The following is a 112,202-nucleotide window of genomic DNA, read 5'->3' as shown; positions in this document are numbered from 1 at the left end:
GGTCGATGCCGCGGGCGACGCAGGCCGCCCGGAACTGCCGGAAGAACGCATAGGAGGACTGGCCGATCAGCGCATTGAAGACGAAATCCGGACCGGTCTCGAAGATCGCGTCGATGATCGCCGAGAAATCGGTGTCGCCGACGGCGAGATAGCGCTCCGACAGGACCTTGCCGCCGCGCTGGGTCAGGTCCTCGCGCAGGACGCGGTTGCTCTCCCAGCCCCAGATGTAGTTCGACCCGACGCAGAAGGCGCGCCGGCCGTAATTCGAGACCAGATGGTCGACCATCGGTGCCATGTGGTGGTTCGGCGCCGTGCCGGTGTAGACGACGTTGGCCGAGCTTTCGAAGCCTTCGTAGTGGGTCGGGTACCAGAGGATCGCATCGCGCTTCTCGAACAGCGGGATCACGTCCTTGCGGCTCGACGAGGTGTAGCAGCCGACGACGTGGCGGATGCCCCGATCGAGCATCGCTTCGGCCTGCGGCGCATAGGCGACGAGCTGGCTCTGCGGATCGGCGATCACCGGATCGAGGACGACGCCGGAAGCCGCATCTTCGTTCACCGCCCGGCAGGCCATCAGGGCGCCGTGCAGCATTGTCCGACCGACCGTCCCGTAGGAGCCGGTCGTGGAGAACAGGATGCCGATGGGGTAGCGCGTCTTCGTCAACTGCGATCCTCAACGCAAAAAGCCCCGTCAGCACGAGGTGCTGTCAGGGCGACACTGCCGGGATATTTTGGAAACGTCATCGTGCGGCGCATTTTTGAGCAACGCTGCTCTGCGCATATCATTTAGGCTGCCGGGTTTCCACGAGCTTGTCAAGCGGCGGAATCCGGCCTGTTCGAACTTTTGCCGGACGGCTTGTCAGCCGTCGCGAATCCTGCCCCGATAGGCGCATGCGGGAGGCGCATCCCGCCCCCAAGCATCAACACCGGGCACTTTGACAGGAAGGGTATGACATGGACCTGAAGTTGCAGGGCAGGAAGGCCGTCGTGACCGGCGGCACCAAGGGCATCGGCCGCGCGATCGTGCGCATGCTGGCGGCCGAAGGCGCGTCGGTCGCGTTCTGCGCCCGCAGCGAGGACGCGGTTTCGGCCGAGGTCGCCGCGCTCACGGCAGACGGCGCGACGGCCTATGGCGAGGCGGTCGACGTGAGCGACAAGGCGGCGCTCGCGGGCTTCGTCGACAAGGCGGCAGAGGCCCTCGGCGGCATCGACATCGTCGTGGCGAATGTCAGCGCCCTTGCAGTCGGCGGCGACGAGGCGAGCTGGCGGGCCGGCTTCGAGACCGACATGATGGGAACCGTCCGCCTCGTCGACGCCGCGATGCCCTATCTGGAGAAGAGCGACGCCGGGTCGATCGTGACCATCTCCAGCGTCTCCGGCCGGGAGATCGATTTCGCCGCGGGCCCCTATGGCGCGTTCAAGGCGGCGATCATCCACTACACGCAGGGGTTGGCGTTCCGGCTGGCCGGACAGAACATCCGCGCCAACTCCGTCTCGCCGGGCAACACCTATTTCGACGGCGGCGTCTGGAACCAGATCGAGACGGGCAACCCCGGCCTCTTCGCCGATTCCCTCGCCCTCAATCCGACCGGCCGCATGGCGACGCCGGAGGAGATCGCCAATGGCGTGGTGTTCCTCGCCAGCCCGGCGGCGAGCTTCATCACCGGGACCAACCTCGTCATCGACGGCGCGCTGACCCGCGGGGTGCAGTTCTGAGGCGGCACCGAGCAGCCTCGTTGTCGCTGCTGACCCGTCCGGACGGTGGCCGAGGCGGGGGGCGATCGGCGGGGCGGCGACGGCAGCCGTCCCGGAAGCTGGAGACGGCGCGACTTGCGGCTGGATGGACGGGGCGTTACCCGCCCTATGGCCGCATCGGCCCGCAGCCGAATGGGCTCGGCTGCGGGCCGATGCGCGACCGCCTGACGGTGTGCGACGGAGAATGAGCGATGCTGCGCCTGTCCGCCAATCTCGGCTTCCTGTGGACCGAACTGCCGCTTGCGGACGCGATCCGCCGGGCAAAGGCGGCCGGCTTCGACGCCGTCGAGTGCCACTGGCCCTACGAGAGCGACCCGCTTGCCGTGCGGGCGGCGCTGGAGGAGACCGGCCTGCCGATGCTCGGCATCAACACGCGTCGCGGCCGGACGGGCATCGACAACGGCCTTGCCGCCGTCCCCGGCCGCGAGGCCGAGGCGAGGGCGGCGATCGACGAGGCCTTCGCCTATGGCGCGCGGATCGGGGCGGGCCGGGTGCATGTGATGGCGGGCAACGCCTTCGGCATCGACGGCGCCCGGGAGACCTTCGAGGCCAATCTCGCTTATGCCTGCGACATCGCGGCGCTGAACGCCATGGGCGTCCTCATCGAGCCGCTCAACCACCGCGACGCGCCCGGCTACTTCCTGGTCGACCTGGCGCTCGCCGCGGACATCGCCGGGCGCCTCGCCCGGCCGGAACTGTCGCTGATGTTCGACTGCTACCACCTGCAGATCACCGGCGGCGACCTTCTCGAACGCTTCCGGGCCCATCGCAGGATCGTCGGCCACGTCCAGATCGCGGCGGTGCCCTCGCGCGCCGAGCCCGATGGCGGCGAGGTCGCCTATGAGCGGCTGCTGCCGATGCTCGAGGCGGCGGGCTACGAGGGATACGTCGGCGCGGAATACCGGCCGGCCACGACGACCGAGGCGGGTCTCGGCTGGATGGCGCGGTTCGGCAGATGACGCGGGCTGGCGAGACCGTCGGCCGGGTGTCTCGGTCGAGGGCTGGCGACGACGCTCACCCGAGAGAGCGGCCCTGCGTCAGCACTCCGGCAGGTTGACCGCGATGCCGCCGGTCGAGGTTTCCTTGTACTTCACGTTCATGTCGCGCCCGGTCTCGAGCATCACCTTGATGCAGTTGTCGAGCGGCATGAAATGCTCCCCGTCGCCGCGCAGCGCCAGGGCCGCCGCCGAGACGGCCTTGATCGCGCCGAGGGCGTTGCGCTCGATGCACGGCACCTGCACCAGGCCGCCGGCCGGATCGCAGGTCATGCCGAGATGGTGCTCGAGGGCGATCTCGGCGGCGTTCTCGATCTGCGCATTGGTGCCGCCGAGGGCCGCGCAGAGCCCGGCAGCGGCCATCGCCGCGGCGCTGCCGACCTCGCCCTGGCAGCCGACCTCGGCGCCGGAGATCGAGGCGTTCGCCTTGATGATCCCGCCGATCGCCGCCGCCGTCAGCAGGAAGTCGCGCCGCAGCCGGTCGGAGCGGCCGCCGCAATGGTCCTGCCAGTAGCGCATGACGGCGGGCACCGTGCCGGCCGCGCCGTTGGTCGGAGCGGTGACGACCTTGCCGCCGGCTGCATTCTCCTCGTTCACCGCCATGGCGTAGAGGCTCAGCCACTCGTTGCCGATATGCGGCATCTGCTGGTTGGTGAAGCGCTCCGCCTCGAGCTTCTCGTGAAGGTCGCGCGCCCTGCGGCGCACCTTCAGCCCGCCGGGAAGGATGCCGGAACCGAGGAGCCCGCGGTCGATGCAGGCGTTCATCGCGTCGCAGATCTCGTCGATCCGGCTGTCGAGATCCTCGCCGTCAGCCCGCCGCGCCTCCTCGTTCGCCCGCTTCATCGCGGCGATGGTGAGGCCGCTCACCCGGCCCATGTCCAGCATGTCCTTCGACGAGGTGAAGGGGTACGGCACCCGGGCGGGTTCCTCCGCAAATCTCGCCCGGCCCGACCCGCCCTCGTTCTGGGCGACGCGCTCGGCCTCGCTCATCACGAAGCCGCCGCCGACAGAGTAATAGGTGGTGGTCAGGGTCGGATTGCCGCGCCTGTCGAAGGCGCGGAAGATCATGCCGTTGGGATGCAGCGGCAGGGCCGGCCCGTAGTCGAAGACCAGGTCCTTCTCGGGATCGAAGGCGAGCGGCGGAAGCCCCGGCAGGTCCAGCCGCCGCGTCTCCCGGAGCGTTGCCAGCATCGCCTCGGCCGTGTCGATGTCGACGGTCTCGGGCAGCTGATCCAGGAGGCCGAGCAGCACCGCCCGGTCGGTGGCGTGTCCCTTGCCGGTGAAGGCGAGCGAGCCGTGCAGCGAGACCCGGATCGAGGCGGGGTCGCCGCCGCCGGGGATCCGGTCGGCGCCGCTGCGAAGGTCGCCGAGAAAGCGCGCGGCGGCGACCATGGGACCCATCGTGTGCGACGAGGACGGTCCGATGCCGCGCTTGAAGATTTCGAAGACCGAGATGAACATGACCTAGCCCTGCCTGCAGATCGAGCGGTCGCAGACGCTGCCGCCCCGGCCCGGACCGGGCCTGCGAGCGTTCCTCCGCGAGCGTCGTACGAGTGCCCTTTCGAGGGAGCATACCACCGTGCCGCCGATCCCGTCGGCGGAATCGGGCGTGCCGCGCCCCCTCCATAGATGGGCCATCGCCGGCCGATGACGACCGGCCTGCGGGCGGCGCGGGCCGGACGGCCGCTTGCGCGCGAGGCCGGCAGGTCCCGGCTCTTCTCAGGCGAGGGCGGTCCGGCGCTGCTTCAGGATGGTGGCGACCGTCATGCCGACCAGCATGGCCGGTAGGAAGACCAGCGTGCCGGGGGCGGCGAGCGGCAGGGCGGTCCAGGCCGGCCCGGGGCAGAAGCCGCCGATGCCCCAGCCGATGCCGAAGGTCGCGGCGCCGAGGACGAGATCGCCGTCGATGTCGTGGCGGCCGGGGATCTGGAAGTCGGAGAGAAGATACGGCCGTTCGCGCCGCCAGACCAGCCGGTAGCCGATGAAGGTGGTGATCGCCGCGCCGCCCATGACGAAGCCGAGGCTCGGATCGAAGGTGCCGAAGACGTCGAGGAAGTTGAGAACCTTGGCCGGATCGGACATGCCGGCGATGAGGAGGCCGACGCCGAACAGGAGGCCGGAGAGGAAGCCGAGGAGGATGCGCATGGGAAAGGTCCTCAGATGATGTGACGCAGGACGAGGACGGTGACGAAGGCCGTCGCCATGAAGGTGAGGACGGCGACGAGCGAGCGCGGCGACAGCCGGGCGAGGCCGCACACCCCATGGCCGGAGGTGCAGCCCGAGCCCATCACGGTGCCGAAGCCGACGAGGAGACCGGCGATGGCCATGGCGAGAAGATCCGTCGGCACCGTCTGCCGGACCGGCGTTCCGGTGATCGCCAGGACGAGGAGCGGCGCGGCGATCAGCCCGGCGACAAAGGCGAGGCGCCAGTCCCAGTCGTCGCGGCGCATGGGCAGCGCCCCGGTGGTGATGCCGGAAATCCCGGCGATGCGGCCGAACAGCGCCATGACGAGGACGGCGGAGAGGCCGATGAGGACGCCGCCGAGGGTGGAGGCGAGGGGCGTGAAGGGGGTGACGGTCTCGAGGGGCATGGCAGATTCCCGAAGGTGATGCGGAGCGCCTGTCAGACGAAGGCGGCCGCGCTCTTGTAGAGCATATAGACGGCGACGACGAAGATCAGGCCGGCGAAGGCGACGTTGAGGGCGCCCTTTTTGCCGGACAGCCAGCGGGCGACGAGCGTGCCGAGCAGCCCGCCGACGATGCCGCCGGCGACGAAGACGACGGCGAGCGGCCAGTCGACGAGGCCGGAAAAGGCGTAGTTCAGCGCCGTCGTCAGGCCGAAGGCGGCGACGGCGACCAGCGACGAGCCGATGGCGTTGAGCATCGGCATGCCCGTCGAGGCGACGAGGCCCGGCACGATCAGGAACCCCCCGCCGATGCCGAAGAAGCCGGAGAAGATCCCCGTCAGCCCGCCGAAGCCGAGCACCTTCGGGGCGTTCTCGCGGTTGCATTCGGCGCCGGCATTGCCGAGCTGGCCGCGGTTGCGGAACATCAGGACGCCGACGACGAGCATCAGCAGCGCGAAGAGGAACAGGAGCTTCTGCCCGTCGATCGCCTTGCCGAGGGTCGAGCCGAGAAAGGCGCCGAGAATGCCGGCGACGCTGTAGAGGCCGGCGCAGCGCCATTTGACGTTGCCGAGCCGGGCATGGCCGACGAGATTGGTGCCGGCATTGGCGGCGACGGCGAGGGCGCTGGTGCCGATCGCCATGTGGGCGTTGGGCACGCCGACGAGATAGACCATCAGCGGCACGGCGAGGATCGAGCCGCCGCCGCCGAACAGGCCGAGCGTCAGCCCGACCAGCGAGCCGGAAAAGGCGCCGAGGAGATATTGCAGCGGCTCGAGGGTCATCGTCGGGTCCACCCGGGGAACGTCCGGGTCGTTGATGTTGGAAGGGAAGGCTCGCGTTGCCGGCAGGCCTCAGCTGGAAGCCGGCGATGCCGGGTGCCGGGTCGCCGGCCCGGCAGGCCGTCCCCGTCAGGCGGCCGGCGTCTTTTCGCGCTCGGGCCTCGCCATCGGCTCGCGGCCCTTCAGCATCGCCTGCCAGTAGACCGGCGGCAGGATCTTCTCCTTCAGCAGCCAGGCCGTCCTCGACGGTTTCAGGTCGTCGATGAACCACTTCGGAAAGCTCGGCACGCGCTTCCCGCCATAGGCGAACTCGGCCAGCACCACCTTGCCGCGCTCGACGGTGAGCGGGCAGGAGCCGTAGCCGTCGTAGATCGCCGGGCGCGGCTCGTCGATCAGGCCGAGATCGCGCAGGACGTTCTCGGCGACGACCGGTGCCTGCTTGCGGGCGGCGGCGGCCGTCTTGGCGTTGGGGGCGCTGATTGCGTCGCCGAGGCCGTAGACGTCGTGGTGGCGCACATGCCGGAGCGTCCACTGGTCGACCTCGAGCCAGCCGGCCTCGTTGGCGAGCGGCGAGACGCGCACGAAGTCCGGGGCCATCTGCGGCGGCACGACATGGATCATGTCGAAGCGGCGCTCGACGAGTTGCCGGTTGCCCTCGGGATCGGCGATCTCGAACCAGGCCGTCTTGGCCGGCCCGTCGATCCTCTTGAGATCGTGGCCGAAGGAGAGGTCGATGCCGTAGCGTTTCACATAGTCCATCAGCGCCGGGACGTAGTCCTTGACGCCGAACAGCACGCCACCGGCATTCAGGAACTCGGCCCTGGTGTTCTTCAGCGTGCCGCGCTGCTCCCACTCGTAGCAGGAAAGATACATCGCCTTCTGGGGCGCGCCGGCGCATTTGATCGGCATCGGCGGCTGGGTGAACAGCGCCGTTCCGCCGGACATCGACGTGACGAGTTCCCAGGTGTAGGGCGCAAGATCGTAGCGGTAGTTCGAGGTGACGCCGTTGCGCCCCAGCGTCTGTTCCAGCCCCTCGACGCCGTGCCAGTTCAGCTTGAGGCCGGGCGCGACGATCAGCTTCTTGTATTTGACGACCCGGCAGCCCTCGAGGATCACCGCATTGGCGTCGGGCTCGAAGGCCGCGACAGCCGCCCGGATCCACTTGACCCCCTCGGGGATCAGCGAGGCCATGTCCCGGCGCGTCTCCTCGGGCCGGAAGACACCGCCGCCGACCAGCGTCCAGCCGGGCTGGTAGTAGTGGATGTCGGCGGGATCGATGATGACGATGTCGAGATCGGCGATCCGGGCGCGCAGGCTGGCGGCGGCCGCGATGCCGCCGGCGCCGGCCCCGACGATGACGATGTCGTGGCTGATCTCGGCCGTGTCGGTCGGCACCTGGCCGCCATTGGCGATGCGGCGGGTGACGCCGGCCATGTCGTAGCCGGCGGCCCTGGCTTTGGCGAGAATGTCGGGGAGCGGGCGGCGGCCCGCCTCGCTCAGCGCCCAGAGCGTCGTCGAGCGGGTGCCCGAGCGGCAGAAGGCGAGGACCGGCTTCGGCAGTTCCTCCATCGCGGCGGCGAACCTTGCGGCGTCCTCGTCCGACACCTTGCCGGTCGCGACGGGGATGTAGCGGGCCTCCATTCCGGCGTCCCTGGCCGCCCGCTCGATCTCCGCGAAGGTCGGCTGGTCGGCGCCTTCGCCGTCCGGCCGGTTGTCGATGATCGACCGGAAGCCGGCGGCCTTCAGTCCTGCCATCTCGTCCGGGCGGACCTGATCGCGGACGGCGAGCTGGTCCGTCAGTCTCTTCGGATCCATTCTGGTATCCTCCCTTTTTTCTCGAGTTTCTGCCCGGCCGGTCCGGTCGGTGGCGGAGGCCCTGATCGCTGCTGATCGGCCGCACGACCGCCGCCCGCTCTCAAGAACCGGGCGATCGGTGGGTGACGCGTCGACGTCGAAACGCCTGTGCCCCCGCTTGCCGCTTCGTCAGCGCGGGGCGGTCTCGGGCGGGGTGCTTGCGTTCGGCCCGCTCCTTCGCGTCGCCGGCTCGTCGTTGTCGGCGGAAAGGAGGCCGACCCTGGCGAAGACGGCGGCGCCGAGAAACGGGCCGAGCGAGACGGGGCGCGGCGGCATCGCGGCCTTCACCGAAGCCGGAACACCCGCCGGACAGAACAGCGCGTGCAGCGTCTCGACCAGCCTTTCGGCCTTCGGATCGGCGAGGCGGTAGACGACGTTCTTCGCCTTCCGCCGCGGCTCGATGATCCCGGCATTGCGCAATTCGCCGAGCTGCTGGGACAGCGAAGGCTGGCGCAGGCCGAGCTCCTCCTCCATCTCGGCCACCGACATCTCGCCCTCCACCAGCCGGCAGACGATGAGGAGCCGGCTCGGATGGCCAAGGCGCTTCAGCAGCGTCACCGCATCCTCGATCGCCTCGGGCCGCGAGAGCGCCTCGAATGCCGTTTTCGGGCTCGGATCGCTCATCGGGCGTCGTCCCAGGCGGCGCCGGCGAGCCGGTCGAGCGGGATCTTCAGATAGCGTGTGCCGTTGGCCTCCGGCTCCGGCAGCCGCCCGCCCCGGGTGTTCACCTGCAGCGCCGCGAGGATCAGCTTGGGCATCGACAGCGTCTTGTCCCGGCCCTCGCGCAGTTCGACGAACTCCGCCTCGGTCGTGGCCCGCGTCAGATGAATGTTCTTCGCCTTCTGCTCGCCGATGGTCGATTCCCAGGCCGGCTCGCGGCCCCCCGGCTGGTAGTCGTGGCCGGTGAAGACGCGGACCGTGTCGGGCAGGGTGAGGATTTCCTGGATCGAATGCCACAGCGCCCTGGCGCTGCCGCCGGGAAAGTCGGCGCGGGCCGTGCCGCCGTCAGGCTGGAACAGCGTGTCGTGAACGAAGGCCGCGTCGCCGACGACATAGGTGATCGAGGCGAGGGTATGGCCCGGCGAGAACAGCACCCTGGCGTCGATCTCGCCGACCCTGAAGGTCTCGCCCGCGGCAAAGAGCTTGTCCCATTGCGAGCCGTCGGCGGGAAAGTCCGGCCAGTTGTAGATGTCCTTCCAGAGCGTCTGGACCTCGGTCACCTTTTCGCCGATCGCCGTCGGCGCGCCGGTCTTCGTCTTCAGATAATGCGCCGCCGAGAGGTGGTCGGCATGGGGATGGGTGTCGAGGATCCACTCGACGGTGAGACCCTGCGCCTCGACATAGGACAGGATCTCGTCGGCCGACAGCGTCGCCGTGGCGCCGGACTTGGGGTCGAAGTCGAGGACCGGATCGATGATCGCGGCACGCTTCGTCGCCGGGCAGTGGGCGACATATTGGACGGAAAAGGTGCGCGGATCGTAGAAACCCTTGACGATGGGGGTGGTCATTTCGAAACCTCCAGTTTCCGGGTACGGTAGAGCCAGTCGGAGACGCCGAGGCCGTCCTCGCGCGCCATGTCGGCGAAATCGATGATCTCGTCGCCCGGCTGCCAGCCTTCCGGCGTCGCGACGTCGTGACCGTCGGAGAGCTGTAGGGCCCGCACGGTGCGCAGGATCTCCGCGACCGAGCGCCCGGTCGACATCGGGTAGAAGCAGGACATCCGGACGATCCCCTGCGGATCGATGACGAAGAGGCCGCGCACCGTGGCGCTGGTGCCGGCGGCCGCGTCCAGCATGCCGAAGGCCCGAGCGATGGCCATCGACGGATCCTCGCAGACCGGGAAGGGGATCTTCAACGCAAACCGCTCCTCGATCGCCCGGACCCAGGCGAGGTGGGAGAACAGGCTGTCGACCGACAGCCCCAGAAGATCGCAGCCGATCGCGTCGAAATCCCTGGCCGCCCGGGCGAAGGCGACGAATTCCGAGGTGCAGACCGGGGTGAAGTCGGCCGGATGCGAGAAGAGCACCAGCCAGCGGCCGCGATAGTCCGACAGCGCCAGTTCGCCGCGCGTCGTGCGGCAGGAAAAGTCCGGCGCTGCGTCGCCGATCCGGGGCTGGAACGGCGCAAGGGGGTTGGGATGGCTCATGGGGTCTCCGTCTGCTTGAGTTGCAAAATATGCATATTACTGGCTCTTGTCAATATATGAAAATACCTATTATATGAGCGGAAGCCGACGAGGACGCGACAGGTGGCGGAGGTTTCGAGGAGCCTCAGCAGGTATGGTATACGTTTATGTATAATCACTGCTCTGAACCGCCCAGATCGGCGGTGGCGGCGCGTGGGTTCTGTCCCGGACGCAGCCGTCCTGCCGCATCGCCTCTCGCCCGTGCAGCCAGCCCTATCGCCAAAGCGGCATGCCGCTCAGGCGGAGCCATCGAGACCAGCGCAAGGAAACCGACATGTCCCTCAGGATCGGCGATACCGCCCCGGACTTCGAGATCGAGACGACGCAAGGCCCCATCCGCTTTCATCGGTGGGCTGGCGGCGCCTGGGTGTTCTTCTTCTCCCACCCGGCGGACTTCACCCCGGTCTGCACCACCGAGATGGGCCGAACGGCCCAGCTCGCGCCGGAGTTCAAGAAGCGCAACGTCAAGCCGCTCGGGCTGTCCACCGACAGCGTCAGCGAGCATCTCGCCTGGATCTCGGACGTCGAGGCCACCCAGAACACGACGCTCACATTTCCGATCGTCGCCGACAAGGACAGACAGGTCGCCGCTCTCTACGACATGATCCATCCGGGCGAGGACGATACGGCGACCATCCGCAGCGTCTTTCTCATCGATCCCGCCATGAAGATCCGCCTGACCATGGCCTATCCGATGACCGTCGGCCGGAACTTTTCGGAGATCCTGCGGGCGATCGATGCCCTGCAGCTCACCGACCGCATGACCGTCGCCTGTCCGGCGGACTGGCAGCCGGGCGACCGGGTGATCATCCGCAATTCGCTGTCGGACGAGCAGGCCAGGGACGAGTTCCCGCAGGGCTTCGAGACGCTGCGGCCGTATCTCAGGCTCACCGACGTCGGGTCCGGCGCCTGATCCACTGACGGCGGGACATTCGTCCCGCCGATCTTCATCGGCGGCGATCCGCCAAGATCCACCAAGGAGACGGACAATGGCAGTCAATATGGGCAAGCTCGACCGCGGCTTTCGGCTGGTGGTCGCCGCCGCACTGTTCTTCCTCGCCGCCGGCACGACCGTCGGCGACGGCACCTGGCTCGAATGGGCCTTTTACGGCTTCGGCGCCGTCGCGCTTCTGACCGCCCTCGTCGGCAACTGCCCGCTCTATTCGCTGCTCGGCATCAGGACCTGCCGCGTCGGCTGACATCGCCTTCAACGCAACAAGAGGAGGAACATGCCATGACCATTCCCGTCCATCTCGACGTGAAGCCGCAGGTGAAGGGATTCTTCGATCCGGCGACGAACACGATCAGCTATGTCGTCAAGGATCCGGCCTCGAAGGCCTGCGCCATCGTCGACAGCGTCATGGACATCGACTATGCGGCCGGCCGCATCAGCCACGCCCATGCCGACGCGATCATCGCTTACGTCAAGGCGCATGACCTGACGGTCGAGTGGCTGATCGAGACCCATGTCCATGCCGATCACCTGTCGGCGGCGCCCTATATCCAGCAGCGTCTCGGCGGCAGGCTCGGCATCGGCCGAAACATCACCGTCGTCCAGGAGACCTTCGGCAAGATCTTCAACGAGGGCACCGAGTTCCAGCGCGACGGCTCGCAGTTCGACCGGCTGTTCGACGACGGCGACACCTACAGCGTCGGCCAGATGGAATGCGTCGCGATCCACACGCCCGGCCACACGCCGGCCTGCATGACCCATGTGATGGGCGATGCCGCCTTCGTCGGCGACACGCTGTTCATGCCGGACGGCGGCTCGGCCCGGGCCGATTTTCCCGGCGGCGATGCCGCGACGCTCTACGATTCGATCCAGAAGGTGCTGGCGCTGCCCGACGCAACGCGGCTCTTCATGTGCCACGACTACGGCCCGAACGGCCGCGACATCCGCTGGGAGACCACCGTCGGCGAGGAGAAGGCCCACAACATCCATGTCGGCGGCGGCAAGACGAAGGAGGAGTTCGTCCGCTTCCGCACCGAGCGCGATGCGACGCTCGACATGCCGAAGCTGATCATCCCCTCGCTGCAGGTCAACATGAAGGCCGGCGCGCTGCCGGAACCCGAGAGCGACGGCAAGCGCTACCTGAAGGTGCCGATCGACGCGCTGTGATGGCGACGAGATCGCCACGGCCGGCTCCCGTCGTTTCAGGACGCGTCGCGGCGTCGGCCCGATGCCACGAGGTCGGCGAGGCGGCGGCCGAGGACGCCGTCGGCATCGGCGAGATCGAGCACGACGGTCATGTGGTTGAGGCCGGCGGCGGCGATGAGTTCGGCGTCCCCGGTCTCGTCCCGCAGGCGCCGGCCGAGTTCCCCTGCCTGCTCGCGAAACGGCGGGGTCTCCTCGGTCCCATAGGCGATGATGCGTCCTGGCCCCGCGTGCTGGGTCGAGGCGAGCGGCGACCATGCGGCGGCTTCGGCGTCGGTCATCTGCGCCTCCTGCTTCAGGAAGCTTCCCGGGATGCCGGAGAGGTCGTAGATCCCGCTCAGGAGCAGCAGTCCCTGGATGTCCGGCAGGAGAGGCGCGGCTTCTTCCCGCGGTCCCGTCGCGGCGAGATAGGAAGCGAGATGCGCCCCCGCCGAATGGCCGCTGACCGTGATGCGGGAGGGATCGGCGCCGAATTCGCCGGCATGACCCTCAAGCCAGAGGACCGCGCGGCGGACCTGGTCGACGAGCACCGGCAGCCGCTGCTGCGGCATCAGATCGTATTCGACCAGCGCCGCGATACCGCCTGCCGCAAGCACCGGCGCCGCGACAAGGCGGTAATCGGCCTTGTCGCCCGAGCGCCAGTAGCCGCCATGGACGAAGACGTGGAGCGGGGCACCGGACGCCGGATCCTGCGGAAGGACGAGGTCGATGGTCTCGCGCGGGCGCGGCCCATAGGCGATGTCGGCGAGCACCCTTTCGCCGGCGGCCAGCGCGCGACTGCGCGCCGAGAATTCCGCGGCGATGGCCTCGAAATCCGGGACGAAATCGCGGATGCGATAGGGATCGGTCTCGCTCATCTCTGCCTGAACCTCCTCACTTGGCCGTCTCGAAGCAACGGGCGGCAACGCGCCCGCCCGTCGCACGGGATCGCCCATGCTTTGCCGAGCCGGAGGCTCGGCGAAGCCGCGCTCCTGATCCGATGGTGGCTTCCAATGCCCATCGGTATCAGAATTCCAGCGCGTAGTACTTCGCCTCCATGAACTCCAGGATGCCGGTGACGCCGCCCTCGCGGCCGATGCCGCTCTGCTTGACGCCGCCGAAGGGGGCCGCCGGGTCCGACATCAGGCCGCGATTGATCCCGACCATGCCGGTCTCGATGCCCTTGCCGACCCTGAGGGCCCGCTTGAGATCGCCGGAATAGACATAGGCCGCGAGGCCGTATTCGGTCGTATTGGCCAGGCGAATGGCCTCCTCCTCGGTGGCGAAGCGATAGATGGCGGCAACCGGGCCGAAGATCTCCTCATGGGCGATCGCCGCGTCCACCGGCACGTTTTCGAGGACCGTCGGCGGGTAGAAAAAGCCGTCTCCCGGCAGCGGCGCGCCGCCGGTGGTCGCCCTGGCGCCGCGCTTCATTGCATCCGAGACGAGGTGATGGATCTTCGCGACGGCTTTCTGCGTGATCATCGGCCCGCACTGGGTGGCGGGATCGGAACCCGCGCCGACCTTCATCGCGGCCATGCGGGCCGTCAGCCCCTTCACGAAGGCGTCGTGGATGCCGGCCTGGACATAGAAGCGGTTGGCGGCGGTGCAGGCCTCGCCGGCATTGCGCATCTTGGCGATCATCGCGCCATCCAGCGCAGCGTCCAGATCGGCGTCGTCGAAGACCAGGAAGGGGGCGTTGCCGCCGAGCTCCATCGAACAGTTGACGACCGACTTGGCAGCCTCCGCCAGGAGAACCCGGCCGACGCCGGTGGAGCCGGTGAAGGAAAGCTTGCGCACCCGCGGATCCGCCAGCATGGCGGCGACCACCGGGCCGGGGTCGCGCGTGGTCAGGACGTTGACGACACCCGCCGGTACCCCCGCCTCCTCGCCGAGCCGGGCCATCGCATAGGCGGTCAGCGGCGTTTCGGAGGCGGGCTTGAGGATCACCGTGCAGCCCGCCGCAAGCGCCGGGCCGATCTTGCGCGTCGCCATCGCGGCGGGGAAATTCCACGGGGTGATCAGGACCGCGATGCCGATCGGCTCGTGATCGACCAGGATGCCGTGGGAGCCCGACGGCGTGTGCCGGAACTCGCCGGGGATTCTGGTCGCCTCCTCGGCATACCAGCGAAAGAACTCCGCCGCATAGGCGACCTCGCCGCGCGCATCGGTGAGCGCTTTGCCATTCTCGAGAGAAATCAGCCCCGCCAGTTCCTCGGCATGCTCGCTCATCAGCTGGAACCAGCGGCGCAGGATTTCCGAGCGCTGCCGCGGCGGCGTGGCGCGCCAGCCGGCGGCGGCGGCCTCGGCGGCGTCCACCGCCCGCATCGCGTCCTCGATCGAGGCGTTCGGGACGTCGGCGATGGTCTGGCCCGTCGCGGGATCGACGACCGGAATGCCGGCGCCCGGCTCCCGCCGGCCGCCGATGAAGAGTCCCTGGGCGTGAAGCGCCGGATCGGCGTAGCTCGAAGTGGCGGTGTGAATGGTCATGATCGTCTCCTTCGAGATCAGTTCAGCGCGCTGCGGTCGCCGGCATAGGCGGCCGCGACGAGGCGGTTCATGTCGTCCCGGTCGAGGGGGCGGGGATTGTTCTGGATCAGCCGGGCGATGCCGCAGCTCTGCTCGGCGACCCAGTCGAGGCGGTCTTCGGCCAGGCCGAGATCTTTCAGCGTCGGTGGAATGCCGATCCGCTCGAACAGGGCGGCGATGGCCGGGATTACCGCACCGCCGCCGGAAACTCCCATCGCTTCGGCAATCTCGCCGAGTTCGGCTGCGATGGTGGGCGCGTTCCACTGCATGACGTAGGGCATGAGGCAGGCGACGCCGGCGCCATGGGGCGTGTGGGTGAGGGCGCCGACGGGGTACTGGATGGCATGGGCGGCCGCCGTGCCGGCGACGCCGAAGGCGAGACCGGCGAGCGTCGCCCCCAGCATCACCCTTTCGCGCGCCTCGCGGTCGGCCCCATCCCGGCAGGCCGCCTCGAGCCCCTGCCAGAGGAGGGCGATGGCGCGCAGCGCGAAGTGGTCGGACAAGGCATTCTTGCCGACGAAGACCCGCTCCTGCGCGATGCCCGGCACCGGATCGCGGCGGATCGCGGTGAAGGCCTCGATCGCATGGGTCAGCGCATCGGCCCCGGCGATCGCCGTCAGGCCCGGCGGGCAGGTTGCGGTGAGATCCGGGTCGCAGATCGACGCCGTGGGAACGAGATAGGGGCTGGAGATGCCGACCTTCAGGCTGCGCTCGGTGTCGGACAGGACGGCGACCGGCGTCACCTCCGAGCCGGTTCCGGCGGTGGTGGGGATGACAATCAGCGGCAGCACCGGGCCGGGAACCTTGTGCTCGCCGTAATAGTCCTGCGGCCGGCCGCCATGGGCCAAAAGCACCGCGACGCATTTCGCCATGTCGAGGCAGGAGCCGCCGCCGATGCCGATGACGAGGTCGGGCGCAAAGTCGCGCGCGGCATCGGCGCTGGCCAGCGCCAATTCGACCGGAACGTCGGGCAGGACCGAGCCGTCCACCGCCACCGCGATCCCCTGTTCTTCGAGCTGCGCCACCATCGCCAGGAACTCCGGGTCGCCCGTCAGCCGCGCGTCGCTGACGACCAGGGCGCGGCGCCCGAGCTTGGCGGCGATCCGGCCGAGGCTGTGGCGCTGGCCGGCGCCGAAGACGAGTTCGCGCGGGGCCCTGATCGTGCCGAACAGGTTCATCTCATGGTTTCCTTTCGATGGTCCGAGGCCGCTGCAAGGGCCTGCAGATCCTGGAGAAGCGTCGGGCATGTCGCTGCCCGGCGGTGAATGCGTCTGCCGCGGACCGGCATCATCCTCGGCATCGACCGGGCCTGAACCCGGCGGGCCCTTCGAACGGGACGGGGATATCTCCCGGGTGCAGGCATGGGCCTCATGCGGTGATCCGATATCAAATCGTATATGATAATGTATTTGACATCTGATATCCTCTGGTACAGGCTGCTCGCTGTCAAGGTGGCCGGGAAGGGATGGGCGCAGGTGAGAATGGCGACGGAGCGAGACGGTACGTCGGCCGCAATTCGTCCCCCCAGCGTGGTGGACGGGGTCTATGACCGCATCTACCACCAGCTGATGTCGCTCGAGGTCGCGCCGGGCTCGCGCATTCCGATCGACACCATCGCCCGCGAGTTCGGCGTGTCGCAGACCCCCGTCCGCGAGGCGCTGAGCCGCCTGGAGCGTGAGGGGCTGGTGCGCAAGGAGCATCTGATCGGCTACAGCGCCGCGCCGCAGCTGACCCGCAAGCAGTTCGACGACCTCTATACGTTCCGCCTGCTGCTCGAGCCGGAAGGTTCGCGTCTCGCCACCCGCAACCTGACGCCGGAGAGCCTGCAGGCTCTCGAAAGCGTCGCCGCCGACATGGATGGCGGCGAGGCGCCGCTCGATCGGCGCACGCGCTATTCGCGCTTTGCCCGCGCCGACGCGCATTTCCACGACGAGATCCTGCGGATCGCCGGCAACGAGGTGATCCGCACGACGCTCTACAACCAGCACGTCCATCTTCACATCTTCAGGCTGATGTTCAACAGCCGCGTCACCCAGGAGGCGCTGGAGGAGCACGAGGATCTTCTGACGGCCTTTCGCGCCGGCGACGCCGATGCCGCCGCAAAGGCGATGGCGAACCACATCGAGCGCTCGCGCGATCGCCTGCTCGCGGCGTTCGAATGATCGCCGCCCCGATCCCTGCACCGCTCCCCGCCCCGAACTCGGCTGCGCCCCGGCCGGCCGTGATGCAGGCCGAAGGCCTCGGCAAGACCTACGGGTCGATCACCGTCCTGTCCGACGTGACGATCGACATCCTGCCGGGCGAGGTCCATGCGGTGATCGGCGAGAACGGCGCCGGCAAGTCCACCCTGATGAAGCTTCTGTCGGGCCATGCGCGCCCGACGGCGGGCCATCTCATGGTCGACGGCGTGCCGATCGACTTCGCCGATGCGGCCGAGGCCGAGGCGGCGGGCATCGTTCTCGTCCACCAGGAGATCCTGCTGGCAGCCGATCTGACGGTCGCCGAAAACGTCTTCCTCGGTCGCGAACTCGGCCGCGGCTGGCTCGCCGACGACCGGGCGATGGACCGTCGCACCGCGGCCGTCCTGGCGCGGGTCGGATCCACCGCCCATCCGCGCGCCCGCGTCGGCGACCTGCCCCTGGCGCAGCGCCAGCTGGTGCAGATCGCCCGGGCGCTCTTGGAGGAGCGCAAGGTCGTCATCCTCGACGAGCCGACCGCCGTCCTTGCCAATGACGAGGTCGCGGCCCTCCTCGACATCGTCCGGAGCCTGCGCGAGCACGGCGTCGGCGTCCTCTACATTTCCCACCGTCTGGACGAGGTCCAGGCGCTGGCCGACCGGATCACGGTGCTGCGCGACGGGCGGATGATCGGCACCTGGCCGGCATCCGAACTCGGCCAGCGCGAGATGGCCGAGCTGATGGTCGGGCGCGAACTGTCGATGCTCTATCCGCGCAAGCGCGATGCCGTCGCGGCCGCGCCGATCCTCGAGGTCGCCGATCTTTCGGTCGATCACGGCGCGGCGAAGGCGTCCTTCGCGTTGAGGCCCGGCGAGGTTCTCGGCATCGGCGGAATGATCGGGTCAGGCCGGACCGAGCTGATGGAAGGGCTGATGGGCCTGCGCCCGTCCCATGCGAGCAGGGTCGTCGTGAACGGCCAGGAAATCGCCCATCGCAGCGTCACCGCGATGATGAAGGCCGGGCTCGTCTATCTGACGGAAGACCGCAAGGGAAAGGGCCTGCTGCTCGACGAGGAGCTGGCGCCGAACCTGACGCTGCAGGCGCTCGACGCGGTCAATCCCGGTGTCCTGCTGCATCGCCGCCCCGAAGCAGCCGTGCTCGAAAAGGCGGTGCGGGAGTATGACATCCGCGTCAGGTCCCTGACGCTGCAGGCCGGCAAGCTGTCCGGCGGCAACCAGCAGAAGCTGCTTCTGGCCAAGGTCATGATGGCCAGACCGTCCATCGTCATCATCGACGAGCCGACGCGCGGCATCGACATCGGCAACAAGAGCCAGATCTACGGCTTCATCGACAGGATGGTGCGGGCCGGCATGGCCTGCATCGTCATCTCCTCCGAAATGCAGGAACTCGTCGGCATCGCCGACCGGGTGCTGGTGATGCGGGCAGGGAGGATCGTCGCCGAACTCACCGGCGAAGCCATCACCGAACAGAACGTCGTCTATGCGGCGACCAGCGGCAGGCATGAGAGCGAGGGCAGGGCACCGGGATGACCGCAACGACAACCACCGTCGCGGCCGTGAAGGAAGGCCGCCGCATCCGTCTGGGCGACCTTGCGCCCTTCATCGCCCTGGCGGTGATCATCGTCCTCGGCGCGCTGATCAACCAGAACTTCGTCTCGTCGGCGAACCTTCTGAACGTCGCCACGAGAAGCGCCTTCATCGCGATCATCGCCGTCGGCGCCACCTTCGTCATCGCCTCCGGCGGCCTGGATCTCTCCGTCGGCTCGATGATGGCCTTCGTCACCGGCATCATGATCATGACGATGAACGCGCTCGCCCCGGCGCTGGGCGACTGGGCGATCGCCGCGGGGGCCGGCACGGCGCTGATCGTCGGCATGCTCTGCGGCCTGTTCAACGGCGTGATCGTGACGGTCGGGCGGATCGAGCCGTTCATCGTGACGCTCGGCACCATGGGGATCTTCCGGGCCTTCATCACCTTCATGACGGATGGCGGTTCGCTGCCGATCGACAGGAGCCTGCGGGAGGCCTACCGGCCGGTCTATTTCGGCGATTTCCTCGGCATTCCCTATCCGATCCTGATCACGCTGGCCGTCGTGCTCCTCGGCGCCTTCCTGCTCTACCGCACGAAATACGGGCGCCGCCTGACCTCGGCGGGCTCCAACGCCGACGTCGCGCGCTTCTCCGGCGTCAATGTCGGGGGCATGCGCACCAGCGCCTACGTCATTCAGGGCTTCTGCGTGGCCGTGGCCGCGATCTGCTACGTGCCGCGCCTCGGCGCCGCGACGCCGACGACGGGCCAGCTCTGGGAATTGCAGGTCATCACCGCCGTGGTGATCGGCGGAACGCTCTTGCGGGGAGGCAAGGGCCGGGTCTGGGGCTCCGTGGCCGGGGCGCTGATCCTCGAGATCATCGCCAATGTGATGGTCCTGTCGGACCTGGTCTCGGAATATCTCGTGGCTGCGGTGCAGGGGGCGATCATCATCATCGCCATGCTGGCGCACCGTTTCACCAGCAGCCGCTGACAGCCGACAATCAAGATCAACAGAGGAGGAATCCCCATGAGAATGTTCAACGAAACGAGCCGGATGGTGCTGTCGGCGGTGGCGCTCGCCTGCGCCCTGCCGCTCGGCCTCGGCCACGCCATCGCCCAGGAGCGCGACGTGAAGATCGCCGTGTCGATCCCGGCGGCGACCCATGGCTGGACCGGCGGCGTCGTCTATCACGCCGAGCAGGCGGAGAAGGAGATCGAGGCGGCGTACCCGAACATCGACGTCATCGTCTCGACCGCCTCCTCGGCCACCGCCCAGGTCTCCTCGCTGGAAGACCTTTCTGCGACCCAGCAGCTCGCCGCCCTCGTCATCCTGCCCTTCACCTCGGAGGAGCTGACCGGCCCCGTGGAACAGGTCAAGTCGAAGGGGACCTTCATCACCGTGGTGGATCGCGGCCTGACCGACCCGGCGATCCAGGACCTCTATGTCGCCGGCGACAACATCGCCGTCGGCGCCAACACCGCCCGCTGGCTCAGCGACCAGCTGGGCGGCAAGGGCGAGATCGTCGTTTTGCGCGGCATCCCGACCGTCATCGACGACGAGCGCATCAAGGGCTTCTCCGACGTCATCGCGGAGACCGACATCAAGATCCTCGACATCCAGTATGCCAACTGGAACCAGGACGAGGCCTTCACCCTGATGCAGGACTATCTCGCCAAATATCCCAAGATCGACGCGGTGTGGGCGAATGACGACGACATGCTGCTCGGCGTCATCGAGGCCGTGGACCAGGCCGGCCGCAAGGACATCCGCTTCGCGCTCGGCGGCAACGGCATGAAGCAGGTGATCGAGATGGTGAAGAAGGGCGACGAGCGGACGCCGATCTCGACGCCCTATCCGCCGTCGATGATCAAGTCGGCCATCTACATGACCGCCGGCCAGTTCGCCGGCCAGGCGCCGATGCGCGGCTCGTTCAAGCTGGACGCGCCGCTGATCACCCCCGAGAACGCCGACCAGTTCTACTTCCCGGACTCGCCGTTCTGATCCCTGTCTTGAGCTTCATGGCGGCCGGCGCGAGCCGGCCGCCATTCTTCGACACAACGCCAGGAGGAACTCTTCGATGAGTGGCAAGAAAATTCTGATGCTGACCGGTGAATTCACCGAGGAATACGAGATCTTCGTCTTCCAGCAGGGGATGGAGGCGGTGGGTCACACGGTCCACGTCGTCTGCCCGGACAAGAAGGCCGGCGACCGCATCAAGACGTCGCTGCACGACTTCGAGGGCGACCAGACCTATACCGAGAAGCTCGGCCATTACGCCGACATCAACAAGACCTTCGCCGAGGTGAATGTCGACGAATACGACGCGGTCTATGCCGCCGGCGGCCGCGGCCCGGAATATATCCGCACCGACAAGCGGGTGCAGAACATCGTCCGCCACTTCCACGAGACCGGCAAGCCGATCTTCACGATCTGCCACGGCGTGCAGATCCTGATGGCGGTGCCGGGCGTCCTGAAGGGCAAGAAGGTCGGCGGCCTCGGCGCCTGCGAACCCGAGGTCACGGCGGTCGGGGGCATCTATGTCGACCTCAGCCCGACCGAAGCCTATGTCGACGGCAACATGGTCTCGGCCAAGGGCTGGACCGCGCTCGCCGCCTTCATGCGCGAATGCCTGAACGTCCTCGGCACGAAGATCGTCCACGGCTGAGCGACATCGCGGCGAGGCGCAAGGGCCGCTCCGGCACCTTGCGCCTCGAACCCCATTCCCTTACGGCCCTCAGGTCGTCTGCGTCTTTGGAAGCGTCGCCTTCGGTGCGCGCTTGAATTGGAAGCGCTGCTTCACGTTCTCCCACAGCTTGGTCATGCCGAGCGGCTCGTAGATCATGAAGACGATGATCAGCGCGCCGAACACGACCTGTTCCGCCGCCGAGATGATGGTGGCGTCGATCGCGCCGTGGAAGACGTTGTTGCCGAGGCTGTTCAAGACGACCGGGAACAGAAGGATGAAGGCGGCGCCGATGAAGGCGCCGCTGATCGTGCCGAGGCCGCCGAGGATCACCATGAACAGGATCTTGAACGAGAGCTTGATGTCGAAGGCGACGGGTTCGAGCGACTTCAGATAGGTGAAGGCGAACAGCGCCCCGGCGACGCCGCAGAAGAAGGCGGAGATGGCGAAGGCCTGGAGCTTGGTGCGCAGCAGCGAGATGCCCATCGATTCCGCGGCGATGTCCATGTCGCGCACGGCCATCCAGCTTCGCCCCGTACTGCCCCTCGTCATGTTGATGGCGAGGATCGTCAGCACCGCGACGACCACCACGACCACCAGATACATTTCCAGCGGCGTGGTGAAGGGCTTGCCGAAGATCACGATGTCCTGCGCCGTGATGATGCCGGAGGTGTCGTAGTTCTTGAACCAGCCGAACTTGTCGATCATCCAGACGATGAAGAACTGCGAGGCCAGCGTCGCGACCATGAGGTAGATGCCTCGGACCCGCAGGCTGGGCAGCCCGAACAGGACGCCGAAGGCCGCCGCGATCAGGCCCGAGAGCACCAGCGCCACCGGAAACGGCATGTAGGGCACGCGCAGGATCAGGTTGAAGCAGGCGAAGGCGCCGGCCGCCATGAAGCCCGCGGCCCCGAGCGCCAGCTGGCCGGCATAGCCCATGACGATCTGCTGTCCGACCGCCGCGAGCGCCAGGCAGAGCCACGGGATCAGGATCGACGCGTACCAGTAGTCCGACTCGATGGTCAGCGGGATGACGATCAGGGCCACCGCCAGGGCGACGACGAGATTGGTCACGTCGCTGCGCGTATAACCCATGAAGAGGATGTTCGAATTCATGTGCCGCTATCCTATACGCGCCTGATGATCTTCTCGCCGAACAGGCCTTCGGGTCGCCACAACAGGAAGAAGATCGCCAGGACGTACGGCGCCCAACCTTCGATCGCGCCGCCGAAATACGGCCCGACATAGACTTCCAGCACTTTCTCGGAGGCCCCGATGATCAGTCCGCCGACGATGGCGCCCGGGATCGACGAGAAGCCGCCGATGATCAGCACCGGAAGCGCCTTGAGGGCGAGGTCGACCAGCGCGAACTGCACGCCGGCGCGCGCCCCCCACATCATGCCGGCGACGAGCGCGACGATCCCGGCCGCGGTCCAGACCAGCAGCATGATGTTGCCGAGGGGGATGCCGATCGAGCTGGCCGCGCCCGGATCGTCCGCGACGGCGCGAAGGCCGAGCCCCATCTTGGTGTATTTGAAGATCAGGGCCAGACCGGTGATGAGAACGGCGGCGACGAGGCCCGCCGTGAGATCGAGGGCGCTGATGAACAGGCCGGTGCTGTCGATGATCCAGGGGATCGGAAAGTCGCCGATGCCGAGGTCGAGCCGCCGGACTTCCACCCCCCAGGCGGCCTGTGCGAGGCCCTCCAGCACGAAGCCGAGGCCGATGGTCGCCATCAGCAGTGTGTCTTCGCTCTGGTTCATCAGCGGTTTCAGGACCAGCCGCTCGGTGAAGAACCCCACCAGCCCCATCAGGACGATGGTGACGAAGAAGGCCGCGACGAATGGCAGCCCCAGCTCCATGAAGCCGACGAAGGCGAGGACGGCGAAGAACACCATCGCCCCTTGCGCGAAGTTGAACGTCGACGAGGCCTTGTAGATCAGGACGAAGCCGAGGGCGACGAGCGAGTACATCGTGCCCGCGAGCAGCCCGGCGACCACGACTTCGATGAAGAAGAGAAGATCAGTCATGGGCCACCCCGAGATAGGCGTCGATCACGGCCTGGTCGGCCCGGACCTTGTCGGGCGGCCCGTCGCCGATGACCTTGCCGTAGTCGAGCACGACGACGTTGTCGGAAATGTCCATGACGACCCCCATGTCGTGCTCGATCAGCACCATGGTCGTGCCGAACGCGTCGTTGACCTTGAGGATGAACCGGCACATGTCGCGCTTCTCCTCGACGTTCATGCCCGCCATCGGCTCGTCGAGAAGGAGAATGTCGGCTTCGGTGGCGAGCGCCCGGCCGAGCTCCACCTTCTTCTGCAGGCCGTAGGGGAGCCGGCCGACCGGCGTGTCGCGGATGTGGCTGATCTCGAGAAACTCGACGATCTCCTCGCACTTGGCGCGGTTTTCCCGTTCCTCGCGTGACGCCTTGGGCAGCCGGAAGGCGACCTCGAGGAAATTCGCCGACATGTGCAGCTTGCGACCGACGAGGATGTTGTCGAGGACCGACATGCGCTTGAACAGGGCAAGGTTCTGGAACGTCCGGGAGAGGCCCTTTCTTGCAACAATATTCGGGCTGATCTTGTCGAGCACCTGACCGTTCAGGGCGATCGTGCCTTCCTGCGGCTTGTAGATGCCATTGATGCAGTTGAGCAGCGAGCTCTTGCCGGCGCCGTTGGGGCCGATGATGGCCCGGATCTCGTGCCTGAAGACGTTGAAGGACGTATCGGTGATCGCCCGCACGCCGCCGAAGCGCAGCGAAATGTTCTTCACTTCCAGGATGGGGTCGCCAATCGGAAAGCGTCTGGCCTCGAGCATGTCTTTCGGTCTCTTCCTCTGATGGCGCGACAGCCTAGGCTTGATGCAGATCGGGATGCACGGCGCTTTCTCTTCTCAGGACGTCGCGAAAATTCTTCCGGCCCTCCTTGGAGACGCCGAGATAGAGATCCTTGACCTTCTCGTCGCTGAGGAGGCTCTGGGCGGTCCCGTGCAGCATCACGTGGCCGGTTTCGATGATGTATCCGTAGTGGGCGTTGCGCAGCGCGACGTTGGTGTTCTGCTCGGCGAGCAGGATGCTCACGCCCTCCTTCTGGTTGAGCGCGTTGACGATGTTGAAGATCTCGGCCACCAGCTGCGGCGCGAGGCCCATCGACGGCTCGTCGAGAAGCAGCATCTTGGGCTTGGCCATCATCGCGCGCGCGACGGCCACCATCTGCTGCTCGCCGCCCGAGGTGAAGCCGGCCTGGCTCTTGCGGCGCTCTCTCAGGCGCTTGAAATAGGTGTAGATCTTCTCGAGCTCGTTGCGGATTTCGGCCTTGGAAAGCTTGCGGGAATACGCTCCCGCAATGATGTTTTCCTCGACGGTCAGATGCGCAAAGCAGCGCCTTCCCTCGAGCACCTGGACCATGCCGAGGCGAACCATGTCGGCCGGACCCTGATCTTTGACCGGTTTGCCCTCGTAGGTGATCGTACCCCTGGTCACCATGCCGCGTTCGGAGGCCAGCATCGTCGAGACCGCCTTCAGGGTGGTGCTCTTGCCGGCGCCGTTGCCGCCGAGAAGCGCCACGATCTTGCCCCGCGGCACCGCGAGCGACACGTCGTGCACGGCGGCGATGACGCCGTCATAGACGACCTCGATCGCGTCGATTTCCAGGATGTTTTCTGTGCTCGCGGTCATCGGTTCCTTGCCATCTGTGGTCTTGCGCCCCCCGGCGCGGCCGGCGCGGCCGGCATCAGCCTGCGGCCGTCGCGGGCCCACTTGCATGGGCCTGCGACGTCGCCGCCTCTTCCCTGCGCAGTCGCGTCAGGAGCAGCTCTTGGGGGTGATGTTGTTTTCGCTGGCGAACTTGGCCGCGGACTCCTCCACCAGCTGGCGGATATAGCCGGGGTCGAGCGGGGCTTCCCAGCCGGTGATCTGCTCGAACTTCTCGCCGTTCCACTGCATCACGGCGAACTTGCCCGCGCCTTCGTGGTTGTCACACGAGATGGCGAAGGGCGCGATCATCCCCTTGATGCCGATTTCCCCGAGGCGCTCCTCGGTCATGTTGAGTGCTTCGTAGCCGTCCCGGAATTCGGGCCCGGTGACCGCCTTGCCGACCTTGCCGTGCATCTCCTGGGCGTTCTTCAGCGCCTCGACCCACATCACCGCCGCGCCGAGACCGCGGTTCCAGTAGACCGACCCGATGCGGCTCTGATCCGACAAATTGCCCTTGCCGGCTCCATAGACCTGATCCTTGATCGCCTTGACGAGCGGATAGTCCTGGCCGGGCAGGGCATTGGCCATGGCATAGGTGCCGAGGGCGGCGTCGCCGGCAGGAAACATGTCTTCCTCGGCCGCGCCGAAGGTCACGTACATCATGCGGTTGCGGGGAAAGCCGACGCGAGCCGCATTGGTCATCGCAGTCGAGTTCATGCCGGAACCGGCGCCCCAGAAGGTGACCCAGTCGGGCCGTTCGCGGCGGATCTGCAGCCACTGCGACTGCTGTTCCAGGCCGGGCGGCGGCACGGAAATCTCGACCAGGGTCACGCCCCAGTCCTCGGCGATCTTGCGCATGGCGGGCAGCGGCTCGCGCCCATAGGCGGAATCGATGTGAAGGTGCACGATCTTCTTGCCCCTCATGTTCTCGACGCCGCCTTCCTGCTCGGCCATGAACTTCATCTTGACGGCGATCTGCGACCAGTAGTGGCTGGCGGCGTTGAACACCCACGGCCAGACCCTGCCATCCGCCGCGTCGGTCCTGCCGTAGCCATATTGGGCGAGAACGACGTTGTCCTCGGCCATCCGGTTGATCACGGCATAGGCGCCGGGCGTTCCGAGCGTGTCGAACACGACGATCCGCTGGCCGTCCTTTTCCAGAAGGCGCTGGTAGCACTCGACGGTCTTGACCGCGTTGTACTCGGTCTCGCACTCCTGCCAGGTCAGCATGACGCCGTTCACGCCGCCGTTCATGTTGACGTAGTTCATGTAGTCGATCTGCGCGCCGTAATAGCCGGTGCCCATGGCGGAATACGGCCCGACCCGGCTGCTGGCCACGGGGAAATACTGCGTTTCCTGCGCGGCTGCCGGTATTGCGGTGGCCGATACTGCCGCCAGGGCGACGGCAGCTGCCGCGAGATGCATGTGTCTCCGGAACATTCTTTTTCCTCCCTTTGGCTTCTTTTTTCTTGATCGGCACGCGTTGCTCGGTGCGACCATCGCGGTGTAGTCCGGACTTCGCCGGGCGGTCGATCTGCATGCGTCGTCGGGTGCCGCGGTGTCGCGCATCCGATGTCGTTCCTGGCCCGGAAGGATCATCCGGTCGCCTGCAGGACCCGGCTCTCGCCACGAACGAGGCTGCTCCCGGACGGTCCGTCACGCGCGACCTCCCTGCCGGAAAGGCTCGGCTTAAATCTCCCCATCCCCGCGGATCGCCTGATCGGGCGCCGCCGCCCTCCCATACGTAACTGAGGAGTATTGCTAGGATTGAAGCTTGCAACCTGTCAACTATTTAATCTTTAAAATCAAAGCATTGGGGATATTGTGCAAGTCCAATAAAGGTCAGAATGTCGACGGCCCGATAAAAATTCTCTCCAGTCCGAGACAAAATGTCCACCTCCTGCGCGCGATTCCGTCCCTCGTCGGACTAAATGTCCGCTGCCGGAAACCACACGGTGAAGGTGGCTCCCTCGCCGGGGGCGCTGCGGACGCTGATCAGCCCTCCGGCGCGCGTCACCAGCGCCTGGCTGATCGACAGGCCCAGTCCCGATCCGGTGCCGAGCTTGGTCGTCATGAAGGGGTCGAAGACGTTGTCGATCTTGTCGGGCGGAATGCCGGGACCGGTGTCCTCGACGACGATCTCGCAGCCGGCGATGCCGCCCTGCACGGCCGGCCGCGTCCGGATCGTCAGCGTCCCGCCCGCGCCCATCGCCTGCGTGGCGTTGATGACGAGATTGACCATCACCTGCTGCAGCTCGGTCTCGACGACCCTGAAGCTCGGGGCCAGGCTGTGCTCCACTCGCGTCTCGATCGCGTGCTTGCGCAGATCCGGCGCAACCAGGATCAGCGCGTCGTCGACGGCCCGGGCGGCGTCCACCTGGGACATCGCGTCGGACATTTCGTCGGGGCGGGTGAAGTTCAGGAGCTTGCCGACGATGATGTTGATGCGATGCGTCTGGGTATCGATGAAATCCAATTCGCTCTTGAGTTCCGCTTGCTGCTCGGGCGACAGCCGCATGCGGATGACTTCGAGGTTGCCCTGGATGATCGCGACGGGATTGTTGATCTCATGGGCGACGCCCGCGGTGATCTCGCCGACCGAAGCGAGCTTCTCGGACATGACCAGTTGCGCGAAGGTGGTCTCGAGCTTGCGATTGGCCTCCTTCAGCTCGTCGGTGCGCCGTTCCACGAGCTCGTTGAGGTTGTTGGCATAGTCGCGCAGCGCGGCGTCGCGCTCCTCCACCTGGTCGAGCAGGCGGTCGAGATGGCGGGCCACCGCGCCGATCTCGTCGTTGCCGGAGACGGCGCCGATCCGCGCGTCGAAGGCTCCGGCCTCCACATGCGCCATGGTGGCCGTCATCTTTTCCAGGGGCGCGAAGATGCCCCTCGCGAGCCACAGGAACAGCGGCACCGACAGCCCGATCACCGCGACGAAGGCGAGGATCAGCGTCAGGATCGTCGCGTTCCGCTGGGCGGTGAACGGCGCTTCGAGGAATCCGGTGTAGAGCATGCCGATCCGGTTGCCGGAAATGTCGGCGAGGGGAACGTAGCCGGAGATGTACCAGTCGTTGACGACGAAGGCGCGGTCGAGCCAGGTCTCGCCGTCCTCCATCACCCGCCGCCAGACGGCCTCCGAAACCCGGGTGCCGAGCGCGCGCGAGCCTTCGAACAGCCGGACATTGGTGGAGATCCGGACGTCCTCGAGGAACAGCGTCGTCGTGCCGGTGCGCGAGACCTCACCCGCCTCGTCGCGGTAGACGAGCGCGTTCATGGTGTCGATGACATCGAGATTGCGGTTCAGGAGCCGGCCGCCGATCAACATCTCGCCGCTGTCGGCGGAGCGGTGCGCCGCCAGGATGAACATGCCCCGGCTTTCCACGTCGCGGGCGATCGGCCGCGCCGCTTCGGTCGGGACCAGCGGGATCGCCGCCAGCTCGTCGAGAGAGGGCGAGATCACCGACATCTCCGCGGCGCCGAGGAGCACCAGCTCGGCGATCGGCGCGTTCGGCGTTGCGGCGAGGGCCACTTCGCGGGCCGCCTGGGGCAGGCCGGTGTCGGTCACGGCGCCCCAGACCATGAAATCCAGCCCGAGGGCAGTGCGCTTGCGCTCGACGAATTCGGCGAGCGCGATCTCGCCGCGCGACTTCGCCTCGTGAAAATCCACCGACTGGGCCACCGCCGCCACCTCGGCGGCGAGGGTGGCGGTGATCCGGCCGAAATACTGCTCGGCGACGCGCAGGTCGCTGCCCACCTTGGCGATCAGAAGGTCGTCGTACTTGTTGATCCAGCGCAGCATCGTCACGCCGAGCAGCAGCGGCAGGAGGACGATCAGCGGCAGGAGGGCGATGGCGAGCAGTTGCAGCCGCACCGAGTGCATCGGGTCACAGCCCCCAGGAGCGGCATTTCCGGTCGATGGTCTTGCGGGCCACGCCGAGGCGTCGCGCCGCCTCGGCGCGATTGCCGTCGCAGGCGTCGAGGACGGCGAGGATGTGTCGCCGCTCGACGGCGGCGAGGTCTTCGATCTCGATCCGGGGGGCTGCGGTCCCCAGCGCCGCCTCGAAGTCGCCGTGGATCAGGGCACGCTCGACGGTGTTGCGCAGCTCCATGACATTGCCCGGCCAGTCATGGGACAGGAACCGCCGACGCGCCGCCGGCGAAAAGGCGGGAATGCCGGTTCCCATGCGCTGCGACAGCCTTTCCGAGAAGAACCGCGTCAGCTCCATGATGTCGGCGGTCCTCTGCCGCAGCGGCGGCAGCAGGATCTCGACGACGGTCAGGAGATAGAAGAGGTCCGTGCGAAACACCCGTTCGGCGGCGATCGTCTGGAGCGGACGCGTCGTGGAGCTGATGATCCTCAGGTCGAATTCGAGACTGCGGCGCGCCCCCAGCGGGCTGAAGCGACCGGTGCTGACGAGCTCGGCGAGAATGTTCTGGCAACCCGCGGAAAGCATCTCCACGTCTTCGAGATAGAGGGTGCCGCCCGCCGCGCTGAGGAGAATGCCTTCCTGCTGCGAAGAGGGCCCGTCGGCCGGGGCGCCGAGATGACCGAACAGGCGTTCCTGGAAGGCCTGTTCGGTCATGCCGTAGCACTGCAGCCAGACGAAGGGATGGGCGGCCCGGGGCGAGGCGGCGTGCAGCATGCGGGCGGCGACCTGCTTGCCCGAGCCGACCTCGCCGCGAAAGACGACGTTGGCATGGGACAGGGCGGCCTGTTCGATCGCCTGCCGGGCCTTCTGGATCTCCACCGACGTCCCCAAAAGCGCATCCCGATGCTTCAGGATGTCCTTGCCGACCTCGAGCTCGTGGCGCAGCACCGAGTTCTGGCGTCGCAGGCGCGAGCGTTCGAGACTGCGGGCAATGGCGTTCAGGACCTGGTTGGACCGGAACGGCTTCAGCAGGAAGTCGCTGGCGCCGGCGCGGATGGCCTGGATCGCCGTGTCCAGATCGGCATGGGCGGTGATCATGATCGCGTCGCTGAAGAGGCCGATCTTGCGCTGCTCGGCAAGCCATTCGAGCCCGGTCTTGTCGGGCATGATGTTGTCGAGGATGATCACGTCATAGGCGTTTTCGTCGAGAAGTCGCGAGGCATCGCGCGTGTCCGCGGTGACGTCCACCCTGGCGCAGTTTACGGCGAGGATCTTGGCCAGGAAGTTCCGCATGCCCGGCTCGTCGTCGATGACGAGCACGGCCGCTCTCGCCAATTCGTCGCTGAGGCTCGTGATCGTCGTGTCCGGCGGCTCCCTCAAGGCTGGCAGGCTGCCTGGACTGACGGACATCATTGCCTGCCGGAGCCCGCGGCGGAAAGGCCGCCCTTCACCGGGCGCCGGGACCAAAGCTCGGCAGCGCCCACCATGGGATGGCAGTGAAGGTCCCGACGAGACGCCCCTGAAGCAACGCCGATCCCCGCATCCATTCCTCGGCGCAACGTCGTCACGATCCGCTCGTGGGATTTCGCAAGGGCATCGTCACCGCCTCCGGCACGGCGTCTCTCCTGAAGAAGAGGCCGCCACAGGATACATGGACCTTCGCGAGACCGTCAACGCGGGTGATGTCCCACGCAAGGGGCAGAAGGCGAGGTCGTCGCGACCGCGCACGGGAGATCCGCCGTCAGCCGCGCTTCGCCAGCACGTCCTTGAACGCCTGCCGGAGGTCCGGCAGACAGGAAGCCGGCGGGCTTGCGGGCGGAATTGCAGCTGGTCGGGCATGGGTGCCGAGGCATCAGCGCAGGATGCGGGAGAGGAACTCTCGCGCCCTTGCCGTCTTCGGCGCATGGAAGAAGTCGTCCGGCCGCTGCCGCTCCAGCAGGCACCCTTGATCCATGAAGACGACCTCGTCGGCGATGCGACGTGCAAAGCCCATTTCGTGGGTGACGCAGACCATCGTCATTCCTTCGGCCGAAAGGTCGGCTATGACGTCGAGCACCTCGCCGACCATCTCGGGATCCAGCGAAGAGGTCGGTTCGTCGAAGAGCATCGCCTTGGGCTGCATGCACAGCGCCCGGGCGATCGCCACGCGCTGCTGCTGGCCGCCGGACAGCTGGCTCGGATACTTGTCGGCCTGCTCGGCGATGCGGACGCGCTGCAGATAGTGGCGGGCAAGGTCGCGAGCCTCGGCTTTGGGCATCTTCAGGATCTTCGTCGGCGCGATCGTCAGATTCTGCAGGACCGTCAGATGCGGGAACAGGTTGAACTGCTGGAACACCATGCCGACCTTGCGGCGCACCGCGTCGAGGCCGTGTCCCGAGGGTGCCAGCGGTTCGCCGTCGACGACGATCGAGCCCTTCTGGAATTTCTCCAGCCCGTTGATGCAGCGGATCAGCGTCGACTTGCCCGAGCCGGACGGGCCGCAGACGACGATCCTGCGGCCGGCCGGCACGTCGAGGTGGATGGCGTGCAGCGCCTGGAACCGGTCGTAGAATTTCGACACGTCGCGGATGCGGATGAGGGGATCGCCAGCCTCGCTCATCGGGTCGCCCGCGCCGGCTTCACGCCGACAGAGTCCAGCCAGGCCATGTGATCGGCTGCCGCCTGCGTGATCGGCCGCGTGCCGGCAGCGCCAATGGCTGCCCGCAACCGTTCGATGGCCAGCGGCGGCCGCGACGGCGGGATGCGCGATGTGACGGTCGGGGCGTCGGCTGAGATCTCGGGAAGGGCGATGCCGGTGGCGGCAGCCCATTCGCGCGGCGTCGAGAGCGAGCCGGCGCCGAGATTGAAGGTCTTGCCGCCGAGCCCGGCCGCCTCGACGACCGCGGCGATCGCTGCGCCGGCGTCGCGGCTGTAGAGCCAGTCGGCCCGCATCTCGTTCACGAGCCGCGGCGCCGCCTGGGCGAGGATCTGGGCATGCGGGCTGAGATCGGGCCGCGCCTCGCCGGGCCGCTCCCAGGGGCCGAAGATCGGCCCGAGCCGGAGCACCGTCAGTTCGAGATCATGGAGTTCGGCGAGCCGGTGCGCCACCTCCTCGCCGGCCCGCTTGGTGATCCCGTAGAGCGTGTCCGGGCAGAGCGGCGTCGTCTCGTCGAGGCTCTCGGCCGTGCCGAAATCCTTCCGGCGCGAGCCGTAGACGGCGATCGAGGAGAGCGCGACGATCCGCCGGCATCCTGCTTTCGCCGCGGCTTCCAGCGTCGTCGCCGTGCCTCCGACATTGACGGCGATGATCCTTGCCGCGCCGCGGCGCTCCATCGCCTCGTTGGAGGTCAAGGCAGCCAGATGCAGAAGCGCCTCGGGCCGCTCGGCCGCGAAAGCCTCCGCCAGCATCGCGCCGTCGCAGATGTCGGCGCGCACGAAGCGGGCTCCCGCAATGGCCGGATGGGAGCGGAACGCGGCAGTTGGGGCCGAGAGATCGAACAGCGCGACGTCGTGGCCGCGCGCTGCGATGGCTTCCGCCGCGGCGAGACCGACAAAGCCCGAACCGCCGGTGATGGCAATCTTCATGGCGTCATCTCCTGGCGATGATGGCGCGCCGCTCGAGCACCGAGACCCAGCGTGAGAACGGCCACAACAGGACGAAGAAGATCACCGCGACGGCGGTGAGCGGCGTCGGGTTGTAGGTCAGCTCCTGGGCGACGCGGGCCGAGCGCAGCAGTTCCGGCATCGCGACGATCGAGGCGATCGACGTCGCCTTGATCAGTTCGAGCGCATTGGAGGCAAGCGGCGCGGTGACCCGCCGGGCCGCCTGCGGCAGGATGATCCAGATCATCGCGCGGAAGAAGCCGAAGCCCAGCGCATGCGCCGCTTCGCTCTGGCCCTTGTCGATCGACATGATCCCGGCCCGGAAGATCTCGCCGAAATAGCCGGTGTTGTTGAGGACCAGCGCCAGGACGACGGCGCTGAAGGCGCTGAGGCGGATGCCGAAGGCGGGGAGGCTGTAATAGATCAGGACGAGCAGGACGAGGGCCGGAAACGAGCGCAGGAGGTCGATCATCACGACGATCGCCCGGCGCATGGCGGGGCCGGCCAGCGAATAGCCGACGCCGACGCTGAGGCCGCAGAGCGCGGCGAGCGGCAGGCAGACGAGAACCACCTGCACCGTCACGGCCAGCCCCTGCATCAGCAGCGGCCAGACCTTCACGAGGGAATCCCAGTTGGCGAAATTGGCGAGAAAGAGATCCACCGGCCGGCCTCAATAGGGCGTCATGCGCCGCTCCAGATAGCGGCTGAGCGTGACGAGGGGGATGAAGAAGGCGAGGTAGAGTGCCGCCGCCAGCATCAGCGGCGAGGGATTGGCGACGATCGCCATGTAGCTCTGGGCCGCGCCCAGCGTGTCGTTCAGCGAGACGGCCACCCCCAGCGCCGAGCCCTTGGTCACGGCGATGACGCGGTTGGTGATCAGCGGCGTCGCCAGACGCACCGCCTGCGGCAGGATGACGAGGCGCAAGGTGCGGATGGGCGGCAGGTTCAGGGCGCGGGCGGCTTCCCACTGGCCTTTCGGCAGGGCTGCGATGGAGGCGGTGAAGATCTCGGCGCAGAAAGCCGACAGCACGGAGCCGAGCGCGAAGGCCGTCGCCGCGAAGGGCGACATGCGGATGCCGCCATAGGGCAGGGCGAAATACAGAAAGATGATGATGACGAGCTGCGGGAGCGTCCGGAACAGCTCGATCCAGGCGGTGATCAGGACATCGAGCGCCCGCAGTTCCAGCAGTCGCAGCAAGGCCAGACCCAGCCCCAGGACGACGCCGATGGCGATCACCGCCAGCGCCACCTGGACGGTCGTCGCAAAGCCGATCAGCACCGAGGGCAGGGCGCCCTCGATGACCGACAGGTTGAAGAAATTCTGGACCAGCTTGTCCATGCATGCCCCTTGCCGCGGCCGTCATGCCGGCGGAACGACCCGATGTCCGTGGCGGCCGTCGCCGCCACGGGGGAGAGGTCCGATCAGTTGCAGGCGAGCTCGTGCGAGGTCTCGTCATAGCCCTTGAAGCCCGGCGCGCCGTAGCCCGGAAAAACGGTGAGGAGCGGGCTGTCGGCCGCCAGTTCGCCGCCATACCACTTGTCGTAGAGGGCCTTCAGCGTCCCGTCCTTTTTCATGCATTCGATCGCGCCTTCGACCTTGTCGCGATAGGCCTTGCTCTCGTAGCGAAAGGCATAGCCGAACATGCGGCCGTCATAGTCTTCGTAGGCGAGCGTGATCGCCGGGTTCTGGCCGGCGGCATAGGCCGCGGTCGGGATCTCGTTGATCGCGGCGAAGGCGCGCTGGGTGATCACCGCCTGGACCGAATCCGGGAAGGTCTCGTAGCGCTGCACCTCGAAGCCGTATGTCAAGGCGTTCGCCGTCGCCCACTTGTCCGAGATCGTGCCGCGGTTGACGGCGATCGACTTGCCCTGAAGCGCCTCGTAATTGGCCATCGACTCGCCCTCGCGGGTGATGAAGCCATTGCCGGTGGCGAAGAAGGGCTCCGAATAGAGCATCGTCTCGGCCCGCTCCGCCGTGATGTTGAGCGGGTTGACCGTGAACTCGATGCGGCCGGACAGAAGCGCCGCGAACAGGCCGGAGAAGTTGATGTCGACGACCTCGACGGACGGCCGGCCGATCCGCTTGGCGATCTCGGTCACCATGTCGTAGCCGAAGCCTTCCGGGCCATCGACGCCGCGCACCATCCAGGGCGCGAGGCCGAAATCCGAGCCGACCACGAGCGGCTGGTCGGCGGGATGGGCGTCTTCCTGCGCGAAGGCCGGAGCCGAAACGAGTGGCAGCAGGGCAAGTGTTGCCGCGAGGAGAGAGTTCTTCATGCTGGTTCCTTTGTTCTTCCTTGGGAGGGGAGGGAGAGATCTGGGAGACTTCGATCAGGTCGCAGGCGGATGCGTCGTCCGCCAGTGCCGGGCGATGGCGTCGCGCCGGCAGATCCAGACGTCGTCGTGGCGCGCCGCGTAGTCGAGGAACCTGGCAAGGCCGGCGGCGCGGCCCGGATGGCCGGCGACCCTCAGATGCAGCCCGACGGACATCATCTTCGGCCGGCTGGCGCCTTCCGCCCGCAGCCAGTCGAAGGCGTCCTTCAGATTGACGAAGAAGTCCTCGGCGGTGGAATAGCCGCCGCGGATGAATTTCGCGTCGTTGGTGACCAGCGAATAGGGAACGACGAGGTGCGGATGGCCGCCGACCGTCGTCCAGTAGGGCAGTTCGTCGTTATAGGCGTCGCTGTCGTAGAGAAAGCCGCCATGCTCGACGAGAAGCGAGCGGGTGTTCAGGCTCGGGCCGTAGCGGCAGTACCAGCCGGCGGGCGGTGCGCCGAGATGCCGGCGGAAGGCAGCGACGGTTCTGGCGATCCGCGTCCTTTCCTCTTCGCGGGAGAGGAGACGATGATGCTCCCAGCGCCAGCCATGGGCGCATCCGTCGAAATCGGCCTCGCGCAGGAAGGCGGCGATCTGCGGGTTGCGCTCCAGCGCCAGGCCGCAGGCCATCGCGGTGGCCGGCAGGCCGCGCTCGGTGAACAGCCGGGCGATGCGCCAGAAGCCGACCCGGCTGCCATATTCGAACATCGTCTCGGCCGCGAGGTTGCGCCCGGGCATCGGGTCGCCGCCGGCTTCCGTCAGGCTCGCCTCGGTGGCGGGATCGCCGTCCGGCACGGAGGGCTCGCCGCCCTCCTCGACATTGATGACGAAATTCAGGGCCAGCCTGGCCCCGCTTGGCCATTGCGGATCCGGCGGATGGGCGCCGTAGCCGGCAAAGTCCCGGTCGAGATGATCGCTCACGATGCGCCCCCCGCCGTCTCCGGCCAGCCCGCGAAGGACGGCAGCAGGATCGGCTCGGCGAGCGGATGGAACACGTCGTCCCCGCCACCGGCCGCCATGGTCATCTGGACGAAGAACTGCGCCGGCGCATCGAGAACCAGCATGCCGGCGTGCCAGACATTGCGCCGGTAGACGACGCCCTGGCCCGGGCCCGCGACGAAGCCCCGGACGGTGGCCCGATCCGGCGCCATGGTCCCGTCGTCCTCGCAGACGACGACGAGAAAGCGCTGGTGGTTCAGGGGCACGAAGATCTGGTCGGAGAAGGGATGGCGCTCGAGCCGGTCGATCCGCTCGCCGCCGGCAAGCGGCGTCTCGATCCGCGTGATCCAGGACGTCAGTTCGCCGCCGTCGCCACGGGCATCGAAGGCGAGGTCGAGGGGATGCCGCCTGTCTTCGCCGCGATGCTCGAGCACCAGCCCGAAAGGAGCGAAGGCTTCTTCCGTCAATGGGGCGAAAGGCTGGGGGGAGAAACGCTGGGAGGGGAGGTGCCGGAACTGCGGATGCTGCAAGCCGTTGCGCCTTTTTGTATCTCGCTGGTATACCGCTACGATACCGATGGCACACCCTGAGTCCAGCGGTTTTTGCAAATCCTGTTGCGGCATGGGATGAGGGCGGTCCCTGCGGGCGTTTCATCGGGAACAGAAGGGCGGAATGACACGGGACACTCTTCAGCCGGAGGACAGGCAGACTCTGTCGGAACAGGCGTACCAGTACGTCCGAAGCCTGATTCTCGCCGGTGAACTCGCGCCAGGCACGGTCTTCACCGAGCGCAAGCTCGCCGAACAGGTGGACGGCTCGCGCACGCCGCTGCGCACGGCGATCACCCGGCTGACCGGGGAAGGTCTGGTCGAGCGGCTGTCGAACGGTACGCTGGTCATCCGCGAGGTGCCGCTGGACGAATTGCTGCAGATCATGGTGATCCGCCGGCTTCTGGAAAGCGAAGGCGCGGCCCAGGCGGCGCGGCGGGCGGCGCCGGCGGCGACGGGCGAGCTGATCGAGGCGACCCACCGCATCATCGCCGATCCGGCCACGGAACTCGAGCCGTTCTGGGCCTATGACGACAGCTTTCACCTGTTCGTCGCCAATGCCAGCGGCATGCCGCTGCTCGCCTCGATGATCAAGGGCGTGCGCGAGAAGGCGCGGATGTGTCACGTGGTCCGCATGGAGCGCAATTTCGCCGACCAGGCGAAGGAGCACCTCGCCGTCCTCGAAGCCATCGCGGCGGGCGATGCGGACCGCGCCCGCGCTGCGATGATCGATCATACCGACCGGGTCCGGGACCGCTTCCTGCGCTGGTACAGCGGCACGCCGGCCTGAGGTCCCAGCGACGCCCGCCGTCGCGAGGGGGCGCGAGGGGCGCGAGAGAGGGCGGAACGGCGCCTCGCACGGCCGGAAATCTCTCAAACCTCGCGCCGGAGGCCGCGCAATCCCCGCTGGATGGCCGCGACGGTCGTCTCGTCCTGCCTTGTCTCCCGTTTCGCGACGGAGGCGGTTGCGACATGCCGCCAATGGGCGCGTCGGTCGGCATCCTCCCGGCGCCTCGCATGGCGCACGACGCCCGCCGTCATGGTCAGGGCGACATCCGTGCCCTTGGCCCGGGCGAGAAGCAGGGGCAGGGCGTTGCGGGGGCACGAGCCGTCGGGCGCCTCGAAGCGGGCACAGTCGATTGCGACGAGATCGGCCGGTTGACCCGGCTCCAGCGACCCGGTGCCCTCGGAAAGAAACGCCGCCTTCCCGCCGTTGATCGTCGCCGTTCGCAGGATCTCTGCCGGCGAAGGGCCGATCGCCTCGATCCCGGGCGTGCGGGCAAGGCTTGCGTAAAGTCGCAGCTCGGCGAGATAGTCCTCGTCGTCGGCAAGCGCGGTGTTGTCGGTGCCGACGGCGACCACGCATCCCCGTCGATGGAGCTCCGCAACCGGTGGCGGCCCGTTGAAGAGGCGCAGGTTGGAACCCGGATTGGCGACGACGACCACGGCCTCCTCGCGGGCAAGCGTCATGTCCTCTTCGCTCATGTAGACGCCGTGGGCGCAGCTCGTCTTCGCTTCGAAGACCCCCAGCCGCCGAAGATGGGAGAGTGTCGAGCCGCCATGGGCCTTGCGGCACCAGGCCGCCTGCAGCGGCGATTCCAGGAGGTGGAAATGCAGGCCGACCCCGCGCCTTGCGGCATCTCGGGCGAGCGCGGTCCAGGCCTCGTCGCTGACCCATTGCGGTCCGGCCGGGCCGTAGGCGAAGGTGATCAGCGGCGCATCCCCGAAGCGCGCCGACATCTCCTCCATCAGGGCGATCGTGCCGGCAACGCTGCCGGCATAAGGCGGCGCCGCCGGGATCCGGAGCGCCTTCCGGGCGTCTTCCGGCAAGGCGGCGACGAATTCCGCCTCGTTCTCATAGGCGAGGAAGCCGCGGTCCTGATAGCCGATGCAGATCGTCGCCCTGATGCCGGCATCGCGGTAGGCCCGCGCGGTTTCGCCAAGCTCTTCGCGATAATCGGACCCGTAGCTGTAGTTCGCATGGAGCGTGGCGGTCACGCCGTTCGCCAGCATCTCCTCGGCCGCAAGCCGGGTGACCGCATAGATGTCGGGCGGACCATGACGCCGCCGTGCGGCGATCCACGGCTCCAACGCGTCGTCCCGGTAGCCGAGGAGGAGCGGGCTGAGGCCCCGGCCATGCTGGTGGGCATTGATCAGGCCGGGGAGGATGATCGCCTGCCGGTAGTCGAGGACCGCGCCGCCCGGGAAGCGGCTTCGGACGTCCTCGAAGCGCCCGACGGCGGCGACCCGGTCCGCCGCGATCGCGACGCATCCGTCGACGATCGGCTCGCCGCCTGCGCAGGGAAGGACGAACCTGGCCCTGAGGATCTTCATCGCCCGCTACTCCGGCTTCATGCGCAGTTGCGCCAGGATCGCCTCGCCGGTCCGGCGATTGTGCTCCTCGAGCTTGAAGGCGAGGTCGCGAGCCGCGCCGGCCCGCAACATGGCCATAATCCCTTCGTGCTCGTCGATGGACCGCGCCAGCTGGCTCGGATCCTCGTTGATCGCCAGCCTTGCCCGCAGGATCTTCTGCTGGAGGCGCGAATAGGTCTGCACGACGGCGTCGTTGTGGATGGCGGCCGCGAGGGCGGCATGGAAATCGTGGTTCCCGAGGGTGTAGGCCGGAGCGTCGAGCCTCTGCTGGCAGGCCTTCAGGCGCTGGTGGATGGCCTCGATGTGGGCGAGCTCGGCCGGCGTGATCCGTTCGGGCAGTTTCAGCCCGATCATGGACTCGATCGCCCCCTTCAGCTCGAACAGCGCGGCCACGGCATCGCCATCGATCGGCACGACGACCGCGCCGCGGTTCGGCCGCAGCTCGACGAAGCCCTCCGCCGCAAGGACCTTCAACGCTTCGCGCAGCGGCGTGCGCGAGACACCGAGGCGCTCGCACAGGGCGGCCTCCGGCACGCGCTTGCCCTCGGCGAGTTCGCCCCGCGTGATGATGCCGCGCAACTCGTCGATCACCTGGGTGTGGAGGATCGGACGTTCGGTGCCGCTCGCGGGATCAACGGTGAGGGTCGACGCGTCGGACATGGCGCAGCCTACCGCCCGGCCGGCGCGAAGATCGAGCCGAACTCTCCCAGCGGCGTCGGCTCGACACCGACCGCGGCGAGACATCCCCAGAGGGTGAAGGCGACGGAATCGAGGACCGGAATGCCCAGCCGTCGTTCGAGCGTCGCGGCGATCAGGGGCCCCCGCATGTTGGTGCAGACGATCGCGATGGCGTCCGGCCCGGCCGCCGCGACATCCTCGCACATCGCCTCGATCGCGTCTTCGCCGACATTGGCGAAGGAGAAGTTGTCGCTGAGCCCGCAATGGGCCTCGGCGCAGACCTCGATGCCGATGCTGGCGTAGTTCTCCACGATCCTCGCCTGGACGTCGTCGGTATAGGGCGTGACGAGGCCGAGCCGCTTCACGCCGAGATCCGCCAGCAGCCTGTTGAGGCTCAGGATCGCGCTCGTCGCCGCGATGCCGGTGCGTTCGGTGATCGCAGCGCAGAGGCGCGCGTCGGTGTCGAAGCCGAGCCAGCTCGCCGATGTTCCGTTCCACGCGATGACGTCGCATTTCGCATCGGCCAGAAGTTCGGCCGCGGCCAGGATCGGCGCCAGGGCGAACTGACCATTGGCGGTTTCGTCGAGAGCGATCTGAGTGACGCGGAACCGCGCGAAATGAGCCGAGACCCTCGGGAAGAGAGGCTCCAGCATATGCGTCGTGTAAGGCTCCAGAACGGTGTTCGAGGACGGCGTGAGCATGCCGATCAGCCTGCGCTCTCCGGACCCGCCGCCTGAAGCGGAAAGACGAAGTCGATCCCGATTTTGCATTCATTTTCTCCGGCGATTCCCGCGGCCGGCGGCCGCAATGCGGCCGGCCTGCCGTGATCGGTGATGGCATGGCGGGCGCCCGAAGACAATCGTTCCAGCTTGCGATCGCGGTCAGTGGAGGGCCCAAAAACCGGGCATATCTGCGAAACTCTCGCTCAAAAACACGGCAGCGGCTGGGTTTGTGGAGGCAAATCAGGAGTTCCGCTCATGTCTGTCTGCCCATTATTTGCCGTTTCCCAAACCGCTGCGATCTGTGATGCTTCGATGAGAAAATGAATTCAAAATGGAGCTCCTCATGATCAGACATACGCTCGTCGGTCTCGCGACCGCTGCCGCCTTGTCGGCTGGTTTGGCGTCGGCCCATGCGCAGACCTCGCTGCGGGTTGCGGGCAATTTCTCGCAGAACAACAAGCAGGTCGACATCGAGCGGGCGTTCTTCGAGGATCTCGGCGAGAAGACCGGCATCGACCTCGGCGTCAACTACAACCCCATGGACGTCGTCGGCGTGAAGGCGCCGGACGCTCTGCGCATGCTCAAGGGCGGATCCTTCGACGTGATGTCGGTGCAGATCGGCATGGCCTCCCGCGACGATCCGTTCTTCGAAGGCATCGACCTCATCGGCGTCGCCACCGACATGGACGCCCTGCACGAGGTGGTGGACGACTACCGCCAGGCCTTCGACGAGCGGCTGCAGACGAAGTTCAATGCCAAGGTGCTAACGCTCTGGCCGTTCGGTCCGCAGGTCTTCTACTGCAACAATCCGATCGAGACCCTCGACGATCTCAAGGGCCTGAAGGTCAGAAGCTTCACGCCGTCGATGTCGGCGATGCTCCAGCATTTCGGCGCGACGCCGGTCACGCTGCAGTTCTCGGAAGTCTATCCGGCCCTCCAGCGCGGCGTCGTCTCCTGCGGCGTGACCTCGCCGACCTCCGGCAACACCGGCAACTGGCCGGAGGTGACGACGCACTTCCTGCCGCTCTCGGTGTCCGGCTCGGTCCAGGGGCACTTCATCAATCTCGACACCTGGAACAGCTTCTCGGCCGAACAGCAGGAAGAGCTGCAGGCGGCGTTCAAGACCCTCGAGGACAAGCTCTGGGACCTCGCCGTGACGTCGAACGAAGACGCGGTGGCCTGCAATACCGGGCAGGACAGCTGCGCCAACCACAAGAAGTTCGACATGACGCTCGTCGAAATCTCCCCTGAGGATCAGGCGAAGGTGAAGGAGGCGGCCGAGAGCGTCGTCCTGCCGATCTGGCGCGACACCTGCAACGCCGTCGATCCCCAGTGCTCGGCGACGTGGAACGAGACCGCCGGCAAGGCGGTGGGGCTCACGATCCAGTAGTACCAGCGCCCGGGAGGCCGCTCCCGGACCGCTCGTATCGAGCCCGCGCGGCGCTTGGGCGCTGCCCCCTTGGCACCGGTCGAAGACCGGGGCCGACGGTACAGGTCGCCCGCAAGTCGCCTGAAAGACGCGAAAAGCCCGGCTGACCCCTCGCATCGGGTCAGCCTCTTCCATCATCGAGAGGCGCGCCTTGCCCATGACGTCCAATCCCGTCTCAGCCACTCTCGGCCCTCTCGCAAGGCTGTTCGCGCTCATCGCCGGCTATGCCGTGCTCGGCCTTGCACTGCTGATCACGGCCGAGGTTCTCCTGCGCAAGATGTTCAACGTCTCGCTGCAGGGCAGTGCCGAGTTCGGTGGCTATACGCTGGCGACCCTCGCCGCCTTCGGTTTCGCCTATACCTGGCTCGATCGCTCGCATACGCGCGTCGAGATCCTGCTCGAGCGGCTGCCGCGAGGCGTCAGGCGGGGCCTCGACCTCGTCTCGGTCCTTTCGGTGACCGGGATGGCGGTCTTCATGGCCTGGCGCGGATGGTCGGCGATGTCGGAGAGCGCCGCCTATGGCTCGCTCTCGGGGACGCCCCTGATGACGCCGCTGTGGCAGCCGCAGGCGGTCTGGGTTCTTGGGCTGGTGTTCTTCGCGCTGGTCGCCGCGGCGACCGCCGTCCATGCGCTCGTGCTCTTCGTCACCGGCTCGCCCGGCCTGGCGCAGGCCTATGGCGCGAAGTCGCTCGGCGAGGAACTCGAGGAGCACGCGGCGCAGCTGAGCGAGCGGGGAGCCGGACAATGATCGGTTTTGCTCCGGCCGCGATCGGCTTTGCCATCATGCTCGGCCTGATGCTGGTCGGCATCCCCGTCGCGGTGGCGCTGTTCGCCACGGCCGTTCTCGGCTGCCTCGTCTATCTCGGCATTCCGACGCTGATGGTCTTCGGCGACCAGACCTGGGGCGTGCTCAACGACTTCATCCTGACGGCGATCCCGCTCTTCATCCTGCTCGGGGAGCTTCTCGTGCGCTCCGGCGTCGCCGATGGCATGTACCGGGCCCTGACCGACTGGTTGCGCTGGCTGCCGGGCGGCCTGCTGCACACCAATATCGCCTCCAGCACTCTTTTCGCGGCCGTTTCGGGCTCGTCGGTCGCCACCGCCGCCACCATCGGCACGGTGGCGATCCCGACCATGAAGGCCAATCGCTACGACGACCGCCTGACGCTCGGCTCGATCGCGGCGGGGTCGACCCTCGGCATCCTCATCCCGCCGTCGATCAACATGATCATCTACGGCTCGATGTCGAACACCTCGATCGGCCAGCTGTTTGCCGCCGGCATCCTGCCCGGGATCGTGCTGGCGCTCCTCTTCATGGGCTACATCCTGGTGGTCAGCCTGCTGCGTCCGGAGCGGGCCGGCATCACGCCGCCGCCGGTCCCCTGGCACCAGCGGCTGCGCAATCTCATCGACGTGCTGCCGCCGCTGGCCATCTTCGTCCTCATCATGGGGTCGATCTATCTCGGCTGGGCGACGCCGTCGGAATCCGCCGGCGTCGGCGTCGTCGGCGCCCTGCTCGTCACCATCGTCAAGCGACGCTTTTCGATCGCGATGCTGCACGAGGCCTTGCTCTCGACGGTCAAGATCAGCGCCATGATCCTCCTGATCGTCGTCGCCGCGCAGTTCCTCAACTTCGTCATCGGCATTCTCGGCATCCCGCAGACGCTCACCCGCGCCGTCGGGACGATCGCCTCGAGCCCCTTCGAGGTGCTGCTGCTGCTGATCGTCTTCTACTTCATCCTCGGCTGCTTCCTGGAGACGCTGTCGATGATGATCGCGACCATCCCGATCGTCATGCCGCTGGTCTTCCATTACGGCATCGATCCCGTATGGTTCGGCATCTTCCTGGTGATCATGATGGAGGTCGCGCTGATCACGCCGCCGCTTGGCATGAACCTGTTCATCGTTCAGGGCGTCCGCGGTGAGGGCTCGATCCGCGATGTGATGATCGGCTCGTTTCCCTTCGTCCTGATCATGCTGGCGATGGTGATCCTGTTGATCGGCGCGCCGTCCATCGCGCTCTGGCTGCCGGGCCTCATCTTCCCGTCCTGATCCGGCCCGCGGCGGCGGGCGGTCGCGCCACCGGACATCTCATCCCGCAACGCGGAGAAAGACCTTCAGATGGAGCAACGCCTGACAGGCAAGGTGGCGATCGTCACCGGTGGAGCATCGGGGATCGGCCGCTGCATCGCCCAGCATTTCGCGGCCCATGGCGCGCATGTCGTCGTGGCGGACATCACGACGGACGTCATCGAAGGCGGCGCGCCGACGGTCGAGCTGATCGAGGCCGCCGGCGGATCAGCCCGCTTCGTCGAGACCGACGTCTCCTCCAGGGACGCCGTCGATCGCCTCGTTGCGGCAACCATGGCCGGTTTCGGCCGGATCGACATCCTCGTCAACAACGCGGTCCTCAGGGCCGGCAAGCCGCTGACCGAAACCGAGGAAGCGGATTGGGACCGGGTGATCGACGTCAGCCTGAAGGGCAGCTACCTCTGCGCCCGGGCCTGCGTGCGACAGATGCTGACGCAGGAGATCGTCGACGAGGTGCGGGGGCGGATCATCAACATCTCCTCCCAGCACGGCTATGTCAGCGCCCCGGAAGACTTCGCCTATGGCGTGTCGAAGGCGGGCATCGCCTACATGACCCGGCAGATCGCCGCCGACTACGGCAGGCACCACATCGTCTGCAACGCCGTCGCGCCGGGCAAGATCCTGACCGGCAAGGGCGGCCGGGCGGTCGAGCAGCGCTGGCTGGACTATTCGCACGCCCGCACCCCCTGGCCGCGTCTCGGAACGCCCCAGGACGTCGCCAACGCGGCGCTGTTCCTCGCCAGCAGCGAGGCGACCTACCTCACCGGGCACAATCTGTTCGTCGACGGGGGATGGATGGCCAATTGAGGCATCGCGCGCGCGGCGTCGCGGTCGCCGTCCCGCCGGTCATCGGTCGCTCCTCTGCCCGAGACACCATGAAGCAGGCCGGGCAGGCGCGCCGGGCGGCATGACGGTGATCGGCCAGACCTTCGCGCTGTGTCTGGTGCGAGAGGGCGGTTTGGACTGACGACGGGAACCTTGCGGCGCGTCGGCGCCCGACCCCCGCGGCCCTCGGCGATCTGCCTTTCGGCCCGCCTTGCCTCGTCGAGACGCCGACCTCGTCGACCGTCGGTTTCCGAAAACCGGTTCCCACGTTTCGCGATCATGCTCTAGTCCTGCGTCGGCGGGATCTCCTGCTGGGCGCTCCAGCCGGAGTCGTTGGCGCGCAGATGGGCGTCGATGGGGCTCATATAGTGGCGCGCGAGCCAGCGGCTGAGGCCGTCGAGGCCGGGAAACAGCACGCGCTCCGTGACGTTCGCCTGATCCAGCTTGTCGCGGATCTCCCACTTCAGATCCCGGTCGATGATGAGCTTGCGGGCAAATTCCGGCCGTTCGGCGAACCATGTGGACAGGTCCAGCCGGGGATGGGACGCCATGGAGAAGACCGCGAACTGGTTGGTGATCCGGTCGTCCAGGGAGGGCGGCTCGAAGAAGCACACCCATTCCTCGCCATGCTCGGAGGACTTCGCATCGAGTTCCTCGAGCGAGCCGGCATATTCGCGTAGGAGTTCGGCCGTCAGGACATGGGACCCGTCCCGGGTCAGCGGATGCTGCAGGCCGCCCGGCAGCGAATGGGCCATCCGGCGGTAGTTCGCCATGATGATCGCGCCATCCTGATCGTAGGACGAGACCTCCGCCGTGGCGAAGTGCAGCGCCACATAGGGCGAGTAGGTCCAGTCCAAGAGCCGGGTCGGCAGGCCGTGATGCTGGCCGAGGGCCAGCCAGTTCCAGTCGTCGTCATGGGGCACGGTGCTGCGGTGCGCATATTTGCGGAAGTTGCGCAGGACGTGCCGTTCGAGTTCCCAGTAGCGCCCGCCGAGGCGCCGCAGCGACGGGACCAGATCATAGCGGGCCTGCCCGACGCCGCGAAACAGAAAGGGCGATCGGAACCGGTTCAGCTCGCCATTCCACATGTCGGCGAACAGGGCCTGCTGCAGCTCGGCCCAGGAGCGGATGGTGGTCGTCTCCACGTCGATGATGTCCTTTCGAACTGAAGGTCGGTTCCCTCCGCGTGCCGGCGGATCGCCTCTGTCGGCGCGCCTGCCGGGCGATCGGGCCCGGGGCGCGCGACGGCGCGCCGACGGAGCGAGAGCTTACACGATATAACCAGCGCATACACTTGTTGCGGCGCACAAATAATCTAGCAACGCCTCTAAGATCGCACTCTTTTTCAGCGATATGGCCCATTTCATAGCACGATTTTGTCGACTCTGCGGAAAATACGAGCTTGCGAAGCATTCGGAACTGTGAAGTAATAGCGTAGACGCTTTAATTCATGGCCAGGGCGCCGGCGACCGGGTATCCGTGCGTGTATCGACCTTGCCGCCAACTTCTCTTGTGGTCCTTCCGCAAGGACGGCGAAGCTTTGTTCGCTGGATATTCTAGGGAGACGAGAACCAATGTACGATCGTTTTGTCGCGCGGAAGCTGATCGACCAGTGGCTGACCGAGGACATCGGCTGCTTCGACCTGACGGCGCAGCTGATGATCGATCCCGCCTCGCATGCGACCTTCTACATGAATGCCCGGGAGGCCATGACCCTCTCCGGCATCGAGGTCGCTGCGGACGTCTTCCTTCGCTACGACCCGGCCTGCAAGGTCGAGATGCGGGCGGCCGACGGCGACCGGGTCGAGAAGGGAGCGGTGCTCCTCGTCGTCTCCGGGCCGGGCCAGGCGCTGCTCACGGCGGAACGGACGGCTCTGAACATCGCCCAGCGTCTTTCCGGCATCGCGACCGAGACCGCCAAATATGTCGACGCCATCGCCCATACCAAGGCCCGGCTCCTCGATACCCGCAAGACCACGCCCGGCCTGCGGATGCTCGAGAAGCATGCGGCCACCTGCGGCGGCGCGCTCAATCATCGCCTGGGGCTCGATAGCGGCGTGATGCTGAAGGACAATCACATCTCGGTCTGCGGCAGCATCGCCAAGGCCGTGGAGATGGCGCGCAGACAGGTGCCGGCGTTGACCAAGATCGAGGTCGAATGCGACCGCATCGAGCAGGTCGAGGAAGCGCTCGCGGCCGGCGCCGACGTCATCATGCTCGACAACATGAGCAATGCGGACATGGCGGCGGCCGTCGAGATCGTGGCGGGCAAGGCGCTTCTGGAGGCATCGGGCGGGATCCGCCTCGACACCATCGCCGGCAAGGCCGAGACCGGGGTCGACTTCGTCTCCACCAGCCGTCCCTTCCAGTCGGCGCCCGCCGTCGACATCGGGCTCGATGACGCGGCCTGATCGACGGCATGGCAAGCCCGATGCAGACCGGAACGCTCTTCTACATCGTCGGACCGAGCGGTGTCGGCAAGGACACGCTCATCTGCGAGGCGATGCGGGCCCTCGGCCCCTCCGGCCGATACGTCCAGGCCCGCCGGGTGATCACCCGGCCGGCCAGCATCGGCGAGGATCATGAGCCGGCAACCGACGCGGCCTTCGCGCGCATGAAGCGCGAGGGGGGCTTCCTCCACGACTGGCAGGCGCACGGCCTCAGCTACGGCCTGCCGGCCGCGATCCTCGAGGACCTGGAGAGGGGTCGCAGCGTGATCGCCAACGGCTCTCGCGGCGCGATCCCCGACCTTGCCGGGCGCGTCGCCCGCTTCGTCATCGTCGAGATCACCGCGCCGCCGGAGATCGTCCGCCAGAGGCTCGAGGCACGCGGGCGGGAAACCGCCGCCGAGATCGAGCGTCGGCTCGCCCGGGCCGTCCAGCCGCTTCCGGCGGACCAGGAGGTCGCGACCCTCGTCAACGACACCAGCCTGGAGGACGCGACCAACCGGCTCGTCGCCATTCTCGACCATTATGCCTCGCGTCTGTCCCTGAAGCGCATGCCGATCAGCGGCGGCGACCGACACGTCGCCTATCTGCGCGAGGACAATCCGGTGCTCGACGCGGTCGCCTTCGCCAGGGCCGGGCGGGTCGACGTAATGGCCGGCGAGCGCGACGTGCGGGCCGACGTCCATCTCGTCGAGCCCGCCGGCGATCTCCTCCTGCCCCATGAAATCGGGCTGTCGCGGGAAGCCTTCGACGCGCTGGGCGTTAAGGCCGGCAGGCTCGTCTCGATCGGCCGCACGCCGTCGCCGAAGAGCCGGCAGATCCTCAGGCGGAAGATCGCCGGCGGGCGCCTCGATGCCGGCGAATACGAGAGGCTCTTCGGCGACATCGTCGAGGGGCGCTATCCGGACGGCGAGACCGCGGCCTTTCTCCTGAAGTCGATCCAGTCCCTCGACGACGAGGAGGCGATCGCCGTCGCCAAGGCGAGGTGCCGCTTCGGCCCGCGGATCGACTGGAACGCCCCGATCGTCGTCGACAAGCATTCGCTGGGTGGCATCCCCGGCAGCCGCATCACGCCGATCGTCGTGCCGATCGTCGCCGCGGCCGGCCTTCTGATGCCGAAGACGTCCTCGCGCGCCATCACCTCCGCCTCGGGCACAGCGGACGTCATGGAAGCGCTGTGCCGGATCGACCTGACATTTTCCGACGTCGAGCGGGTCGTGCGCACGACCGGCGGCTGCATCGCCTGGAACGGCAGGCTGAACCATTCGATCCTCGACGACGTCGTCAATTCGATCACGCGGCCGCTGGCGCTCGACAGCAACACCTGGTCGGTCGCCTCGATCCTGTCGAAGAAATGGACCGCCGGCTCGACCCATGTCGTCATCGACATGCCCTACGGCCCGAACGCGAAGCTGAAGACGCGGGCGCAGGCCGAGGAACTGGGCCGGGTGTTCGAGCGGGTCGGGGACGGTCTCGGATTGACGGTCAGGGCCTTCGCCACCGACGGGGGAAGCGCCATCGGCCAGGGGATCGGCCCGGCGCTCGAACTGCGCGACGTCATGCGCGTGCTCGACAATGCGCCGGACGCGCCGCAGGATCTGCGGGAAAAGGCGCTGTTCTTTGCCGGGGAGATCCTGAGCTTCTCGCCGGACCATGCCGACCGCGCGGCGGCGCGGGCGACGGCCGAGGAGATCCTCTTGTCGGGGCGGGCCAAGGCGAAGCTTGCCGAGATCGCCGCCGGGCAGGGGGCCCATCCTCCGGCAAAGCCTGGCCCGCTGGTCCAAACGGTCAGGGCCGACCATGCCGGCATCGTCGGCAGCGTCGACGGCTGGCACCTGGCAGGCATCGCGCGGCGCGCCGGCGCCCCCCACGACAAGTCCGCCGGCGTCGATCTGCGCGTCGCGGTGGGCCAGGCCGTGAAGGCGGGCGACGCCTGCTACACCATCCATGCGAGCGACATCGCCAGCCTCGAGCGCGCCCTCGCCGCGGCGCGGGCCGCGAGCGGCATCGTCGTCTCGCCGGCGGGGCCTGCGGCTCCCACTCACCCAAGCGATCTACGGAAGGTCCCGCAAGCCTAACCACGACGGGACGACGACCGGCGCCGCAGCGGCGTCGAGGGTGACCTTCCGACCCTGGTTCTCGTCCCGTCATCCCTCAACACAGGAGAGCTCACCGCCATGCCACAGTCCTTTCTGAAGTCCGCAGTCCTGTCTTCGGGCATCCTTGCCGCCAGCCTCGTGGCGACGAACGCCGAGGCCAGGAACTACACCTTGTGCGGCGCGAGCCCGGGCGGCCTGTGGGCGTTGCTCGGCGCCGGCATCGACGCGGCGGTGAAGAAGGAGGATCCGCAGTCGTCGGTGACCTACCAGACGTCGAGCGGCGGCTTTGCCAACATCGTGCAGATGTCCCAGGGCAATTGCGACATGTCGATCGTCCATCTCGGCGAGGCCGTGATCGCCTCCAAGGGCGAGGCGCCGTTCCAGGCGCCGGTGGACGACTTCGCCGTCGTCGCGGTGCTCTACAACTGGGCCCCGATGCAGTGGCTGATGAACGAGGAGTTCGCGGCCGAAAACGGTATCTCCTCGATCGCCGACATGAAGGACAAGCCGGTCGACCTGATCGTCAACAAGCGCGGCATCCTGCCGAGCATCCTTGCCGAAGCGTCCCTGAAGAAGCTCGGCATCGAATTCTCCGGCATCGAGTCCAGCGGCGGCTCCATCCAGTATCAGGGCTCGCAGACCGCCGAGGAGCTGATGAAGGATGGCCGCGGCGACATCTGGACCAATGCGATGTTCATCGGGACGGGCTCGATCGGTTCGATCGCCGAGAGCGTCGACCTGCGGCTGCTGTCGGTTCCAGACGACGTCATCGCCTATATGGGCGAAGCCTATGGCTCCGTCCCGGTCACCATCCCGGCCGGCAGCTACGACTGGCAGAAGCAGGACATCCAGACCTTCGGCGCGCAGGCGGCGCTGATCGTGCCCAAGTCCACCTCCCCGGAGGAGGTCGAGGCGCTGACCACGGGGCTGCTCGACAACATCGCCCAGATGCAGAACGTCCATTCCTCGATGAAGGCCCTGACGCCTGAGGTGATGCGTTCGGCCAAGTCGCTTCCCTATCATCCCGGCGCGACGGCGGCCTACGAGGAATAGGACGCGAGGGCGGACCGGCGGGCGGCGATCTTCGCCGTCGGCCGCTCCAGGCGTTCGTGCCGGCCGGATACCGGGTCCGATGTCCGGTCGGCCACGGCAAGCCCACGACAAGCCAGTGACCGATACCTTCGTCGCGCGTCCTTTCGAATGCGCGGCGCCCTTCGACAAGATCCCGCTTCGATCCGTCTGGCTCTCCAGCTCGGTCGGCGTTTCACGGAGTCCGCCAGATGATCGGTTTCTTCAACAGCCTCTTTTCCGTTGGCGGCCGGCGCAAGCTCGAGGGCCCGCTGGCGAACGCCGTCAAGATCTACGCTGCGGCCGTGGGTCTCTGGGTGTTCTATGAGACCACCTTCGCGCGGATCGACGCGCTCGCCGCGACGGCGGTGTTCCTGTGCGTGATGCTGCCGCCGTCCTTTCTCCTCGTGCGCGCCCATGCCTCTGCCAGCGAGACCCGGGTGCCCTGGTACGACTGGGTGCTGGTCGCGATCAGCCTTGCCACCGCCGCCTACTTCGTCTCGATGACCGACGTCATCGCGACCCGCATGAGCCTGTTCATGCCGCTGACGACGGTCCAGACCATCGCGGCGCTGGCCATCGTTCTTCTCGCGCTGGAGATCACCCGGCGCACCGTCGGCGTCTTCCTGATGATGATCGTGGTCGCCTTCACGGCCTACAATCTCTTCGGCGACCTCATCTCGGGTCCCCTCGGCCACGGGGTGATCACCCTCAACCACTTCCTCGACGTCAACGTCTTCACCGGCGACGGGCTGTTCGGCGTGCCCGTGCGCGTGGCGGCGACCTATGTGTTCCTGTTCGTGATGTTCGGCACCTTCCTGGAGAAGGCCGGCGGCGGCGAGTTCTTCTTCCGCATCGCGGCGGCGATCGCCGGCCGCTCCCACGGCGGTCCGGCCAAGATCGCGGTCATCTCCTCGGCGCTGTTCGGCACCATGTCCGGCAGCCCGACCTCGGACGTCGTGACGACCGGCTCAATCACCATCCCGATGATGCGCCGCCTCAAATACAGCCCGCGGCTCGCCTCGGCCGTCGAGGTCGCGGCATCGACGGGCGGCAGCATCCTGCCGCCGGTCATGGGCTCGGCCGCCTTCATCATGGCCGAATATACCGGCATCAGCTACATCACGATCGTCGCCGCCTCGATCATTCCCGCCATCCTCTATTACGCCTGCATCATGCTGCAGGTGCATCTGCGCTCCGAGCGGCTCGAACTGAGCGGGCTCGGCCGCGACGAGGTCCCCTCGCTCGCCACGACCCTGCGCGAGGGCTGGGTCTACATCGTGCCCCTCGTCGTCCTCGTCGTGGCGCTGCTGCAGGGCTATTCGCCGACCCTCGTGGCGGTCTTCGCCACCCTGTCGGTGATCGTCGCCTCCTGGTTCCGCCCCGGTCACCGGCTCGGACCGGTCGGCATCTTCGACGGCATGGCATCGACGACGATCCGCATGCTCGGCGTCACCGGGGCCTGCGCGGCCGCGGGGCTGGTCATCGGCGGCATCACCATGACCGGGCTGGCGATGAAGTTCTCCTACATCACCTTCGCCTTTGCCGGCGACAGCATGGCGCTCGCCCTCGTCCTCAGCGCCGCGGTGACGATCCTCCTCGGCCTCGGCATGCCGACGCCCAGCGCCTACGTGCTCGCCGCCGTCCTGATCGGGCCGACCCTCGTCAACGAGTTCCAGATCCCGCTCCTGAACGCGCATCTCTTCCTGATGTACTTCGCCGTCCTGTCGGCGATGACGCCGCCCGTCGCCGTCGCGGCCTATGCGGCGGCGGCGATCTCCGACGCCAATCCCATCGGGATCGCGCTCAGCGCCTGCAAGCTGTCGCTCGCCGCCTTCATCCTGCCCTTCGCCTTCGTCTATGCCCCGAGCATCCTCAACCCGGCCTTCGAGATGAACACGCTCATCCAGATCACCACGGTCTGCATCGGCACGGTGCTCCTGGCGATCGGGGCGGAGGGCTTCTTCCGCCGCTCCCTCGACGTCGTTCCGCGGGGGGTGGTCTTCTGCGGCGGCCTGATGATGTTCACGCCGAGCTACCTCGTTTCGGCCGTGGGCGCCGCTGCCGGCATCGGGGCGATCCTCTTGACGCTCGCCCGCGGCAACCGCGCGAAACAGATCAGCACATGAAACCTTCGGTCCCGGTCTTCGACCATGCCGGGGTTTGCGCTCACGCACCGCGCCGGCTCGATACCAGCGGCGCGGCAGTCGATCTCCCGGGCGGCTGGTCTGAAACCTGAAGCTGCCCTTTCTTGAAACTTCCCTCCCGACCGGGCAACTAGGGAGGGACGAGCAACCTGCGTGGATATGAGCGTGGTCCGCCTACTGATGCGCGACGTGACGACCCCGTCCCCCGAGCCTTCGAAGGCCGAGGCGGAGGTGAGCGATGCCGGGAAAGACGCCGACGTCGCGACGGCTGCGGGAGCGTCGGGCGCTTCCGTCACCGCGGGCATGGACTACGTCTTCGCCGAACAGGTGGGATATCTGTTGCGCCGGGCCTATCAGCGGCATCTGGCGATCTTCCAGAACAACGCCGCGGTCGACAACCTGACCGCCGTCCAGTTCGCGACGCTCTGTGCGCTCGACGAGGAAGGCAGCCGGTCCCAGGCCGAGCTGGTGAAGGCGACCGGCGTCGACCAGGCGACGATCCGGGGCATCGTGGAGCGTCTGAAGGCCCGCGACCTGATCACCCTCTCGAAGGACCCTGCCGACGGGCGGAAGGTCATCATCGCCATCACGGCGGAGGGTCGCTCGGTCCTGCGCGCCATGACGCCCTGCGCCTTCAAGTCCAGCGAGGACACGCTGGAGCCGCTGAACCCGGCCGAGCGCCTCGCTCTCCTTCACACCCTGCGCAAGATCGCCGACGTGGACGGCGCCGACTGACGGGTCCAACGATCCTCATGCCGGCTGGAGCATGCCGCGCACACGCTCCGGCGTGCCATTCGTCGGCGGCTGGTCAACCCGGTGGCCTCGGTTTGTCGGCGAGGTAGGGATGCTTGGCGCTCCGGGTCGACCCGCGGTGTGACGACGACCTCGCATTCCCCCCGCCTTGAAGACTTCACCGATCTATTCTCTTGTTGCCGCATGATCTTTTCCGAAAACCGGTTCCCACTCTTCGGGATCATGTCCTAAGAGCGGGGATGAATGTGGGCGGCCGGACGGTGCAAGCCAAGTTCGACATCATCGTTCTGGGCAATATCGTTCTGGGCAATGCGCCAGCGTTTGCGTCGAGAGCGCTACGCCGCTTTTCGCAGGCGTCTGTGCAGGTAGTTGTCGTCGAACCCCGCCAGGTGAACGAGCTTGGCGGCATCGACGATATGCAAGCTGCCTCTTTGCAGTGTCATCGCGCCGCTCAGGCGAAGCACCTTGAGCACCCTGTTCACGTGGACCGGCGTCATGCCGAGCGAATCTGCGAGAAGTAGTTGGGACAGAGGCAACTTGAGCTCAGGCTCGAAGACCAGCCCGACATTTCGAGCGCGCAGGTAGAGTTCGCACATCAGATGAGCCACGCGTTCGGTGCTGGTGCGCCGCCCCATGCTGGTTATCCACGCGCGCATCGTGCCTTCGTCGACGAGCTGGGCAATGTACATCGCCTTGGCGACCCCGCGATGCTGGTCCATGATCTCGTCCATGGCTTTGCGCTCCACCGTCGCGACGAGCGCTGGAGTGATGACCTGGATGTTGTGGTCCATCTCTGCGAGCAGGCCGATGTGGAGGTCGCAGCAGTCGCCTGGCATCAGGTAGGCCAGCACCTGGCGCGTGCCGTTCGGGAGGATCTTGTATCGGCAAGCCCAGCCGTCGAGAATGACAAAGACTGCCCCCGGTCTGTCGCCCTCGCGTATCAGATCGGTTTTCGGCGCAATACTCTTCGGCCGCGATGTCGCTTCGGCGAGTGTCAGAACCTCCACGGGTGAAAGAGCACAGAAGCCTTGCAGCTTTTCGATGAAGCGATTTTCCATGACTCCACCATTCCACGCCACTGGCCTCGTTGACATTATTCAAAGTTAATATTGCAAGTTGATCCAGGTGATGGTTCTGTCGCCGTAGTCGGGTTAGAAGACTGGATCGTCGGCCAGATTCCAGGCTCCGGCGGCAGAGAGACATCGTGCTCTCGCCTGCTCGGGAGCGACCGATGAACGACGAAACTCACAATGGGCACGACAATCTGCGCGCTCGGGAGTTCGATCCGTACGGCCACGCGGCCATCCTTCTGGTGGAAAGCCTCATTCACGGCCTCATCGAGAAGGATGTTCTCAGCGTGGCTGAGGCCGTCGAAATCGTCGATGTGGCCACGGAGGTGAAAATCGAGAGCGGCACCGAACTTGGCGAGCCTACCCTGACGTCACAGGCTTCGATCGACCTGCTGCGGGACATCAGCGCGAGCCTCAGGTTCGATCTTGTGGAAAAGGTGAAGCGGGGTACTCCAGTTTGACTGACCGAATAGCCGTCCTCGTGGTCGAGGACGAGCCGCTCATCCTGTTGGATATCGTCGATCAACTTCAAGCCGAGGGCTTTCAGACCTATGAAGCGACCAACGCTGACGCCGCGATCGCCTTGCTGGAAGCGCATGCCGACATCAGGCTGATCTTCACCGACATCGATATGCCGGGCTCGATGGATGGGCTCAAGCTTGCCGCCGCGGTGCGGGATCGATGGCCGCCCGTGAAGATCATCGTCACGTCCGGGCGGCATGTGGTGAGTGAGGCGGATATGCCGGAAGGAACCGTCTTTTTCACCAAGCCTTACGACCATGCGACGATTGCGCAATCAATGCGGGAACTGCTGAAGAGATAGTCCGCCGTCGGGCATGCCCGTGGTCGGTGACATCGCCATGGGCATGGACCAGAATACTCCAACGCATGTAGCGCTGTGCGACCTCGATCGGCACGCGGCTACCCGCTGGGCGTTCCTTCCCGCACCGAGGAATGAGCAAGGCTCAGCCCCAATACGGTCAGCGCTGTGAGAGGCGTTCGAAAGAAGGCGTTTTCACATGTCGTTTCTTGATAATTTTGTCGATGGTTCGCCCGATGCCATGATCGTCGCTGACGCCGATGGGCTCGTCCTGCACTGGAACCCCGCTGCCGAGCGCATGTTCGGACTGCCGGTGGCGGATGCCGTGGGAACCTCGCTCGACGCGATCGTTCCCGAGCCGATGCGTGGCGCACATACCAGCGGGATGAAGCGCGTCGCAGCAGGAGGCCGGCCCCGGGTCGTCGGCACCGTCGTGGAGATCACCGCACAACACGTCGATGGCACGCACTTTCCCGTGGAAATGTCCCTTTCGATGTGGACCGAAGAGGGAGAGGCCCGCTTCGGGGCAACCATACGAGACGTATCGATGCGCCGGGCCAACGATGAGCGGCTCCATCACCTCGCCCATTTCGATCAACTCACACTGCTCCCCAATCGAACTTGGCTCCTGGAGATGCTCGCCAACGCCCTGTCACAGGGGTCTGCTTCCACCGTTTTGCTTGTCGATCTGGATCGGTTCAAGGAGGTCAACGACCAGTTCGGACACGCCGCAGGCGACGCGGTCTTGATCGAAACCGCCCTCCGAATCCGGCGTTGCATCACCCTCCCGACAGCAACGGTGGCTCGATCGGGCGGCAACGAATTCTCCGTTCTCGTTCCCGGCACGGCCGACCCTTCGCAAGCCGACGCCCTCGCGACGATCATTCGCGGCGAACTCGGCAGGCCGTTCAATATCGATGGCCGACTGATGTGGGTCGGTTGCAGCATCGGCATGGCCATGTCGCCCAGCGACGGAGCCGACGCGGCCACGCTGATCGGAAGTGCGGACCTGGCGCTCTACAAGGCGAAGGCTGATGGCGGAGACCGCCAATGTGTGTTCGTGCCAGCATTGAAGGCGGCGGCCACGGCGCGGCGTCATCTGGAGACCGAACTCCGGGCAGCGTGGGAAACGAGACAGTTCGAGGTGCACTACCAACCGCAGGTGAGGCTCAAGGATCGCCAGATCGTTGGCGCGGAAGCCCTCCTGAGGTGGCGACATCCCCAGCGCGGCCTCCTCCAGCCGAGCGCCTTCCTCACGACACTGGAAAACAGCAGTCTCGCCGCGCCGGTGGGAAACTGGGTGTTGGAGACGGCATGCCGGCAAGCCGCAGCCTGGAGTAAGCGGGTGTGCGGGTTTCTTATGGGCGTCAACCTTTTCGGGGCGCAGCTGAGAACCGACCCTTTGCCCGACATCGTTCGCTCGGCACTCTCTCTATCGAACCTGCCTGCGCGACAGCTCGAACTCGAAATCACCGAAAACATCATGCTCAACGATGACGGGTGCTCGAGAGATCAGTTCTATGCCCTGCATGAGATGGGCGTAGGCATAGCATTCGACGACTATGGCACTGGCTACGCCTCGCTCGCATTCCTGAAGCAGTTTCCGATTACCCGGCTGAAGATCGACCGAGGCTTCGTCAGCAACGTCCGCGCGCGGGGAGCGGACGCGGCCATCGTTCAGGCCGTCCTGATGTTGGCTCGCAAGTTCGGATTCTCCGTGATCGCCGAAGGTGTGGAAACCGTGGAGCAGGAAGATCTCCTCAAGAAATGGCGTTGCCCTCAAGCCCAGGGATACCTCTACAGCGAGCCGGTCACAGCCACGAAACTGGAAAGTCTCTTCGGCTCGGTCGCCCCTGCGCAGTGATCTGCAATCCGTTCCACGGAGGTGGCTCCGCCGATCTGGACAGCGGGCTGATGCGATTGGCTGCCTGAAGACGGCGAGGATGGACGTGACCGGTGACCTGCCACGAAGTTTTGCCGCGCGCGCGCAGGAGGGGGATCACCTTCCGCCAGCTCGATCCGTCGGCGAAGGCCCCGTGCACGAGGACGATCGTGGGGTCTTGGGCCGCGGCCGAAGTGACGGCGGCGCCGAGCACGGCCGAGGCGAGCATCAGCCCGGCGATGAGATTTTTCATTGTGTCGTTCCTTTCGTTTGAGACGTTTGGCGGTAAAGGCTTCACAGCCTGTCGGCGTCGATGACGGCCTTGGCGAAGGCCTGCGGCGCTTCCTGCGGCAGGTTGTGGCCGATGCCGCCCTTAATGGTGCGATGGACGTATTTGCCGGAGAACCGTTCGGCGTAGGATGTGGGAGCCGGATGAGGGGCACCGTTGGCATCGCCCTCGAGCGTGATGGTCGGCACGGTGATCGCCGGGAAGGTCGCGAGCCGTCGTTCGAGCGCGTCGAAGGCGGGATCGCCCTTGGCGAGCCCCAGCCGCCAGCGATAGTTGTGGATCACGATGGCGACATGGTCGGGATTGTCGAGCGCCGCCGCGCTGCGCGCGAAGGTGGCGTCGTCGAAATGCCAGTCGGGGGAAGCGATCTGCCAGATGAGCCTCGCGAAATCGTGCCGGTACTTGTCGTATCCGGCGCGGCCGCGTTCGGTGGCGAAGTAGTATTGGTACCACCACTGCAGCTCGGCCTTCGGCGGCAGGGGCTCGGCCCCCGCCGCCTGGCTGCCGATCAGGTAGCCGCTGACCGAGACGAGGGCCTTGCAGCGCTCCGGCCAGAGGGCCGCCATGATGTCGGCCGTCCGCGCGCCCCAATCGTAGCCGGCGACGATGGCCGTCTTGATGCCGAGCGCATCCATGAGCGCGATGCCGTCCGCCGCGACGACCGACTGCTGGCCGTTGCGCATCGTCGCCTCGGACAGGAAACGGGTCGAGCCATGGCCCCGAAGATAGGGAATGACGATCCGGTAGCCGGCGGCGGCGAGGATCGGCGCGACGTCGCCATAGCTGTGGATGTCGTAGGGCCAGCCATGCAGGAGGAGCACCGCCGGGCCGTCGACGGGGCCGGCCTCGGCATAGCCGACATTCAGAACGCCGGCCTCGATCTGGTGGATCGCCGCGAAGGATGCCCCCGGACCGGGCCTTGCCGGGTCCGCGGCGGCAGCCTTCGTGGACGTGCTGCGCGCATGAGCATCGGCGATGCTCCCGAGTTGTGCCGCGGCCATCGCCGCCGCTGCGATGCCGATCAGTCCGCGTCTGTCTCGATCGACGTGTTCGGCCGTGCCAGGACCGGCGAGATGTCGCTCTTCCATGTTCAGGTCTCCTGTGGTGCCAGGTCTCTGGCGGGCGAGGTCGGTTGCGGATATCCGGCTTCCGTTGCGGGAGGGCCGAGCCTCCCATGCCGCGAGCGTCCAGACGTTGCCGCCGGCGCGGTATCCGGTCGCGCCGCTCGCCCGGCCGGATCGTCGCGGGCGGGTGGATCGTCTCAGTAGAAATCCGTGATGCTGCCCTGGCCCCGCCAAGGCTGCGCCGCGGCGTCCTGGGGTTCCGCGTGTTCGCGAACGATCGCCTTCGGTTCGAGGAAGGACTCCAGGCCGAAGAGGCCGAATTCGCGGCCGATGCCGGACTGCTTGACGCCCCCGAACGGCGCCCGCAGGTCGGGCGTCACCCGGTTGATCAGGACCGATCCGGCCATCAGCCGTTCGCCGATGCGGCTCGCCCGCTCGACGTCGCGGGAATAGACGTAGGCTTGCAGGCCGTAGGCGGAGTCGTTGGCCTTTGCGACCGCGTCGTCGTCGTCGCTATAGGCGATGATCGAGAGGACGGGCCCGAAGATCTCCTCGCGGGCGATGTCCATGTCGTTGCCGACGTCGGCAAACACGGTCGGCCGGACGAAATGGCCCTTGGCCAGACCCTCCGGCCGTCCGGGTCCGCCGGCGATGAGGGTTGCGCCTTGCTCGATGCCCCGGGCGATGTATCGCTGGACGCGGTCGAACTGGGCGGCGTTCGCCAGCGGGCCGAGCGTCGTTCCGGGATCGGCCGGATCGCCGACCTTCCATGCGCCCATCGCCGCGCGGACGATCGCCTCGACCTCCTCCAGCCGGCCATGCGGGACGAGAATGCGGGTTCCTGCGATGCAGGCCTGGCCGTTGTTCTGGAAGCCGCTGTTCAGCGCCATCGGAATGGCTGCCTCGCAGTCGGCGTCGTCGAGGAGGATCGCCGCGGACTTCCCCGAAAGCGACAGGCTGACGCGCTTCATGGTCTCGCTCGCGGCCCGTGCAATGGCCTTGCCCGTCGCGGTCGACCCGGTGAAGGAGATGCGCGCGACGTCGGGATTGGCACTGAGCTCGTCGCCGACGTCGCTGCCGCGCCCGACGACGACGTTGAAGATGCCGGCGGCAAGTCCGGCGGAATGCAGCGCCTCCGTGACCACCTGCGACTGCAGTCCGCCGAGTTCGCTCGGCTTGATCACCGAGGCGCATCCCGCGGCGAGCGCCGAGGCGAGCTTGCTGCAGATCGTGCCGGCGGCAGCGTTCCAGGGGGCGATGAGGGCGGCAACGCCGACCGGTTCCATGCGCACGGTCGCATCGCCGATCCTGCGGCTGAACGGGTATCGCTGCAGGGCCTCTGCGGCATAGCCGAAACAGTCGGAGGCGTACTGGCTGATCCAGCGGGCCCGGCTGATCGGAGCGCCGTATTCCTCGATCGTGACGTCACGGATCGCGTCGGCGCGGCAAAGGATGGCAGCCTGGAGGCTCCTCAGCATGTCGAGCCGCTCGGCCTTCGTGCTTTGCGAAAGTGCGACCTGAGCCCGGCTTGCCGCGGCGATCGCGCGTCTTGCGTCCTGCCGGCCGGCGAGCCGCTGTCGGCCGATCGGTTCCTCGTTGGCCGGATTGGCGATCTCGAGGACCTCGTCGCCGGAAACCGGGACGAAGGCCCCGTCGATGTAGGCGGTGTCGATCAAACGCATCGGACGCTCCTCTTCGAGCGATGGGATGCGGCCGATGTAATGGGGGAGGGGATGTGCGATAATCGGGACGTTGCGCGATGACGTATCCTGGAAATCCGGACGATGCACAGAACGGGGCTTGTCGAACTGGAAGCCGTCCTCGCCGTCGCGCGGCATCGCAGCTTTCGCGCCGCCGCCCGTGAGCTCGACATGTCGACATCGGCGCTCAGCAACGCGGTGATCGCTCTGGAGGAGCGGCTGGGGGTGAGGCTGTTCAACCGGACGACCCGCAGCGTCGGCCTGACCGAAGCCGGCGAGGCCTTCGTCGGGCAGGTGGCTCCGGCGGTCGCCGACATTAATCTCGCCATGGACGTCGTGAACCAGCGGCGCGCCAGCCCGAAGGGCACACTGCGGATCAACGCCTCGTCGGGTGCCGCGCGCCGGATCCTCTCGCCGGTGATCGTCGACTACTTGCGGGCCCATCCCGACATGGAGGTCGTCATCGCCACCGACGGGCGCCTCGTCGACATCGTCGCCGAAGGATGGGATGCGGGCATCCGGCCGGCGGCGGTCGTGCCCCGCGACATGGTCTCGGTCCCGCTCGCAGAGGAGGTGCGGTTCGTCGTGGTCGGGACGCCCGACTATTTCGCCGCGCGCGACGTGCCGGCATCTCCCGGCGATCTCCTGCGGCACGAATGCATCCGGGCCCGCATGCCGAGCGGGGCGCTCTCGCCCTGGGAGTTCTGGCGGGACGGCAAGCTTGAAACGATCGACGTCCCCGGCAGGCTGACGCTGGACGAGCCGAACGTCATGCTGGAGGCCGCGCGCTCCGGTTTCGGCCTTGCCTACCTGGCGGACAAGACCTGCGCCGACGATCTGAAGACGGGTCGGCTGGTACAGGTCCTCGGCGACTGGATGCCGCCGGCCTATGATCTCTGCCTGTATTATCCGGGACGCCGGCACGTGCCGGCGGGACTGCGGGCCCTGGTCGAGATGATCGGGCAGCGTCGCCGGCGCAGGTGATCAGGCCGGGGCCGCGATCATTCACCGCTCGCTTCGATCCAGGCTTTCACGCCGGGACGTTCGGACCGTCGCAGTTGCCATCGCCGCGTCATGCCGAGGGCGTTTAGGAACGCCTCGTCGTGGCTGACGACCAGCAGGGCCCCGTCATAGGCGCGAAGTCCCGCCTCGATCGTCTCGAGGGAGGCGACGTCGAGATGGTTGGTCGGCTCGTCGAGGATGAGGAGGGACGGCGGGCGCGGCCCCCCGAGCACGCAGGCAAGCCCCGCCCGCAACATCTCGCCGCCGCTCAGCGCCCCGACGATCTGCTCGGCCGCTCCCGCCCGGAAGGTGAAGCGGGCGAGCGACGCGCGGCAGGCATTCGCATCGGCCTGCGGATTGATGCGGCGGAAGTTCTCCAGGATCGACGTCTCCGGGTCCAGGAGACCGACGCTCTGGTCGAGCATGGCGACGTCCGCCGTGATCCACAGGCGGCCTGAAAGCGGCTGCAGATCTCCGACGAGAAGCTTCAGAAGCGTCGTCTTGCCGACCCCGTTCGGCCCCGTCACCGCGACGCGCTCGGGCCCGACGATCGAGAGCGAGACGTTCCGCAGGATCGGCTCGGCGGCATCATAGCCGGCAGACACGTCGTCGAGCTTCAGGACGTCCTTGCGGGAGGCAAGTCCGGTCGGCGCCAGCGTCACCGCGAAGGGCTGCAGGATCTCGATCCGCTCGCGGGCGTCGGAGAGTGCGCCGAGGGCCTGCTCCCGTCTGCGACCGGTGATCCGGGCATTCACGCCGCCCGAATCCTCGCTCCGATCCTTGCGCAGGCCGGCGATGATGCGCGGCATCCCGCCCTTTGCCGCCGTGCCTTTCCCGCGGCGGTCCCTTCGTGCCTTCGTCTCGACGCTGCGCTGGGCACTGCGGTCGATCTCGGCGATCTGCTTCTCGGCGTCGGCGAGATCATGCCGTGCTGCCTCCAGCGCGATCGCCTTCTCCCTGCGATAGTGGCTCCAGTTGCCGCCGTAGCGGGCCGCGCCGAGCGACGTCAGCTCGACGATCGCGTCCATCGTCTCCAACAGTTCGCGATCGTGGCTGACGACGATCGCGCCGGCCTTCCAACCGGCAAGGAGGGCGATCACCGCCTGGCGCCCCTCACGGTCGAGATTGTTGGTCGGCTCGTCCAGAAGAAGGAAGTCCGGGGCGGCGAAGGTGAGGGCTGCAAGGCGCACCCTCGTGGCCTGGCCGCCGGACAGTTCGGCAAGCGGCGTCTCGAGCGGCGCCCCGATACCGACGGCGAGAAGCGCCGCGGCAACGCGCTCTTCCAGCGTCCAGTCGGCATCCGCCAGTTCGTCCATCGAGGCGATTCCCGCCTCGGCCCGGCGCAGCACCGCAAGGCCTGCCCGAACCTCGAACAGATCGGCGATCGTCTCGCCGGGCCGATGTCGGACGGCTTGGCTGAGCAGCCCGACGCTGCCGCCGACGGCGACTTTGCCGGCAGCGACCGGCAGATCGCCGGCGATCGCCCGAAGCAGCGTCGTCTTGCCGACGCCGTTGCGGCCGACGAGCCCGGTTCGCTCGCAGCCGAAGGTCAGGTCGAGGTCGGTGGAGAGGAGGCGGCCGTCAGGCGCAGAGAGCGAGAGGGCGGAAAGTGAGATCGTCGCAGGCATGGGTATGGATATCCCTGATGGCAAGGCAAATCGGCGTTGCGGTCAGGGAGAAATCCATCGCTGCGGTCATCCTCTTCGGTCGGTCGCTGACAGCGAGGTAGGCCCGTTGCAAGGCAAAATCAACCGGGTGCCCTTGGCGGGATCTGAAGCGTTCCGGATTTTCTGGAGGCTGCTGTCTGTGAGAGGGAGCTGCGAAACCCGAGCTTCCTGTTCCCGCGCACCGTGCCGAGCGCTGAACGCCGGAAGACGGTCGACGTCGCTTGACGAACAACCGGGGATCGCTATAAATTTCGGCATACGAAAGAATTTTCGCATAACGAAAGGACAGCGTTTGCGTATCGGCAAGCAAGATCAGGCGTTGACGGCCATCGCGGCGTCCGACGCGGTCAGTGTCACGGTGCGAGGGAACGATCTGTGCCGCGATCTGATCGGCGGGATCAATTTCACCGACTATTTCTGGCTTCTGGTGACCGGTGACCGGCCGAGCGCGGCACAAGGTCGCGTCACCGATGCCTGCCTCGTCGCCATTGCCGAGCATGGCCTGGTGCCGAGCGTCCAGGCCGCGCGCATGACGCTGGCGGCAGGTCCGGATGCATGGCAGGGCGCGATCGCGGCGGGCATTCTGGGAATGGGCTCGGTCGTCGCCGGCAGTTCGGAGACGGCCGGGCGCTATCTCGGCGAACTGGTCGACCGGGTCCGTGAAACCGGCCAGGACGCGGACACCGTCGCGCGCGAGAGCCTCGAGGAGTTGCAGGCGAGGCGCCAGAAGGTGCCCGGGCTGGGACATCCGCAGCACAGCAGCGGCGACCCGCGCGCCGACCGGCTTCTGGCCGTGGCCAAGGAAGAGGGCGTCGAGGGCGAACATGTCGCGATGCTCAGGGCGATCGCCCGCCACGCGCCGGGCATCATGAACCGGCCGCTGCCGATCAACGTGTCCGGCGCGATCCCGGCCCTGATGCTGGACGCAGGCTTTCCGCGCGGAGCGATGAAAGGCGTCCCCATTCTTGCCCGAACGGCCGGGCTTGTGGCGCATCTTCTCGAGGAGAGCCAGCGTTCCATCGGCTTCGTCATGTCCCACCACGCCGATCAGGCGATCAGCTACGACGGACTGCCTGCCAGAAAGGATGACCGCTGATGGTCAAGATGCTTCGGTCCTTTCGCGTCGTCGAAATGGGAACCTACATCACGGGTCCGGCCGCCGCGATGCACCTCGCCGATCTCGGCGCCGACGTCATCAAGGTCGAACGGCCGGGAACGGGCGATCCGTTCCGGGCCTTCAAGGGCGGGCTCTACTCGCCGCACTATCAGACCTACAACCGGAACAAGCGTTCCATCGCCCTCGACACCCGCGATCCGGCGGATCTTGCGGTCTTCCACGCACTGGTCGCCACCGCCGACGTGTTCATTCAGAACTTTCGCCCGGGCTTTGCCGAGAAGATCGGAGCGGGCGAGGCGACGCTGCGCGCGCTCAAGCCGGACCTGATCTACTGCGCGATCACAGGTTTCGGCACGTCCGGCCCCTATCGCGATCGGCCGGTCTTCGACACGGTGGCGCAGGCGGCCTCAGGCTATCTGCGACTTCTGACACCCCCCGACCGTCCCCGCGTCATCGGACCGGCCATCGCGGATGCGGTCACGGGGCAGTATGCCGCAACCGGTATCTGCGCGGCGCTGCTGGAGCGATCGAAGACGGGAACGGGGCGCCGGCTCGACATCTCGATGCTGGAAGCGATGTCGCATTTCAATCTCGACAGTTTCACCCACTACTACAGCGTCGGACAGGTGATGGGCCCGCTGAGCCGCCCGGAGGTGTCCCAATCCTACACTTTCGCATGCAGCGACGATCGCTGGATCGCGTTCCACCTGTCCTCTCCGACGAAGTTCTGGGATGCGCTGGTCATTGCGTTGGACCACCCCGAAATCGGCAGCGATCCACGCTTCGTCGAGCGAACGGGGCGGATCGCCCATCATGACGATCTGATCGAGGCGCTGACGCCGATCTTCCGGGAGCGAAGCCGGGACGAATGGTGCGAGCGGCTTGCCGCGAACGGCGTACCGCACTCGGCCGCCTATGACGCCGACGAAGCGCTGGACGATCCCCAGGCCCGGCATCTGGGGATCAAGGTATCGGTCGATCGTCCGGAAAACGGCGTCTTCACGACCGTCCGGCCTCCCTACAATTTCGATGGAGAGATCGACGCCGACATTCTGCCGCCGCCGCTGCTCGACGAACATGGAGCGGCCATCCGCAAGGAGTTGCAGGAGCGCGGGGCGTCGGTGGCGTGAACACGCCCTGCGCTCCCCGGCATGGCGAGCGCCGGGGCGTTGCCCCAGGAAGGCTCAGAGATGGAATGACTGCGCCAGCGCCGGGTTGGCGTCGAGGACCCGGCCGATCCGATTGGCCGACCCGATCAGATCCTCCAATCGCTCCGCAACGAGGCGCTCGGCCGTCACGCGACCGGAGTATCCGGAGCAGTTGATCGCCGCGAGAACACGGCCCTGCGCGTTGCGGATCGGCACGGCCAGCGAGGTGATCCCGTAGTCGAGTTCATCGACGGAAGTGGCATAGCCGTTCTTCCGGCACTCTGCGACGACCTGCTTCAGGTCGTCGACGTTGTCGATCGTGCAGTCGGTGAGCGGACGCAGCTCCGCGCGTTCCAGATAGGCCTCGAACTGCTCCTCGGTGAGCGCGGCGAGCAGGACCTTGCCGAGCGACGTCGCATGGGCCGGATAATAGGTGCCGACGGAAGCCACGATCCGGCGGGATCGTTCTTCGGAATAGTGCGCGACGTAGAGGATGTCCGTGCCGTAGAGGACGGCGATCGACGCGGCGGCGCCGAACGTCCCCACGATGCGCCGCAGTTCCGGCAAGAGCAGGTCGTCGCTGCCGGCGGCCTGGAGATAGGCCGAGGCGAGGCTGAGGATGCGGACGCTCAGCACGAAGTGCCGATCGACCTGGCGGATGTAGCCGAGGCTCGCCAGGGTATGCAGGCCGCGCCGTGCCGCGGCGGGGCTCATTCCCGTCCGCCGTGCGACCTGCGACAACGTCATGGACGCGTTGTTCCGGTCGAACGACTCGAGGATGGATAGCCCTCGAGCCAGACCCTCGACGAAATTGCCGTCTCTGCCCTCAACCAATCTCGCTCACTTTCTCCGGCGAACGCGGGACACGCTCGGCTCAGATCTCTCGACATTTGCGATCACGGGCTTCGATCCTGCTTTCCGGCCGGGTTCTGCGTCTTTCGCGCTCTTACTCTGAAACCAGCGATGGACGAAAGCCTTCGAAGATTTCGTTCTGCGAAATAATTTTCTTCTTGCGAAATTTCGTGACATCGCTGAGGATCGGCCTCGGAGGCGTTGCGTCGAGGAATCCACGTAGCGGAAGAAGCCGCTTTGCGACCGACCGGACACGGATGGCGGCGAGCGGGAAGTCATGGGAGGCGGCGTCGATCGATCGCCGGTCGTCTGTCCCCGGGAAATGCATCGGCAGGCCCCGGTCTGCAAAGGGAGGAAAACAATGGCAAAGCGAAGATACACGAATTCCGGCCGGGTCGTCCTGGGTTGGGCGGGCGCGACACTCGTGGGGAGCATGAGCGTCGGGCTCGGGCTCTCCAGCGCCGCGAACGCTGCAGACATGGTCCGCATCGGCCTTGCGACCAAGACCTGGTTCCCGACCGTCATCGCGCAGACCGCCGAAGATCAAGGCTACTTCAAGGACGAAGGCATCGAAGCGGAGCTGACCGTCTATCAGAGCGGCGCCGAAGCCGTGACGGCGATGGTCGCCGGGGCCGCCGACATCATCGGCAGTTCCAGCAGCGTCACCGCGTCCAGCCGCGCCAAGGGCGTCGATGCGAAGCTCATCGGCTTGCTCGGTTCCGGGAACTACGGGTGGCAGTTGATGGTGCTGCCCAAGTCGCCGATCACCGAAGCAAAGCAGGTCGAAGGCGAGAATGTCGGGATCACCTCGGCCGGGTCCCTGTCGGACATGCTGGCCCGCTGGACGATGTCCGACCAGAGCATCACCTTCGAAAGCATCCCGCTCGGCGGCGGCGGCCTCTTGCCGAACCTCATCAGCGAAAACGTCACTGCGGCGGTCGTCTACTCGCCGCTGAGCTACGACGTTCTCGTCAAGGGCGACGCCAGGGCGATCCTCGACTATGGCACGGCCATGCCGGAACATCTCAATTCCGGTTGGGCGTCGACGGGCAGCTTCATCGAGGAGAACCCGGAGCTCGTCCAGAAGGCGACGAACGCGCTTTATCGGGGTGTCGCCTATCTGCAGGACAACAAGGATGCGGCGATCAAGATCATCGCCGAACTCAACGACATCTCGCCGGAAGTGGCCGAAATGGAGTGGGAGAACGTCTTCCTGAAGTTGTCGCGTACCGGCGAGATGAATGCCGGCCTGGCCGCGACCGCGATGGAACTCGCCAAGCTCACGGGCATCGAGAACATGCCCCAGGCCGAAGAGATCTGGACCGACGCCTTCACCCCTGCCGTCATAGCGCCGGCAAAATGACCGCCGCCACCGTCCGTGGCACCGGAGCGCGGGGTATCCCCGCTCCGGTTGCGCGGGCCGCTCTCGTCGCTGCGCTGATCGCCGTCTGGCAGGTCGCACCGATGGTCGGTCTCGTCGATCCTCGTCTGCTGCCTCCGCCGAGCGTGGTGGGGCCGATGATCGTTCAGCTTTTCGGCGAAACAGGGTTTCGCGGACATCTCGCGACGACGCTCCTGGAAACGGCCGTCGCCTTTCTCGTCTCCGTCCCCGTCGGCTTCATCCTGGCGATACTGATCGGGGAGAACAAATACGCATCGGCCGTCTTCAAGCCGCTGGTTTTCTTCGTATTCAGCATCCCGAAATCGATCTTCCTGCCGCTGTTCATCTTCGCCTTCGGGATCAGTTTCGATCAGAAGGTGGCGTTCGGCGTGTTCTCGACCTTGTTCATCGTCATGATGCTGTCCTTCGCCGCCATCGAAAGCGTGCGCCGCGATCATCTGGTGGTCGCCCGCTCTTACGGCGCGACGCGAATGCAGACCGTTTTGCGGGTCTATTTGCCCGGAATGACGCCGGTGCTTCTCGAAGCGATCCGGGTGTCGATGATCTTCAACTTCACCGGCATCCTTTTGGCCGAGATGTATGCGTCCCGCGAGGGGCTTGGAAACGTCATCGAGCAGTGGGGCCAGGGGTTTCAACTCGATCGGCTGATGGCCACGATCGTCGTCATCGCGTTGATCGCCATCGTGTTCAACGAGACCATCCGCGCTCTCGAGAGCCGCTGCGAGCATTGGAGGGAGTAGTCATGGGACTCAAAGTCGTCGTTTCCTCGCCGTCCCCCGCTGTTTCCACCGACGAAAGCGGCGCCGTCGAAGTCACCGATGTCGGTCACGTCTATGAAACGGGCTCGGGGACGACCGAGGCCCTGACGGACATTTCGTTTCGGGTGGAAACGGGCCGGTTTGTCTCGATCGTGGGACCGAGCGGATGCGGCAAGTCTTCGCTGCTGATGATGATCGCCGGCCTGGTGCAGCCGACACGGGGGACGATCGTCGCCGGCGGCAAGCCTTTGGTCCAGCCGGATCCGACCCGGATCGGCGTCGTCTTTCAGGACGCGAGCCTTTATCCGTGGCTGACCGCCCGGGCGAATGTCGAGTTTCCCCTGTCGCTCCGCCACGTCGATCACAGGATCAGGCGCGAGCGGGCGGAAGAGGCGCTCGAGCTTGTCGGCCTCGCGGGCTTTGCGGACAAGCATCCCCATGAACTGTCCGGCGGCATGAAGCAGCGCGTGGCCCTTGCCAGAGGTCTGGTCCAGGACCCGCCGATCCTTCTGATGGACGAGCCCTTCGCGGCGCTCGACGAGCAGACGCGGCTGACCATGGGGGACGAGGTGCTGCGGATATGGGAGCGGACCCGCAAGACGATCATCTTCGTGACTCACGGGCTGAGCGAGGCGATCCACCTGTCGGACCAGGTGCTGGTTCTGACCTCGCGTCCGGGCAAACTCGTCGACCGCGTGCCGGTGGATCTGCCGCGACCGCGAAGCTTCGAGGTCATGGGCGGGCGCCGCTTCGAAGAGCTTCGCGAGCGCATCTGGCAGAGGATCCGCTCATGAGCGCCGTTTCCCATGCACTTCCCTCGCCACGCCTCGTCAGGGCGGCGATCGTCCTCGGCGTGCTCTTGATCTGGGAGATCCTCCCGCGGGCCGGTATCGTCCCGTCGCTGTTCCTGCCGCCGATGACGACCACCTTGCAAATGCTGGTTGTCGAAGCGCCGATCTATGCTCGCCACATGGCCGTGACACTTCAGGAGGTGGGCATTGCGATGATCTTCGCCTGCGGCGGCGGGGTTCTGTGCGGATTGGCGATCGGCGGTGCCGCTGCCGCCAGGCAGATCATGCTTCCGATGTTCTCCGGCCTGTTCGCCGTGCCGCTCGTCGTCCTCTATCCGCTGTTCACGGCCTGGTTCGGGATCGGCTCGGAATCGAAGATCATTTTCGCCAGCGTCTACGGATTTCTTCCGACCTTGCTCGGAACGGCGGCGGGGGTGCAGACCGTCGATCGTCAGTTCCTGGTCGTCGCGCGCAGTCTGGGCGCAACCCCGATGCAGAAGCTGTGGCATGTCTATCTGCCTGCGACCTTGCCGACGGTGTTGGCAGCTTTTCGGCTGGGCGGGGCGCTCGCGATCGTCGGCGTGGTGGTGGCCGAAATGCTGACCTCGACGGCCGGCATCGGCTTTCTCATCTCCAAATACCGGACGCTTCTCGACAGCCCGCGAGTCTACGCTGCCGTCCTGCTTGTGCTCGTGCTGGCGATCGCGTTTGATGGCCTCGTGCAGGTGCTCGAGCGCCGCCTCGGCATAGCGCAACAGCCATCGGGGCGTTCGTTCGCCAAGCGGTCGGAAACCCCGGCCGTGGCCTGAGGAAGTGAGAATCTCATGCCGCCGCGTGTCACGCTGAGTTTCGACAATGGGCCGGATCCGGAGATCACGCCGAAAGTCCTGGACATCCTGGCGCGGCGCAAGATTCTCGCGAGCTTCTTCGTCGTCGGAGACAAGCTTCGCGATCCTCAACGCTATGCCATCGTCGAGCGGGCTTTCCGGGAAGGGCACTGGATCGGTAACCACACCTTCAATCATCTGGCGCCACTCGGCGTGACGCTGGACCCCGATGCTCCCGCCCTCGAGATCGGCCGCACCCAGACGCTGATCGGTGAGATGTCTCATCCGGACCGGCTTTTCCGGCCATTCGGATCCGGCGGTATCCTGGACGAGGCGATTCTCTCCTCGGCGGCCGTCGATCTGCTTTGTCGCGACGGCTACAGCTGCGTCCTCTGGAACGTCGTTCCAAGGGATTGGGAAGACCCGAAAGGCTGGGTGTCGCAAGCGCTCGACCAGTGCGCGGCAGAGGAGTGGCCCTTGGTCGTTCTTCACGACCTGCCGACCACGGCGATGGATCAGCTCGAGCTATTCCTGGATGGTCTCGACGCGGCGGGGGCGACGATCGTTCGGGAGTTCCCGAAGGACTGCGTTCCGATCGTCAAAGGCGAGATCGTCGCCGACATATCCGCCTACATGCCCTCCTGATCCATTCCCGGGGGCGCGCAGGGTCCTGTCGGGGAGATCGATGACCCGCGCGCCGCGGTTCCGCGAGATCACGTCGTGCTCTCGATGAAGGCCGTCACGTCGGCATTGAAGCGGTCCGACGCTTCCCAGAAGGGCGTATGGCCCACTCCCTCATAGACGAGCAGCTTCGCATGCCTGACCATCTGCGCGGTATGTTCGCCGGTCGCAGGCAGAAGCACGCGATCCTCGTCTCCATGGACGACCAGCGTCGGGACGCGAATGGTCTGCAAAGTCTGCGCGTATTCGGCGGGCCGTCCGATGAGAGCCTCGCGGACGCCGCTGGGTGTCACGGCCGCGCAGGCGAGAAACAGCTCCATTTCGGCCGCAGACGGCGGCTTGGCGAAACAGGCGCGGCCGAACTGCACGGAGGCCTCGACGCTTGGCGCGAGCTCCCGGGCGGCCATCGCGCGCATCAGCGGGGCGGCCGGTCCGGCGGTTCCGGGGCCGGCCGAACTCGTGGCGCACACCATCACCAGTCCTGAAATGCCGTCGTCGCCATAATGCGTCAGATAATCGAGCGCGATGCGGCCTGCATAGGACCAGACGACGACGATCGGCCGATGCAGTCCGCAGCCGGTGATGACCGCATCGACCTCGTCCGCCCAACGCTTCGGGTCGCGATAGTGGGCGGGGTCCACGGGCTTTTCCGACATCCCATGGCCGCGATTGTCATAGGTGACGATGCGAAAGGCTTCGGACATCGTGCCGCTGACCTGCTTCAGCCAGCACAGGTGCGATTGCGAGAAACCGTGGATGAAGAGAACGTCGCGCTTGGCAGGTCCGCCTCCCCAGTCCTGCACCGCGATCGTCACCCCGTCCGGTGTCCGCACGCGGGTCGAGCGGTAGCGCAGCTCGCGCTCGAGAAGAGTGCATTCGACGATGACATCCGGCCGAGACGTATGATCAGACACCTGCAAAACCTCTAGACATGATGGGGGGAAGGTGCCCGAGACGATAGGGGCGTCGCCGTTCGCTTCGGGACAGGCCGGACCGGGCTCTACCCTACGTCATCGGCCGAAAATCGAAAGCGATAATCGGCCGGCACGATGTGTCGGCCAGTGTGTTGGTTGCCCGGTGCGCCGGTCCGGACGCACGGAACGTCAGAACCCCGGCATTCGCGTGTCGGAAAGCGCCGCCGGCCGTGCCTCGTGGAGCGAGATTTGCTGTCAGCCGGGCGTGCAGGGAGCCTTTCAGCTCCAGCCCGACGCCGGGTGCATCCGCCAAGCCGACGCGTCCGTCTGAGGCCACGCCCAGACGGAGCCGAGCCGGGGCGATATGAACTCGACGGAAGGCCTTGTCTCGCGATACTCCTGACATCTTGCAACGACCGGACGATCGGCGAGAACAGCATGTTTCTGAAGTCTGCGCGTATCTATGCCGTCAAGGGTGGCGGTATTCGGCCGGTGATATTGCACCTCGAAACATCGGACGGTCTCGCCGGCCTCGGCGAAGCCGCCGTGGCCTACGGTGTCGGCTCGATTGCCGCCGCGGCGATGCTGGAGGAACTTGCCGGCCGCTTCCTCACCGGGCGTGTCGATCCCTTCCGGGTCGAGGCGATCACCGCTTCGATCCGCGATTTCAGCTTCTGGGCCAAAGGCGGCGGCCCGATCCTCAACGCCGCCCTCAGCGCGATCGAACAGGCGCTCTTCGAGATCAAGGCCCGCAGCCTCGCCGTCCCCGTCTACGAGCTTCTCGGCGGCCGGCTGCGTGACGATCTTCGAACCTATGCCAATGGCTGGTATTTTGGCTGTGCCTCCGAGGCCGAGCTGCCGGCCGCTGCCGAGAAGGCGGTCGCGGACGGCTATGACAGTCTGAAATTCTACCCCTTCGCGACCATTCTGCCCGATGGCCGGCTGCGCCATCCGGCACTGCGCGGCGCCGGCGACCGGGAGCTCGTGCGGCGGGGGATTGCTCGCGTCGCCGCCGTCCGCGATGCCGTCGGGCCGGATGTCGAGATAATGCTGGATCTCTCCGCCGGGCTCACCCCTTCGGATACGATCCGGTTCTGCCGCGCGATCGAGAGATACGACGTCGCCTTCGTCGAAGAGCCGACCGAGCCGGACGATCTCGGCGCCTTGCAACTGATCTCGCGCGCGATTTCGCAGCCGATCGCCGTCGGCGAGCGCCTTTATGGCCGGCAGGGCTTCCGCGATCTCCTGGAAAGCCGCAGCGTCGCGATCATCCAGCCCGATCTCGGCAACACCGGCGGTATCTGGGAAGGCCGGAAAATCGCTGCCATGGCCGAGGCCTACGGCCTGAAGGTGCAACCGCATATCTGCGCGAGTTCCCTGTCCACCGCGATCGGGGCGCATTTCAGCGCCGCCATCCCGAACTTCTACATTCAGGAGCATTTTCCCTATTGGGACCGCACGCCCGGCCATGTCGAAGTCCTGAAGGATCCGCTGGAGACCCGGGTCGCGAACGGGCGCATCCCGATCGACGATGCGCCGGGCTACGGCGTCGCCCTCGACGAGGAGCGGCTTTCGGACTTCGTCTTCGCCGAGATCGATCTTCGCTGATGGGGCGCTGCCGGTGAACATCCAGCATTTCGCCGCCTTCCGCGCGGTCATGATGACGGGCACGGTCAGCGGGGCAGCCGAGATCCTGGGGCGAAGCCAGCCGGCCGTCAGCCGGCTGCTCGACCGGCTGGAGGCCGAGCTCGGACTGGCGCTTTTCGAACGCAGAAAGGGCCTGATCCGGCCGACGGCGCAAGCCCATCGGCTGCTCGACGAGGTCGAGCGCGCCTATGTCTCGCTCGATTCCCTGCAGAATCTCGCCACCCGCCTCGCCAAGGGACAGGGCAACCAGATCAGCCTCGCCGTCCTGCCGGCCCTCGGCATGAGCTTCATGCCGAGAGTGATCGCAAGGTTTCGGCAGGACTGGCCGGAGACCCGGGTCAGCCTCAACATCCGCATGTCGACGACCGTGGAGGAATGGGCGGCGGGCCAGCAGGTGGATTTCGGTTTCGCCGAGATGCCGGTGCGCCGCTCCGGTTTCGAGACGGACATCTTCTCGAATGCCCCCTATGTCGCGGCCGTCCCCAGCGGCCACGAACTTGCCGGTCGCGCCTGCCTGACGCCCGAGGACCTTCGCAAGGGACCGATGATCAACTGGACGCCCTTCGTCTCGGCCCGTCACCTGATCGATCAGGTTATGGTCACCTCCGGCGTGCGGATCGAGGCGCTCTGCGAGACGAGCCTGTCCGGCGCCGCCTACGAGATGGTCAAGCAGGGGCTCGGGATCGCCATCGTCGATCCCTATACGGCGATCCTCCAGGCCGACGAGCGGATCCGGCTGATCCCGTTCCGGCCGGCCATCCCCTTCAACCTCGCCTTGCTGCGCCCGGATTCGCGTGGCGCGACGCCGGCCGTGGAGCACATGCTCCTTCTGGCGCGCGCCGAGCGGGACGAAATCCTGGCGCAGGTCCCGACCTGACCCAGCGACAGGGCGCCGGAGGATCCGCCGGCGTCGATATTACATTTGCGCATAACCATCCGCATATTTTCAATTTTGAACATTTCGAATCTCTCTGCATAGTCGGCTCCGCAATCGCTTGATCGGGGATCGCATGCAGCACGAGCTGGCCGATATCGCTGGATCGCAATGGGACGTCGTCGTCATCGGTGCGGGTATCAACGGCGCCGCCACCGCCCGCGAACTGACCATGGCCGGATATTCGGTGCTGCTCTGCGAGAAGGGCGACTTCGCCGGCGGGGCCTCCGGGCGCTCGTCCCGCATGCTGCATTGCGGGCTGCGCTATTTCGAGGCCGAAGCGCCCGTCCGGGCGTTCGGTCTTCATCCGCGGCGCCTTCTTCAGGCCATGACGATGGCCCGGGCCGGGATGGAAGCCCGCCACGAGATCGCGACGACCGCGCCGGAGGCCGTGACGCCCTTCACCATGTGCTTTCCGGTCTATCCCGAAAGCCCGGTCAGGCCATGGCATCTCGATGCCGGTCTGGCGCTGCTGAAGACGCTCGGTCCGAGCGAGCCGCCGCTCGAATATCGCAGGATCACCGCCGATTTCGAGGCACGGCTTCCCTTTGCCAAGGATCTGCGGGACCGTGATCGCCTGCAGTCGATCGCGACCTATCGCGAATACGTCTTCGACTGGCCGGACCGGTTCTGCGTCGACGCCGCGCTCGAGGCCGAGGCCGGTGGTGCAACGGTGCTGAACTTCTGCAGCGCACGGCTCGTCGAGCGCGGCCCGGCGGGGCTCTGGGAGATCGCGCTGGAGGCCCGGGACGGGTCGACCGCCACGGTGGGCGCGCGCCTCGTCTTCAATATGGCCGGCACCTGGATCGACGGGGTGAATGCGGGGGCGGGCGAAGGATCGACCCTGCCCCGGCGCCTCATCCGCGGCACCAAGGGAAGCCACGTCATGGTGCGGCTGCCCGAGGCCTATCGCGGCTATGGCATCGCCACCCTGCACCGCCAGGGCATGCCGTTCTATTGCCTGCCCTCCCACGACGACTTCTTCTATTTCGGGCCGACGGAGACGCCGTTCGAGGGGGATGCGGGGGATATTTCGGCGACCGAGGCGGACATCGACTTTCTCCTCGGCGAGGCGAATTTCCTCCTGCCGGGCCTCGGGCTGACCCGCAACGACGTCGTCCTCACCTGGGCCGGGGTGCGGCCGCTGACCTTCGATGCGGATCAGCCGATGGGGCGGCGCTCGCGCGAAATCCACGATCTGTCCGCCGACGGACTGCCGGGCGTCCTGGCGATGACGGCGGGCCCGGTGATGTCGCATCGCAGCGCCGCGAGGACGATGCGCGAGCGGGCCGAGGCCATGCTCGGCAGACCGTCCAGGGCAGTGGTCCGCGAGCCGGCGCCCTGGCGCATCACCAAGCACGCTCCGCGCCTGTCCGAAGCCGAGCCCTCGGGTAACCTTCGCCGGGCGGCGCTGCGCCGGGCCGTCAGCGACGAACACGCCCGGGATTTGAAGGGCATCCTCTACACGCGCACGGCGCTGGCCTGGCGCCGGCACCTGGCGCGTCATGAGGTCGAGGACGCCGCGGCCTCGGTCGCCGACCTCCTCGCCTGGACACCCGAGCAATCCGCCGAAGCGGTCGACCACTTCCTCGCCTACCAGCGCACCGTATTTCGAGCCGGCACCCCCGATCGATCCTATGCAATGCCAACCTCAACAGGAGACATGCAGCCATGAACTCGATTGCCAAGCTTATGCGCCTTCCGGTCCTTGCCGCCGTCATGGGGGCGACGGTTCTTGCTGCCGCGGCTCCTGCACAGGCGGAGGGCGGCCGGCTGGAAGAGATCCTCGATCGCGGGACGGTGCGCATCGGCGTTTTGGGAGCCTTCAAGCCCTGGTCGTTTCCCTCGCCCGACGGCGCGATGCAGGGGATCGAGATCGACCTCGCCCAGAGCGTCGCAGACACCCTCGGCGTGGAGCTCGAGCCGGTCGTCGTGACCTCGGCGAACCGCATGCAGTTCCTGCAGCAGGGCAAGATCGACGCGATCATCGGCGGCATGTACGACACCGCCGAGCGCCGCCAGATCATCGGCATCATCGAGCCGGCCTACTGGACCTCGGGCCCGACCCTGATGGCCAAGGAAGGCGCGGTCACGAGCTGGGAGGACATCAAGGACAAGCCGGTCTGCGCCAAGCAGGGCGTCAACTACAACAAGCAGGTCCAGCAGGACTACGGTCCGCGCCTCGTCGCCTTCGCCGGCAACACCGAAGGCAAGGCCGCGCTGCGGGCCGGCAAATGCGTCGCCTGGCTCTATGACGACGCCAGCGTCATGGCCGACCTCGCCTCCGGCGAGTGGGACGGCTACACGATGCCGGTCTCCGTGCTGTACAACAATCCCTGGGCCTCGGCCGTCCCGATCGAGGAGCTCGACAAGCCCTGGGGCGTCTTCATGACCGGCATGGCCTACAAGTGGCAGGCCGACGGCAAGCTCGTCGAGCTCGAGAAGAAGTGGGAAGTGAAGCCGTCGGAATGGATCGCCGAGCAGCACAAGCGGCTCGAATGGGACGAGAGCTATCTCCAGGGCCAATGACATCGGCCGAAGGAAGATGCCGCTGAGACCATCGCGCACAGGACCGTAGCTTGTTCGAGCTGATTGCCCCGATCTTCCAGCGTCTCGCCGACGAGACCGGATGGAACTTCATCATATTCTACGACCGCTACGAATATGACCGGTTCGTGACGGGCATCTCGATCTCGCTGCAGCTCATCCTGTGGTCGATCCTCCTGTCTCTCGTCATCGGAGTGCTGGGCGCGTGGGTGCAGACCGCGCGCTCGGCGCTCTTGCGGGGGATCGTCAACGGCTACATCCAGCTGTTTCGCAACACGCCGCCGCTGATCCAGCTGTTGTTCTTCTATTTCGGCCTCGGTGCCTTCACCCCGCAGGTCGACATGGGCGGCTATTACGAGCCGATGATCTCGTCCTTCACCTGGGCGATCCTCTCGCTCGGGATCTTCGGCGGCGCCTTCAACGTCGAGATCTTCCGCTCCGGCATCGAGGCCGTGCCCAAGGCCACCGCCGAGGCGGCCGAGAGCCTGTGCTTCTCCTCCTGGCAGACCTACGCCTATGTCACCCTGCCGCTGGCCTTCCGCATCAGCCTGCCGGCGCTGACCAACAATCTCGTCTCCTTGGCGAAGACCACCTCGCTCGCCTACGTCATCTCGGTTCCGGAAATGACCTACACGCTGAACCAGGTCTGGTCGGACAACATCAACGTGCCGGAGATGATGCTCGTCCTCTTCCTGTTCTACGTTCTCGTCGTCAGCCTGATCGCGGCGGGACTGCACGTGCTCGAAAAGCGCCTCGCACTGCCGGGATACGGCCGATGAAGGCGCCGGCAAAAGCTTTTCGGATCGACGTCGAGACGGTCTCGTCCTTCCTGCCGAGCCGAGCGCTGCGCGGCTGGCACGGCATCCTGCTTCTGGCGCTGCTCCTCGCCAGTCTCGCCATCGCCACGGCTCATGCCCAGAGCGGCGGCGGGACGGGGCCGCAATCGCCGCTCGCCACGCTGGTGGAATGGATCCCGTTCATCCTGTGGGGCTTTCTGCTCAATCTCGGCATGAGCTTCCTCGCCATGGGGATCGCCACCGTCCTCGGCATCGGTCTCGGCCTCCTGCAGCTCAGCCGGACGCGCTTTCTCAGCGTCCCGGCCTGGCTGGTGACGCATCTCTTCCGCAACTCGCCCTGGCTGGTGATCCTCTTCGTCGTCATGCTTCTCGTGCCGTTCGAGCTTCAGCTGCCCGGCGGCGGGACCTTCGTCATGTCGGACTGGCTGAAGGCCACCTTCGCCTTCTCGCTGCCGGTCATGGCGAATCTGAGCGAGATCGTGCGAGGCGCGATCGTCTCGATCCCGAAGGGCCAGTGGGAATCGGCCGAGAGCCTCGCCTTCACCCACGGCCAGACGCTGCGCTGGATCATCCTGCCGCAATGCGTCAAGCGGGCGATACCGCCCTGGATGAACTGGTACGCGCTGCTCGCGATGGCGACGCCGATGGCCTCGATCCTCGGGGTGCGCGAGGCGGTCGGCAACGCCCAGGCCGCCATGGAGGCGGCGGGGGCGCGGCCGGAACTCCTGGTCCCGTTCTACCTGTTCCTGCTGCTTCTGTTCTTCGCCTACATCTATCCGATTTCCGTCTGGACCCGAATGATCGAGCGAAAATATGCCGTCGAAGCCTGAGATTTCCCCGCATCGGGCGGCGCCGGCGAGTTGGACTCCGGACATGCCGCTGGTCTCGATCAAGGACGTTCACAAGTCCTTCGGCAAGCTGGAGGTGCTGCGCGGGGTCAGCCTGGACGTGAAGAAGGGCGAGGTGGTGTGCATCATCGGCCCGTCCGGCTCCGGCAAGTCGACGCTGATCCGCTGCATCAACGGTCTCAACGACATCCAGAAGGGCTCGATCCTGGTCGAGGGCCAGGAGGTCAACGATCCCAAGCTCGACAAGCTGGCCCTGCGCAAGAAGGTCGGCATCGTCTTCCAGCAGTACAATCTCTTCCCCCACAAGACGGCGCTTGAAAACGTCATGATGGCGCCGGTGAAGGTGCTGAAGGAGCCCAGGCGCGAGGTCGAGGCGCGGGCGCGGGCGCTGATCGCCAAGGTGCGGCTGTCCGGCAAGGAGGACGTCTATCCCGGCCATCTCTCCGGCGGCCAGCAGCAGCGCGTGGCGATCGCCCGCAGCCTCGCCATGCGGCCCGACGTGATGCTGTTCGACGAGGTCACGGCGGCGCTCGATCCCGAGACGGTCAAGGAGGTGCTCCTGACGATCAAGGAACTCGCCGCCGAGGGAATGACCTGCATTCTCGTGACCCACGAAATGGGCTTCGCCCGGGAGGTCGCCGATCACGTGTATTTCACCGACAGGGGCGTGATCGTCGAACACGGGCCGCCCGAGGAGCTTTTCACCAAGGCCAGGGACGAGCGCACCCAGCGCTTCCTCAGCCAGATCATCTAACCGCTTGCGCAAGGCGGGCCGGTGGACGCCGCGGTCGGACGAATGCCCGTCCAGCCGACGCCGCCGCTTTGCCTGAACGAAAGAGACCGATCCATGCTGGATTCACTCGAACCGAACGCGACCTCCCCAGGCATTTCGCCGCCGAAGGACCCGCTTCTGCAGCCCCTCACGATCAGGCATCTGACCCTGCGCAACCGCATCATGAGCACCAGCCACGCCTGCGGCCTGGAGGTCGGCGGCATGCCGCAGGAGGCCTATCAGCGCTATCACCTCGAAAAGGCCAAGGGTGGCCTCGCCCTGTCGATGTTCGGCGGCTCGTCCAATGTCGACCGGGATTCGCCGAACATCTTCCGCCAGCTGAATGTCGGTTCCGACGCGATCATTCCGCACCTCCAGCAGTTTTCCGAGCGCATGCACGGCGAAGGCGCGGCGCTGATGTGCCAGATCAGCCATCTCGGCCGGCGGGGCGATCCCTATGCCGGCGACTGGCTGACCACCATCGCGCCGTCTCCCTTGCGCGAGACGCTCCACCGCAGCATCCCGAAGGAGATGGACGAGCACGACATCGACCGGGTGGTGAAGGCCTACGGCGCCGCCGCGCGGCGCTGCAAGGAGGGTGGGCTCGACGGCATCGAGACGCTCTCGGCCGGCCATCTCATCGGCCAGTTCCTGTCGCCCGTCACCAACCGGCGCACCGACCGCTTCGGCGGCTCGCTCGAAAACCGCTGCCGCTTCGCGCTGATGGTCCATGAGGCGATCCGCCAGGCCACCGGCGGGGACTTCCTCGTCGGCATCCGCTTCGTCGTCGACGAGGCGACCCCCGGCGGCATGGACTTCGACGAATGCGTCAGGGCAGCGCAGATCCTGACGCAGAACGGCGCGGTCGACTTCTTCAACGCCATCTACGGCACGATGGACACGACCCGGGCGCTCGCCGAGGAGAACATGCCCGGTATGGGCTCGCCGCTGGCCCCCTGGGTCGAGCCCGTCGGGGCCTTCCGCCGCGAGGTCGGCCTGCCGGTCTTTCACGCCGCGCGGATTTCCGATCTCGCCTCGGCGCGCTTTGCCGTCGCCGAAGGCAAGGTCGACATGGCGGGCATGACGCGGGCCCAGATCGCCGATCCGCACATGGTGGAAAAGCTCGCCGCCGGCCGCGAGGACCAGGTCCGCCCCTGCATCGGCGCGACCCACTGCCAGTCGCCCTACCGCCCCTCCTGCCTCCACAATCCGGTGACCGGCCGGGAGACCACGCTCAGCCACGTCACCGCGCCGACGAAGGGTCGCAAGCGCAAGGTCGTCATCGTCGGCGGCGGGCCGGCCGGGCTGGAAGCCGCCCGGATCAGCGCCGAGCGCGGCCACGACGTGACGCTCTACGAGGCGGCGGCCGATGTCGGCGGGCAGATCCTCCTCGGAGCGACCGGCTCCTGGAGGCGCGACCTCATCGGCATCGTCGAATGGCGCGTCGCCGAGCTGGAGCGCCGCGGCGTGCCGATCCACACCAACAGCTACATGGAGGCCGGCGACATCACCGCGCTCGGGCCCGACGTGGTGATCCTCGCCACCGGCGGCCTGCCGCAGGTCGATCTGTCGGAGGGCAGCGAGCTTTGCGTCAGCACCTGGGACATCGTCTCCGGCCAGACGCCGGTCGGCCGCGACGTCCTCGTCTATGACGGAACCGGCCGCCATCCGGCACCGCTCGCGGCCGAGCGGGCGAAGGAAGCGGGCGCCAACGTCACCTATGCGACGATCGACGCCAATCTCGCCGAGGAATTGACCTATGCCGAGAGGCTGCGCTGGAAGAAGCGCTTCCTCTCGCTCGGCCTCCAGCCGATTTCCGATACCCGGCTCCTCGCCGTCCGCCGTCGCGACAACCGCCTCGAAGCCGTGCTCCTGAACGAGATCTCCCGCCAGGAGACGGCCGTGCCGGTCGACCAGGTGATCGTCGAGCAGGGCAGCATCCCGATGAACGAGCTGTTCGAGGCGCTTCGCACCGCCTCGTCGAACGAGGGCGTCACCGACATCGAGACTTTCGTTCGCGCCGCGCCGCAACCCATGGCGGCTCGAGACGGCTTCGAACTCCATCGCATCGGCGACGCGCTCTCCAGCCGCAACATCCATGCCGCCATGCTCGACGCGGTCCGCATCTGCAGCCCGCTCTGACGACCGGCGCTCCGACAGGTCGGGCAGGCCCGACCCCAACAGTCACCTATGAAAAGGACACCTGCCTCATGCAATTCGACCGCTTCAAGGTTCTCACCTTCGACGTCGTGGGAACCCTCATCGATTTCGAGAAGGGCCTCCTCGACGGCTTTCGCACGTTCGGCGGACCGGCGGCCCGGAGCTTGAGCGACGACGACATCTTCGGTCCCTATGTCGAGGCCCGCCACATTCATCCCGGCCGCGCCAGCCAGGTCATGGGAGAGGTCTATCAGCATGTCGCCGGCAAGCTCGGGCTCGACCCCAGCGAGGCCGCGGCCGTCGCGTTCCAGGCCCACGTCTTGAAATGGCCGGCCTTCCCGGACTCGGTCGCCGCACTGAAGCGCCTGCGCAAGCGCTTCCGCCTCGTGGCGATGACGAATGCCGACCGGGTGATCTTTTCCAGCTACTCCCACACCCTCGACAACCCCTTCCATGAGGGCGTCACCCTGGACGATGTCGGGATCCCGAAGCCGAGCCCGCGCTTCTTCGACTACAACCGGGGTCGCCAGTCGGCCTTCGGCTACAGGCAGGACGAGATCCTGCACGTCGCCCAGAGCCAGTATCACGACATCGGCGTCGCGCGGGAACTCGGCTATTCCGTGTGCTGGATCGAGCGGCGGCAGGGGCAGACGGGCTTTGGCGGAACGCCGGTGCCGAAGGAAGTGACGAAGCCGGACTTCCATTTCGCGACGCTCGCAGAGCTGGCCGATGCGATCGACGCCGACATGGCCGGCGAACGGTGACGATCGCGGCGCCCGGCAGGGACGGGACGATGGCGTCTGCCGCGAAAGGGTGGCCGGCCTCGCTCTGGATGGAAACGGCGCGTCCGCGTCCGGCTCCGGGCGGGCCGGGCGGCCAGGACAGCGCCGACGTCGTGATCGTCGGCGGCGGCTATACCGGATTGTCCGCGGCCCAGCGTTTCGTCGAACGCGGCCTCCGGCCGCTGATCGTCGAGGCGAATGGGATCGGCTGGGGTGCGAGCGGGCGAAACGGCGGAGTTTTGTCGCCGAAGTTCCGCCTCGCCATTCCCGACATTGCCCGCCGGCACGGTCAGGGCGTCGCGCGGCGCATGGCCGAGCTCGGCCACGAGGCCGTCGACGCCGTCGAGGAGGCGGTGCGGCGCGACGCGATCGACGATGCCGACCTCACCATGACCGGCAACCTGCGCTGCGCCCACACCCAAAGCGCCTTCGACGCCCTCAAGGCCGAGGCGCGGACCATGCGGGAGGATTTCGGCGACGAGACGAGCCGCATCCTCGAGCGCGACGAAGTGGCCGACGAGACCGGCTCGGCCGACTTCGTCGGCGGCGTGCTGCTCTCCCACGCCGGCCTCATCCATCCCCTCAACTACGCCCTCGGCCTCGCCGAGGGTCTGCGGGGCAGGGGCGTCGGTATCTGGGAAGGCGCCCCGGCGACGTCCGTCCGCCAGGATGGCTCCGGGGTGGTGGTCGAGACGCTTTCGGGCACGATCCGCGCGAAGCACGCGCTCCTGGCGACCAACGGCTATTGCGACCTCGCCCCCGGAACCGCCGCGATCCGCCGCGCCGTCATTCCCTTTCGCAGCGCCATGGTCGCCACCGGGCCGCTCTCCGAAGAGCTGCGCGCCAGGCTGCTGCGCCATGGCCGCAGCTACTCGGAGACGCGGCGGATGATGCGCTGGTTCCGACCCTATCGGGACCGCCTGATCTTCGGCGGCCGCGGCGCCTTCGGCAGGACCGACAGCCAGGCGGCGTTCGACGCGCTGGAGCGGGCGATGCTGCGGGTCTTTCCGGATTTGCGCGGCGTCCCGATCACCCATCGCTGGTCGGGCCTCGTCGCCATGACCCTCGACGCGGTCCCGCAGCTCGGCCGGCTGGACGACAGGATCTCGTTCGCGCTGGGATACAACGGCGCCGGCATCGCCATGGCCTCGCTGATGGGCCGCTACGCCGCCGACGTCACGCTCGGCGACGAGCCGGATCTCGCGCTGCTCGGGCCGAAGCCGCTGCAGAGGATTCCGTTCTATTCCTTGCGGGGACCGGCAGTGCGACTGGTTGCATCCTGGTACCAGCTTCTCGACACGGCGGGGCGGTAGAGGCCGCCAGGTCGGCTGGTGGCGGACGGAACTGGTCCCCGCATCCCTGGACAGGTTGGCGGCGAAGCTGAGCTAGTCCCAGCTGTCCTTCATGCCGCCAGTCTGGTCATCAGATGATGGGGGGCATGCCCCGTCATCTGATCCGCCGGTCCGCCCATAGGCCTCGTGCGTGAGATGCGTCAGACCGATTCGCGTGGCAAGCGCATCTGGCAGGCGTTCGCGCCAGTCGTGGACAGCCTCGCGTCGTTCGAGACCTGTGGCAGTCCCCATTGCCACACTCCCTGTCGCACGGTTGTGTCGCAGTCGTGTGTCCCGCTTGGTGGAATGGCTCCCCAGCCGGAACGGAACGATCGCGATTTCGATGACTTAGCTGGGTCTGGCTGGGGCGGCAGGATTCGAACCTGCGAATGGCGGCACCAAAAGCCGCTGCCTTACCGCTTGGCGACGCCCCAGTGGCGCGGATGGCCGTGGGCCGGTTTCATATCGGCTCGCGCCCGTCCATGCAATGCGTCTTGTCGCGCCGTTGCCGCGGCGCTGCTCCGCTCGGCCCGCGCGTCCGCGAGGAGATCGGACCTGCCTTAGGCGAGGCGCGGCCCGAGCTCGTCATAGGCCGGGAATCGGGCCGGAAACGCCGCCAGCCAGGCGGCGAGGGCGGGATATTCGGCCTCGAGCTTGCCCTTGAAGCGGAAGCTCATCCAGCCGGCGAGGCCGGCGACGGCGAAATCGGCGACCGTCAGCTCGTCTTGAAGCTCGGGGAGCATGGCTTCCAGCGCCGCCAGGCCGCGGTCGGCCTTGCGCATCTGCTTGTCGACCCAGGGCTGGTGGCGCCGCTCCTCAGGTCGGTAGCGCTCCTCGTAGACGGCGAGGATCAGGGCGTCGCCGATGCCGTCGGCGGTGGCCTCGATCCGCTTCACCGTCGCCCAGGCCTCCATTTGCTGGGGCACCAGCTGGCCGCCCGTCAGCTTGTCGAGATAGTCGCAGATCACCCGGCTGTCGTAGAGCGCCGTCCCGTCGTCGAGGATGAGCGCCGGGATCTTGCCGAGAGGATTGGCGGCCAGCAGGTCGGCCGGCTCGGCGGTGGTGTCGGCGGGAACGCTCTCGATGGCGAGGCCGCAATGGCTCGCCGCCATCCGCACCTTGGCGGCGAAGGGGGAGGCGGAGGAATAGAAGACGCGCATCGATGTCTTTCCGAGAAGCAAAGGGCGAAGGGGCTCGGCGCCGCTTCGCCCGGGCCGCGAGTTCGGCGGGCGAGGCCGGAGCGGGTGGCATCGCGGCGCGGGGCAGGCCGCCGCGCCGCGACGAGGATCAGTATTTCGACACGAAGCCGGGGTTGTCGGTCGCCGCTTCCGGCGGAAAGCGCCGCAGCGACTGGCAGTTGGCGCCGTAGACATGCCACTCGTCGAGGCCGAGCACGCAGCCTTCCGCCTTCCAGCCGCGCACCGGCGAGAAGAAGCCGAGATAGTCGCCGGCCGCCGCATAGCCCATCGGATATTCGACGACATAGTAGACGGTGCGCCACTGGTGGTCGGAGATCAGCGCCTTGGCCTGGCAGTAGCGCCGCTCGATCGGGTTCGGCGCCGGATAGGGATCGTCCTTCACCTGCGGCTGGTAGGCCTTCTCGAACATCCCCTTGAATTCGAGGATCTCGAGCTTGGCCTCGAGCATCCGCGGGGCGCCGTATTCGAACTGGTCCTCGACCTCGCCGAGCACCGCCGCGTCGTCGCAGGCCGGTACCTTCGAAGGAATGGCGTCGGCCCGGTAGGCCTGGATGTCGGCGGCCGCCGCCGGCAGCACCGGCGCCGCGACGATTGCGGGCAGGATGCAGAGACTGAGAAGAAGGGCACCGAGCCGGGTCATGATGGCAACTCCCGTACAAACCGGACAGGTCCGGAAACCGATTGCATCCGAACGTTTTCCGCGCCACGCTAGCATCGATCGGCGGGTGGCGTATGTCACGAACCGCTCGCGGGCCGTTGTTTGACCGCGAATGTTGCCGTCGTGCCGCGCCCGAGCACGGGAAGAAGGCGGGACAACAGCGCTTCGGCCTCCTCGGCGAAGACGAAGGGCGGGTTGATCACCGCCAGCCCGGTGCCGACGAATCGCTCCTCGGCGGACATCGGTTCCGCCAGGAATTCGGCGAAGACGACCTCGCCCGGCGCCACCTCGACCAGCGCGTCGCGCAGCCGCTCGACCATCGCCTGGCGTTTCATCGGATACCAGACCGCATAGATGCCGCCCCGCCAGCGGTGGAGCGCCCGGGCGAGGGCGGCGGCGATGTCGTCGACCTCGCTCACCTTCTCGAAGGGCGGATCGATCAGCACGAGTCCGCGCCGTTCCTTCGGCGGGACATGGGCGCCAAGGGCGAGCCAGCCGTCGAGGGCGATCGCCTTCACCGCCGTATCGCCGGCAAACCGCGTCTTCAGGGCGTCGCCGTCGACGGGGTGGAGCTCGTAGGCCGACAGCCGGTCCTGCGGCCGCAAGAGCCGCCGCGCGATCAGCGGCGAGCCGGGATAGCGTCCCTCCGCCAGATCCGGCGCGACACAGTTCCAATAGTCGGAAAGGAGCGGGTCGGCTCGAATGGCCGGATCGGCGGCGGCGAGCGCCGCGATTCCCCCCTGATGCTCCAGCGTGCGCGAGGCCTCGTCGCCGGACAGGTCGTAGAGGCCCGGACCCGCATGAGTGTCGTAGATCCGGATCGCCCCGTCCTTGCGCTGCAGGTAGCGGACGAGGCGGCAGAACAGGGCGTGCTTGACGACGTCGGCGAAATTGCCGGCGTGGAAGGCGTGGCGGTAGTTCAACGCGGCATGTCCGTGCAAGAGCTGTGGCGGCAATTCCCTTAGAACCGTCTTCCTGGCGCGAACGCAACGTTCATCCCGCTGTTCGGTTTGCTGCGACGCACCACATGCGGTGTCACCTGCGGCCGGAGCGCCTCGTTCCGGCCTGCCTCACCAAGGAAACGCGCCATCATGACACACGACCATCTCCTGCAGCCCTACGACCTCGGCCCGATTTCGCTTTCGAACCGCGTCGTCATGGCGCCGCTCACCCGCAGCCGGGCGACCAGCGACGGCGTGCCGAAAGAGATGCATGTGGATTATTATCGCCAGCGCGCCGGCGCCGGGCTGATCATCACCGAGGCGACCAACATCTCGCCGGAAGGGCGCGGCTACGCCTGGACGCCCGGCATCTTCAACGACGCGCAGGTGAACGCCTGGAAGAAGGTCACCGACGCCGTCCACGAAGAGGGTGGCAAGATCGTGCTGCAGCTCTGGCATGTCGGCCGGGTGTCGCATCCCGACCTCCAGCCCGGCGGCGCGCTGCCGGTGGCGCCCTCGGCGATCGCGCCGGCGATGCAGGCCTTCACCGAGAGCGGCATGAAGGATGCCGTGGCGCCGCGGGCGCTGGACGCCGGCGAACTGCCGCGGGTGGTCGCGGACTTCGTCAAGGCGACCGAGAATTCCAAGGCCGCCGGCTTTGACGGCGTCGAGATCCATTCGGCGAACGGCTACCTCCTCGACCAGTTCCTGCGCGACGGTGCCAACCAGCGGACCGACGAGTTCGGCGGCTCGATCGAGAACCGCCTGCGCTTCCCGCTGATGGTGGTGGATGCCGTCACGAAGGTGTTCGGGCCGGAGCGCACGGGAATCCGCATCTCGCCGGTCTCGCCGGCCAACGATCTTGCCGACAGCGATCCCGAGGCCGTCTTCACCGCCTATGTGAAGGAGCTGTCGGCGCGCCGGCTTGCCTATCTCCACGTCATCGAGGGCGCGACCCGGGGCGACCGCGACCCGCACGCCTTCAAGGCCTGGTCGCTGCGCCAGCATTTTTCCGGCGCCTACATGGGCAACAACAACTACACGGCCGATCTCGCCGAGGAGCGGCTGGCGAAGGGGGAGATCGACCTCGCCTGCTTCGGCCGGCCGTTCATCTCCAATCCCGATCTCGTCGAGCGGATCCGCCTCGGCGCGCCCTTCGCCGCATATGACGAGAAGACCTTCTATGGCGGGGACGAGACGGGCTACACCGACTATCCGGCGCTCAGCGCAGAAGAGCGGGCCCGCTACGCCGCCTGACCGGCCGGAAGGGATCACATCATATAAGACAAAGGGGCCGGCAGACATCTGCCGGCCCCTTTGCGTGTCGGGTGCTCGCTGCGAGGCGCCGCCGGCCGTTCGTCGGCGGCGCTTCGCGGCAGCCTCAGCCCCAGACGGCGTTCGCCACCTCGACGCAGCGCTCCAGCTTGCGCCACTGGTCGTCGTCGGTGAGATCGTTGCCGTGGGCGGTCGAGGAGAAGCCGCACTGGTGCGACAGGGCGCACTGGTCGAGATCGACGAAGCGAGCCGCCTCGTCGATGCGCTTCTTGACGAGATCGGCCGGCTCGACAGCGGCCGATTTCGACGACATCAGGCCGAGGACGACCGTCTTGCCCTTCGGCATGTGGCGCAGCGGCGCGAAGTCGCCCGAGCGCTCGTCGTCATATTCGAGGAAGAATCCGTCGATGGCCATCTCGTTGAACAGGATCTCGGCGACCGGCTCGTAGCCGCCCGACGCCACCCAGGCGCTCTTGAAGTTGCCGCGGCACAGATGCACCGAAATCACCATGTCGGACGGGCGGTCCCGGATCGCGTCGTTGACGAGGCGGCAGTAGAGGCGCGTCAGGTCGTCCGGGTCGTCGCCGCGCTTGGCGGTGCGCTCGCGGATCTCCGGATCGCAGAGATAGGCGAGATTGGTGTCGTCCATCTGCAGATAGCGGCAGCCTCTGTCGGCGAGATCCTTGATCTCGGCCCTGTAGGCCGCCGTCAGATCGTCGTAGAAATCCTCGAGGTCGGGATAGGCGGCCGCCGAGATCGCGTCGCGCCCGCCGCGAAAATGCAGCATCGACGGGGCCGGGATCGAGACCTTCGGCGTCTGGGTGACGACGGACTTGAGGAAGTCGAAGTCGGCGCCCTGGATCGACTGGGAGTGGGCGATCTTGTCGTTGACATGCATGGTCGGCGGGGCGAAGCCCACCTCCGAGCCGTCGTCCTTGCGGAAATGCGTCTTGAACTCGCCATAGGTGACGTCGACGCCGTCGAGCTTCTCGAGGAAGTCGACGTGGAAGAAGGTGCGCCGGAACTCGCCGTCGGTGATTCCCTTGAGGCCGACGTCTTCCTGGCGCTTCACCACCTCGCGGATGCACTCGTCCTCGATGCCGCGCAGCTCCTCGGCGGCGAGCTTGCCTTCGGCAAATTGCGCGCGCGCCGTCTGCAGCCGCTCCGGCCGAAGGAAGCTGCCGACGTGGTCGGCCTTGAAGGGGGGTGTCGTCATCGTCGTTTCCTGCCTTTTCTCGGGTTGAACGGCTGCGATCACAGGCCTGTCGGGGCGGGCGGAGAGGGCCCTGCCGCCATGGTTCGGCACATGGTCGCCGCGCGCTATTTCTCCAGACCCATAACCGTTTGGATATGAAAACCGCCAGCAAAGTCATTTTACCGGCCGCTTTGTTCATATCATTTTTGTTTTGCGGCCGGAAAGGGGAGTGACCGGTCGCCGTGGCGTTGCCTCGAGGCGAAGTTTCGACCACGCTGGCTCCAGGCACTGCGGCAGGCCGCGCCACGAGGCGCGGCCGTGGCAGCGACATGGGAGGATACATGCTGAAGACGATATTCAAGGCCGCTCTGGCCGGCGCCATCTGCGTCGCGGCGGCGGGCCATGCGAGCGCCCAGGACGTCACCCTGCGCGTTCACCAGATGCTGCCGCCCCAGGCGACGATCCCGCACGACGTGCTGGAGCCGTGGGGCGAGGCGGTGGAGAAGCAGTCCGAGGGGCGCATCAACGTCGAGCTCTATCCCTCGATGCAGCTCGGCGGCACGCCGCCGGAGCTCTTCGACCAGGCGCGCGACGGCGTCGTTGACGTCGTCTGGACGGTGCTCGGCTATACGCCCGGTCGGTTCCCGAAGGCCGAGACCTTCGAATTGCCGTTCATCATGACCGATGCCGTTTCGACGTCGAAGGCGTTCCAGGAATTCGTCGAGACGAACGCCATGGACGAGTTTTCCGGCGTCCATCTGCTGGCCGTCCACACCCATGGTCCCGGCCTGTTCCACACCAAGCAGCCGATCGCCAAGCTGGAGGATCTCCAGGGCATGAAGATCCGCGGCGGCTCGCGGGTGATCAACGAGCTCCTGACCAAGCTCGGCGCGACGCCGGTGGGCCTGCCGGTGCCGGCCGTCGCCGAGGCGCTGTCGAAGGGCGTCATCGACGGCACGACGATTCCGTGGGAAGTCACGCTGCCCCTGCGCGTTTCCGAACTGGTGACGAACCACACCGGCTTTTCCGGCGAGAACGGGCTCTACACCCAGACTTTCGCCATCGCCATGAACCAGGCCACCTATGACGGCCTGCCCGACGATCTGAAGGCGGTGATCGACGCCAATTCCGGCATGAAGCTCGCCACCATGGCCGGCGAGGCGATGGCGCGGCAGGACGCGGTCGGGCTGAAGAAGGCCGAGGATGCCGGGAACGACATCGTCACCCTCGGCGACGAGGAGACCCAGCGCTTCAAGGATGCCAGCCAGACCGTGATCGCCGAATGGGTCGCGCAGGGCGAGGGCCGTCAGGCGCTGCTCGACGACGCCAAGGCGCTGATCGCCAAATACACCGCCGAGACCGCCAAGGGCGGCGACGGCATGGCGACGGACACCGCGCCGGCCGCCGCCAAGAGCCAGTAGCGGGACGCATCCGATCGGCGATCTGAGGGCGGGACCGGCCCAGCCGGCCCCGCCCTTTCCATGCGGCGAGGGCCAACCTGCCGGAATGGCGGGGGAGCGGAACCGTCCAGGGTCGTGCGGGCGATTGGAACAACGAAGGGATTGACGGTTGAGCGAGACAGGCGACATCACGCGGGAGAGCGGCCGGCTCGGCCGCATCGTCGACAGGTTCGCCTCGGTGCTGGCCTTCGCCGGCGGGCTGGTCCTGCTGTTCATCGTCGTCCTGACCTGCCTTTCGATCGCCGGGCGCTCGCTGCTGACGCTCGATGTCTGCTGCGGGCCGGTGCCGGGCGACGTCGAGATGATCGAGATCGCCTCGGCGATCGCCGTCTTCCTGTTCCTGCCCTTCTGCCAGCTGAAGCGCGGCCACGTCACGGTGGACATCTTCGCCGGGCTGATGGGGCCGCGCGGGGTCCTCGTGACCGATCTCGTCGGCAATGTCCTGATGAGCGCGGCGGCGATCGTGATCCTCTGGCGGCTGGAACTCGGCTTCGAGGACAAGCTCAGAAGCGGCGAGACCACCTTCATCCTGGCGATCCCGCTCTGGTGGGGCTATGCGGCGTCCCTCGTCGGCGCCGCCGCCTTCGCGCTCGTCAGCCTCTACACGGTGCTGCGCTCGGTCCGCGAACTCTCCACCGGCAAGGCATCCGCCGCGCCGCATTCCAGCTGAACCGGCGGAAACGCGATCCCATGTCCAATCTCGACATCGCCCTCCTGTCGTTTCCGGTCCTCCTGGTCCTGATCTTCGCGCGCATGCCGATCGGCCTCGCCATGCTGATCTGCGGCTTCTTCGGCAACTATCTGGTGCTCGACCGCTTCACGCCGATCCTCGCGCAGATGAAGACGCTGACCTTCACGACCTTCTCCAGCTACTCCCTGTCGATCATCCCGCTGTTTCTCCTGATGGGGCAGTTCGCGGCCAAGGGCGGCATGAGCCAGGCGCTGTTTCGCGCCGCGAACGGCTGGATCGGCCATCGCAAGGGCGGCGTCGCCATGGCGGCGATCGGCGCCTGCGCCGGCTTCGGCGCCATCTGCGGCTCGTCGATCGCCACGGCGGCCACCATGGGCAAGGTGGCGCTGCCGGAACTGAAGCGATTCGGCTATGACGGCGGGCTCGCCACCGGAGCGCTCGCCGCCGGCGGCACGCTGGGCATCCTCATCCCGCCCTCGGTGATCCTCGTCATCTATGCGATCCTCACCGAGCAGAACATCGCCAAGCTGTTCCTTGCCGCCGTCGTGCCCGGCATCCTCGCCATGCTCGGCTACATGCTGACCATCGCCATCTACGTGCGGCTGAAGCCGGGATCGAGCGGCCTGCGCGACAAGGCGCCGATGGCCGAGCGGCTGCGGCTGACCGTCGAGGTCTGGCCGGTGCTCGTGGTCTTCTTCCTCGTCATCTTCGGCATCTATTTCGGCTGGTTCACGCCCACCGAGGGCGCTGCCATCGGCGCCGCCGGCACCGGCCTGATCGCGCTGTTCAACGGCGGGCTGAAGGGTGGGGCGCTCGGCGATTCGATCCGCGAGACGGCGGTCGCCTCCGGCATGATCTTCCTGATCATCCTCGGGGCGGGGGTCTACAATTCCTTCCTCGCCCTCAGCCAGCTGCCGCAGGAATCGGCCGCCTGGGTGGTCGAGCAGGGCTTCTCGCCCTGGATGGTGCTGACGGTGATTCTGCTCACCTATCTGGTCTTCGGCTGCGTGATGGATTCGCTGTCGATGATCCTCCTCACCGTGCCGATCTTCTTCCCGATCGTCTCCGGCCTCGACTTCGGCCTGTCGCCGGACGAGTTCGCCATCTGGTTCGGGATCCTGATCCTGATCGTCGTGGAGGTCGGTCTGATCACCCCGCCGGTCGGGCTCAACCTCTTCATCATCAATTCGATGGCGAAGGACACGCCGATGATCCGCACCTTCCTGGGCGCTGCGCCCTTCGTGGCGTCGGACATCGTCAGGACCGTGATCCTGGCGGTCTTCCCGGTGATCACGCTGTTCCTGGTGCGCTGGCTGTATTGAGGGATGAGGGAAAGGGCGGCGCCGAGGCACCCCCCTCTGTCCTGCCGGACATCTCCCCCACAAGGGGGGAGATCGGCAGCGTCGTCGCTCGGATCTCGATCTTTACCCGCCGTGCAAATGCCAACAGGTTCCTGAGTGGACACGTCGTCCGCGCCGGGTGATCTCCCTCCTTGTGGGGGGAGATGCCCGGCAGGGCAGAGGGGGGTAACCGCCGCCGCAACGCCGCCCGGCCAGCCCGGAAGCCGCCCCTTCATTCACCCCGCCGGCGGCGCCGCGAAGGCCTCCTTCAGCTTCTTCGACAGGTCCTTGAAGGGCTTCTCGGTGGTGGGGTCGCCGGGGTTCTGGACGAGATAGTCGTAGATGTGCGGCACGAGGTCGACCGCCTGGTCGAGGGTTCCGTCCGAGCCGCGCTGGTAGCCGCCGAGGAGGCGCAGGTCGCGGGTGTCCTCGAAGCGCGCGATCATCGCCCTGAGCCGCGTGACGAGTTCGCGCTCCTGCAGGTTCCAGGCCCTTTGGGCGAGGCGCGAGATCGATTTGAGCACGTCGACGGCCGGGAAACGGCCCTGTTCGGCGATCGCCCGGTCGAGGACGATGTGGCCGTCGAGCGTGCCTCTGATCGCGTCGGCGATCGGATCGTTGTGATCGTCGCCGTCGACCAGCACCGAGAAGACGCCGGTGATCGTGCCCGACCCCTCGAGACCCGGTCCGGCCCTTTCCAGCAGCTGCGGCAGCTCGGAAAAGACGCTCGGCGGATAGCCGCGCGCCACCGGCGGCTCGCCGGCCGCCAGCGCGACGTCGCGGGCCGCATGGGCAAGCCGCGTCACGCTGTCGATGATCAGGAGGACGTTCTCGCCCTTGTCGCGGAAATATTCGGCGATGGCGGTCGCGGTCTTCGGCGCGAGCCGGCGCATCATCGGGCTTTCGTCGCCGGTCGCGACCACGGTGACCAGCTTGTCGAGGCCGCCGGCCATGGTCTCCTCGAGGAATTCGCGCACCTCGCGGCCGCGCTCGCCGACCAGCGCGACGACCGCCGTGTCGAAGCCCTGGGCCCGCGACAGCATGCCCATCAGCGTCGACTTGCCGACGCCGGAGCCGGCGAAGATGCCGATGCGCTGGCCTTTGACCAGCGGCGTGAAGATGTCGATCGTCCGGATGCCGGTCTGCACCGGGCTGCCGACCCGGCCGCGCTTCAGCGCCGGCGGCGGCGAGCCGTCGGCGATGCGCTCCTCGATGCCCCTGACCAGCGGGCCGCGGCCGTCGACCGGCTGGCCGAAGGCGTTGACGACGCGGCCCTTCCACTCGGCGGTGGGGGCGACGGTATAGGGACCGATGCGCCGCGCCGGGCTCTTGACGCCGAGGGTGGAGCGGATGCCGAAGGGCTTGACGGTCAGGCTGTCGGACTCGATCCGCACCACCTCGCCGATCTCGTCGCCGGCAGCACCCGGGCAGGCGATGCAGTCGCCGAGCCGGACGAAGGGCGACAGCCCCGCGACCCGGAAGGCCTGCGGCCCGACATCGACGATGCGGCCGGAAACCGAAATGCGCGGCGCGTCGAGCGGCGACAGGTCGAGGGCCTTCTCGTTGGCGAGGCTCATTTGTTGCTCCCCAGCGTCTGGATGGCGTCGCTCATGCTGCGCTCGTTGGACTGGACGAGATTGGCGGCGCTTTCGAAGGCTCGCTGCAATTCGATCAGGCGGGTCATCTCGAGCACCGGATTGACGTTCGAGCCTTCGACGAAGCCCTGCATGACGCCGACCTGCGAGAAGTCGAGCGCCGGCTGCGCGCCCTGGTCGGGAATGACGCCGGAGGTGTCGAAGCGGGTCAGTTTGGCGGTCTGCGGAATGGTGAACAGGCCGACCGCGCCGAGCTGCCGGCCGCCCTGGGTGATCATGCCGTCGCGGGCGATGGTCAGGGCGCCGCCATTCGGGTCGATCTGGATCTGGGCGCCGCCCGCATCGACCAGCGGATAGCCGGTGAGCGTCTCCACCGTGCCGGCCTGGTTGACCCGCATGCGGCCGTCGCGGGTGTAGACGACGCCGTTCGGCCCCTGGAAGCCGAAATAGGCGTCGCCGGCGACCGCCATGTCGAGGGGATTGCCGGTCTGGGTGAGTTCGCCGTTCTTGGTCGACAGGAAGCTGGTGCCCTCGGACGCCATGCTGACGGGGTCGGCGCCGAAGCCGTTGCCGGGCTTGATCAGCTCGTCGAACTTCACCTCTTCGGAGCGGAAGCCGACGGTTCGCAGATTGGCGAGATTGTGGGCCAGGGTGTCGAGACGGCGTTCGATGGCGAGCTGGGCCGACAAAGCCGGCGGAAGCGTGGCCTCCATGATCATCCTCTTCGCGATTGGCCGGCGGCGCTGCGAGACGCATGCCTTCGCCCGGCCGGACCCGTGGTCGATGCGCAAACTGCCCAAGCAGCCTTGTCTCAGACTGACAGGCCCGCGCCCCGCAATTTCAGGGGCCGGACAGGGCGGGAGGATCAGGCTCGCGCAAGCGCTTCTGCCGTAGGCCAGTCCCCGCAGCAACGTGTATTCGAGGACGACAATGGGAATCCTGATTGGCCTGGTGGTGGCACTCGCCGCGATGCTCGGCGGCTTCGTCGCGATGGGTGGTCATCTCGAGGTGCTCGTGCAGCCCTTCGAATACGTCATCATTCTCGGCACCTCGCTCGGCACCTTCATCATCTCCAACTCGGCCAAGACCATCAAGGACACCGGCAAGGCGATGGGCGAGGCCTTCAAGAACAAGGTGCCCCACCAGAAGGACTATCTCGAGGTCCTGGGGCTCCTGCACAATCTGATGCGCGAGATGCGCTCGAAGTCGCGCTCGGAGGTCGAGGCCCATATCGACGACCCCAAGGAGTCGCCGATCTTCCAGGCCTATCCGAACATCATCAAGAACACCCCGATGCTGAACTTCATCTGCGACTATGCGCGGCTGATCATCATCGGCAATGCCCGCCCGCACGAGATCGAGGCGCTGATGGACGAGGAGATCCAGACCATCCACCACGATCTCCTCAAGGCCAAGCACGCCCTGCAGGACGTCACCGACGGCCTGCCGGCGATCGGCATCGTCGCCGCGGTGCTCGGCGTCATCAAGGCCATGGGCGCCCTCGACCAGCCGCCCGAGGTGCTGGGTGCCCTGATCGGCGCCGCGCTCGTCGGAACCTTCGCCGGCATCTTCTTCTCCTACGGCGTGTTCGGCCCGATCGCCGCCAAGATCAAGTATGTCCGCGAGAAGCAGGTTCGGGTCTTCGTCATCGTCAAGTCGACGCTCATCGCCTACATGAACGGTGCGATGCCGCAGGTGGCGCTGGAATACGGCCGCAAGGTCATCTCCGCTCACGATCGCCCGACCATCGACCAGGTCGAGAACGAGACCATCGGCGGCGGCGCGGGAGCCTGATCGCATGAGTGAAACCGCGATCGCCTCGGATCCGGCGGAGATCCACGCCCGCCTGAAGAGCGCCACCGAACTCGATCCCGCCCGCCTGCCGCGCCTGGCGCACATCTGCGCGGACTGGACCGACGAACTGAGCGCCCGGCTCCGCGAGCTTGCGCCGGGCGTCATCGAGATCGAATACCAGCAGTGCGAGGTGGAGGACGCCCCCGACCCCGAGGATGCCGAACTCGCCAAGGCGCTGATCGCGCCGCTGCTGTCGAACTGCTTTCTGCGGCCGAGCTTCGTGACGGCCGACCGCAAGCTCGTCGAACTGGTCGTTGCCACCTTCCTCGGCTGCGAGCCGTCCGCCGACCTCGCCCAGAGCCGGGAGCCGACGGCCCTCGACCAGCATTTCGTCCGGCTGTTCTTCGCCAAGGTGCTGGAGACGGCGGCGAAGGTGTTCCGGCCGATGACCGCCTTCGACCTGTCCCTCGGCAGCTTCGGCACCGCCGCCGACCTCGCCGAGACGATCGGCGAGGAAGCCGAGCGCTACTTCGTCTTCCGCTTCGAGTTGACGGCTGCCGGCTTCCAGGCGCCCTTCGCGCTGGCCCTGCCGAAAAGCTTCCTGTCGCCCCATCGCCGGTTTCTCAGCGGCACGCCGCAAAAGCCGGAAATGGCGTCCGACGAGGCCTGGAAGCGGGGCATCGAGGCGAGCTTCGCCCAGAGCGACCTCAAGATCGAGGCCGTGCTGTGCAAGAAGAACATCCCGCTGTCCCAGGTCGCCCGCTTCCACGTGGGCGCCACGATCGAGCTCGACGTCGGGCTGACCAGCCTCATTCCGCTCGAATGCGAGGACCGGCCGATGTTCCGCGCCCAGGTCGGGCGCTCGCGCGAATCCTACGTGGTGCGGATCGAGGAACGAATCGATCCCGCTCAGGAGTTCATCGATGACATCCTATCTGATTGACCTTCTCCTCGTCGTCGCGCTGGTCGTCACGGCGCTGCGCTGCGGCCGCATGCACAAGGAGCTGCGGGCGCTGCGCCAGGCCGATCTCGCGGTGGCGCTGACCGACGCCGAGGTCTCGCTCAACCGGGCGGCCGAGGCGATCGTCGGGGCGCGCTACGAGGGCGTCGAGGCGGTGCGGGCACTGGAGCGCCAGCTGGCCGAGGCCCGCAGCGTCGCCGACGACCTCTCGGCCCTCGTCACCCGTGCCGACTTTCACGTCCGTCGCGCCGTTCCGGACGCCGCCGCCGATCCCTACCGCGACATCTTCGCGGCTGCCCATGACAGGCTTCACGCCAGTCTGGCCCGTTAATCCCTAGATCCGAGCCGAACGGGGACGATGCGTCCCCCTCGAGGCCAAAGACCTGGAAAGAGCGATCCATGACCGATTCCGAACTGGACCTTGATCTCGAAGATTCCGACGAAGAGGAATCCGATCTGGGTGGTTTCGAGATGCCCACGGGCTTCGATCCGTCCGCGGCGATGGGCCGGGCCGGCGCGGCACGGGCGGAGGCGCCCGTCCAGTTCGAGCAGGCCGAGGATCAGGTCGATCTCAACCTCGTCATGGACGTGCCGGTGACCATGCAGGTGGTTCTCGGATCCGCGACCATGACCGTTGCCAACATCCTGAAGCTCGGCCGCGGCGCCGTCGTCAAGCTCGACACCAAGGTCGGCGATCCCGTCGACGTCGTCGTCAACGGGCGCATCGTCGCCCGCGGCGAGATCGTGGTGATCGACAAGGAGGAGCAGCGCTTCGGCATCACCCTCACCGACGTTGCGAAGCCCGGCTCCAAGCTGCAGGCCCGCAAGTCGCGCGCCGCCTGATCCGCCATGTCGATCATCGCCGCCTATGACGCCGAGTCCGGAGCGCACGAAAGCGGCGGCGCTCGCGCTGCCATCCTTCTGCTCGCCCTCGGCTCCCAGGGGGCGGCGCGTATCCTGAAGCATCTTTCGCCGGACGAGATCCGCATCATCCGCGAAAGCGCCGCCAGCCTTCCGACCGTCGGCCCGGAACACATCGACGAGGTCGTCGACGACTTCCAGAGCTACTTCAAGAAGGGGGCGGCGCTCACCGGCCCCGGCAAGGAGATGGTCGAGCTCCTCGAAAACGCGTTGTCGCGCGAGGAGTATGTCTCGATCTTCGATCCGGACAGCCGCGACCCGGCCCTCGCCGACCTCCTCGACAACAACCGCGAAGGCGACGTCTGGGAGGCGATCGCCGGCATGGAGGCGGTGCCGCTCTCCCAGAAGCTGCTCGGCGAGCATCCGCAGCTGGTGGCGATCGTCCTGGCGCGGCTTCCGCCGGAAATGGCCTCGGCGATCATCCGCGAATTCGTCCCCGCCATGCGCAACGACGTGATGCGCCGCATCCTCACCCTCAAGCCGCTCCAGTACACGGTGCAGACGGTCCTCGAGGGGCAGATCCGGCGCAACTTCGTGACCACCGGCGGCGACACCGAAGAGGGCGGCAGCCACGCCTTCCTCGCCGAGATCGTCAACCGGCTCGACAAGGATTCGTCGGAAGAGGTGCTGGAATCCCTGCGCGCCTCCCGCCCGAAGGACGCCGAGGCACTGGAAAAGCTGCTCTTCGCCTTCGAGGATCTGCCGTCCCTGCCGCTGAAGTCGCGCCTGACCCTGTTCGACGCTGTCGATGCCGAGGTCATGGTGCGGGCCCTCAGGGGCGCCGGACCGGAGATCGTCGAGCTCGTCCTGTCCTCGCTCGGCGCCAGAGCCCGGCGCATGGCCGAGGCCGAGCTCAAGCAGGACGTCACGCTGCAGAAGTCCGAGATCGACGGGGCGCGGCGCGAGATCGCCAAGCAGGCCCTGCGGCTTGCCGGCGAAGGCAAGCTCGTCCTGCGCGAGCAGCTCGAGGACTGAGACGCTCTCGGATCGATCGGATCGGGCAGTGTATCGGGCCCCGCGCGGCAGCTGAGCGGACATGAAGCCCGACGTCCCCAAGGGATCCGTCGGACGTCGTATGAGACCCGAGCCGCCGGCCCTGCCGGCTCATCTCGTAACACATGCGCAACCCTAATCGAACGTGGACCCGCCCCGGTTCATCCGACGTCAACGGCTTGAGGGAGTAGATCGTTGTCGGACGAGGATCGGTCGTCAAAGACAGAGGAGCCGACGGAGAAGAAAATCCGCGACACGGTCGAGAAGGGCAACCTTCCGGTCTCGCGCGAAGCTCCGATCCTGGCGTCTCTCCTGGCGGCGATGGCCTTCTTCACCTTGCAGGTGGGGGACGGGTCGGCACACCTGCTCCTCGCGCTCAAGTCGACGATGGAAAATCCGCTCCAGTGGGAGCTGGAGACAGGGGCCGATGCGTTACACGTTCTCGAGATGCTGGCGATCGAAATGGGTCGCTTCGTCATGCCGGCCCTGCTTCTGTTCATCGGCGGCGGCGTCGTCGCATCGCTCCTGCAGAATCCGCCGCAGATCAATTTCGAACGGATCGTTCCCAAGGCTTCGAACGTTTCTCTGTCTTCCGGCTTCCGCCGAATATTCGGCCTCAAGGGCGTGACGGAGTTCGGCAAGGCCATGTTCAAGTTCATCGCCATCGGCGTCATCGTCAGCTCCATCCTCGTTTCGGGCTTCCCGACGATGATGAAGACCATGTACGCCGACCCCGTGCTGATGCCCGAGCTGATCCTGCAGATGGCGATGAAGCTGCTGTCGGCGGTGTCGATCGCCACGATCGTCCTCGTCGCCGCCGACATCGCCCTGTCGCGCATGCACTGGAAGCGCGACCTGATGATGTCGAAGCAGGAGATCAAGGACGAATCCAAGCAGATGGAGGGCGATCCGATGATCAAGGCCCGCCAGCGCCAGATCGCCCGCGACCGCATCCGGCGCCGGATGATGGCCGACGTGCCGAAGGCGACGCTCGTCATCGCCAACCCGACCCACTACGCCATCGCCCTTCGCTACGTGCGCGAGGACGGCGGCGCGCCGATCGTCGTCGCCAAGGGAACCGACCTCCTCGCCCTCAAGATCCGCGAAATCGCCGAGGCGAACGACGTGCCCGTCATCGAGGACAAGCTCTTGGCAAGGTCTATGTACGATCATGTCGAGATCGACCAGATGATCCCGCCACAGTTCTTCAAGGCCGTCGCCGAAATCATCTATTATCTGTACACTCGGTCCGGGACCAAGATGGGAGTTGCCACAGCTTAGCCATGCTCGATATCAGGAAAAGATCGACCATGTCGCGCGAGCGGGCGCTCGCGGATGGCATCAAGGAAGTCGCCGCTGAACTGCGGCTCGTCGACGTCGTCGACTACATCGCGTTCCTTCGGCTGGAGCGCTTCGGCAATCTGGCCGACATCGTCACCTCCTCGTCGGAACTCTACCTGAAGCCGGGCGTCCTGCGCTTTGCCGATGGCGGCGAGGTCCGGCTGAAATGGGGCGAGGTGCCGGTCATCATCCTGGCGCTGGAATTTCGCCATGCCGGCGTCACCGCGCATCTTCACCTGGAGCTCGGCGCCACCACCGCTGCCGTCGACATCATCCATGTGAGCTTCGACGAGCGCCCGGCCAGCCGGGACGAGGAAGTGGTGTTCCTGATGAACGCCATTGCCGACGCGCATCTGAAGGTCGCCGACTAGCGCGTCGCCGGGCGAGGCGGGCAACCGGCCCTCCGGCGGGAGCATCCGGACACGGGACAGGGGACGCCCGGCCGAAGCGGCCGGGCTCTTCGCGTTTGCGGATCGGCGCGGCACTGGTCGCCGCCCGCCGCTTCCCCTGCCGCTCCGCCAGCCGCTCATCCTGCCCCAGCCACCTTTGCGGAACGGCGGAGCGGGGCGCATGTCCCTCGCCCCGCCCTTCGAAAGACGGCCTCGCCGAGCCACGCTCTATGGTGGATCGAAAGGCCACGGTCTCCCGTCCCGCCGAAATCTCTCGATCCCCTTTCCCCTTGTGGAGCGGCGGCCTCTCGCGGCGTTCGCGGGGCATTGGCCGCTTCGCCGGCCGCGGCATCCGGGCCGAGACCGACCGTCCGGCGCCGAGGCGGCTCCGCTGGACGCGCCGCGCCGGATCCTCTCGGCACCAGGCCTTCCGGCACCAGGCCTTCCGGCATCAGCCTTTCTTCGGGGTCGCTTTTTCCTTGGCCTTCCGCGATGTCGCCACCGCTTCCACTCGCGGCGGGACTTCGCCAGCGATGTGAAGAGGATGGCCGCTCCGGGGCAAGGCCGATCCGATCATATGATGTGCTTAGCTTATGGTTTTCCCGCGCAGAAGCCGGTTCTCCTACAAGTTTCGGACAAGTGGCCCGGCGTAGAAGCGGGTCAGTCGAAGCACATGGAAGTTTCGCAATGGATAACGCCTACATCTTCGGTATCGCCTCCCAGCGGAACGCATGGTTGACGGCTCGCCAGTCCGTGGTCGCCCAGAACGTCGCGAACGCCGATACGCCCGAGTACAAGACCAAGGACATCGCGCCTTTCGAGGACGTGTTGCACGACATCGGCGTGCGCCTGGTCACCGACAACAGCGCCCATCTCTCCATCGGCGGCGGGCAGAGCGAAGGCGTCGCGCGCACCGGCCAGCGGGACTGGACGGTCGAGACCACCGACAAGGACGTGACGATCGAGGAGGAGATGCTGAAGGGCGGCGAGATCGCCCGCTCCTATTCGCTCAACACCTCGATCGTCAAAGCCTTCCACCGCATGATGCTTAACGCAGTGAAGGGTTGACCGGCATGATCGATCCGATCGTTTCCTCGCTGAAGATCGCCTCCAGCGGCCTCTCCGCCCAGTCGACCCGCCTGCGCGTCGTCTCGGAGAACATCGCCAACGTCAACACGACGGGCGAAACCGCCGGGGCCGATCCCTACCAGCGCAAGACCGTCACCTTCGGCGCCGAACTCGACCGCATGATCGGTGCCGATCTCGTCAAGGTGTCGCAGGTCGGGCGCGACGACAGCCCGTACGTCGTCGAGCACGATCCCGGCAATCCGGCCGCCAATGCCGACGGCTACGTCAAGATGCCGAACGTCAACATGCTGGTCGAAATGGCCGACATGCGCGAGGCCAACCGCTCCTACGAGGCCAATCTCCAGGTGGTGAAACAGGCCCGTGAACTCATCAACATGACCATCGATCTCCTGAGGAGTTGACCATGATCCCTGCTATCGGATCGAGCCTTCCGAGGGTCGAGCTCGCCCCCACCGGCAACGTCGGCGCCGCCGGTGCGTCGCGCGTCGGGGAGGTGGGCGGCCAGAACTTCGGCGCCGTCCTCACCCAGCTCGCCACCGACGCCGTCTCGACGATGAAGACCGCCGAGGCGACCTCGATCAAGGGCGTCTCCGGCGAAGCCTCGACCCAGGCCGTCGTCGAAGCGGTGATGGACGCCGAACGCACCCTGCAGACGGCGATCGCCGTTCGCGACAAGGCCGTCGCCGCCTATCTCGAACTGTCCCGCATGGCGATCTGACCGGACGGCGGCGGGCGAGAGCCGCCCTGCCGCAGCGCCAGCCTCCCGCCACGGCTTTGCGGCCGCGCTTTCCTCACCCGCCGGCGGTTGCCGCCGAGCCTGCGGGCGATCCCCATTCCCGAGCCTGCGGGCGATCTCGATTCACGGAGTCTTCCATGCGTGCGCTAGCCATTGCCGCCACCGGCATGAATGCCCAGCAGACCAATGTCGAGGTGATCGCGAACAACATCGCGAACATCAACACCACCGGCTTCAAGCGGGCGAGGGCGGAATTCACCGATCTGCTCTACCAGATCGAGCGGATGCAGGGCGTGCCCAATCGCGGCGGCGAGGGCGTCGTGCCGGAAGGCGCGCAGCTCGGTCTCGGCGTCCGGCTCGCGGCGATCCGCAACGTGCATCTCCAGGGTACCCTGAACCAGACCGGCAACAAGTTCGATCTCGCCATCAACGGCAATGGCTGGTTCCAGATCCAGGGGCCTGGCGGCGAGACGCTCTACACCCGCGACGGCGCCTTCAACACGAGCGCCACCGGCCAGCTCGTCACCCTCGACGGCTTCACCGTCGATCCCGGCATCACCGTGCCGGCGAACACCACCGAGGTGACGGTCAATGCCAGCGGCGAGGTCTATGCCTCGATCGACGGCCAGGTCGCGCCGCAGCTGCTCGGCCAGCTGACGATCGCCACCTTCCCGAACGATGCCGGCCTGTCCGCGCAGGGCGGCAACCTCTTCCGCGAGACCATCGCCTCCGGCGGGCCGGTGGCCGGTGTCGCCGGCGAGGAGGGCTACGGCACGATCAACCAGGGCTATCTGGAAGACTCCAACGTCGACCCGGTCAAGGAGATCTCCGAGCTGATCTCGGCCCAGCGCGCCTACGAGATGAACTCCAAGGTCATCACCGCCGCCGACGAGATGTCGAGCGTCATCTCCAAGGGCATGAGGTAGTATCATGAACATCGCCTCGAGGACGCTGGCGGCCCGGATCGCCCGGACTTGCGCTCTCGCCGCGTTCGCGCTGGCGGCCGTCGGGGCGAAGGGCCTTCCGGCGAGGGCCGCCGAACTGCAGATGCCGGTGCCGGTGGCGATGGTCTACCCCGGCCAGAACATCGTCGAGCGCGGCCTGTCGCTCGGCGACTTCATCGTCAAGGACGACAAGGTCGACCTCTTCGTGCTCGACGAGAGCATGCTCGCGGGCATGGTCGCCAAGCGTACGCTCCTGCCCGGCAACGCCATCCGCCTGACCGACATCGCGCTGCCCGACCTCGTCAAGGCCGGCGCCCAGGTCACCCTCGTCTATCGCGAGTCCGGCCTCGTCATCACCGGTCTCGGCACCGCGCTCGCCTCCGGCGCCGCCGGCGACATGGTCAAGGTCCGCAACCTCGACAGCGGCATCGTCGTCGCCGGCGTGGTGGAGCAGGACGGAACGATCAGGATCGTCGGATGAGGCTGTTTTCCTTCGCCCGCGCGCTTCTGGCCGCAGCCCTCCTCGCCCAGGCGGGCCCGTTGGCCTCGACGGCCCGGGCGGCCGACATGGTCGCAAGCCGCGGCCTGGCCGGCGAGCGAAGCTATGCCGAACCGTTCCGGCCCGTGCGCGGCGATCCCGCCTCGGCGGCCGGCACCGTGCGCATCAAGGACATCACCGCGGTCCGAGGCGTCAGGCCCAACCAGCTCGTCGGCTACGGCCTGATCGTCGGCCTGCAGGGTTCCGGCGATTCCATGCGCAACTCCCCCTTCACCGAGCAGTCGCTGCAGTCGATGCTCGATCGCATGGGCGTCAACATCCGCTCCCAGAGCGCCCGCGGCAAGAATGTCGCGGCCGTCACGGTGACGGCGGAACTGCCGCCCTTCATCGGCACCGGCCAGCGCATCGACGTGACCGTGGCGTCGCTGGGCGACGCTTCCTCGCTGATGGGCGGAACGCTGGTGATGACGCCGCTCTACGGCGCCGACGGCGAGATCTACGCGGTGGCGCAGGGCTCCGTCGCGGTGTCCGGCTTCACCTCGGAAGGCGACGGCGAAAAGCTCACTCAGGGCGTGCCGACCAGCGGTCGCATCGCCAACGGCGCCCTCGTCGAGCGCGAGGTGCCCGGCTCCTTCAACGACGACGGCAAGCTCGCCTACGAACTCATGAACCCGGACTTCAAGACCGCCATCCGCATGGTCGACGTGATCAACGAATACGCCGTCAAGCGCTGGGGCATTGCCGTGGCCCAGGAAGAGGATCTGCGGACCGTGCATCTGCACCGGCCGCAGAAGGTCTCCGCCACCCGCTTCCTGGCCGAACTCGGTGATCTGCGCGTGGCGCCCGACCAGCCCGCCCGCGTCGTGATCGACGAGCGCACCGGCACCGTGGTGATCGGCAAGGACGTGCAGATCTCGACCGTCGCGCTGACCCACGGCAACCTCACCGTCCGGGTCACCGAGATGCCGTCGGTGTCCCAGCCGGCACCGTTGTCGGACGGCCAGACGGTGGTGACGTCGGAAACCCTCATCGAGGTCCAGCAGGATGGCGGCAACTTCGCCTTTGTCGGCGGCGCCGATCTCGAAACGGTCGTTCGCGGCCTCAACCGCATCGGTCTGAAGCCGACCGGGATCATCGCGATCCTGCAGGCGATCAAGACGTCCGGTGCTCTCCAGGCGGAACTCGTGGTGCAATGATGACGATGACGATGACGATCCGGACGACCCTCGCTGGCTCCAAGGCGCTTCTGGCCGGGGCGATCCTCTGTCTCTCCACGGTCGGTGCCCTGGCCGCCGGCGCCGGCGGCCAGGGCGACGCGGCCGCCCAGAGGCCGGTGATCCCGCCCCAGGAGCTGCGGGTCATCGACGAGAACGGCAACCCCGTCGGACCGCCGGCGCCGGCGACCGAGGTGGAGAAATACTGCCTCAACATCGCCGACAAGGCGCAGGAGCAGCGCTATTCCCTGCAGCGGGCCAAGCTGATGGAACTGGAGAGCGAGGTCGGCAAGCAGATCGACGAGCTGGAGCGGCGGCGCGCCGACTACAAGGAGTGGCTCGCCGAGCGCAAGAAGTTCCTCGACAGCGCCTCGGTCATCGTCGTCGACATCTATGCCAAGATGAATGCGACGTCCGCCGCGGCCCAGCTCGGCAAGCTCGACCGCGACGCCGCCGCCTCCGTCCTCGTCAAGCTGAAGCCGCGCCAGGCGAGCTCGATCCTGGCCGAGATGGACACCAACACCGCCGCCGAGATCGCCGGCCGCATTGTGCAGAAGACGGCCGCCGGCACGACCGCCGCGCCGCCGGCGTAGGAGACGCGTTCGTGAACAAGACGCTGGTTGCAGTTTCGGTCCTCGCGGCGCTCGCCGGCTGTTCGACCACCAAGGAAGACTTCCTGCGCGAGCCGCAGCTGTCGCCGGTCGGCAGCGGTCTCTATGAATACCCGCCGGTGACGGTCCAGCCGGCCGCGTTCCCGGCCGCCGGTCCGAGCTCGCGCCATTCGCTGTGGTCGGACGACCGGGCGGACTTCTACCAGGATCCGCGCGCCCTCGACGTCGGCGACATCGTCACCGTCAAGATCGAGATCAAGGATCAGGCGTCGCTCGACAACAACTCGAAGCGCTCGCGCACCTCGGGCGTCGGGGCGAAGCTCGGCCTCGGCGGCTTCCTCGGCAACTGGGTGCTGCCGGATGTCGACGCCAGCCTGTCGGCGGACGGCTCGTCCGAAGCCGAAGGCAAGGGCAAGGTCACCCGTTCGGAGAAGATCAACCTGTCGGTCGCCGCGGTCGTCACGCAGAAGCTGCCCAACGGCAACCTGTTCATCTCCGGCCAGCAGGAGATGCGGGTCAACTTCGAGGTGCGGGTGCTGTCGATCGCCGGCATCATCCGGCCGCGCGACATCCTGCCCAACAACACGATCGACTACGACAAGATTGCCGAGGCGCGCATTTCCTACGGCGGACGCGGCCGGCTCACCGAGGTGCAGCAGCCGGGCTGGGGCCAGCAGATCTACGACATCGTCGCTCCCTACTGACCGCGCCGGACGCCGTTCTCGACGTCCTTCGACCCTCGACCTCCGGCCAGGCTCCCGCCCGGCCGGAGGTCGATCCGTTTCGGGCAGGGCTTTCTCGGCCCGCGCAAGTCTCGCGATAGCAAGCCGGTTTACGCAAGGGGCGACTGGTCGGGGTCGCGGGTCATGACGAACCGCCCGGACCGGTCCCTGAGCTAAAGAAGGCTTTGCTCGATGGCCGAGACGGACAATTCGGAACAGGATGCGGGCGGCAGCAAGAAGGGCGGCATGATGCCGACCATCATCGCCGCGGTGGTCGTCACGCTGATCGCGGCGGGCGCCGGAGCGGGGCTCGGCTCCGTACTCGGTTCCAGCGCGCCGCCGGCCGAGCCCGCCCAACCCGCCGAGCCCGAACCGCATGCCGAAGCGGACGCCAAGGCGCCGGCGAAGTCGGACATCGCCAAGGCGGAAGACGAGCCGACGCCGCTGCAGCTGGTCGAGCTGAAGCCCGTCCTCACCAACATCTACTCGCCGACGGATTCGTGGCTGCGAATCGAGGCCTCCCTCGTCGTCAAGCAGGACGGCAGCGTCAACGCCGAGATCCTGGCGGCGGAGATCGAGGCCGATACGCTGGCCTTCCTCAGATCGGTGCAGCTGGCCCAGGTCGAGGGATCGCGCGGCCTCCTCCACCTTCGCGACGATCTGCGCGAGCGCGCCAAGCTGCGCTCGCCGGCGGTGGTCGACTATCTGATCCGCACGATGGTGGCGGAATGAGACGCGGCCTCCTCGCTTGCGCGCTGGCGGCCGGCGTCCTTCTCCTGGCGGTCCATCCGAGCCTCGCCCAGAGCTCCAGCAACGTCGTCCAGACGCTGTCCGACCTGTTGCCGGAAGGCGACGCCTCGGTCTCCGGCCGCATCGTCCAGCTGTTCGGCATCGTCACCGTCCTGTCGATCGCGCCGGGTCTCCTGGTGATGGTGACGTCGTTCACCCGCATCGTCATCGCCCTGTCGATCCTGCGCACGGGGCTCGGCCTGCAGACGACGCCCGCCAACCTGATCCTGATCTCGCTCGCTTTGTTCATGACCTTCTTCGTCATGGCTCCGACCTTCGACAAGGCATGGCGCGACGGCCTGCAGCCGATGCTCTCCAACGAGATCACCGAGGAGGAGGCGTTCTACCGCATCTCGGAGCCCTTCAAGGACTTCATGCTGACCCAGGTCCGCCCGTCGGATCTCGCGCTGTTCGACAGCCTCGCGGCGAACAACAGCCGCGATCGGGTGGAGCCGGAAGAGCAGGGGGCCGCCGACGAGCGCGACGTCGATCTGAGGGTCCTCATCCCGGCGTTCATGATTTCGGAGCTGCGGCGAGGGTTCGAGATCGGCTTCCTGATCGTCCTGCCGTTCCTGGTCATCGACATGATCGTCGCGACACTGACCATGTCGATGGGCATGATGATGCTGCCGCCGACGATCATCTCGTTGCCTTTCAAGATCTTGTTCTTCGTCCTGATCGACGGATGGAACATGCTGGTGGGATCGCTGGTGCGTTCATTCTTCTGACGTTCGGTGATCGACCCCGCCGTTTTAACCGGCGTTTAACGTTAAAAAACTAGGTTAACTTCATCGGCGCCGGCATGAAGCGAGGGCCTTTGGAGATGGTGGCGCCCAATGAACGGGCAGCTTGCCTGTAAAGGTTGACTAGTATGACGAGTATCATCACCAACGTCGCTGCAATGACGGCCCTGCAGACCCTCCAGCAGACCAACAGGGCGATGGAGGAGACCCAGAACAAGATCTCGACCGGCTACCGCGTCGCAGAAGCCAAGGACAACGCCGCCTACTGGTCCATCGCGACCGGCATGCGTTCGGACAATTCGGCGATGTCCGCCGTTTACGATTCGCTCGGCATCGGTGAGGCCACCGTCGATTCGGCCTATACCGGTCTGGCCTCCGCCAAGGACGTGCTCGACACGATCAAGGCCAAGCTGACGGCCGGTTCGGCCGACGGCGTCGACAAGGCCAAGGTCCAGGACGAGATCAAGTCTCTCCAGGAGCAGCTGCGCACCATCGCCGACTCCTCCTCCTTCTCCGGCCAGAACTGGCTGTCCACCGGCTCCTCGTCATCGCTGACGAAGGAGATCGTCTCCTCGCTGTCGCGCAGCTCGGACGGCGCGCTGAACGTCGGCTCGATCACCGTCGACATCACCGACATCCGGCTCTTCTCCGACAACGGTGCCGGCACGGACACCGGCATCCTCAACAAGACGATCGACCTGACCAAGTACACCAACACCTCGGGCGTCGCCACGACGGTCGAGACGACCGCGGTGTCCTTCGCCGCTGCCGACGACCTCGTGACCTTCTCGGTCAAGCAGGGCGGCGCCGCGGCCAAGACGGTCGAGATCACCGACCAGACGCTGCTCGACGCCGGCCTCACCGACACCACCATCCGGTCCAACGCCGACCTCGCCGCCGTCCTGAAGCAGGCGCTGAAGGATGCCGACATCACCGGCATCGACGTGACCATCGACGCCACGGACAACGTCGTCTTCGGCTCCACCGACGACTTCTCGCTGGGTGACGCCGTCGCCTCCGGCACCACCGGCCTGACCGCGACGAGCCTCGGCCTGAACACCACCGCCGCCACGACCTCGCCTGCCTCGGCAGGGGCGATCTCGGTGATGGACATCGACATCTCGCTGTCGACCATCACCGCGGCCGACGTGAACAACTACATCCGCGTCGTCGATTCCGCGCTGTCGCAGGTCACGACCGCAGCCTCGACCCTCGGCGCCATCCAGAACCGCGTCAGCATGCAGAAGGACTTCGTGTCCAAGCTGATGGATACGATCGACAAGGGCGTCGGCACGCTGGTCGACGCCGACATGACCGAGGAATCCACCCGCCTCAAGGCGCTGCAGACCCAGCAGCAGCTCGGCGTCCAGGCGCTCTCGATCGCCAACTCCTCCAGCCAGGCGATCATGCAGCTCTTCCAGAACTGATCGTCCTCCAGCGACAGCCAGACGTCGCATCGAGCCGCCCTTCGGGGCGGCTTTTTTATGTCTGAAAGACCAATTGTACTACGTACTTTCTAGTCAAAATCAATTAACTACGAGCATTTTACCTAAATTAACCACGCTTTTTAGTCTTAATCGCAAGTCGCCTGTTTGGCTCTTCCAGTTAACTCATCGGAAGGGGTGAGGGCGCATGTTGGTTGTCATAGCGAGGCGGTCGAAGACGAAGAGCAAAAGACCGCAGGCATGATGCCGTTTTGCTATCCCGGCCGACCCGGATTGTCCCAGTTATTGTATATTCGCGTATGGGACGCAGATTATGACCAGCATCATCACCAATACTTCCGCGATGACGGCTCTCCAGAGCCTGCAGTCGATCAACAACGCCCTCGACACGACCCAGGGCCGCATCTCCACCGGCTACCGGGTCTCGGAAGCTCAGGACAACGCCGCCTACTGGTCGATCGCGACCACCATGCGGGCCGACAACAACGCCCTGTCCGCCGTCTCCGACTCGCTCGGCATCGGCGCCGCCACGGTCGACGCTGCCTATACCGGTCTCAACTCGGCCAAGGACAGGCTCGACACGATCAAGGCCAAGCTGACCACCGCCACCTCCGACGGCGTCGACAAGTCCAAGGTCCAGTCGGAAATCACGGCCCTCCAGGGTCAGCTGCAGACGATCGCGGAATCGGCCTCCTTCTCCGGCCAGAACTGGCTCTCCACCGGCTCTTCGACGGCCCTGTCGAAGGAGATCGTCTCCTCGATCGCCCGTGACGCCACCGGCTCGCTGACCGTCGGCTCGATCGCCGGCGACATCACCAGTGTCCGCCTCTTCTCCGACAACGGGGCCGGCGTTGACACGGGCATCCTCAACAAGACCATCGACCTGACCAAGTACACCAACACCGCGGGCGTCGCCACGACGGTCGAGACGACCGCGGTGTCCTTCGCCGCTGCCGACGACCTCGTGACCTTCTCGGTGAAGGTGGGCGGCGCTGCGGCCAAGACGGTCGAGATCACCGACCAGACGCTGCTCGACGCCGGCCTCACCGACACCACCATCCGGTCGAACGCCGATCTGGCCGCCGTGCTGACCCAGGCCCTGAAGGATGCCGACATCACCGGCATCGACGTTTCGATCGACGGCACGGACAACGTCGTCCTGTCCTCGACCGACACCTTCTCGCTCGGCGACGCGGCGGCTTCCGGCACCACCGGCATCACCGCGGCCAGCCTCGGCCTCAACACCACGGCGGCGACCACCACCTCGGCATCCGCCGGTGCCGCGGCCGTCGACACGATCGACATCACCTCGGCGTCGGTCACCGACATCAAGAACTTCATCAAGGTGGTCGACGAGGCGCTCTCGCAGGTCACCAGCGCGGCCTCCAGCCTCGGTGCGATCCAGAACCGCATCGACATGCAGACCGACTTCGTCTCCAAGCTGATGGATACCGTCTCCGAAGGTGTCGGTTCACTGGTCGACGCCGACATGACGGAAGAGTCCACCCGCCTCAAGGCGCTGCAGACACAGCAGCAGCTCGGCGTCCAGGCGCTCTCGATCGCCAACTCCTCCTCGGAATCGCTGCTGTCGCTCTTCCGCTAAGAACTGGAAGGGAAGGGGTTTTCCTTCCCCGAGCCTTCGACCAGACGAAAGGGCCCGGCATCACGCCGGGCCCTTTTTACGTTCCGTTAAGCCTAATTCTTCTTTCCGATCAGCGGTTTTCGTGCCTCTCGGCGAAATTAAGCTTTTATAATGATCGGGCGTCGCATCAATTGGCCATCGCGAAGCTGCCCCGGGAAAGAGTAAGGGGCGCAGGCATGATGCCGTTTCGCCATACCGGCCAACCCGGAATGTCCCTCGAGTATGTTCTGCGTACGGGACTTCGACAATGACCAGCATCAACACCAATACTTCGGCAATGACGGCTCTCCAGAGCCTGCAGTCGATCAACAACGCCCTCGACACGACCCAGGGCCGCATCTCCACCGGCTACCGGGTTGCCGACGCCAAGGACAACGCCGCCTACTGGTCGATCGCGACCACCATGCGGTCCGACAACAACGCCCTGTCCGCCGTCGCCGACTCGCTCGGCATCGGTGCCGCCACGGTCGACGCCGCCTATACCGGCCTCGACTCGGCCAAGGACATGCTCGACACGATCAAGGCCAAGCTGACCACCGCCACCTCCGACGGCGTCGACAAGGCGAAGGTCCAGTCCGAGATCACCGCCCTCCAGGGCCAGCTGCAGACGATCGCGGAATCGGCCTCCTTCTCCGGCCAGAACTGGCTCTCCACCGGCTCCTCGACGGCGTTCAACAAGGAAATCGTCTCCTCGATCGCCCGTGACGCCACCGGCTCGCTGACCGTCGGCTCGATCGCCGTCGACATCACCGACATCCGCCTCTTCGGCGACGTCGCGTCGGGCGGCATCCAGGAGGGCATTCTCGACAAGACGATCGACCTGACCACCTACACCAACAACTCGGGCGTCGCCGCGACGGTCGAGACGAGTGCGGTGTCCTTCGCGAATGCCAACGACCTCGTGACCTTCTCGGTCAAGCAGGGCGGCGCTGCGGCCAAGACGGTCGAGATCACCGACCAGACGCTGCTCGACGCCGGCCTCACCGACACGACGATCCGCTCGAACGCCGACTTGGCGGCCGTCCTGACCCAGGCCCTGAAGGATGCCGACATCATCGGCATCGACGTGTCGATCAACGCCACTGACAACGTCGTCCTCGCCTCGACCGACACCTTCTCGCTGGGCGACGCGGCGGCTTCCGGCACCACCGGCATCACCGCGGCCAGCCTCGGCCTCGCCGCAACGGCGACCGCCACCAGCACGGCTTCCGCCGATGCGACGTCGGTCATGGACATCGACATCGCCACGGCGTCGGTCACCGACATCAAGAACTTCATCAAGGTGGTCGACGAGGCGCTGTCGCAGGTCACCAGCGCGGCCTCCAGCCTCGGCGCCATCCAGAACCGCGTCGAGATGCAGACCGACTTCGTCTCCAAGCTGATGGATACCGTCTCCGAAGGTGTCGGCACGCTGGTCGACGCCGACATGACGGAAGAGTCCACCCGCCTCAAGGCGCTGCAGACCCAGCAGCAGCTCGGCGTCCAGGCGCTCTCGATCGCCAACTCCTCCTCGGAATCGCTGCTGTCGCTCTTCCGCTAAGGGAAAACGCCCTCGATCGATCGCGACAGTCTCGCGATCGATCGCCCACCGAAACGAGAGGCCCGGCAATCTGCCGGGCCTTTTTCGTTTCGGCTGTCTGCTTCAGGCGCAACGCCCGCCCGTCGGCCGCCGCAGGCGCGGCCCTCACGTCGTCCGGCTCGCGCGCAACCCTCTTTGCCGCCACCCGCACCCGCACCGGGCCCGCCCACTCACGCGGTTTCGCCTGGGTCCACAAGAGAGCCGGCCTGGCGTGTCGCGATCAGAGGTTGGCCGGACGGCGCTTGCATCCCGACATCGCGGCAGACGCCGGTCCGACCTTGCAGGATCGGCCATCGCCGCTTTGGCCGGCGCTCCAAGCTGGGGAATGGCGCTGGATCGCGGGATGTCGCGTGAACCGACGATTCATGATGAATCGAGCTGGTAAATAAATAAGGTTAACGCCTAAGAATTAACTACCAATCTTTGTGTTCCATTAGCGTTGAATCTGTGTCCGCCGGCGTTAACATTGCGTGTTAAGGGTTTGGAGTGAGTCCGGGACCCAAAGTCTGGTCATGACGAAGCGATCAAACAAACAAAGATCGCAGGCATGATGCCGTTTCGTTATTCCGGCCGATCCGGACTGTTCCCAAATTATACTCGCGTATGGGACGCAGAGAATGACCAGCATCAACACCAATACTTCCGCAATGACGGCTCTCCAGAGCCTGCAGTCGATCAACAACGCCCTCGACACGACCCAGGGCCGCATCTCCACCGGCTACCGGGTCTCGGAAGCTCAGGACAACGCCGCCTACTGGTCGATCGCGACCACCATGCGGTCCGA

General features: G+C 66.7%; 105 protein-coding genes, 1 tRNA gene and 4 pseudogenes (1 of these 110 running past the window's edge). 66 read left to right on the top strand and 44 right to left on the bottom strand.

The window, feature by feature from the left end; translation table 11 throughout:
• On the bottom strand, window positions 1–664 hold the 5' portion of the coding sequence (locus tag ATO4_RS12580; protein ID WP_083591867.1) for a transporter substrate-binding domain-containing protein. 494 nt of this gene lie to the left of the window's left edge; 664 of the gene's 1,158 nt are visible here — the first part of the coding sequence; it begins with the start codon at window positions 662–664; its stop codon lies off the left edge, out of view.
• Between the two features lie 290 nt (window positions 665–954).
• Here ATO4_RS12580 and ATO4_RS12575 point away from each other — a divergent pair, with 290 nt between their 5' ends.
• Together ATO4_RS12575 and ATO4_RS12570 are read left to right on the top strand one after the other, a co-directional pair.
• Window positions 955–1,716: an SDR family NAD(P)-dependent oxidoreductase gene (locus ATO4_RS12575; protein WP_083591866.1), complete on the top strand. Its 762-nt coding sequence runs from the start codon at window positions 955–957 to the stop codon at window positions 1,714–1,716.
• A gap of 230 nt (window positions 1,717–1,946) precedes the next feature.
• On the top strand, window positions 1,947–2,714 hold the full coding sequence (locus ATO4_RS12570) for a TIM barrel protein (protein ID WP_083591865.1): 768 nt from the start codon (window positions 1,947–1,949) through the stop codon (window positions 2,712–2,714).
• A 78-nt stretch (window positions 2,715–2,792) separates the two neighbouring features.
• On the opposite strand, the gene ATO4_RS12565 is transcribed toward ATO4_RS12570, so the two are convergent.
• The 8 genes and pseudogenes from ATO4_RS12565 to ATO4_RS12530 all read right to left on the bottom strand — a co-directional run bounded on the left by ATO4_RS12565 (window position 2,793) and on the right by ATO4_RS12530 (window position 10,156).
• Window positions 2,793–4,211 (bottom strand): L-serine ammonia-lyase, encoded by a 1,419-nt coding sequence (locus tag ATO4_RS12565; protein WP_083591864.1) that lies wholly within the window; start codon window positions 4,209–4,211, stop codon window positions 2,793–2,795.
• A 258-nt stretch (window positions 4,212–4,469) separates the two neighbouring features.
• A complete protein-coding gene (locus ATO4_RS12560; protein ID WP_083591863.1) occupies window positions 4,470–4,895 on the bottom strand; it encodes a DUF6691 family protein in 426 nt (141 codons plus the stop codon).
• 11 nt (window positions 4,896–4,906) lie between these two features.
• Window positions 4,907–5,341, bottom strand: coding sequence for a YeeE/YedE family protein (locus ATO4_RS12555; RefSeq protein WP_083591862.1), 435 nt, complete (start codon window positions 5,339–5,341; stop codon window positions 4,907–4,909).
• A gap of 32 nt (window positions 5,342–5,373) precedes the next feature.
• Window positions 5,374–6,159 carry a sulfite exporter TauE/SafE family protein gene (locus ATO4_RS12550; RefSeq protein WP_083591901.1) on the bottom strand — a complete coding sequence of 262 codons (786 nt, stop codon included), beginning with the start codon at window positions 6,157–6,159 and terminating at the stop codon, window positions 5,374–5,376.
• A 126-nt stretch (window positions 6,160–6,285) separates the two neighbouring features.
• A complete protein-coding gene (locus tag ATO4_RS12545) occupies window positions 6,286–7,971 on the bottom strand; it encodes a bifunctional protein tyrosine phosphatase family protein/NAD(P)/FAD-dependent oxidoreductase (RefSeq protein WP_083591861.1) in 1,686 nt (561 codons plus the stop codon).
• Window positions 7,972–8,319: 348 nt separating this feature from the next.
• Window positions 8,320–8,634 (bottom strand): annotated as a pseudogene (locus ATO4_RS28790) (metalloregulator ArsR/SmtB family transcription factor); the annotation flags it as partial.
• Window positions 8,631–9,518 carry an MBL fold metallo-hydrolase gene (locus tag ATO4_RS12535; protein WP_083591859.1) on the bottom strand — a complete coding sequence of 296 codons (888 nt, stop codon included), beginning with the start codon at window positions 9,516–9,518 and terminating at the stop codon, window positions 8,631–8,633. The pseudogene ATO4_RS28790 and the gene ATO4_RS12535, both read right to left, overlap by 4 nt.
• A complete protein-coding gene (locus ATO4_RS12530; protein WP_083591858.1) occupies window positions 9,515–10,156 on the bottom strand; it encodes a peroxiredoxin in 642 nt (213 codons plus the stop codon). Before ATO4_RS12530 ends, ATO4_RS12535 begins: the two co-directional genes overlap by 4 nt.
• Window positions 10,157–10,469: 313 nt before the next feature.
• Here ATO4_RS12530 and ATO4_RS12525 point away from each other — a divergent pair, with 313 nt between their 5' ends.
• The 3 genes from ATO4_RS12525 (at window position 10,470) to ATO4_RS12515 (ending at window position 12,314) form a co-directional block, all read left to right on the top strand.
• Window positions 10,470–11,108 (top strand): peroxiredoxin, encoded by a 639-nt coding sequence (locus ATO4_RS12525; RefSeq protein ID WP_083591857.1) that lies wholly within the window; start codon window positions 10,470–10,472, stop codon window positions 11,106–11,108.
• Window positions 11,109–11,184: 76 nt separating this feature from the next.
• Window positions 11,185–11,394: a DUF2892 domain-containing protein gene (locus ATO4_RS12520; RefSeq protein ID WP_083591856.1), complete on the top strand. Its 210-nt coding sequence runs from the start codon at window positions 11,185–11,187 to the stop codon at window positions 11,392–11,394.
• A 35-nt stretch (window positions 11,395–11,429) separates the two neighbouring features.
• On the top strand, window positions 11,430–12,314 hold the full coding sequence (locus ATO4_RS12515; RefSeq protein ID WP_083591855.1) for an MBL fold metallo-hydrolase: 885 nt from the start codon (window positions 11,430–11,432) through the stop codon (window positions 12,312–12,314).
• Between the two features lie 35 nt (window positions 12,315–12,349).
• Here ATO4_RS12515 and ATO4_RS12510 read toward each other — a convergent pair whose 3' ends face one another.
• The 3 genes from ATO4_RS12510 to ATO4_RS12500 all read right to left on the bottom strand — a co-directional run bounded on the left by ATO4_RS12510 (window position 12,350) and on the right by ATO4_RS12500 (window position 16,036).
• Window positions 12,350–13,207 carry an alpha/beta hydrolase gene (locus ATO4_RS12510; RefSeq protein WP_083591854.1) on the bottom strand — a complete coding sequence of 286 codons (858 nt, stop codon included), beginning with the start codon at window positions 13,205–13,207 and terminating at the stop codon, window positions 12,350–12,352.
• Between the two features lie 148 nt (window positions 13,208–13,355).
• Window positions 13,356–14,819 (bottom strand): NAD-dependent succinate-semialdehyde dehydrogenase, encoded by a 1,464-nt coding sequence (locus ATO4_RS12505; RefSeq protein ID WP_083591853.1) that lies wholly within the window; start codon window positions 14,817–14,819, stop codon window positions 13,356–13,358.
• A gap of 17 nt (window positions 14,820–14,836) precedes the next feature.
• Complete coding sequence (locus ATO4_RS12500; RefSeq protein ID WP_083591852.1) at window positions 14,837–16,036, bottom strand: iron-containing alcohol dehydrogenase; 1,200 nt, start codon at window positions 16,034–16,036, stop codon at window positions 14,837–14,839.
• 303 nt (window positions 16,037–16,339) lie between these two features.
• Between ATO4_RS12500 and ATO4_RS12495 the strand changes: the two genes are divergently transcribed.
• From ATO4_RS12495 to ATO4_RS12475, 5 genes and pseudogenes are all read left to right on the top strand, one after another.
• Window positions 16,340–17,020, top strand: a complete 681-nt coding sequence (locus tag ATO4_RS12495; RefSeq protein WP_083591851.1) for a GntR family transcriptional regulator — start codon at window positions 16,340–16,342, stop codon at window positions 17,018–17,020.
• A pseudogene (locus tag ATO4_RS12490) lies at window positions 17,017–18,607 on the top strand (sugar ABC transporter ATP-binding protein); the annotation flags it as partial. The gene ATO4_RS12495 and the pseudogene ATO4_RS12490, both read left to right, overlap by 4 nt.
• Window positions 18,582–19,577 (top strand): ABC transporter permease, encoded by a 996-nt coding sequence (locus tag ATO4_RS12485; RefSeq protein WP_083591849.1) that lies wholly within the window; start codon window positions 18,582–18,584, stop codon window positions 19,575–19,577. The pseudogene ATO4_RS12490 and the gene ATO4_RS12485, both read left to right, overlap by 26 nt.
• Window positions 19,578–19,613: 36 nt before the next feature.
• The gene (locus ATO4_RS12480; protein WP_083591848.1) at window positions 19,614–20,588 is read left to right on the top strand and encodes a substrate-binding domain-containing protein; all 975 of its coding nucleotides are present in this window, start codon (window positions 19,614–19,616) and stop codon (window positions 20,586–20,588) included.
• Window positions 20,589–20,664: 76 nt separating this feature from the next.
• Window positions 20,665–21,252: a DJ-1/PfpI family protein gene (locus ATO4_RS12475; protein ID WP_083591847.1), complete on the top strand. Its 588-nt coding sequence runs from the start codon at window positions 20,665–20,667 to the stop codon at window positions 21,250–21,252.
• A 69-nt stretch (window positions 21,253–21,321) separates the two neighbouring features.
• Here ATO4_RS12475 and ATO4_RS12470 read toward each other — a convergent pair whose 3' ends face one another.
• The 14 genes from ATO4_RS12470 to ATO4_RS12405 form a co-directional block, all read right to left on the bottom strand.
• Window positions 21,322–22,386 carry a branched-chain amino acid ABC transporter permease gene (locus ATO4_RS12470; protein WP_083591846.1) on the bottom strand — a complete coding sequence of 355 codons (1,065 nt, stop codon included), beginning with the start codon at window positions 22,384–22,386 and terminating at the stop codon, window positions 21,322–21,324.
• Between the two features lie 11 nt (window positions 22,387–22,397).
• Window positions 22,398–23,300, bottom strand: coding sequence for a branched-chain amino acid ABC transporter permease (locus ATO4_RS12465; protein WP_083591845.1), 903 nt, complete (start codon window positions 23,298–23,300; stop codon window positions 22,398–22,400).
• Window positions 23,293–24,090 (bottom strand): ABC transporter ATP-binding protein, encoded by a 798-nt coding sequence (locus tag ATO4_RS12460; protein ID WP_083591844.1) that lies wholly within the window; start codon window positions 24,088–24,090, stop codon window positions 23,293–23,295. The genes ATO4_RS12465 and ATO4_RS12460 overlap by 8 nt, the downstream gene beginning before the upstream one ends.
• Window positions 24,091–24,124: 34 nt before the next feature.
• Window positions 24,125–24,949 (bottom strand): ABC transporter ATP-binding protein, encoded by an 825-nt coding sequence (locus tag ATO4_RS12455; protein ID WP_083591843.1) that lies wholly within the window; start codon window positions 24,947–24,949, stop codon window positions 24,125–24,127.
• 126 nt (window positions 24,950–25,075) lie between these two features.
• Complete coding sequence (locus tag ATO4_RS12450) at window positions 25,076–26,407, bottom strand: ABC transporter substrate-binding protein (protein ID WP_083591842.1); 1,332 nt, start codon at window positions 26,405–26,407, stop codon at window positions 25,076–25,078.
• Between the two features lie 487 nt (window positions 26,408–26,894).
• The gene (locus tag ATO4_RS12445) at window positions 26,895–28,844 is read right to left on the bottom strand and encodes a cache domain-containing protein (protein ID WP_083591841.1); all 1,950 of its coding nucleotides are present in this window, start codon (window positions 28,842–28,844) and stop codon (window positions 26,895–26,897) included.
• 4 nt (window positions 28,845–28,848) lie between these two features.
• Entirely contained in the window at window positions 28,849–30,243 is a 1,395-nt protein-coding gene (locus ATO4_RS12440; protein ID WP_083591900.1) for a sigma-54 dependent transcriptional regulator, read from the bottom strand.
• Window positions 30,244–30,685: 442 nt separating this feature from the next.
• Window positions 30,686–31,432: an amino acid ABC transporter ATP-binding protein gene (locus tag ATO4_RS12435; RefSeq protein ID WP_083591840.1), complete on the bottom strand. Its 747-nt coding sequence runs from the start codon at window positions 31,430–31,432 to the stop codon at window positions 30,686–30,688.
• A complete protein-coding gene (locus tag ATO4_RS12430) occupies window positions 31,429–32,397 on the bottom strand; it encodes an NAD(P)-dependent oxidoreductase (protein WP_083591839.1) in 969 nt (322 codons plus the stop codon). The genes ATO4_RS12435 and ATO4_RS12430 overlap by 4 nt, the downstream gene beginning before the upstream one ends.
• 4 nt (window positions 32,398–32,401) lie before the next feature.
• Window positions 32,402–33,076, bottom strand: a complete 675-nt coding sequence (locus tag ATO4_RS12425; RefSeq protein ID WP_083591838.1) for an amino acid ABC transporter permease — start codon at window positions 33,074–33,076, stop codon at window positions 32,402–32,404.
• A gap of 9 nt (window positions 33,077–33,085) precedes the next feature.
• Entirely contained in the window at window positions 33,086–33,754 is a 669-nt protein-coding gene (locus tag ATO4_RS12420) for an ABC transporter permease subunit (protein WP_083591837.1), read from the bottom strand.
• Window positions 33,755–33,837: 83 nt separating this feature from the next.
• The gene (locus ATO4_RS12415) at window positions 33,838–34,692 is read right to left on the bottom strand and encodes a transporter substrate-binding domain-containing protein (RefSeq protein WP_083591836.1); all 855 of its coding nucleotides are present in this window, start codon (window positions 34,690–34,692) and stop codon (window positions 33,838–33,840) included.
• Window positions 34,693–34,746: 54 nt separating this feature from the next.
• Window positions 34,747–35,652, bottom strand: a complete 906-nt coding sequence (locus ATO4_RS12410; RefSeq protein ID WP_245308720.1) for a polysaccharide deacetylase family protein — start codon at window positions 35,650–35,652, stop codon at window positions 34,747–34,749.
• Entirely contained in the window at window positions 35,649–36,200 is a 552-nt protein-coding gene (locus tag ATO4_RS12405) for an ureidoglycolate lyase (RefSeq protein ID WP_176222966.1), read from the bottom strand. The genes ATO4_RS12410 and ATO4_RS12405 overlap by 4 nt, the downstream gene beginning before the upstream one ends.
• 142 nt (window positions 36,201–36,342) lie before the next feature.
• On the opposite strand from ATO4_RS12405, the gene ATO4_RS12400 reads away from it, so the two are divergent.
• Window positions 36,343–37,008, top strand: coding sequence for a GntR family transcriptional regulator (locus ATO4_RS12400; RefSeq protein WP_083591834.1), 666 nt, complete (start codon window positions 36,343–36,345; stop codon window positions 37,006–37,008).
• A gap of 83 nt (window positions 37,009–37,091) precedes the next feature.
• On the opposite strand, the gene ATO4_RS12395 is transcribed toward ATO4_RS12400, so the two are convergent.
• The 3 genes from ATO4_RS12395 to ATO4_RS12385 are packed head-to-tail and all read right to left on the bottom strand — an operon-like array spanning window position 37,092 to window position 39,970.
• Window positions 37,092–38,552, bottom strand: a complete 1,461-nt coding sequence (locus ATO4_RS12395; protein ID WP_083591833.1) for an amidohydrolase family protein — start codon at window positions 38,550–38,552, stop codon at window positions 37,092–37,094.
• A 6-nt stretch (window positions 38,553–38,558) separates the two neighbouring features.
• A complete protein-coding gene (locus ATO4_RS12390; RefSeq protein WP_083591832.1) occupies window positions 38,559–39,251 on the bottom strand; it encodes a GntR family transcriptional regulator in 693 nt (230 codons plus the stop codon).
• 8 nt (window positions 39,252–39,259) lie between these two features.
• Window positions 39,260–39,970 carry an aspartate/glutamate racemase family protein gene (locus ATO4_RS12385; protein ID WP_245308719.1) on the bottom strand — a complete coding sequence of 237 codons (711 nt, stop codon included), beginning with the start codon at window positions 39,968–39,970 and terminating at the stop codon, window positions 39,260–39,262.
• 364 nt (window positions 39,971–40,334) lie between these two features.
• Here ATO4_RS12385 and ATO4_RS12380 point away from each other — a divergent pair, with 364 nt between their 5' ends.
• The 4 genes from ATO4_RS12380 (at window position 40,335) to ATO4_RS12365 (ending at window position 44,318) form a co-directional block, all read left to right on the top strand.
• Window positions 40,335–41,381, top strand: coding sequence for a TRAP transporter substrate-binding protein (locus tag ATO4_RS12380; protein ID WP_139802415.1), 1,047 nt, complete (start codon window positions 40,335–40,337; stop codon window positions 41,379–41,381).
• Window positions 41,382–41,577: 196 nt separating this feature from the next.
• The gene (locus ATO4_RS12375; RefSeq protein ID WP_083591829.1) at window positions 41,578–42,168 is read left to right on the top strand and encodes a TRAP transporter small permease; all 591 of its coding nucleotides are present in this window, start codon (window positions 41,578–41,580) and stop codon (window positions 42,166–42,168) included.
• On the top strand, window positions 42,165–43,472 hold the full coding sequence (locus tag ATO4_RS12370) for a TRAP transporter large permease (protein ID WP_083591828.1): 1,308 nt from the start codon (window positions 42,165–42,167) through the stop codon (window positions 43,470–43,472). Before ATO4_RS12375 ends, ATO4_RS12370 begins: the two co-directional genes overlap by 4 nt.
• Window positions 43,473–43,541: 69 nt before the next feature.
• On the top strand, window positions 43,542–44,318 hold the full coding sequence (locus tag ATO4_RS12365) for an SDR family oxidoreductase (protein ID WP_083591827.1): 777 nt from the start codon (window positions 43,542–43,544) through the stop codon (window positions 44,316–44,318).
• Window positions 44,319–44,620: 302 nt separating this feature from the next.
• On the opposite strand, the gene ATO4_RS12360 is transcribed toward ATO4_RS12365, so the two are convergent.
• The gene (locus ATO4_RS12360) at window positions 44,621–45,481 is read right to left on the bottom strand and encodes an FRG domain-containing protein (RefSeq protein ID WP_210191068.1); all 861 of its coding nucleotides are present in this window, start codon (window positions 45,479–45,481) and stop codon (window positions 44,621–44,623) included.
• Between the two features lie 429 nt (window positions 45,482–45,910).
• Here ATO4_RS12360 and nadC point away from each other — a divergent pair, with 429 nt between their 5' ends.
• The 5 genes from nadC (at window position 45,911) to ATO4_RS12335 (ending at window position 52,832) form a co-directional block, all read left to right on the top strand.
• Entirely contained in the window at window positions 45,911–46,747 is an 837-nt protein-coding gene (gene nadC, locus ATO4_RS12355; protein ID WP_083591826.1) for a carboxylating nicotinate-nucleotide diphosphorylase, read from the top strand.
• Between the two features lie 20 nt (window positions 46,748–46,767).
• The gene (gene phnN, locus ATO4_RS12350) at window positions 46,768–48,861 is read left to right on the top strand and encodes a phosphonate metabolism protein/1,5-bisphosphokinase (PRPP-forming) PhnN (RefSeq protein WP_139802414.1); all 2,094 of its coding nucleotides are present in this window, start codon (window positions 46,768–46,770) and stop codon (window positions 48,859–48,861) included.
• 99 nt (window positions 48,862–48,960) lie between these two features.
• Window positions 48,961–49,935, top strand: a complete 975-nt coding sequence (locus tag ATO4_RS12345; RefSeq protein ID WP_083591824.1) for a TAXI family TRAP transporter solute-binding subunit — start codon at window positions 48,961–48,963, stop codon at window positions 49,933–49,935.
• A gap of 227 nt (window positions 49,936–50,162) precedes the next feature.
• Window positions 50,163–52,079 carry a TRAP transporter fused permease subunit gene (locus tag ATO4_RS12340; RefSeq protein ID WP_083591823.1) on the top strand — a complete coding sequence of 639 codons (1,917 nt, stop codon included), beginning with the start codon at window positions 50,163–50,165 and terminating at the stop codon, window positions 52,077–52,079.
• 321 nt (window positions 52,080–52,400) lie between these two features.
• Window positions 52,401–52,832, top strand: a complete 432-nt coding sequence (locus ATO4_RS12335; protein WP_083591897.1) for a MarR family winged helix-turn-helix transcriptional regulator — start codon at window positions 52,401–52,403, stop codon at window positions 52,830–52,832.
• Window positions 52,833–53,185: 353 nt separating this feature from the next.
• Here ATO4_RS12335 and ATO4_RS12330 read toward each other — a convergent pair whose 3' ends face one another.
• On the bottom strand, window positions 53,186–53,908 hold the full coding sequence (locus ATO4_RS12330; protein ID WP_083591822.1) for a Crp/Fnr family transcriptional regulator: 723 nt from the start codon (window positions 53,906–53,908) through the stop codon (window positions 53,186–53,188).
• Between the two features lie 173 nt (window positions 53,909–54,081).
• Between ATO4_RS12330 and ATO4_RS12325 the strand changes: the two genes are divergently transcribed.
• The 3 genes from ATO4_RS12325 to ATO4_RS12315 all read left to right on the top strand — a co-directional run bounded on the left by ATO4_RS12325 (window position 54,082) and on the right by ATO4_RS12315 (window position 56,604).
• Window positions 54,082–54,381, top strand: coding sequence for a hypothetical protein (locus tag ATO4_RS12325; protein WP_083591821.1), 300 nt, complete (start codon window positions 54,082–54,084; stop codon window positions 54,379–54,381).
• Between the two features lie 20 nt (window positions 54,382–54,401).
• Window positions 54,402–54,743, top strand: a complete 342-nt coding sequence (locus ATO4_RS12320; protein WP_245308718.1) for a response regulator — start codon at window positions 54,402–54,404, stop codon at window positions 54,741–54,743.
• Window positions 54,744–54,939: 196 nt separating this feature from the next.
• Entirely contained in the window at window positions 54,940–56,604 is a 1,665-nt protein-coding gene (locus tag ATO4_RS12315; protein ID WP_083591819.1) for an EAL domain-containing protein, read from the top strand.
• Between the two features lie 112 nt (window positions 56,605–56,716).
• Here ATO4_RS12315 and ATO4_RS28080 read toward each other — a convergent pair.
• The 3 genes and pseudogenes from ATO4_RS28080 to ATO4_RS12305 form a co-directional block, all read right to left on the bottom strand.
• Window positions 56,717–56,851: pseudogene (locus tag ATO4_RS28080) on the bottom strand (alpha/beta hydrolase); the annotation flags it as partial.
• 65 nt (window positions 56,852–56,916) lie between these two features.
• On the bottom strand, window positions 56,917–57,999 hold the full coding sequence (locus ATO4_RS12310; RefSeq protein WP_083591818.1) for an alpha/beta hydrolase: 1,083 nt from the start codon (window positions 57,997–57,999) through the stop codon (window positions 56,917–56,919).
• 173 nt (window positions 58,000–58,172) lie between these two features.
• A complete protein-coding gene (locus ATO4_RS12305) occupies window positions 58,173–59,657 on the bottom strand; it encodes an aldehyde dehydrogenase family protein (protein WP_083591817.1) in 1,485 nt (494 codons plus the stop codon).
• Between the two features lie 102 nt (window positions 59,658–59,759).
• On the opposite strand from ATO4_RS12305, the gene ATO4_RS12300 reads away from it, so the two are divergent.
• Window positions 59,760–60,659, top strand: a complete 900-nt coding sequence (locus tag ATO4_RS12300; protein ID WP_083591816.1) for a LysR family transcriptional regulator — start codon at window positions 59,760–59,762, stop codon at window positions 60,657–60,659.
• A gap of 17 nt (window positions 60,660–60,676) precedes the next feature.
• Here the strand turns inward: ATO4_RS12300 and ATO4_RS12295 are convergent, their stop codons facing one another.
• Entirely contained in the window at window positions 60,677–62,305 is a 1,629-nt protein-coding gene (locus tag ATO4_RS12295; RefSeq protein ID WP_083591815.1) for an ABC-F family ATP-binding cassette domain-containing protein, read from the bottom strand.
• A 331-nt stretch (window positions 62,306–62,636) separates the two neighbouring features.
• On the opposite strand from ATO4_RS12295, the gene ATO4_RS12290 reads away from it, so the two are divergent.
• Window positions 62,637–63,440: a citryl-CoA lyase gene (locus ATO4_RS12290; RefSeq protein WP_083591814.1), complete on the top strand. Its 804-nt coding sequence runs from the start codon at window positions 62,637–62,639 to the stop codon at window positions 63,438–63,440.
• Entirely contained in the window at window positions 63,440–64,591 is a 1,152-nt protein-coding gene (locus ATO4_RS12285; RefSeq protein ID WP_083591813.1) for a CoA transferase, read from the top strand. The genes ATO4_RS12290 and ATO4_RS12285 overlap by 1 nt, the downstream gene beginning before the upstream one ends.
• 54 nt (window positions 64,592–64,645) lie before the next feature.
• Here the strand turns inward: ATO4_RS12285 and ATO4_RS12280 are convergent, their stop codons facing one another.
• A complete protein-coding gene (locus ATO4_RS12280) occupies window positions 64,646–65,443 on the bottom strand; it encodes an IclR family transcriptional regulator C-terminal domain-containing protein (protein WP_083591812.1) in 798 nt (265 codons plus the stop codon).
• A 451-nt stretch (window positions 65,444–65,894) separates the two neighbouring features.
• Here ATO4_RS12280 and ATO4_RS12275 point away from each other — a divergent pair, with 451 nt between their 5' ends.
• The 5 genes from ATO4_RS12275 to ATO4_RS12255 are packed head-to-tail and all read left to right on the top strand — an operon-like array spanning window position 65,895 to window position 69,884.
• Window positions 65,895–66,824 (top strand): ABC transporter substrate-binding protein, encoded by a 930-nt coding sequence (locus ATO4_RS12275; protein ID WP_176222965.1) that lies wholly within the window; start codon window positions 65,895–65,897, stop codon window positions 66,822–66,824.
• Window positions 66,821–67,603, top strand: a complete 783-nt coding sequence (locus ATO4_RS12270) for an ABC transporter permease (protein ID WP_083591810.1) — start codon at window positions 66,821–66,823, stop codon at window positions 67,601–67,603. The genes ATO4_RS12275 and ATO4_RS12270 overlap by 4 nt, the downstream gene beginning before the upstream one ends.
• Before the next feature lie 2 nt (window positions 67,604–67,605).
• Entirely contained in the window at window positions 67,606–68,415 is an 810-nt protein-coding gene (locus ATO4_RS12265) for an ABC transporter ATP-binding protein (RefSeq protein WP_083591809.1), read from the top strand.
• Window positions 68,412–69,221: an ABC transporter permease gene (locus tag ATO4_RS12260; RefSeq protein ID WP_083591808.1), complete on the top strand. Its 810-nt coding sequence runs from the start codon at window positions 68,412–68,414 to the stop codon at window positions 69,219–69,221. Before ATO4_RS12265 ends, ATO4_RS12260 begins: the two co-directional genes overlap by 4 nt.
• 15 nt (window positions 69,222–69,236) lie before the next feature.
• Entirely contained in the window at window positions 69,237–69,884 is a 648-nt protein-coding gene (locus tag ATO4_RS12255) for a polysaccharide deacetylase family protein (RefSeq protein WP_083591807.1), read from the top strand.
• Window positions 69,885–69,952: 68 nt separating this feature from the next.
• On the opposite strand, the gene ATO4_RS12250 is transcribed toward ATO4_RS12255, so the two are convergent.
• On the bottom strand, window positions 69,953–70,735 hold the full coding sequence (locus ATO4_RS12250) for an alpha/beta hydrolase (RefSeq protein WP_176222964.1): 783 nt from the start codon (window positions 70,733–70,735) through the stop codon (window positions 69,953–69,955).
• A 537-nt stretch (window positions 70,736–71,272) separates the two neighbouring features.
• On the opposite strand from ATO4_RS12250, the gene ATO4_RS12245 reads away from it, so the two are divergent.
• From ATO4_RS12245 to ATO4_RS12200, 10 genes are all read left to right on the top strand, one after another.
• On the top strand, window positions 71,273–72,442 hold the full coding sequence (locus ATO4_RS12245; RefSeq protein ID WP_083591805.1) for a mandelate racemase/muconate lactonizing enzyme family protein: 1,170 nt from the start codon (window positions 71,273–71,275) through the stop codon (window positions 72,440–72,442).
• Between the two features lie 13 nt (window positions 72,443–72,455).
• Window positions 72,456–73,358 carry a LysR substrate-binding domain-containing protein gene (locus ATO4_RS12240; RefSeq protein ID WP_083591804.1) on the top strand — a complete coding sequence of 301 codons (903 nt, stop codon included), beginning with the start codon at window positions 72,456–72,458 and terminating at the stop codon, window positions 73,356–73,358.
• A gap of 133 nt (window positions 73,359–73,491) precedes the next feature.
• Window positions 73,492–75,090 (top strand): FAD-dependent oxidoreductase, encoded by a 1,599-nt coding sequence (locus tag ATO4_RS12235; protein WP_083591896.1) that lies wholly within the window; start codon window positions 73,492–73,494, stop codon window positions 75,088–75,090.
• Complete coding sequence (locus ATO4_RS12230) at window positions 75,087–75,944, top strand: transporter substrate-binding domain-containing protein (RefSeq protein ID WP_083591803.1); 858 nt, start codon at window positions 75,087–75,089, stop codon at window positions 75,942–75,944. The genes ATO4_RS12235 and ATO4_RS12230 overlap by 4 nt, the downstream gene beginning before the upstream one ends.
• A 50-nt stretch (window positions 75,945–75,994) precedes the next feature.
• Window positions 75,995–76,741, top strand: a complete 747-nt coding sequence (locus ATO4_RS12225; RefSeq protein ID WP_083591802.1) for an amino acid ABC transporter permease — start codon at window positions 75,995–75,997, stop codon at window positions 76,739–76,741.
• Entirely contained in the window at window positions 76,738–77,589 is an 852-nt protein-coding gene (locus ATO4_RS12220) for an ABC transporter permease subunit (protein WP_083591801.1), read from the top strand. Before ATO4_RS12225 ends, ATO4_RS12220 begins: the two co-directional genes overlap by 4 nt.
• A gap of 43 nt (window positions 77,590–77,632) precedes the next feature.
• Complete coding sequence (locus tag ATO4_RS12215; protein WP_245308723.1) at window positions 77,633–78,361, top strand: amino acid ABC transporter ATP-binding protein; 729 nt, start codon at window positions 77,633–77,635, stop codon at window positions 78,359–78,361.
• Between the two features lie 93 nt (window positions 78,362–78,454).
• Window positions 78,455–80,521 carry an NADH:flavin oxidoreductase gene (locus ATO4_RS12210; protein ID WP_083591799.1) on the top strand — a complete coding sequence of 689 codons (2,067 nt, stop codon included), beginning with the start codon at window positions 78,455–78,457 and terminating at the stop codon, window positions 80,519–80,521.
• Window positions 80,522–80,589: 68 nt separating this feature from the next.
• Window positions 80,590–81,303, top strand: a complete 714-nt coding sequence (locus ATO4_RS12205) for an HAD-IA family hydrolase (RefSeq protein ID WP_083591798.1) — start codon at window positions 80,590–80,592, stop codon at window positions 81,301–81,303.
• A 29-nt stretch (window positions 81,304–81,332) separates the two neighbouring features.
• Window positions 81,333–82,634, top strand: a complete 1,302-nt coding sequence (locus ATO4_RS12200; RefSeq protein ID WP_083591895.1) for an FAD-dependent oxidoreductase — start codon at window positions 81,333–81,335, stop codon at window positions 82,632–82,634.
• A gap of 377 nt (window positions 82,635–83,011) precedes the next feature.
• Here ATO4_RS12200 and ATO4_RS12195 read toward each other — a convergent pair.
• From ATO4_RS12195 to rlmJ, 4 genes are all read right to left on the bottom strand, one after another.
• A tRNA-Gln gene (locus ATO4_RS12195) sits at window positions 83,012–83,086 on the bottom strand.
• Window positions 83,087–83,212: 126 nt separating this feature from the next.
• Entirely contained in the window at window positions 83,213–83,812 is a 600-nt protein-coding gene (locus ATO4_RS12190) for a glutathione S-transferase (protein WP_083591894.1), read from the bottom strand.
• 127 nt (window positions 83,813–83,939) lie between these two features.
• Window positions 83,940–84,491, bottom strand: a complete 552-nt coding sequence (locus ATO4_RS12185) for a hypothetical protein (protein ID WP_176222962.1) — start codon at window positions 84,489–84,491, stop codon at window positions 83,940–83,942.
• Window positions 84,492–84,586: 95 nt separating this feature from the next.
• Window positions 84,587–85,432, bottom strand: a complete 846-nt coding sequence (rlmJ, locus tag ATO4_RS12180) for a 23S rRNA (adenine(2030)-N(6))-methyltransferase RlmJ (protein ID WP_083591797.1) — start codon at window positions 85,430–85,432, stop codon at window positions 84,587–84,589.
• Window positions 85,433–85,600: 168 nt separating this feature from the next.
• On the opposite strand from rlmJ, the gene ATO4_RS12175 reads away from it, so the two are divergent.
• Entirely contained in the window at window positions 85,601–86,707 is a 1,107-nt protein-coding gene (locus ATO4_RS12175) for an alkene reductase (RefSeq protein ID WP_083591796.1), read from the top strand.
• A 124-nt stretch (window positions 86,708–86,831) separates the two neighbouring features.
• Here the strand turns inward: ATO4_RS12175 and ATO4_RS12170 are convergent, their stop codons facing one another.
• Window positions 86,832–87,941, bottom strand: coding sequence for a 5-methyltetrahydropteroyltriglutamate--homocysteine S-methyltransferase (locus ATO4_RS12170; RefSeq protein ID WP_083591795.1), 1,110 nt, complete (start codon window positions 87,939–87,941; stop codon window positions 86,832–86,834).
• Between the two features lie 320 nt (window positions 87,942–88,261).
• Between ATO4_RS12170 and ATO4_RS12165 the strand changes: the two genes are divergently transcribed.
• From ATO4_RS12165 to ATO4_RS12155, 3 genes are all read left to right on the top strand, one after another.
• Window positions 88,262–89,341, top strand: a complete 1,080-nt coding sequence (locus ATO4_RS12165; protein WP_083591794.1) for a TRAP transporter substrate-binding protein — start codon at window positions 88,262–88,264, stop codon at window positions 89,339–89,341.
• 148 nt (window positions 89,342–89,489) lie between these two features.
• Window positions 89,490–90,050: a TRAP transporter small permease gene (locus tag ATO4_RS12160; protein ID WP_210191067.1), complete on the top strand. Its 561-nt coding sequence runs from the start codon at window positions 89,490–89,492 to the stop codon at window positions 90,048–90,050.
• A 20-nt stretch (window positions 90,051–90,070) separates the two neighbouring features.
• Window positions 90,071–91,393, top strand: coding sequence for a TRAP transporter large permease (locus tag ATO4_RS12155; RefSeq protein ID WP_083591793.1), 1,323 nt, complete (start codon window positions 90,071–90,073; stop codon window positions 91,391–91,393).
• A 254-nt stretch (window positions 91,394–91,647) separates the two neighbouring features.
• Here the strand turns inward: ATO4_RS12155 and fliI are convergent, their stop codons facing one another.
• Window positions 91,648–92,988, bottom strand: a complete 1,341-nt coding sequence (gene fliI, locus ATO4_RS12150) for a flagellar protein export ATPase FliI (RefSeq protein WP_083591792.1) — start codon at window positions 92,986–92,988, stop codon at window positions 91,648–91,650.
• On the bottom strand, window positions 92,985–93,719 hold the full coding sequence (gene flgF / locus ATO4_RS12145; RefSeq protein WP_083591891.1) for a flagellar basal-body rod protein FlgF: 735 nt from the start codon (window positions 93,717–93,719) through the stop codon (window positions 92,985–92,987). The genes fliI and flgF overlap by 4 nt, the downstream gene beginning before the upstream one ends.
• Before the next feature lie 217 nt (window positions 93,720–93,936).
• Between flgF and motA the strand changes: the two genes are divergently transcribed.
• From motA to ATO4_RS12035, 21 genes and pseudogenes are all read left to right on the top strand, one after another.
• Entirely contained in the window at window positions 93,937–94,800 is an 864-nt protein-coding gene (gene motA, locus ATO4_RS12140) for a flagellar motor stator protein MotA (RefSeq protein ID WP_083591791.1), read from the top strand.
• Between the two features lie 4 nt (window positions 94,801–94,804).
• The gene (locus ATO4_RS12135) at window positions 94,805–95,743 is read left to right on the top strand and encodes a FliM/FliN family flagellar motor switch protein (RefSeq protein WP_083591790.1); all 939 of its coding nucleotides are present in this window, start codon (window positions 94,805–94,807) and stop codon (window positions 95,741–95,743) included.
• The gene (locus tag ATO4_RS12130) at window positions 95,724–96,092 is read left to right on the top strand and encodes a hypothetical protein (RefSeq protein WP_083591789.1); all 369 of its coding nucleotides are present in this window, start codon (window positions 95,724–95,726) and stop codon (window positions 96,090–96,092) included. The genes ATO4_RS12135 and ATO4_RS12130 overlap by 20 nt, the downstream gene beginning before the upstream one ends.
• Before the next feature lie 68 nt (window positions 96,093–96,160).
• Complete coding sequence (fliN, locus tag ATO4_RS12125; RefSeq protein ID WP_245308716.1) at window positions 96,161–96,604, top strand: flagellar motor switch protein FliN; 444 nt, start codon at window positions 96,161–96,163, stop codon at window positions 96,602–96,604.
• Between the two features lie 6 nt (window positions 96,605–96,610).
• Window positions 96,611–97,657, top strand: coding sequence for a FliG C-terminal domain-containing protein (locus ATO4_RS12120; RefSeq protein ID WP_083591788.1), 1,047 nt, complete (start codon window positions 96,611–96,613; stop codon window positions 97,655–97,657).
• 213 nt (window positions 97,658–97,870) lie between these two features.
• Window positions 97,871–98,956, top strand: coding sequence for a flagellar biosynthesis protein FlhB (flhB, locus tag ATO4_RS12115; protein WP_083591787.1), 1,086 nt, complete (start codon window positions 97,871–97,873; stop codon window positions 98,954–98,956).
• A 29-nt stretch (window positions 98,957–98,985) separates the two neighbouring features.
• Window positions 98,986–99,387 (top strand): hypothetical protein, encoded by a 402-nt coding sequence (locus tag ATO4_RS12110; RefSeq protein ID WP_083591786.1) that lies wholly within the window; start codon window positions 98,986–98,988, stop codon window positions 99,385–99,387.
• 705 nt (window positions 99,388–100,092) lie between these two features.
• Window positions 100,093–100,473, top strand: a complete 381-nt coding sequence (locus tag ATO4_RS12100) for a flagellar basal body protein (protein ID WP_083591784.1) — start codon at window positions 100,093–100,095, stop codon at window positions 100,471–100,473.
• 5 nt (window positions 100,474–100,478) lie between these two features.
• A complete protein-coding gene (flgC, locus tag ATO4_RS12095) occupies window positions 100,479–100,895 on the top strand; it encodes a flagellar basal body rod protein FlgC (protein WP_083591889.1) in 417 nt (138 codons plus the stop codon).
• Between the two features lie 2 nt (window positions 100,896–100,897).
• Window positions 100,898–101,212: a flagellar hook-basal body complex protein FliE gene (locus ATO4_RS12090; RefSeq protein ID WP_083591783.1), complete on the top strand. Its 315-nt coding sequence runs from the start codon at window positions 100,898–100,900 to the stop codon at window positions 101,210–101,212.
• Window positions 101,213–101,367: 155 nt separating this feature from the next.
• Complete coding sequence (gene flgG, locus ATO4_RS12085; protein ID WP_083591782.1) at window positions 101,368–102,156, top strand: flagellar basal-body rod protein FlgG; 789 nt, start codon at window positions 101,368–101,370, stop codon at window positions 102,154–102,156.
• 4 nt (window positions 102,157–102,160) lie between these two features.
• On the top strand, window positions 102,161–102,655 hold the full coding sequence (gene flgA, locus ATO4_RS12080; RefSeq protein WP_083591781.1) for a flagellar basal body P-ring formation chaperone FlgA: 495 nt from the start codon (window positions 102,161–102,163) through the stop codon (window positions 102,653–102,655).
• Window positions 102,652–103,869: a flagellar basal body P-ring protein FlgI gene (flgI, locus tag ATO4_RS12075; RefSeq protein ID WP_083591780.1), complete on the top strand. Its 1,218-nt coding sequence runs from the start codon at window positions 102,652–102,654 to the stop codon at window positions 103,867–103,869. Before flgA ends, flgI begins: the two co-directional genes overlap by 4 nt.
• Window positions 103,870–103,874: 5 nt before the next feature.
• The gene (locus ATO4_RS12070; RefSeq protein ID WP_139802411.1) at window positions 103,875–104,480 is read left to right on the top strand and encodes a MotE family protein; all 606 of its coding nucleotides are present in this window, start codon (window positions 103,875–103,877) and stop codon (window positions 104,478–104,480) included.
• 11 nt (window positions 104,481–104,491) lie between these two features.
• Window positions 104,492–105,202, top strand: coding sequence for a flagellar basal body L-ring protein FlgH (gene flgH / locus ATO4_RS12065; protein ID WP_083591778.1), 711 nt, complete (start codon window positions 104,492–104,494; stop codon window positions 105,200–105,202).
• A gap of 210 nt (window positions 105,203–105,412) precedes the next feature.
• On the top strand, window positions 105,413–105,952 hold the full coding sequence (locus tag ATO4_RS12060; protein WP_083591777.1) for a flagellar basal body-associated FliL family protein: 540 nt from the start codon (window positions 105,413–105,415) through the stop codon (window positions 105,950–105,952).
• A complete protein-coding gene (gene fliP / locus ATO4_RS12055; RefSeq protein ID WP_083591776.1) occupies window positions 105,949–106,737 on the top strand; it encodes a flagellar type III secretion system pore protein FliP in 789 nt (262 codons plus the stop codon). The genes ATO4_RS12060 and fliP overlap by 4 nt, the downstream gene beginning before the upstream one ends.
• A gap of 143 nt (window positions 106,738–106,880) precedes the next feature.
• Window positions 106,881–108,179: a flagellin gene (locus ATO4_RS28690; protein WP_083591775.1), complete on the top strand. Its 1,299-nt coding sequence runs from the start codon at window positions 106,881–106,883 to the stop codon at window positions 108,177–108,179.
• 331 nt (window positions 108,180–108,510) lie between these two features.
• Complete coding sequence (locus ATO4_RS12045) at window positions 108,511–109,800, top strand: flagellin (protein WP_083591774.1); 1,290 nt, start codon at window positions 108,511–108,513, stop codon at window positions 109,798–109,800.
• 286 nt (window positions 109,801–110,086) lie between these two features.
• Window positions 110,087–111,379 carry a flagellin gene (locus ATO4_RS12040; RefSeq protein WP_083591773.1) on the top strand — a complete coding sequence of 431 codons (1,293 nt, stop codon included), beginning with the start codon at window positions 110,087–110,089 and terminating at the stop codon, window positions 111,377–111,379.
• A 656-nt stretch (window positions 111,380–112,035) separates the two neighbouring features.
• A pseudogene (locus tag ATO4_RS12035) lies at window positions 112,036–112,202 on the top strand (flagellin); the annotation flags it as partial.

The organism is Aurantimonas sp. 22II-16-19i, from assembly GCF_002088275.1.
Lineage (GTDB): Bacteria > Pseudomonadota > Alphaproteobacteria > Rhizobiales > Rhizobiaceae > Jiella.
This window is presented reverse-complemented; position numbering and strand designations above follow the sequence as displayed.

Excerpts from the sequence above, each read along its gene's own strand:
- ATO4_RS12060 (WP_083591777.1), top strand. The coding sequence starts at position 105,413 with ATGGCCGAGACGGACAATTCGGAACAGGATGCGGGCGGCAGCAAGAAG.
- ATO4_RS12265 (WP_083591809.1), top strand. The coding sequence starts at position 67,606 with ATGGGACTCAAAGTCGTCGTTTCCTCGCCGTCCCCCGCTGTTTCCACC.
- ATO4_RS12230 (WP_083591803.1), top strand. The coding sequence starts at position 75,087 with ATGAACTCGATTGCCAAGCTTATGCGCCTTCCGGTCCTTGCCGCCGTC.
- ATO4_RS12550 (WP_083591901.1), bottom strand. The coding sequence starts at position 6,159 with ATGACCCTCGAGCCGCTGCAATATCTCCTCGGCGCCTTTTCCGGCTCG.
- ATO4_RS12310 (WP_083591818.1), bottom strand. The coding sequence starts at position 57,999 with ATGGAAGAGCGACATCTCGCCGGTCCTGGCACGGCCGAACACGTCGAT.
- ATO4_RS12380 (WP_139802415.1), top strand. The coding sequence starts at position 40,335 with ATGATCAGACATACGCTCGTCGGTCTCGCGACCGCTGCCGCCTTGTCG.
- ATO4_RS12165 (WP_083591794.1), top strand. The coding sequence starts at position 88,262 with ATGCTGAAGACGATATTCAAGGCCGCTCTGGCCGGCGCCATCTGCGTC.
- ATO4_RS12170 (WP_083591795.1), bottom strand. The coding sequence starts at position 87,941 with ATGACGACACCCCCCTTCAAGGCCGACCACGTCGGCAGCTTCCTTCGG.
- ATO4_RS12520 (WP_083591856.1), top strand. The coding sequence starts at position 11,185 with ATGGCAGTCAATATGGGCAAGCTCGACCGCGGCTTTCGGCTGGTGGTC.
- ATO4_RS12475 (WP_083591847.1), top strand. The coding sequence starts at position 20,665 with ATGAGTGGCAAGAAAATTCTGATGCTGACCGGTGAATTCACCGAGGAA.
- flgC (WP_083591889.1), top strand. The coding sequence starts at position 100,479 with ATGATCGATCCGATCGTTTCCTCGCTGAAGATCGCCTCCAGCGGCCTC.
- ATO4_RS12100 (WP_083591784.1), top strand. The coding sequence starts at position 100,093 with ATGGATAACGCCTACATCTTCGGTATCGCCTCCCAGCGGAACGCATGG.
- ATO4_RS12305 (WP_083591817.1), bottom strand. The coding sequence starts at position 59,657 with ATGCGTTTGATCGACACCGCCTACATCGACGGGGCCTTCGTCCCGGTT.
- fliP (WP_083591776.1), top strand. The coding sequence starts at position 105,949 with ATGAGACGCGGCCTCCTCGCTTGCGCGCTGGCGGCCGGCGTCCTTCTC.
- ATO4_RS12420 (WP_083591837.1), bottom strand. The coding sequence starts at position 33,754 with ATGGACAAGCTGGTCCAGAATTTCTTCAACCTGTCGGTCATCGAGGGC.
- ATO4_RS12235 (WP_083591896.1), top strand. The coding sequence starts at position 73,492 with ATGCAGCACGAGCTGGCCGATATCGCTGGATCGCAATGGGACGTCGTC.
- ATO4_RS12245 (WP_083591805.1), top strand. The coding sequence starts at position 71,273 with ATGTTTCTGAAGTCTGCGCGTATCTATGCCGTCAAGGGTGGCGGTATT.
- ATO4_RS12530 (WP_083591858.1), bottom strand. The coding sequence starts at position 10,156 with ATGAGCCATCCCAACCCCCTTGCGCCGTTCCAGCCCCGGATCGGCGAC.
- ATO4_RS12485 (WP_083591849.1), top strand. The coding sequence starts at position 18,582 with ATGACCGCAACGACAACCACCGTCGCGGCCGTGAAGGAAGGCCGCCGC.
- ATO4_RS12185 (WP_176222962.1), bottom strand. The coding sequence starts at position 84,491 with ATGACCCGGCTCGGTGCCCTTCTTCTCAGTCTCTGCATCCTGCCCGCA.
- ATO4_RS12375 (WP_083591829.1), top strand. The coding sequence starts at position 41,578 with ATGACGTCCAATCCCGTCTCAGCCACTCTCGGCCCTCTCGCAAGGCTG.
- ATO4_RS12460 (WP_083591844.1), bottom strand. The coding sequence starts at position 24,090 with ATGCTCGAGGCCAGACGCTTTCCGATTGGCGACCCCATCCTGGAAGTG.
- ATO4_RS12455 (WP_083591843.1), bottom strand. The coding sequence starts at position 24,949 with ATGACCGCGAGCACAGAAAACATCCTGGAAATCGACGCGATCGAGGTC.
- ATO4_RS12275 (WP_176222965.1), top strand. The coding sequence starts at position 65,895 with ATGAGCGTCGGGCTCGGGCTCTCCAGCGCCGCGAACGCTGCAGACATG.
- ATO4_RS12285 (WP_083591813.1), top strand. The coding sequence starts at position 63,440 with ATGGTCAAGATGCTTCGGTCCTTTCGCGTCGTCGAAATGGGAACCTAC.
- ATO4_RS12255 (WP_083591807.1), top strand. The coding sequence starts at position 69,237 with ATGCCGCCGCGTGTCACGCTGAGTTTCGACAATGGGCCGGATCCGGAG.
- ATO4_RS12390 (WP_083591832.1), bottom strand. The coding sequence starts at position 39,251 with ATGTCCGACGCGTCGACCCTCACCGTTGATCCCGCGAGCGGCACCGAA.
- ATO4_RS12535 (WP_083591859.1), bottom strand. The coding sequence starts at position 9,518 with ATGACCACCCCCATCGTCAAGGGTTTCTACGATCCGCGCACCTTTTCC.
- ATO4_RS12070 (WP_139802411.1), top strand. The coding sequence starts at position 103,875 with ATGACGATGACGATCCGGACGACCCTCGCTGGCTCCAAGGCGCTTCTG.
- ATO4_RS12315 (WP_083591819.1), top strand. The coding sequence starts at position 54,940 with ATGTCGTTTCTTGATAATTTTGTCGATGGTTCGCCCGATGCCATGATC.
- ATO4_RS12120 (WP_083591788.1), top strand. The coding sequence starts at position 96,611 with ATGTCGATCATCGCCGCCTATGACGCCGAGTCCGGAGCGCACGAAAGC.
- ATO4_RS12215 (WP_245308723.1), top strand. The coding sequence starts at position 77,633 with ATGCCGCTGGTCTCGATCAAGGACGTTCACAAGTCCTTCGGCAAGCTG.
- ATO4_RS12470 (WP_083591846.1), bottom strand. The coding sequence starts at position 22,386 with ATGAATTCGAACATCCTCTTCATGGGTTATACGCGCAGCGACGTGACC.
- ATO4_RS12570 (WP_083591865.1), top strand. The coding sequence starts at position 1,947 with ATGCTGCGCCTGTCCGCCAATCTCGGCTTCCTGTGGACCGAACTGCCG.
- ATO4_RS12495 (WP_083591851.1), top strand. The coding sequence starts at position 16,340 with ATGGCGACGGAGCGAGACGGTACGTCGGCCGCAATTCGTCCCCCCAGC.
- ATO4_RS12340 (WP_083591823.1), top strand. The coding sequence starts at position 50,163 with ATGATCGGTTTCTTCAACAGCCTCTTTTCCGTTGGCGGCCGGCGCAAG.
- ATO4_RS12365 (WP_083591827.1), top strand. The coding sequence starts at position 43,542 with ATGGAGCAACGCCTGACAGGCAAGGTGGCGATCGTCACCGGTGGAGCA.
- ATO4_RS12500 (WP_083591852.1), bottom strand. The coding sequence starts at position 16,036 with ATGAACCTGTTCGGCACGATCAGGGCCCCGCGCGAACTCGTCTTCGGC.
- ATO4_RS12300 (WP_083591816.1), top strand. The coding sequence starts at position 59,760 with ATGCACAGAACGGGGCTTGTCGAACTGGAAGCCGTCCTCGCCGTCGCG.
- fliI (WP_083591792.1), bottom strand. The coding sequence starts at position 92,988 with ATGAGCCTCGCCAACGAGAAGGCCCTCGACCTGTCGCCGCTCGACGCG.
- motA (WP_083591791.1), top strand. The coding sequence starts at position 93,937 with ATGGGAATCCTGATTGGCCTGGTGGTGGCACTCGCCGCGATGCTCGGC.
- ATO4_RS12565 (WP_083591864.1), bottom strand. The coding sequence starts at position 4,211 with ATGTTCATCTCGGTCTTCGAAATCTTCAAGCGCGGCATCGGACCGTCC.
- ATO4_RS12575 (WP_083591866.1), top strand. The coding sequence starts at position 955 with ATGGACCTGAAGTTGCAGGGCAGGAAGGCCGTCGTGACCGGCGGCACC.
- ATO4_RS12130 (WP_083591789.1), top strand. The coding sequence starts at position 95,724 with ATGACATCCTATCTGATTGACCTTCTCCTCGTCGTCGCGCTGGTCGTC.
- ATO4_RS12545 (WP_083591861.1), bottom strand. The coding sequence starts at position 7,971 with ATGGATCCGAAGAGACTGACGGACCAGCTCGCCGTCCGCGATCAGGTC.
- ATO4_RS12110 (WP_083591786.1), top strand. The coding sequence starts at position 98,986 with ATGTCGCGCGAGCGGGCGCTCGCGGATGGCATCAAGGAAGTCGCCGCT.
- ATO4_RS12155 (WP_083591793.1), top strand. The coding sequence starts at position 90,071 with ATGTCCAATCTCGACATCGCCCTCCTGTCGTTTCCGGTCCTCCTGGTC.
- flgG (WP_083591782.1), top strand. The coding sequence starts at position 101,368 with ATGCGTGCGCTAGCCATTGCCGCCACCGGCATGAATGCCCAGCAGACC.
- ATO4_RS12210 (WP_083591799.1), top strand. The coding sequence starts at position 78,455 with ATGCTGGATTCACTCGAACCGAACGCGACCTCCCCAGGCATTTCGCCG.
- ATO4_RS12335 (WP_083591897.1), top strand. The coding sequence starts at position 52,401 with ATGGACTACGTCTTCGCCGAACAGGTGGGATATCTGTTGCGCCGGGCC.
- nadC (WP_083591826.1), top strand. The coding sequence starts at position 45,911 with ATGTACGATCGTTTTGTCGCGCGGAAGCTGATCGACCAGTGGCTGACC.
- ATO4_RS12385 (WP_245308719.1), bottom strand. The coding sequence starts at position 39,970 with ATGCTCACGCCGTCCTCGAACACCGTTCTGGAGCCTTACACGACGCAT.
- ATO4_RS12555 (WP_083591862.1), bottom strand. The coding sequence starts at position 5,341 with ATGCCCCTCGAGACCGTCACCCCCTTCACGCCCCTCGCCTCCACCCTC.
- fliN (WP_245308716.1), top strand. The coding sequence starts at position 96,161 with ATGACCGATTCCGAACTGGACCTTGATCTCGAAGATTCCGACGAAGAG.
- flgI (WP_083591780.1), top strand. The coding sequence starts at position 102,652 with ATGAGGCTGTTTTCCTTCGCCCGCGCGCTTCTGGCCGCAGCCCTCCTC.
- ATO4_RS12435 (WP_083591840.1), bottom strand. The coding sequence starts at position 31,432 with ATGAGCGAGGCTGGCGATCCCCTCATCCGCATCCGCGACGTGTCGAAA.
- ATO4_RS12175 (WP_083591796.1), top strand. The coding sequence starts at position 85,601 with ATGACACACGACCATCTCCTGCAGCCCTACGACCTCGGCCCGATTTCG.
- ATO4_RS12040 (WP_083591773.1), top strand. The coding sequence starts at position 110,087 with ATGACCAGCATCAACACCAATACTTCGGCAATGACGGCTCTCCAGAGC.
- ATO4_RS12430 (WP_083591839.1), bottom strand. The coding sequence starts at position 32,397 with ATGAAGATTGCCATCACCGGCGGTTCGGGCTTTGTCGGTCTCGCCGCG.
- ATO4_RS12090 (WP_083591783.1), top strand. The coding sequence starts at position 100,898 with ATGATCCCTGCTATCGGATCGAGCCTTCCGAGGGTCGAGCTCGCCCCC.
- ATO4_RS12190 (WP_083591894.1), bottom strand. The coding sequence starts at position 83,812 with ATGCGCGTCTTCTATTCCTCCGCCTCCCCCTTCGCCGCCAAGGTGCGG.
- ATO4_RS12515 (WP_083591855.1), top strand. The coding sequence starts at position 11,430 with ATGACCATTCCCGTCCATCTCGACGTGAAGCCGCAGGTGAAGGGATTC.
- ATO4_RS12260 (WP_083591808.1), top strand. The coding sequence starts at position 68,412 with ATGAGCGCCGTTTCCCATGCACTTCCCTCGCCACGCCTCGTCAGGGCG.
- ATO4_RS12220 (WP_083591801.1), top strand. The coding sequence starts at position 76,738 with ATGAAGGCGCCGGCAAAAGCTTTTCGGATCGACGTCGAGACGGTCTCG.
- ATO4_RS12270 (WP_083591810.1), top strand. The coding sequence starts at position 66,821 with ATGACCGCCGCCACCGTCCGTGGCACCGGAGCGCGGGGTATCCCCGCT.
- ATO4_RS12560 (WP_083591863.1), bottom strand. The coding sequence starts at position 4,895 with ATGCGCATCCTCCTCGGCTTCCTCTCCGGCCTCCTGTTCGGCGTCGGC.
- ATO4_RS12505 (WP_083591853.1), bottom strand. The coding sequence starts at position 14,819 with ATGACCATTCACACCGCCACTTCGAGCTACGCCGATCCGGCGCTTCAC.
- ATO4_RS12045 (WP_083591774.1), top strand. The coding sequence starts at position 108,511 with ATGACCAGCATCATCACCAATACTTCCGCGATGACGGCTCTCCAGAGC.
- ATO4_RS12295 (WP_083591815.1), bottom strand. The coding sequence starts at position 62,305 with ATGCCTGCGACGATCTCACTTTCCGCCCTCTCGCTCTCTGCGCCTGAC.
- ATO4_RS12205 (WP_083591798.1), top strand. The coding sequence starts at position 80,590 with ATGCAATTCGACCGCTTCAAGGTTCTCACCTTCGACGTCGTGGGAACC.
- flgA (WP_083591781.1), top strand. The coding sequence starts at position 102,161 with ATGAACATCGCCTCGAGGACGCTGGCGGCCCGGATCGCCCGGACTTGC.
- flgF (WP_083591891.1), bottom strand. The coding sequence starts at position 93,719 with ATGGAGGCCACGCTTCCGCCGGCTTTGTCGGCCCAGCTCGCCATCGAA.
- ATO4_RS12330 (WP_083591822.1), bottom strand. The coding sequence starts at position 53,908 with ATGGAAAATCGCTTCATCGAAAAGCTGCAAGGCTTCTGTGCTCTTTCA.
- ATO4_RS12200 (WP_083591895.1), top strand. The coding sequence starts at position 81,333 with ATGGCGTCTGCCGCGAAAGGGTGGCCGGCCTCGCTCTGGATGGAAACG.
- phnN (WP_139802414.1), top strand. The coding sequence starts at position 46,768 with ATGCAGACCGGAACGCTCTTCTACATCGTCGGACCGAGCGGTGTCGGC.
- ATO4_RS12325 (WP_083591821.1), top strand. The coding sequence starts at position 54,082 with ATGAACGACGAAACTCACAATGGGCACGACAATCTGCGCGCTCGGGAG.
- ATO4_RS12510 (WP_083591854.1), bottom strand. The coding sequence starts at position 13,207 with ATGAGCGAGACCGATCCCTATCGCATCCGCGATTTCGTCCCGGATTTC.
- ATO4_RS12415 (WP_083591836.1), bottom strand. The coding sequence starts at position 34,692 with ATGAAGAACTCTCTCCTCGCGGCAACACTTGCCCTGCTGCCACTCGTT.
- ATO4_RS12135 (WP_083591790.1), top strand. The coding sequence starts at position 94,805 with ATGAGTGAAACCGCGATCGCCTCGGATCCGGCGGAGATCCACGCCCGC.
- ATO4_RS12465 (WP_083591845.1), bottom strand. The coding sequence starts at position 23,300 with ATGACTGATCTTCTCTTCTTCATCGAAGTCGTGGTCGCCGGGCTGCTC.
- ATO4_RS28690 (WP_083591775.1), top strand. The coding sequence starts at position 106,881 with ATGACGAGTATCATCACCAACGTCGCTGCAATGACGGCCCTGCAGACC.
- ATO4_RS12450 (WP_083591842.1), bottom strand. The coding sequence starts at position 26,407 with ATGTTCCGGAGACACATGCATCTCGCGGCAGCTGCCGTCGCCCTGGCG.
- ATO4_RS12440 (WP_083591900.1), bottom strand. The coding sequence starts at position 30,243 with ATGTCCGTCAGTCCAGGCAGCCTGCCAGCCTTGAGGGAGCCGCCGGAC.
- ATO4_RS12480 (WP_083591848.1), top strand. The coding sequence starts at position 19,614 with ATGAGAATGTTCAACGAAACGAGCCGGATGGTGCTGTCGGCGGTGGCG.
- ATO4_RS12445 (WP_083591841.1), bottom strand. The coding sequence starts at position 28,844 with ATGCACTCGGTGCGGCTGCAACTGCTCGCCATCGCCCTCCTGCCGCTG.
- ATO4_RS12400 (WP_083591834.1), top strand. The coding sequence starts at position 36,343 with ATGACACGGGACACTCTTCAGCCGGAGGACAGGCAGACTCTGTCGGAA.
- ATO4_RS12525 (WP_083591857.1), top strand. The coding sequence starts at position 10,470 with ATGTCCCTCAGGATCGGCGATACCGCCCCGGACTTCGAGATCGAGACG.
- ATO4_RS12395 (WP_083591833.1), bottom strand. The coding sequence starts at position 38,552 with ATGAAGATCCTCAGGGCCAGGTTCGTCCTTCCCTGCGCAGGCGGCGAG.
- ATO4_RS12370 (WP_083591828.1), top strand. The coding sequence starts at position 42,165 with ATGATCGGTTTTGCTCCGGCCGCGATCGGCTTTGCCATCATGCTCGGC.
- ATO4_RS12345 (WP_083591824.1), top strand. The coding sequence starts at position 48,961 with ATGCCACAGTCCTTTCTGAAGTCCGCAGTCCTGTCTTCGGGCATCCTT.